We start from the raw sequence: 112,657 nt of genomic DNA, 5'->3' as shown, positions 1-112,657 counted from the left end.
AAGAGCCGCGATCCGGTGGCCTTCGACAATCTCGGCGTACCGCTCAAGGATTGAGCGAGATATCAGGGCGGCGTATCACGCCGCCCCGCAGACCCTCCTGAAGTGAGAATATAATGATCAGTCAAAGTGCCATCGACACACTGCGCAAGGCGGAGATCGGCGCGCGCGGCCTGTTCATCGATGGCGCGCAGTCCGAGGCGGCAAGCGGCGCGAGCCTGCTGGTGATTTCGCCGATCGACGGCCGGCCTTTCGCCAGCATTGCCGACGGCAATCCAGCCGACATCGACCGCGCCGTGCGCTCGGCACGCAAGGCGTTCGAGAAGGGTTCATGGTCGCGCGCTGCCCCCGCTTTCCGCAAGAAGGTGCTGACCAGGCTCGCCGAACTGATCGAAAGACATGTCGACGAGCTGGCCGTGCTCGGCGTGCGCGACAATGGCACCGAGATCGGCATGGCCTACAAGGCCGAGCCGCTGTCGGCGGCCGGCACCATCCGCTACTACGCTGAGGCGATCGACAAGGTCTATGGCGAGATCGCGCCGACCGCCGACAACGTGCTTGGGCTGATCCACAAGGAGCCGCTCGGCGTCGTCGGCGTCATCGTTCCCTGGAACTTCCCGTTGATGATCGGCGCCTGGAAGATCGCGCCGGCGCTGGCCGCCGGCAATTGCGTGGTGGTCAAGCCGCCGGAGATCGCCTCGCTGACGCTGCTGCGGCTGGCCGAACTGGCTGCCGAAGCCGGGCTGCCCGCCGGCGTGCTCAATGTCGTGACCGGCAGGGGCGCGGTCACCGGCGAGGCGCTCGGCCTGCATGGGGATGTCGACGCCATCGCCTTCACCGGCTCGGGACCGGTCGGCCGCCGGCTACTCGAATACTCCGCCCGTTCCAATCTGAAGCGCGTCTTCCTCGAACTCGGCGGCAAGTCGCCCAACATCGTCTTTGGCGACGCGCCGGACCTGAAACAGGCGGCTGTCGTCTCGGCCAACGGCATCTTCCGCAATTCCGGCCAGGTCTGCGTCGCCGGCTCGCGGCTGCTTGTCCAGGCCTCCGTCTATGACCGTTTCATGGACGAACTGCTCTCTGCGACCACAAGGCTGAAGGTCGGCGATCCGCTCGATCTCGCAAGCGATGTCGGCGCGGTGTCGAGCGCGGAGCAGTTGGACAAGAATCTCGGTTTCGTCGCCAAGGCCACTGAAGAAGGCGCAAGGCTGGTCACGGGCGGCGAACGCATCCTGGCCGAGACCGGCGGCAGCTACATGGCGCCGACGATCTTCGAGAACGTGACGCAGGACATGCAGCTTGCGCGCGAAGAGGTGTTCGGGCCGGTGCTCGGCGTGATGCGCTTCGAGACCGAGGAGGAAGCGGTGCGGCTTGCCAACTCGACGGTCTACGGGCTCGCCTCGGCGGTGTGGACGTCGAACCTTTCCACCGCGCATCGCATGGTGCGCGCCATCAACGCCGGCGTTGTCCACGTCAACACCTATGGCGGCGCCGACGTCACCGTGCCGCTCGGCGGCGTCAAGCAATCCGGCTTCGGCCGCGACAAGTCGCTGCACGCGCTGGAGAAGTATCTCGAACTGAAGACGGCATGGATTGCCCTTTGAGGAGCCGCCGGGTTCGCTGAGGACCTCACCGCTTCTCGACGCCCGCAGTCTTTTACTCCCTTCTTCAAAATTTTTGAGAGAATATTCCCGGCTGCAAGGAGAATGGCGAAAGGCGTTCTTTGATAAAATCGATAGAATTTCTGACGATGTGAACAAGCCTAGGCAATCCGCCTTGCTGCCATGACTTCACAACCGCAGAGACCAATCATGTCCGACCTCAACAACACTTTGTCCTCTTCCCCAAGGTCAACCCTGAACCGCCGCAGCGGCCTGGCTCTGCTGTTCGCATCGGCCGTCGCGATAGGCGCCCTGATGGCGCCGCATGCCTCCTTCGCCGAGGACAAGAAGGCGATCAAGGTCGGCATCATCAGCGGCGAGGACGAGGATGTCTGGCGCGTCGTGGTCGCTCAAGCCGCCGAGAAGGGCCTGAGCATCGAGACGGTGGTGTTCAACGACTATACCCAGCCCAACGAGGCACTGGAGCGCGGCGAGATCGACGCCAACGCCTTCCAGCACCAGCCCTATCTCGACAACCAGATCAAGACGCAGGGCTACCATATCGTGCGCGTCGGCTATACCGGCGTGTGGCCGATCGGCCTGTATTCCAAGAAGTACAAAGCGGTCGCCGACTTGCCCCAGGGTGCTGTCATCGGCGTGCCCAACGACCCGTCCAATGAAGGCCGGGCGCTGCGCGTGCTGCAGAATGAGGGCGTGATCAAGCTGAAGGACGGCACCGGCATCCTGGCCACCACCGCCGACATCGCCGAAAACCCCAAGAAGGTCGAGATCAAGGAACTCGACGCCGGCATCGTCGGCCGCTCGGTCGAGGACCTCGACGCAGCCGTGGTCAACACCGACTGGGCGCTGAAAAGCGGCTTGACACCGGAAAACCGCATCGCCCAGGAGCCGATCGCAGACAATCCGTACCGCAACTTCATTGCGGTCAAGGTCGGCAACGAGAACGAGGCCTGGGTGAAGACGCTGGTGGCGTCCTACCAGAACGAGGCGGTCAAAACCGAGTTCGACAAGGTCTACAAGGGCACCGGCCTCAGCGCCTATTGAGCAATCCGGGCACGAAAGTGTCTGCTTTGACAAGAAAAGCGGTCCGCGCAATGCGCGGGCCGCAATCCTGTTTCGGGATCCGCGTATGAACCAGCATGTGACCGCAGCCATCGAGAACACGAACGACGCCGATGCACCGGCGCAGGACGTGGTGCGTCTTGTCGAGCTGAAGCGCCGCTTCGGCGCGACGGCGGCGCTCGACGGCATTTCCCTGACGGTGCGCAAGGGGGAGATCCTCGGCATCATCGGCCGCAGCGGCGCCGGCAAATCGACGCTGATCCGCTGCCTCAACGGGTTGGAGCGGCCCGATTCCGGCGAGGTGTTCATCGAGGGCCGCGAAATCAGCCGGCTCGGCGAGCGCGACCTGCAGCCGCTGCGGCGGCGCATCGGCATGATCTTCCAGCATTTCAACCTGCTGTCGGCCAAGACGGTCGAGGATAATGTGGCGCTGCCGCTGAAGATCGAGGGCCGGCCAAAGGCCGAACGGCTGAAGCGGGCGGCGGAACTGCTCGATCTCGTCGGCCTGTCGGAAAAGGCGAAAGCCTATCCGGCGTCACTGTCGGGCGGCCAGAAGCAGCGCGTCGGCATCGCCCGGGCGCTGGCCGCGCGGCCGGCGCTGCTTCTGTCGGACGAAGCGACGTCAGCGCTCGACCCAGAGACGACGCGGTCCATCCTCGCCTTGCTCAAGGACATCAACCGGCAGCTTGGCCTGACCATCCTTTTGATCACCCACGAGATGGAGGTGATCCGCTCGATCGCCGACCGGGTGGCGGTGATCGACGCCGGACGCATCGTCGAGGAAGGGCCAGTCTGGTCTGTGTTCGCCGATCCACGGTCCGAGATCACAAGACGCCTGCTCGGCGCGATCCGGCCGCAACTGCCGCCGGAGCTGGCGGCGCGGCTGCTGCCCGCGGGTGGTACCGAAACGATCTTGCGCGTCGACGTTGCGGGCGAGCCTGCGCGCGGGCCGCTGCTGTCCGACCTTGCGAGAACCGTGCCCGGTGCCTTCCGGCTCGTCCATGGCGGCATCGACCATATCCAGCGAGAGCCGGTGGGGACGCTGTTCCTCTCCATCCCTGGCGGCGATGCGGGTCATCTCGCCGAGGTGATCGCTTTCCTGGAATCCCGCCAGGCGCGGGTGGAGGTGCTTGGCCATGTCGCCGATCCTGTTTGAGCTTCTGCTGCGGTCGATCTGGGAGACGGTGCTGATGACGGCCGCCTCCGGCCTAATCTCGCTGGTGTTCGGCCTGCCGCTCGGCCTGGCGCTGATCGCCACCGAACGCGGCGGCATTGCCGAAAGCCCGTGGGTGAATCGCGTGCTCGGCGCCGTCATCAACGGATTCCGCTCGGTGCCGTTCATCATCCTTCTGGTGGCGCTGATCCCGGTGACGCGGCTGATCGTCGGCTCTTCGATCGGCACCTGGGCGGCCATCGTGCCGCTGTCGATCGCCGCCACGCCCTACTATGCGCGGATTGCCGAAGTGTCGTTGCGCGAGGTCGACCACGGGCTGATCGAGGCCGCCCGCGCCATGGGCGGCAACCGCTGGACGATCATCCGCGAGGTGCTGGTGCCCGAGGCCCTGCCCGGCATCGTCGCCGGCTTCACGGTGACGCTGGTGACGCTGGTCGGCGCCTCCGCGATGGCCGGCGCCATCGGCGCCGGCGGCCTCGGCGACCTCGCCATCCGCTATGGCTATCAGCGGTTTGAAACCTCGGTGATGGTGGCGGTGGTGATCGTGCTGATCATCCTGGTCTGCGGCATCCAGTGGGTGGGCGATCGGCTGGTGGCGCGGCTCGACCGGCGAGGGTGAGGCGGCTGATATTCAGGTTCGGCCGAACCTTCTGACTAAACAATCTTAGCGTTGGCGCCGCCCCTCACTGTCCTGCCGGACATCTCTCCCCGTAGAACGGGGAGAGAGAAGCCGGCCGTGACGCCGGCGCCCCTCTTGCAACGCCGATGATTGGCGAAATCGGCGACGGAGCGCCCCTCTCCCCGTCACTATACGGGGAGAGGATGCCGGCAGGCAGGTGAGGGGCAGCGCGGAGGATTGGCCGCTATGGCGCTGTGGGACGCGCACACACCAGGTTAGCCCCTCAACCTCGCCCCCTCCGGATCGAAGAACGGCATCGGCGCCACCACAGCGCGCACGGGCTGGCCGTCGATGGCGATGCTGAGTTCGGTGCCCACAGCCGTGAAGGGCAGCCGCAGATGCGCGGTGGCCAGCACCTTGCCGAGGGAATAGCCATGGTCGCTATAGGTGACCACGCCGACATCCCTGCCATCGGCCAGCACCCTGGCATCGGTCGCGGCCGGCTTGTCGCCGTCGAGGATCAGGCCGGTCCAGCGCTCGTCGAGGCCCTTGTCGCGGATCTTGAGCAGCGCCTCGCGTCCGATGAAATCGCCCTTGTCGAACTTGATCCAGCGGTCGAGGCCGACATGGAACGGCGTGCGGCTCTCGTCCATGTCGATGCCATGGGCGGGATAGGCCTTCTCCAGCCCGAGCGTGAACATAGCCAGCACGCCATAAGGTTTCAGGCCGAAAGCCTGGCCAGTCCGCATCAGCGCATCCCAGACCGAGGTCGCCTCGTCCGCCGGCACGAACAGTTCGAAGCCGAGTTCGCCGGTCACGCCTGTGCGCGAAATCATGACCTTGGTTTCGCCGACGCGACCCGAGGTGAACGCCCAGCGCTTCAACCCATCGAGATCGGCATCCACGACCAGCGCCTTCAGGAGTTCGCGCGAACGCGGACCCTGGATGGTCGGGAAGGCGACCGCCGCCGTGATGTCGGTGACATAGGCCTTGCGCCCCTCAGCATGATGCTGGAGCCAAGGCAGCATCTTCAGGCGGTTGACCGAGCCGGTCACCAGCATGAAATGCTCCGGCCCCAGCCGGAACACGGTGAGGTCGTCCATGATGCCGCCATCCTCGCGGCAGACGGTGGAGTACCGGACATTGCCCGGTTTCATCGCCGCGGCGTCGTTGACGATGACATGGTTGACCAGCGCCTCGGCGTCCGGACCCTTGATGTCCATCTTGCCCATGGTGCTGAGGTCCTGCACGCCGACATTGGCGCGGGTGTTCAGGTGCTCGTCGGCAATGCCGGAATAGTATTTGGCCGAGATGAAATCGCCGCCGACCCGGCCCATGGTCGCGCCCAGCCCGACGATGCTGCTGTAGAAAGGGGAACGCCGCTCAGCCAAGATAGTCAAGCAGCGCCGGTGGCGATGGTGAGGGCGACGGAAGCGGCAAGCACGAAACGACCCAAAAGACGCATGTTCGAGATCTCCGTTGACCGGATAAATCTACGGGCTTTCATGCTCCCGGCGGAGACGGAAACGACACGTCATGCGGCGATCACGGCGCGGGGCGGCTCATCCGAGTTTGGTCAGCTTCCTTGTGCCTCGATCCCGAACAGATGCTTGGCTTGCTCAGCTGTATAATAGCCAAGCTGGACATCCTGAGCGACCAGTTTCGGGTCGCGCTCACGCGGATCGCCATAGCCGCCGCCGCCCGGCGTGCCGACGCGCACGCGGTCGCCGGCCTTGAGCGGGATGTCCTGCTCCTTGGAGAGGTGCGGCGGTATGTGTTCTTCGCCATCGCGGAAAACGGTCACGCTGTTGGGCTCACCATCCCCACCGCCGAGCGCGCCCTGCGGGCCGAAACGGCCATGATCCATGACGAAGGAGGCCCGCGCCTCGCCGCGCAGGATCTCGACCTCGTAGGCGAGGCCAAAACCGCCGCGATGCTTGCCGGCGCCACCCGAGCCCTCGCGCAAGGCATAGTGCCGGTAGAGCACGGGAAAAGCCTGCTCCATGATCTCGACCGGCGGCGATTTCGAAATGCCGATGGTCGAGCAGCCATTGGTCAGGCCGTCATGGCCCGAATTGCCGCCATAGCCGCCGCCGGAGATCTGGTACATGACATAGTCGCGGCCGCGCGCGGGGTCGCTGCCGCCCAAGGCGAAGTTGCCGCTGGAGCCGGCGGGAGCCGCCGTCACCTTGTCGGGCAGCGCCTGCACCATGGCCGCGAATACCGCCTCGGCGATGCGCTGCGAGACCTCGGCGGCGCAACCCGAGACCGGGCGCGGATACTTTGCGTCCAGGAAGGTGCCTTCCGGCCGCTTGACCTCGAGTGGCTCGAAGGCGCCGGCGCTGATCGGCACATCCGGGAAGATATGGCGCATGGCGAGATAGACCGACGACAAGGTCGTCGCCAGCACGCTGTTCATCGGCCCAGCGCAGGGCTTTGATGAGCCCGTGAAATCGAAGGTCAGCCTATCGCCCTGTTTCTCGACGGCGAGCGCGATGGTCAGCGGTTCGTTGACCACCCCGTCGGAATCGACGAAGGCCTTGGAGCGATAGGTGCCGTCGGGAATGGCCGCGATGTTGGCGCGCATCTGCTCGGCGGCGCGTCGGCGCAGTTCGGCGATCGCCTCGACAACGGTTTCGTCTCCGTAACGATCCAGGATTTCCATGAGGCGGTCCTGGCCGATCAGCAACGCGGCGGCCTGTGCCCTGATGTCGCCGATGCGCTGGTCGGCAACCCGGATGTTGGAACAGATGATGGCGTAGATTTCGGGATCGAGCACGCCCTTCTTGAACAGCTTTACCGGCGGCAGCCGCAGGCCTTCCTGTTCGACGGCGGTTGCGGACGCGGAGAAGCCGCCCGGCACGGAACCGCCGATGTCAGGCCAATGGCCGGTGTTGGACAACCAGCAGAAGATCTTTTCACCGCGATAGACCGGCATGGCGAAGCGCACATCCATCAGATGCGTGCCGCCGAGATAGGGATCGTTGACGATGTAGATGTCGCCGGGTTCGGGCGGCAGGCAGCGGCCGTCGGCGATCATTTCGATCACCGTCCTGGTCGAATACTGCATGACGCCGACGAACACAGGCAGGCCTTGACTGCCCTGCGCGATCAGCGAGCCATCGACGGCCGAATAGATGCCGTCCGAGCGGTCATTGGCCTCGGCGATGACGGGCGAGAAGGCGGCGCGGGAAAAGGTCAGGTCCATCTCGTCGCAGACCTGCTGCAAGGCGGCCTGGAGAACCGAAAGCGTGATGGCGTCGAGACCGGTCATTGCTCAGTAATCCTCATGGCAGGGGCCGGACATGGAAGGCCTGAGACGTCGCGCCGCCCCTCATTGTCCTGCCGGACATTTCTCCCCGTATGGTGACGGGGAGAAAGACGCCGTCGCCGATGATTTCGCTCACCTTCAACGTCGCATGAAAAGCGCCGAGGCCGCAGCTGCATCCTTCTCCCCGTCACTATACGGGGAGAAGTGCCCGGCAGGGCGATGAGGGGCAGCGCGAGGCCGACTGTAAAAGGACAGAAACTAACAGACGAATTTCCCATCATTCCTTGCCCACATCGATGATGATGTTGCCGTCGGCGTCGCAGCGCGCGCGGTCGCCGGGTTCGAGCACGGTGGTGGCGTCCATCTGTTCGAGGATCGCCGGCCCTTCGATGACCGCATCGAGCGGCAGCTTTTCCCTGACATAGACCGGCGTGTCGTGCCAGTGGCCGGCATACCAGACCGGCCGGATTTCGCGCCGCGCCTCGTCGAGCGTTTTGGCGCGTCCGGCCGGGTCGATCAGGCGTGACAAGTCGATCGCCGGGCGCATCCCGGTGACCGAGGTGTTGAGGTTGACGAGGTTGGCGCGGATTTCGGGCAGCTCGACCCTGAAGCGAGCGAAATAGGCTTTCTCGAACAGGCCCTGCAATGCAGCTCGCGTTACCGAGGAGGACGGCAACGGCACGTTGATGATGTGGGTCTGGCCGACGAACTGCATGTCCGCGGAGTGGGTGACGCGGATCGTTGCCGGCTTCACCGCTTCCTTGGCGATCAGTTCCTCGCCTTCGTTCCGGTGCCGTTCCAATACTTGGTGGAGCCGGCTTTCATCAAGCAGGGCCACTGGCTGGTTGATGGTGTTGACGAAGTCGTGGCGCAGATCGGCGACGACGCAGCCGAGCGCATTGGTGATGCCGGGACGTGCCGGCACCAGCACTTTGGGCAGGCCGAGTTCGCGGGCGAGCGCCGTCGCATGCAGCGGCCCGGCGCCGCCGAAGGCGAACAGCGCGAAATCGCGGGGATCGTGGCCGCGCGATACGGATACCATGCGGATGGCGCCGGCCATCTTCATATTGCCGAGCCTGAGCACCGCGCCAGCCGCTTCGACGCCGGAGAGGCCGGTCGACTTGCCGATCCGGTCCTCGAAAATGCCGGTCACGCGCTCCGCTGTGACCGGATTGTCGACGGCCAGCAATTTCTTCGGCGCCAGCCGGCCGAGCACCAGGTTGGCGTCGGTGATGGTCGGCTCGGTCCCGCCGCGCCCATAGCAAATCGGGCCGGGATTGGCGCCCGCGCTTTCCGGACCGATCTGGATCAGTCCGGCCGCGTCGACGCGGGCGATCGAACCGCCGCCGGCGCCGACCGTATGCACCGCTACCATCGGGACATGGATCGGCATGGCGTATTCGATCTCGATCTCGTTCGAGACCGCCGGCTCGGCGTTGCGGATCAGCGCCACGTCGGTCGAAGTGCCGCCCATGTCGTAGGTGACGAGGTTTTCGAAGCCGGCGCGCTTACCCGTATAGGCGGCGGCGATGACGCCGGAGGCGGGGCCTGACATCACGGTCTTTGCCGATTCACGTGTGACGAAGCGGGCCGATATCATGCCGCCATTGCCGTTCATGATCAGGAAGTCTCTGATATAGCCCCTCGCGGCCAATTCCTTGCGCAGCCGCTCGACATAGCGCTCGAGTATCGGCTGCACCGAGGCATTGACCGAGGCGGTTACCCCGCGCTCGAATTCGCGTGCCTCCGACAGCAGCGCGTGGCCGGTGGTGATGTAGCCGTTCGGCCAGAATTCGGCGGCGATTTCGGCGGCGCGCCGTTCATGCGAAGGGTTGGCGTAGGAATGCAGGAAGTGGATAACGAGGGATTCGCAACCGGCGGCGATCAGCGCCTGTACGGCATCGCGCATTTCTGCCTCGTCGAGCGGCGTTCGGATGGCGCCTGATGCCTCGACGCGTTCGGACACCTCCAGCCGCAAATTGCGCGGGATGACCGGAACGAAGGTGCCCGTCATGCCATAGGGCTGCGGCCGCGTACGCCGGCCAAGCTCGATCACGTCGCGAAAACCGCGCGTGGTGATCATGCCGGTCCTGGCCAGCCGGCGCTCCAGCACCGCGTTGGTGGTGGTGGTCGTGCCGTGCACGATGAGATCGATGCCGTCGACCGGAAAGCCGGTGGCGCCAAGCGCCGAAACCACGCCAAAGGCCTGGTTGTCGACCGTAGTCGGGGTCTTGGCCAGATACACCTTGCCGCCGTCCTTGCCGTCGATCAGGAGCAGGTCGGTGAAGGTTCCGCCGACATCGATGCCGGCGACGACGCTGCCCAGGGAATCCGGCGGCTGCACCGAAAAATTCTCTTTCATTGTCGAAACCCGAAATGCTGGGACTACGGATATGCCGCAGTTTGGAAAGGTGTTTTACGGCGGCATCTTGACGCAAATATCGTTTGTATACTAATAAATTCTCGACACAAGAGCTTACCGCCTCGCAGTGTGTGCAAGGCACGCCGGAACCTGAATGGTTCGGGCGCGCACGGGAAAGTTTGGCGCCCGCGTCTGTAATTGGGCGAGAAGGTTGGAATTGATGAACACCACGCCCGCGTTCAATACCGCTGAAGCCCGCCCGCTGCAGTTTCCGATTCCGGCCAATGTCTATGCCGAAACCGTCGTCTCGGTGAAGCACTATACCGACCGGCTGTTCTCGTTCCGCATCACCCGTCCGCAGTCGCTGCGCTTCCGCTCGGGCGAGTTCGTGATGATCGGCCTGCCCAATGCCGAGAAGCCGGTGTACCGCGCTTACTCCGTCGCCAGCCCGGCCTGGGACGAAGAGCTGGAATTCTTCTCGATCAAGGTGCCGGACGGCCCGCTGACCTCGGAACTGCAGAAGATCCAGGTCGGCGACACGGTCATCATGCGCCAGAAGTCGACCGGCACGCTGGTCGTCGACGCGCTGACCCCGGCCAAGCGCCTGTTCATGATTTCGACCGGCACCGGCATCGCGCCCTTCGCCAGCCTGCTGCGCGACCCCGACACCTACGAGAAGTTCGACCAGCTCATCCTGACCCATACCTGCCGCGACAATGCCGAGCTGATCTATGGCCAGGAACTGGTGGCGGCACTGGAAAGCGACCCGCTGATCGGCGAGCTGACCGCCGGCCGCGTCACGCTCTACAATTCGACGACACGCGAAGAGTCGGCGCGCATGGGCCGCATCACCGCGCTGATCGGTTCGGGCAAGTTTTACAGCGATCTCGGCATCGAGAAGCTCAATCCGGAAACCGACCGCATCATGATCTGCGGCTCGATGCATATGCTGAAGGACGTCAAGGAGCTGGCCGAAAGCCTCGGCTTCCAGGAAGGTTCGCTCAGCCACCCCTCGAGTTTCGTCGTCGAACGCGCCTTCGTCGGCTGAGGCCCGCGGGTCTCCCAGAAACCTTGTTTTGACCTTCCGGTCAAAAATCAGCTGCTTTCGCGGCCTTTTTCAGCTATCCCTCGCTTGAGGACTCGTGAAGCACGGCTTCGCGGGCTATCTTCGTGCGTGTCGCCCAAAAGTGTCGAACGGCTTTGGGAGAACGATGCGCACCAAGACATCAAGCGCACGCCGCTGAATGAAAGGGCAGGAGATGAGCAGCACAATCCGCGAAGCCGATCTTGGCACCAAGGTGACGCCGCTGCCGGCACGCGCCGCCGCCAACACGCCGGTGCCGCTGGATCATCACATCGCGCGCAATCCCGGCCTGAAACTCGATCTCGGTTTTCTGGAATCGGTGCGCAGCGTCAACCGCTCGGCGCTGGAGCGCCGCGTCGTCAGCCTGACCAAGCGGCGCTCGATCAAGGCCGACAACCAGGCCGCCTGGCTGCTGCGGGCGATCGCCTGCATGGACCTGACGACACTGAACTCCAACGACACCGAGGAGCGCGTGCGCCGGCTCTGCGCCAAGGCGATCAACCCGCTGCGCCGCGACATCATGGAAGGCCTCGGCATTGCGGGCGAAACCATCCGGCCGGCCGCCGTCTGCGTCTATCATCCCTTCGTTGCCACGGCCGTTGACGCCGTGCGCGGCACCGGCATCCATGTCGCCGCCGTCTCCACCGCCTTCCCGCACGGCCTGGCGCCGCTGTCGACCCGCCTGCAGGAAATCGAGGCCTCGGTGAAGGACGGCGCCGACGAGATCGACGTCGTCATTCCGCGCGGCCTGGTGTTCGGGGCCAAGTGGCGCGAGCTCTACAACGAAATCGTCTCTATGCGTGCCGCATGCGGGGACGCGCATCTGAAGGTCATCCTCGGCACCGGTGACCTCGCCACGCTGCGCAATGTCATGCTGGCCTCAATGGTGGCGATGATGGCGGGCGCCGATTTCATCAAGACCTCGACCGGCAAGGAAAGCGTCAACGCCACGCTGCCCGTCGGGCTTGCCATGGTGCGTGCCATCAGGGCCTATTTCGAGGAAACCGGCTATCTCATCGGTTTCAAGCCGGCCGGCGGCATTTCCACCGCGAAAGTGTCGCTCGACTGGCTGGTGCTGATGAAGGAAGAGCTCGGCCGGCCCTGGCTGGAGCCGGAGCTGTTCCGCTTCGGCGCGTCGAGCCTGCTCACCGACATCGAGCGGCAGCTCGAACATCATCTGACCGGGCATTATTCGGCCAATCACCGCCACGCGATGGCGTAGCGTCAGAGTTTTGCGGGGCGTAACCGAATGCCTTCTCTGACAACTATCTGGAGTGCCTGATGAACATTCTCGAACGCTATCATGCCATGGAATACGGCCCGGCGCCGGAGGCGCGCAACGAAGCTGATGCCTGGCTCGCGGCGCGCGATTTCGGCAAGGCGCTGTTCATCGGCGGCGATTGGAAGGCGGCGAGCGGCGGCAAGACTTTCGAGACCAGCGAACCGTCTTCCGGCAAGTTGCTGGCCAAGATTTCGGACGCCAACGCCGCCGACATCGACGCGGCCGTCGCGGCGGCCACGAAAGCGCTGCCGAAATGGAGCGCCAGTTCGGGCTACCAGCGCGCGAAGGTGCTCTACGCCATCGGCCGCGCCATGCAGCGCCACCAGCGCCTGTTCGCGGTGCTTGAGACAATCGACAATGGCAAGCCGATCCGCGAGAGCCGCGATATCGACGTGCCGCTGGCGATCCGCCATTTCATCCATCACGCCGGCTGGGCACACGCGCTGGACCGGGATTTCCCTGGCCACAAGGGTGTCGGCGTCGTCGGCCAGATCATCCCGTGGAATTTCCCGCTGCTGATGCTGGCCTGGAAGATCGCGCCCGCACTCGCGGCGGGCTGCACGGTGGTGCTGAAGCCGGCCGAATTCACGCCGCTCACATCAATCCTGTTCGCCGAGATCTGCGAACGCGCCGGCGTGCCGAAGGGCGTCGTCAACATCGTCCAGGGCGGCCCGGAAGCAGGCGCGGCGATCGTCAACCATCCCAGCATCCAGAAGATCGCCTTCACCGGCTCGTCCGAGGTCGGCAAGATCATCCGCAAGGCCACCGCCGGCTCGGGCAAGAAACTGTCCCTTGAGCTTGGCGGCAAATCGGCCTTCATCGTCTTCGAGGACGCCGATCTCGACAGCGCCGTCGAAGGCCTCGTCGACGGCATCTGGTTCAACCAGGGCCAGGTCTGCTGCGCCGGTTCGCGCCTCTTGGTACAGGAAGGCATCGCCGACGCCTTGATCGCCAAGGTCAAGACGCGGATGAGCCGGCTGCGAGTCGGCAGCCCGCTCGACAAGAACACCGATATCGGCCCGCTGGTCGACCTGACCCAGCTCGACCGCGTCAAGGGACTGATCGCCGAGGGTGCCCGGCAGGGCGCCGTCTGCTGGCAACCGGATGCAGCGCTGCCGTCCTCGGGCTATTATCACCTGCCGACGCTGGCAACGAGTGTTTCGCCGGCTAATATCCTTGCCCAGGAGGAGGTGTTCGGGCCGGTGCTCGCCACCATGACCTTCCGCAACACCGAGGAAGCGATCGAGCTTGCCAACAACACACGCTACGGGCTCGCCGCCTCGGTGTGGAGCGAGAACGTCAATCTCGCGCTCCATGTGGCGCCTCAGCTGAAGGCCGGCGTGGTGTGGGTTAACGGCACCAACATGTTCGACGCCGCCTGCGGCTTCGGCGGCTACCGCGAGAGCGGCTTCGGCCGCGAGGGCGGGCGCGAGGGCATGTTCGAATATCTATCGGCAAAATTGCCGCTCGGTTCGGTCATCAAGCCGGCGACGTCGTCCGCTCAGCCCGTCGAACAGGCGGATGGCTCAGCCATCGATCGCACGGCCAAGCTGTTCATCGGCGGCAAGCAGGTGCGGGCGGACGGCAATTATTCGATTGCCGTCGCCACCGCCAAGGGGAAGCTTGCCGGCGAAGTCGGGCTCGGCAACCGCAAGGATATCCGTGACGCCGTTTCCGCCGCGCGCGCCTGCAAGGCCTGGCCGGAGGCAACCGCCTATAACAGGTCCCAGGTGCTCTATTACCTGGCCGAGAACCTTTCCGGCCGTGCCGGCGAGTTTGCCGCCCGCCTCACCGAACTCACCGGGGCCAACGCCAAGGCCGCGCGGGACGAGGTCGAACAGTCGATTGAGCGGCTGTTCCTCTATGCCGGCCTCGCCGACAAGTTCGAGGGCCGCGTGCACCAGCCGCCGGCGCGTGCCGTGACGCTGGCGCTGCATGAGCCGGTCGGCGTCGTCGGCATCGTCGCGCCGGACAATCAGCCCTTGCTCGGCTTCATCTCGCTGGTCGCGCCCGCACTGGCCATGGGCAACACGGTGGTGGCCGTGCCGTCGGAACGCCACCCGCTGCTGGCCACCGATCTCTATCAGGTCATCGAATATTCCGACGTGCCCGCCGGCGCCATCAACATCGTTACCGGCCGCACGGCGGAGCTTGCAGGCGTGCTGGCCAAGCATGACGACGTCGACGGGCTCTGGCTGTTTGCCGACGCCGACACCTGCGCCAAGGCGGAAGCCGACTCCGTCGGCAACCTCAAGCGCGTCTGGAGCGGCAATGGCCGCAGCCTCGACTGGGCCTCGGAAGAAGCCGCCGGTGACGCCTTGCTGCGCCGCGCCATCGAGGTGAAGAATGTCTGGGTGCCTTACGGCGACTGATGTTCGCACTTGGTGATCGCGTTCGGGCTTGACGCCCGGACGCATGTTCTTTAACGAGAAAAAACATCTTTATCAGTGAACTGGCACAGGCCGCACGATCGCGCCTGACTGGCACATGACGCCTTCGCCGGCCGCCGATAAAGGCAGTTGACCCAAGCAGGCGAGGAAAAGATATGGCGGATCTGGCAGGCAAGGTCGTTGTCATCACGGCGGCGGCGCAAGGCATCGGCAAGGCAAGCGCGCTGGCCTTCGCCAAGGCTGGCGCCACCGTCCATGCCACCGACATCAACGAGACGCTGCTGGCGGAACTCGCCAAGACCTCCGGCATCAAGACGCGCAAGGTCGACGTCCTCAATGACGAGGCGGTCAACTCGGCCTTCGCCGAGATCGGCCGTGTCGATGTGCTGTTCAACTGCGCCGGTTTCGTCCATTCCGGCTCGATCCTCGAGATGAAGGATGGCGACCTCGATTTCGCGCTCAACCTCAACGTTCGCGCCATGGTCCGCACCATCCGCGCCGTGTTGCCGGGCATGCTGGAGCGCGGCGACGGATCGATCATCAACATGGCCTCGCTGGCGAGCTCGACCAAGGGTGTACCGAACCGCTTCGTCTATGGCCTGAGCAAAGCCGCGGTCATCGGCCTGACCAAGGCGGTCGCGGCCGACTATGTCGGCAAGGGCATACGCTGCAACGCCATCTGCCCCGGCACGGTCGAGAGCCCTTCGCTGGAGGACCGAATGCACGCGCAGGGCGACTACGAAGCCGCGCGTGCCGCCTTCATCGCCCGCCAGCCGATGGGCCGGCTCGGCACGCCGGAAGAGATTGCCGATCTCGCCGTCTACCTGGGCGGCGCCACCTACACATCGGGGCAGGCCTACAATATCGACGGCGGCTGGTCGATCTGAGCGCTGCCCGGAGACAATCGCGGGCACCGGGCGATCGGGTTTGGCGAAGGATCGGGAAGTCTGAAAATCCCGCTCGCCGGCTGTCAAAACAGGCTGCCTGCGCTTGTCGTGAAGCAGGCCGGTGGCTAGGGTCCGCCCGGTTCCGAAAGGGCTGATGCCTCGGCGGAGAGTTTGTAGAACGGCCGCGAGGCCGCAATCAGGAGAAGATGCATGAAACTGCTGCGCTATGGCGAGGTGGGAAGCGAACGTCCCGGCCTGCTCGATGCGGATGGAACGATCCGCGATCTCTCCGCCCATGTCGCCGATATCGCCGGCACCACGCTTCATCCGGCCTCGCTCGACATGCTGTCGAAGCTCGATGCAAAGTCGCTGCCGGCGGTTTCCGGCAAGCCTCGGCTCGGCGCCTGCGTGGCCGGCACCGGCAAGTTCATCTGCATCGGCCTCAACTATTCCGACCACGCCGCCGAAACCGGCGCCACCGTGCCGCCGGAGCCGATCATCTTCATGAAGGCAAGCTCGGCCATCGTCGGCCCCGACGATGACGTGCTGATCCCGCGCGGCTCGGAGAAGACCGACTGGGAAGTCGAGCTCGGCGTGGTCATCGGCAAGACCGCGAAGTATGTCAGCGAAGCCGATGCGCTCGACTACGTCGCCGGTTACTGCGTCTCCCATGACGTGTCCGAACGCGCTTTCCAGGCCGAGCGCCAGGGCCAGTGGACCAAGGGCAAGAGCTGCGACACGTTCGGTCCGACCGGCCCATGGCTGGTGACCAAGGACGAAGTATCCGACCCGCAGAACCTCAAAATGTGGCTGACCGTCAACGGCAAGACGATGCAGAACGGCTCGACCAAGACCATGGTCTACGGCGTCGCCTATCTCGTCTCCTACCTCAGCCAGTTCATGTCGCTGCACCCCGGCGACATTATTTCGACGGGCACCCCGCCCGGCGTCGGCCTGGGCATGAAGCCGCCGGTGTTTCTCAAGGCTGGCGATGTGGTGGAGCTGGGCATCGAAGGCTTGGGGCAGCAGAAGCAGACGTTTAGGGCTGACGTTTAAGTCAGCGATCCTTGCGAAGCTTGCGCCGCCCCTCATCCGCCTGCCGGCACCTTCTCCCCGTATAGTAACGGGGAGAAGGGAAGCGCTCCAGCGTTGGCGACCCCCTCTCCCAGTTTTTCACGGGGAGAGGATAAGGGTGAGGGGCAGCGCCGACCTACGCTGAAACACTACTTCAGCACCTTCCCATCAGCGCCAAACCGATAGGTCCTCCCCGGATCGGGCGTCGCATAAAGCGTGGCGCCGGGTTCCGCGTCGTAGACGCCGAAAATCCGCACGGTGATCAGCCCGGCCTTCTCGCAGTCGAGATAGAGATTGGTGTCGGCGCCGAGATGCTCGGCATGGACGACCGTGCCCTTCCAGGCGCCGGATTTCGGATCGACGGTCAGATGCTCCGGCCGCACGCCGATGCTCTTGGCTGTCTCGCCGAGGCGGGCGCCGTCGACGAAATTCATCTTGGGCGAGCCGATGAAGCCGGCGACGAACTCGTTTGCCGGCGAATTGTAGAGCTCCATCGGGCCGCCGATCTGCTCGATTTTTCCCGCGTTGAGCACGACGATCTTGTCAGCCAGCGTCATCGCCTCGACCTGGTCGTGGGTGACGTAGATCATCGTCGCCTTGAGGCGGCGGTGCAACTGCGCGATTTCCAGCCGCGTGTTGACGCGCAACGCGGCATCGAGGTTCGACAGCGGCTCGTCGAACAGGAACAGTTTCGGCTCGCGCACCACGGCGCGGCCGATGGCGACGCGCTGGCGCTGGCCGCCGGAGAGCTCCGCCGGCCGCCTTTCCAGGTACGGTTCCAGCGACAGCATGGACGAGGCGATGCCGATGCGGCGGTCGATCTCCGCCGCAGGGGTGCTCGCCTGCTTGAGGCCGAGGCCCATATTGTTTTTCACCGTCAGATGCGGATAGAGCGCATAGGTCTGGAACACCATGGCGATGCCGCGTTTCGCCGGCGGCGTGACCGAGACGTCCTCGCCATCGATCAGCACCCGGCCCGAGGTCGAATCCTCCAGCCCGGCGATGACCCGCAGCAAGGTCGACTTGCCGCAACCCGAAGGGCCGACAAAGACGACGAACTCGCCATCCGTCACTTCGAGGTCGATGCCCTTCAGCACCTCGACCGGCCCAAAGGCCTTTTTTACATTCTCGATTTTTAGCGAGCCCACGGCTTCTTCCTGTCGTTAGAGTTTGACGGCTGCGCCGCTGCGAACGCTCTCGTCGGCCGCAAGGCAGACGGCGAGCGACCGCACCGCATCGTCCATGTGGCGGGTCAGGTCCAGGTCCTCGCGGATTGCCTTGAGGACAAAAGCCTGTTCGAGATCACACAAGTCCTGATGGCCGGGTTCGCCTTCCATCGACAGCATCTCGTCCGGCTTTAGGAACTTGCCGTCCGCGCCGGTCGCCGCACTGTGCAGGCGGATGGTCGAGGTCTTGGTATGGGTGTCGATGTCGTCGGACTTCACGCCCTCCTTCATGACGATCGACACGCAGCCCTTGGGCGACATGACGTCCTTCACGAAGAAGGCGGTTTCCGAAATCATCGGGCCCCAGCCGGCCTCGTACCAGCCGACCGAACCGTCATCGAACAGCACCTGCAGATGGCCGTAATTGTACATGGAGGGCGCGACCTCGTCGGTCAGCCGCACGCCCATGCCGCGCACCTCGACCGGCTTGGCGTCGGTGATCTGCAGCATGACGTCGAGATAGTGCACGCCGCAATCGACGATCGGCGAGGTCGTCTGCATCAACTGCTTGTGCGTCTCCCAGGTCGGCCCTGAGGATTGCTGGTTGAGGTTCATGCGGAACACGTAGGGTCCGCCGAGCTTGCGCGCCTCGGCGATCAGCCTGATCCAGGACGGGTGATGGCGCAGGATATAGCCGATCACCAATTTTCGGCCATTGGCCTTGGCGGCGGCGACGACGCGTTTGGCATCGGCCACCGTCGTTGCCAGCGGCTTCTCGACGAAGACATGGCAGCCGGCCTCGAACGCCTTCACCGCATAGTCGGCATGGCTGTCGGAATAGGTGGCGATGCAGGCGACATCCGGTTTTTCCTCGCGCAACGCGTCGTCGAACGAGCGTCTGATGCCATAGCCGGACAGCCCCTCCGGCAACGGCACGTCGGAACGGTTGATCAGGGCGGCGATCTCAAAGCCTGGATTGGTGTGATAGGCCAGCGCGTGACTGCGCCCCATATTGCCCAGCCCGGCGACGACGACACGAAGGGGTCTTTCTGAACTCACTTGACGGCTCCGGAAGTAATGCCGCGGATCAGCTGCCGCGAGAAAATGACGTAGAGGATCAGCACCGGCAGGATCGCCAGCGAAAGCGCGGCCAGGATGGCGTTCCAGTTGGTGACGAACTGGCCGAGGAAAAGCTGGGCGCCGAGCGTCACCGTCTTGGTCTCTTCGGACGGCGCCAGGATCAGCGGGAACCACAGGTCGTTCCAGATCGGGATCATGGTGAAGACGGCGACCGTCGCCATTGACGGCCGCACCAGCGGCACCACCAGGCGGAAGAAGATGGTGTACTCCGACAGGCCGTCGATGCGGCCGGCATTCTTCAGATCGTCGGACACCTGCTTCATGAATTCGGACAGGATGAAGACGGCCAGCGGCAGGCCCTGCGCGGTGTAGACCAGGATCAGCGCCGTCAGCGTGTTGACCAGCCCGCTCGCCACCATCAATTGCAGGATGGCGACGGTGGCCAGCCGGATCGGGATCATGATGCCGAGCGCCAGGTAAAGCCCCATCAGCGTGTTGCCGCGAAAGCGGTATTCCGACAGCGCGAACGCCGCCATGGCGCCGAACAGCAGCACGAAGAACAGCGAGCCGACGGTGACGACGAGACTGTTCTGGAAATAATGGATGAAATCGCCCTGGCCGATCACCGTGGTGTAGCCGATCAGGTCGAAGGTTTTCGGCGTCGGCGGCGTCAGCGGCGCGCCGAAGATGCCGGCGCGCGACTTGAACGAATTCATGATGACCAGAACCACCGGGAAAAGCGCGATCACCGTGTAGGTCAAGAGGATCGCGTGGGCGCCGATGGTGCGGGGGAGTGAACGGGTGGCGATGCTCATCTCTTGCCCCTCAGAACTGGTAGCGACGCAGGCGCGTCTGGATGAGGAAGAGGTAGACGCAGACACCGCCGAGGATGATCAGGAACATGATCGTGGCGATGGTCGCGCCCATGTTGGGATCGCCGACCTGCAGCTGGAAGCCGAAGAAGGCGCGGTAGAGGAAGGTGCCGAGAATATCGGTCGAATAGTTCGGCCCGGCGAGCGCGCCTTGCGCCGTGTAGATCAGGTCGAAGGCGTTGAAATTGCCGACGAAGGTGAGGATCGAAATGATGCCGATCGACGGCAGGATCAGCGGCAGCTTGATCTTCCAGAACTGCGACAGTCCGGTGATGCCATCGCATTCAGCCGCCTCGATCACCTCGTCGGGGATCGACAGCAGGGCGGCATAGATCAGCATCATCGGGATGCCGATGAACTGCCATACCGACACCAGGCTGAGCGCGGTCAGCGCGTATTGCTCCTTGCCGAGCCACGGCGTGAACAGGCTTTTCAGGCCGACGAAATCGAGCAGATGCGGCGCCACGCCCCACAGCGGCGACAGGATCAGCTTCCAGGCGAAGCCGACGATGACGAAGGACAGAATGGTCGGCACGAAGATCGCCGTGCGGTAGAAGGCCGAGAACCGAAGCTTCGGGCTGGACAGGAGGGCGGCCAAAAGCACGCCGACCGGGTTCTGCACCAGCATGTGGATGATGAAGAACCAGACATTGTTCCTGAGCGCATTCCAGAAATTGACCGACCAGTTGGGGTCGCCGAACAGGGTGCGGAAATTGTCCAGGCCGACGAAGACCTGGGACTGGTCAACGTTGCGGAACAGCGAGAGCTGCAGCGTGCCGGCCAGCGGCAGGATCATGATCGCCGTATAGACGAGCACCGCCGGCGCCAGGAAGACGGCGATATGCCAGCGGAACGGTCTGTTCGGTCGTGTTTGTGCGGCCATGAGTTCGGTCCCCGCCGTCTCTCGGTTCAGACGATATGATGCTAGATGACGCCTCGATGCACGGCCCGAATGTTCTTGCCGGCGAGGCAACAACAAAGCCTGCGACTGGTCAGCCAGCCTTCCCCAACAAGAGCAAGGGTAAGGCCGAGAGGCGATGCCGACAATCGCTATCTGAACTGCCAGGTAGTCCGGAACCGGCCGGGCATGCGCCCAGCCGGCTCCGTTGCCTGAGCTCTTACTTCGCCGGATGATACCAGCTGTCGAGACCGGTCTGCAGCTTCTTGGCCGCGGCTTCGGGCGTATCGGTGCCGTTGATGACGTTGGCCGATTCAACCCAGGTCTCGTTTTCGAGGTTCGGCGTGCCGCGCGACAGGATCTGGTAGGTCGAGCGGATCGTCGACTTGCACTTGCCGCGCCAGGAGACGAATTCCTGCGCCAGCGGGTCTTCCATCTTCACCGGCGAGGAGTTCAGGCTGAAGAAGCCCGGCAGCGCGTTGGCGTAGATGGTGGCGAAGTCCGGCGAAGCCACCCAGGACAGGAAGGTCTTGGCCGCGTCGGCGTGCTTGGAGGCTGCGTTCAGGCCCATGCCGATGTCGGTATGGTCCGAGATGTAGCAGGTGTCGCCGGCCTTCTCGACCGGCGGCGGGAAGGCGCCCATCTTGAACTGGGCCTGGGTGTTGAACAGGCCGATTTCCCACGAGCCGGCCGGGTAGATGGCGGCGCGGCCGAGCGTGAACAGGTTCTGGCTGTCCGGATAGGTCTGAGCCTCGAAGCCGTCGCCCAGATAAGGCTTCCACTTGGCCAGTTCCTCATAGGGAGCGACCCAGTCCTTGTCGGTCAGCTTCTGATCGCCCTTGATCAGTGCCGCGCGGCCGTCCTCGCCCTTCCAGTAGTTGGGGCCGATGTTCTGGTAGCCCATGGTCGCGGCTTCCCAGAGGTCCTTGGTGCCCATCGCCATCGGGATGTAGGTGCCGTCGGCCTTGATCTTGTCGAGCGCGGCGAAGAATTCGTCGCGGGTCTGCGGCACCTTGATGCCGAGTTTGTCGAAGGCGTCCTTGTTGTAGATGAAGCCATGGATGACGGAGGCCATCGGTACGCAGAAGCTCGCCTTGCCGTCATCGGTCTGCCAAGCGGACTTGGCGACGGGCGAGAAGTTTTCCATGCCGGGCAGCGCCGAGAGATCGGCAAGGTTGCCCTTCTTGAACAGTTCGAGCGACTTGTCGAACGGGCGGCAGGTGATCAGGTCGCCCGCCGAACCGGCGGCGAGCTTGGCGCCGAGCGCGGCATCATATTCCGTCGGAGCCGAGGGGGCGAACACCACCTTGATGCCGGGGTTCTTGGCTTCGAAGGCCGGGATCAGCTTGTCCTTCCAGATGGCGAGGTCGTCGCCGCGCCAGCTTTCGATGTTGAGCGTTACGTCCTCGGCGTGAGCCAGCCCGGCCGAGCCGAGAATGCTTGTGCCCAGAAGCAGTGCCGTCAGTAGTTTCGTTGTCATGCTCAGTCTCCCTGTTGACCTTTTTCAGGTTCCGTTTTGATGAGAACAGAGGCGTTGCGCCCCTTGCTCCCCTCGATTGCTGAAAGCGCCGGCCGCAGCTTCTGGCCGGTCCCTTCCAACAGTTTCTCGGCCGCGTCGGCGCTGTCGGCGCCGGCGGCAAGCAGAATGGCTGTCTTGACCGCGCCGCCGCTCTTTTCGAGCAGGCTGGCGGCCTCTTCCTGGCCGCGGCCGCTGACGGCGGCGACGATGCGCGCCGCCCGGTCGCGCAGCTTCATGTTGTCGGCCATGAGGTTGACCATGTAGCCGTCATGAACATGACCAAGATGAATGGCGGTCAGCGTCGACAGCATGTTGAGAGCGATCTTCTGCGCCGTGCCGGCGCCCATGCGGGTCGAGCCGGCAATGACTTCCGGCGGCGTTTCGAGCAAGATGGCGGTGTCGGCCTGCCTGAGCAGAGCCGAACCCCTGTTGTTGGCAATGCCGATTGTGGCGGCACCCCGGCGCCGCGCGTCCTCGATGGCGCGCACCGCGTAGGGGGTCGTGCCGCTGGCGGAAAGCGCGATCAGGCAATCGCCCGCGCCGATGCCGGCATTGGCGACAGCGGTCGAGGCCTCCTCCGTATCATCCTCGGGCCCGCCGGCCAGTGTCTTGAAAGCTTCGTCGCCGCCGGCGATCAGGATGGCAATGCGGTCGCGCTGGATGCCGAACGTGCCCGGCAGTTCCAGCGCGTCGGCCAGCGCCATCAGGCCGGAGCTGCCGGCCGCGGCATAGGCAAGCTTGCCGCCGCTGCTCAGGCAGCCGGCAATGATCTCGGCTGCCCTGGCGATGGAGGGAATGGCGTTGCGGACGGCTTTCGCGGCCTCGACCTGCGCATCGGCCAGCGAGCCGAGGATCGCTTCGGGCGCCTGGATATCCAGCCCCTCGGCATTCCCATGCTGCGCTTCGGTGCGCGTTTCGGCCATCCCAGTTCCTCCAATCCACAAAACAATACCAAAAAAATACCACTTGTCCACACGCATTAACGAATTCGCGGACAGGAAATCGCTGAGCCGACGAATTGCGCAATTTTTTCAATAAAATACGGCTTAATCTTTTTGAAACGGAAATTAACTCTTGGCTATTGGTATTTTATTGGTATTATCCGTGCGGAGGAGAAATCGCGTGAAATTCGTGCTCGGTATCGATGGCGGCGGCACCAGCTGCAGGGCCGCATTGGCTACAGCGGACGGCGCTGTCATCGGCCGCGCCAAGAGCGGCGCCGCCAACATCCGCACCGACCTCACCGGCGCCCGCTCGAACATCGTCGATGCGGCGCGGCAGGCCTTCATCGCCGCCGGTCAGGATCCGGACCTGATCCCGCAAACACCCGCCATTCTCGGCCTTGCCGGCGCCAATGTCGGAACCTACCGGCAGCAGCTCGAAGCGATCCTGCCATTCAGCACCAGCCGCGTCGAGACCGATGCCGAGATCGCGCTCGAAGGCGCGGTCGGTTCTGGTGACGGCGCGATGGCGATCCTGGGCACCGGCACTGCCTATATGGCACGCAAGAATGGCAAATCGCGCGCCATCGGTGGCTGGGGGTTCCAGGTCGGCGACCAGGGCAGCGGCGCCCGCATCGGCCGCGACCTGCTTGAACAGACATTGCTCGCGCATGATGGCGTGCGCCAGGCATCGCCGCTGACCGACAGCATGATGGCCGTTTTTCGCAACAATCCCGAGGACGTGGTCGAGTTCACCACCAACGCCAAACCAGGCGATTTCGGCGGCTTCGCGCCGAAAGTGTTCGAGCACGCGAAAAAAGGCGACATCGTCGCCAACTGGATCCTCGACAAGGCGGTCGACGATGTCGAGGCATCGCTCGGCGCGCTCGACCTCGCGGCCGGCGCGCCGCTTTGCCTGCTCGGCGGGCTGGCGCCGCTCTATGCGCCGCGCCTGTCGGCGCGCTACCGCGCCCTGCTGAAGGAACCGCTTGACGATGCGCTAGGCGGTGCCGTTCAGATGGCGGCGCGTCTGTTCGCCAGGACGGAGGCCGCACGATGAGCGATGCCGCCGACCAGATCTTCGCCGCGCTCAAACAATCCTCGCAAAGCGGTGCGCCGCTTTACCTGCAATTGCGCAAAAGCATCGAGGACGCGGTCAATCGCGGCCTGATCGGCCCGGGTGACGCGCTGCCGTCCGAGCGCGACATCGCCACCAAGGCCGACATTTCGCGCGTCACCGTGCGCAAGGCGGTGCAGGACCTGGTCAAGGGCGGCATATTGGTGCAGCGCCATGGCTCCGGCACTTTCGTGGCGCCGCGCATGGAACGTGTCGAGCAGTCGCTGTCGCGGCTCACCTCCTTCACCGAGGACATGGCGCGGCGCGGCATGGCGGTGCGCTCCGCCTGGCTTGATCGGGGGCTCTACGCGCCCTCGCCCGACGAGATGATGGTGCTCGGCCTGTCGTCGAACGAGCTGGTGGCGCGCGTCGCGCGCCTGCGCATCGCCAACGACACGCCGCTGGCGATCGAACGCGCCTCGCTGTCGGCCAGCGTGCTGCCCGATCCGGCCGGCATCGGTTCCTCGCTCTACGCGGCACTGGAACTGACCGGCAACCGGCCGGTGCGCGCCGTGCAGCGTATCTCCGCCGCCAATCTCGGCGAGGGCGATGCGCGCCTGCTCGAAGTGCCGCCGGGTATTGCCGGCCTGCACATCGAGCGTATTTCCTATCTGGCGAGCGGCAAGGTGATCGAATTCACTCGCTCCATCTACCGGGGCGATGCCTATGATTTCGTCGCCGAACTGCGGCTGACAGGGCCGAGCGAAGAGGGCCGACCATGATCTCCAACACCACCCATATGCAGCGCGAGATCGAGGAGATCCCGCAAGCCGTCGCCCGCCTGCTCGACGGCTCCGGCGCGGTGCTGGCCGAAGCCGGGCGCGGCATCAGGGAACGCGACCCGCATTTCGTCGTCACCGTGGCGCGTGGCTCGTCCGACCATGCCGCCACCTTCATGAAATATGCCGTCGAACTGACCGCGGGCCTTGCCGTCGCCTCGGTCGGCCCCTCCATCGCCTCGATCTATGGCCGCAAGCTGCGGCTTGAAGGCTCGGCGTGCCTGGCGATCTCGCAGTCCGGCAAGAGCCCCGACATCGTCGCCATGGCCGAAACCGCACGGGCCGGCGGCGCGCTGACCATCGCCGTCACCAACACCGCCGATTCGCCACTCGCGCGCGCCTCGGACTATGCTATCGACATACTGGCGGGTCCGGAGCGCAGCGTCGCGGCAACTAAGACCTTCATCAACTCCGCCGTTGCCGGTCTTGCCTTGATGGCGCATTCGACCGGCGACGAAGCGCTCCTCGCGGCACTTGCCCGCCTGCCCGAGCATTTCGGCAAGGCGATCGCCTGCGACTGGATGAGCGTGCTCTCCGAAACGATCGAGAAGCAGAAGTCGTTGTTCATTCTCGGGCGCGGGCCGTCGGCGGCGATGGCCAGCGAGGCGGCGCTGAAGTTCAAGGAGACGTGCGGCATGCATGCCGAGGCCTATAGCGCGGCCGAGGTCATGCATGGCCCGCTGGCGCTGATCGGCCCCGACTTTCCGGTGCTGGCGCTGGCCGCGCGCGACGCGTCCGAGCCCTCCGTCGCCGAAGCCGCCGACAGCCTGGCGGCCAAGGGCGCGCCGGTGTTCGTCACCTCGGCACTCGCCAATCGCGCCACGCGTCTGCCGCATGTCGCCACCGGTCATCCGCTGACCGATCCGCTGACGCTGATCGTCTCCTTCTACATGTTCGTCGAGGCCTTTGCCCGCCATCGCGGCCTCGACCCGGACGCGCCGCGCAACCTTCGCAAGGTGACGGAGACCGTATGAGCGATCGTTTTGCCCTGACCGGAGCCCGCATTTTCGACGGCGACGACTGGCATGAAGGTGCCGCCCTTGTCGTGAGCGACGGCCTTGTCGAGGCCATGCTGCCGCAAGGCGCACTTCCCGGGGATATCCGCGCCATCGACACCGGCGGCGGCATGCTGGTGCCGGGCTTCGTCGATATCCAGGTCAATGGCGGCGGCGGGGTGATGCTCAACGACCATCCCGATGTCGCCTCGATCGAAACCATCTGCCGCGCGCATGCGCCGTTCGGCACGACGGCACTGCTGCCGACGCTGATCACCGACACACCCGCGATCACCGCTGCAGCCATCGCCGCCGGCGAAGCCGCGGCGCTGCAAAAGGTGCCGGGCTTTCTAGGCCTGCATCTGGAAGGGCCGCATCTGTCGATCGCCCGCAAGGGCGCGCATGATCCGGCGCTGATCCGGCCGATGACGGACGCCGACCAGGCCATGTTGATGGCGGCGCGCCGGAAGCTGCCGGTGCTGCTCACCACGATCGCGCCGGAATCCGTCGACCCGGCCCGCGTCACGGCCCTGGCCAAGGCCGGAATCGTCGTCAGCCTCGGCCATTCGGATACGGGCCATGCCGCGGCAAAAGCCTTCGCCGAGGCCGGCGCCAGTGTCGTCACCCACCTGTTCAACGCGATGAGCCAGATCGGCAACCGCGAGCCCGGACTGGCGGGGGCCGCCCTCGACATCGGGACCTTGTCCGCCGGCCTGATCGCCGACGGCATCCATGTCCATCCGGCGACGATCAGGATCGCTCTCGATGCCAAGCAGGGACCGGGCAGGATCGTGCTGGTCACCGACGCGATGGCGACGATCGGCACCGACATGACCTCGTTCACCCTCAACGGCCGCACCATCTACCGCAAGGATGGAAGCCTGCGGCTTGCCGACGGCACGCTGGCCGGCGCCGACCTCGACATGATCTCGGCCATCCGGTTCATGCACCGCACCGTCGGACTCGACCTATCCGAAGCCTTGCGCATGGCTTCGCTCTATCCGGCGCAGGCGATCGGCCAGTCGCACCGGCTTGGCCGCTTCGCCAATGGCACGGCGGCGGACATCGTTGCGCTGTCGGACGATCTTGGCATAGGAAGCGTCTGGATCGGCGGCGACAAGGTGTTCGAGACTGCCGCTTCGCGCTGAGCGAGAGGCCATGCAGACAATCGATTGTGTCGTCGCCGGAGCAGGCGTCGTCGGCCTTGCCGTCGCCAGGGCGCTTGCCTTGTCGGGCCGCGAGGTGGTGGTGATCGAAAAGGCCGACGCGATCGGCACCATCACCAGTTCACGCAATTCGGAAGTCATCCATGCCGGGCTCTATTATGCGCCCGGCAGCCTGAAGGCCCGGCTCTGCCTCGAAGGCCGCCGGCTTCTCTACGCCTACTGCGCCGAACACAATATCGGCCATCGCCGCGCCGGCAAGCTGATCGTCGCCAGCGAGCCAGGCCAGGCGGACGGGCTGCGGGCGATCGCGGCCAATGCCAGGCGCTGCGGGGTCGACGATCTTGAGTTTTTGACGCGCGGCGAGGCCGAGCGCCTGGAACCGGCGCTGAGCTGCGCCTCCGCGCTGCTGTCGCCGTCGACCGGCATCATAGACAGCCATGCGCTGATGCTGTCGCTGCGCGGCGACGCCGAGGCATCAGGCGCATCCCTGGCTTTCCTCACTTGCGTTGCCGGCGCGACGAACGAAGCCGGCCGGATCCGGATCGACACGCGCGATGCCAATGGCGAGACCTTCGCCTTGGAGGCCGGCGCTTTCATCAACGCAGCGGGCCTCGATGCGCAGGCGGTGGCCGGCCGGATCGAGGGTTTTCCAAGGGACCTCATCCCCCGGCAGTGGCTGGCGCGCGGCAATTACTTCGCGCTTCCCGGGCAGTCGCCCTTTTCGCGGCTGATCTATCCGGTCCCGGTCGAGGGCGGTCTCGGCGTCCATCTGACGCTCGACCTTGCCGGCAATGCGCGCTTTGGTCCCGACGTCGAATGGATCGACGGCGTGGATTACACGGTCGACCCCGAGCGAAGCACTGTCTTCTACGAGGCGATCCGCAGCTATTGGCCTGATCTTGCCGATCATGCCCTGCAGCCGGCCTATGCCGGCATCAGGCCGAAGCTGTCCGGCCCGGGCCAGGCTTCAGCCGATTTCATGATCCAGGGTCCAGCCGATCATGGCGCGGGCCGGATCGTCAATCTGTACGGCATCGAGAGCCCCGGCCTGACGGCGAGCCTGGCGATCGCCGACCATGTCGTCGAACTCTTGTACACAAGCTGAACCGGCGTCCTCGCCGGGGCGGGTTTCTGCCTAGCCGGCCTTGGCGGAGACATAGAGATCCTTGTAGCTGTCGCGAAGCAAGTTCTTCTGTACCTTGCCCATCGTGTTGCGCGGCAGTTCGTCGACGAAGATCACCCGTTTCGGGTGCTTGTACTTCGCCATGCGGCCGGCGATGGCGTCGAGGATTTCGGCCGCGGTGATACGCGAAGCGGGCGAGCGCACGATGACAGCGGTGACGCCTTCGCCGAAGTCCGGATGGGCAAGGCCGATGACGGCGCTTTCCAGGACGCCGTCGAGCGCGTCTATCTCGCTTTCGAGCTCCTTCGGATAGACGTTGTAACCGCCTGAGATGATCAGGTCCTTGCCGCGACCGACAATATGGACATAGCCGTCGGCATCGATGGTGCCGAGATCGCCAGTGATGAAGAAGCCGTCGGCGCGAAATTCCGCCCTGGTCTTTTCCGGCATGCGCCAGTAGCCGCCGAACACGTTCGGCCCCTTGACCTCGATCATGCCGACCTCGCCCTGGGCAAGCGGCTTGCCGGTGTCGGGATCGGCGATGCGCAGCGACACGCCGGGCAAGGGGAAGCCGACCGTGCCGGCGCGCCGCTCGCCCTCATAGGGATTGGAGGTGTTCATGTTGGTCTCGGTCATGCCGTAGCGCTCGAGGATGGCGTGGCCGGTACGCTCGCGCCATGCCTTGTGCGTTTCGGCCAGCAACGGCGCAGAACCGGATACGAACAGGCGGATGGTCTTCGCAGCCTCGCGATCCAGCCCCTCCTGCTGCAACAGCCTGGTATAGAAGGTCGGCACGCCCATCAGGGCGGTGGCGCGCGGCAGCAGCGAGACGACGCGGCCGGCGTCGAATTTCTGCTCAAACTGCATCGAGGCGCCGGCCATCAGGACGACATTGGTGGCGACGAACAGGCCGTGCGTATGGAAGATCGGCAGCGCGTGGATCAGCACGTCATCCCCGGTGAAGCGCCATCGCTCGACCAGGACCCGGGCATTCGAGGCGAGATTCTCGTGGCTGAGCATGGCGCCTTTCGAGCGGCCGGTCGTTCCCGACGTGTAGAGGATCGCCGCAAGGTCGTCCGCGCCGCGCTCGACATCATGGAAATCGGAGGACTGCCGCGATGCCTGGTCCGCAAGGGATCCCTCGCCATTGCGGTCGAGCGTGACCACGACGGCACCGGACGGCTCGACCATCCCACGGATATCCGCCGACCGCGCCGGATCGCAGACAATCACCCGGGGTGCCGCATCGTCGAAGAAATAGCCGAGCTCGGCCAGCGTATAGGCGGTGTTGAGTGGCAGGAAGACGGCGCCAGCGCGCACGCAGGCGAGATAGAGCAAAACCATCTCCGGGCTCTTCTCGACCTGCACGGCAACCCGGTCGCCGGGCGCGACATCCATTTGCAGCAGCGCATGCGCGAGCTGCGCCGATCGCGCCAGCATGTCGCCATAGGTGAGCGTGCGGCCATCATCGGTTTCCATCAACAGATGCCCAGGCGAGGGCATCCGGGACCGGAATGCATCGAACAGATGATTGCTCATGAAATCTTCCTGGGGTGACGCAATTGTGGGTGACGGCAATGTCGACGCCGGCCGCGGGTCGGCACGCGGCGAAGCGTTCGCGTTTCCCGGCCCGGCCGTCAAGGCCGCAAACGGCTGCCCGGCGTCTACCGAAAAGATTCGAGAGATGGGACAGCGGAGCGCGACGGTCAGACAGCCGTCAACGCTGGGCGCGCTGACCCGGACCGGCGGCGGCCTTTGGCGTCTCGCCTTGCTTGAAGCGTTCCATGCACATGGCGGCGGTCAGCTGGTAGTGATCGATCAGGGCCTGGACGGCGCCGTCTGCATTTCCGTCCAGCGCATTTTCAGCAATGAGCCGGTGTTCGGCGAAATCGTCGCGCTGGACGCTCTCGCCGTCATTGGCCATCTGGCGATAGCGGTAGGCGTGATCGGAAAGCTGGTCGCAGAAGCCCACCAGCCAGTGCGACCGGCAGGCCGAGATCAGCACCCGGTGGAAGGTGCGGTGCAATTTCTCCCAGTCCGGATTGAGCGACGAGCTGCTTTGCGGCAAAAGACGTGAGGCACGCCCCAGGCGATGCAGCGCCAGCACCAATTGTTCTTCCCATTCGGCGGTGCGGTGGGCAATGGATTCGCGCAGCGCCCGCTCCTCGAGCCAGCAACGGGTGCGCGTCAGCTCCTCGAGTTCGGCCGCAGTGACCGGCATGATGAAGAAGCCGCGCTGGTCATGGCGGCCGAGGAGACCTTCGGAGGCAAGGCGATTGAGGGCTTCACGAACCGGAGAGGCGCCGGCGCCATACTTGGAAACGACCCACTCGACGCGCAGCTTGCTTTCGGTTTCCAGGGCGCCGGCGAGAAGATCATCACGCAATTGATGATAGACCGTGCTGGCAAGCGTACTCTTGGCTCCGGGCCCGTCGTCGTTCAGATTGGCAACTCCGTATGTCAAAAGCGACTCCTTGTCCCCAACTGTCGTCTTGGGCAATTCGAGTCCGAAAATTCCCCTTCTGTACCAGTACCATACAGCGCCACGCTCCAGCCGCTCAAGCAGAAGATCGCGCTATTGTACTTTAGAACAAAGAAATATACCCAATCCGCACGCCGATCGCGGGAATTCGAATATCTCTACAACCAGTGGAAACTTAACGTGTTTTGTATGCACGCACAAACATCTGTTTCTCCTGTGCCCGTGCGAGCATCTTTCTGTCGCGCGCAAAGACAAGGAACAACGCGCCGAATCAGGCCTCCCGGGCGGCCTGATTCGGGCGTGCCTACGCTGAAGGGTGGTGATCGCACAAAGCCGGCGTGTTGGAATTGAAGCCGGATGACCGCGCTGTGTTAGCCGGCAGCCTTGTCGGCCGCAGTCCTGATCGCTTCGATATTGGTGCGGTAAGCCTCGACGCTGCCGCCCTTGAAGATGGCAGCACCCGCCACCAGCACGTCGGCGCCGGCCGATGTGACCAACGGGGCTGTTTCCGGCGAGACCCCGCCGTCGATCTCGATGCGGATCGGCCGGTCGCCGATCAGTGCCTTGACCCTTCTCACCTTGTCGATGATCCCCGGGATGAAGGCCTGGCCGCCGAAGCCCGGATTGACGGTCATGATCAGGATCAGATCGAGCCGGTCGAGCACATATTCGATCATTGTTTCGGGCGTCGCCGGATTGAGCGAGACGCCGGCCTTCTTGCCGAGGTTCCTGATGGTCTGCAGCGAGCGGTCGAGATGCGGCCCGGCCTCGGCATGCACCGTCATGCCGTCGCAGCCGGCCTCGGCGAAGGCGGCGAGGTAGGGATCGGCGGGCGCGATCATCAGGTGGCAGTCGAAAAAGGCCTTGGTGCGGTTGCGGATCGCCTTGATGACAGGCGGGCCGAAGGTGATGTTGGGCACGAAATGCCCGTCCATCACGTCGAGATGGATCCAGTCGGCACCTGCCGCCGCCACCGCCTCGACCTCGTCGCCGAGCTTCGAGAAATCCGATGCCAGCACCGACGGTGCGATCAAGGTTTTTTTGCTCATCTCGCGGCCTTTCCGGGCGCCCTTTTCATACGGGCGCTCCGAACCGACTGCCTAAAGCGCTCCCGGCGACTTGTCGAGGGCGCAAGTACGGCGGTTCCACAGGCAGGGGTAACGTGGCGGCGCGCGTTGGTCCTGGGCCGCCAATCGCCGCCCGCGCGGGTCGTGAAGAAAAACCCGCCGGATTGCTCCGGCGGGTTCTCGTTTGGCATCGCGCAGATGGCTATTGCTGCTGGAGCTTCAGGACCCTGTTAGGAACCGGATCCTGTTGCTGGTCGATCTGCTGCCTGCGCTGCGGCAGCAATTGCAGCAGTTGGCCCGGATCGAGCTGCAGCGACGGCTGCCCGCGTATCGGCCGGCAGTTCGGATACCGCCCGATCGTACCCTCCGGGCAGTGTCGCCTGAAGATCGGCTGGCACTGGCCGTTGACCATCTGCGAGCCCGGCGCGCATTCGCTCTCTTGCCTGGGCTTGCGGCATGCGCCGTCGATCACCTCGGTCCCACGCGGACAGACGCATTCGCCGCGCTTGTTGTGGACTTGGCCGCGTATGTCGCACTGCTGGAGCACTGGACCTGGTCGACGACATGCGTTGCCCTGCACCTCGGTACCCCTCGGGCAGACGCAATTGCCGTTGGCGTCGTGGACCTGGCCACGGATGGTGCACTGGTCAGGCTGCGGCCGGACCGGGCGGCAGGCTCCGTCGCGCACCTCGGTGCCTTGCGGGCAGACGCAGTCCCCGTCCGCATTGTGGACCTGGCCACGGATGGTGCACTGCTCGGGCTTCGGCCGGACCGGGCGGCAGGCGCCGTTGCGCACCTCGGTGCCTTGCGGGCAGACACAGTCGCCATCGGCGTTGCGGAACTGGCCAGGGATGCGGCACTGCTGCGGTTTTGGCCGGATCTGACGGCAGGCGCCGTCCCGCAGCTCGGTGCCGCGCGGGCAGACGCAGTAGCCGTCGGCGTCGTGGACCTGACCACGGATGGTGCACTGCTCGGGCCTGTCGGTCCTGACGCATTTTCCGTTCTCCAGCTCCGTGCCGCGCGGACAGACGCAGCGTCCGTCCTCGGTGCGGATCTGGCCTTCGAGCAGCACGCAGCGCGGTGGCGGTGGCAACGGAAGAACGTTGGTGCCGCCGCCCGTGCACTGGCCGTTGCGGAAGGTGGTGCCTTCCGGGCAGACACAGCGGCCGGCGTCGTTCATGACAAAGCCCGGCGAGCACTCATTCTTCACCTCATGCGTGATGATGAAGGGATGGCACGCATAGGCCTTGCCGCGATCGCCCTGGACGTTGGTCGCATCCTTGGACAGCACATCGCCGCCGCCCTGCACACGTGTGTCGGGAGAGAGCACGCCAACGCAGTTCTGGCCACTGACGTTGCCCTGCAGGTTGGCAAGACGCCCATCGTCGGGGATGACCACCGTCACACGGTGCGACTGGCTTTCGCCGGCGCCGAGCGTCAGGTTGGCGATGCAGGAGGCCGGCAAGGTCGTCGGCTCCGGCGAGCAGCCGAAAGGCGGGTCGATCGAGGTGATCGCAACACCTTCCAGCCGGCCAAGCCCTTCCACGCCGATCGCATCGCCGATGCGGACCGGACCCGAGAAGGGGCTCGTTCCGTCATTTGTGATGGTGATGTCGAACGAGCAGGGCTGGCCGACGCGGCATTCGCGGTCGCCGGTCTTTTCGACACGGATCGTCGAAGGACCGCCGCCCTTGGCGCAGGCCTGGCCGATCGGATAGACGACATCGTCGCCCTGCGCCGGCCCGTAGGAGCCGCGCGCGCAGTTCTCGAACTCGCCATTGGCCGAGACCGTCACGTCGAAGTGCCTGGAGGTTCCGGGCGTCATGACGGCGCCTGGTATCTGGCACGACAACGCGTTGGCCGGAACCGGCCCGCACGCCCATTCCGCGCCGTCGGGGGTGACGGTCTGGATCTGCACGGGCGCTCCGCCCGACACCAGCGTGGTGGCATCGTTGACCCGCACCGGACCGGTGGGGGCAGCGGTGCCGACGCTGCTGACGGTGATGCGGCAGGAAACCGCGGCCGCACCGGCGAGCGAGCCGCTGCACACCTTGGTGATGCGCAAGGTCGGCTGGCCGCCGTTGGGATGGCGGATGCGTTCCTTGGCGCAGGCCTTGTTGTTGGTGAGGTCGACCTCACCGGGGATGGCCTTGACCTCGGCGCAGTTCTCGACCGTGTCGGACCGGTAGCCGGCCGGCACGACCGCCTTGACGAAGATCGGCGTCGAGGCGCCCGCCGGCAGCGATATGCCGGCATTGTCGCAGCGGAACTGGCCGGGGCCGTTCGGGCCGCATGTCCAGGGTGGGCTCGGCCCGAAGGTCGAGGATGTCGGCGCGCCGCTTGGGTAGTTGTCGATCACGATCAGCGGCCCGTTATAGGTCGATGCGCCGTTGTTGATGATGTCGATGATGAAGGTGCAGACGCCATCGGCGGTGCAGACTTCGGTGCGGGCACGCTTCTTGAGGATCAGGTCGACCTTCTTGTCGACCGGCGGCTGGCACTCCGGGTTGCGGTCGCCGCGGCGGCAGATCGGGATCGAGGCACAGCCACGGTCATTGGCCTGGCTGCCGAACAGCGGCTTGCCGCTGGCGCCGTAATTGTAGGTGGCGCAGTTGCGCAGCACGCTGCCTTGCCAGCCTCCGGCCGGCTTGAAGCCGAGCTTTAGGTCGACAAAGGCCCCCGGATTGAGCGTGGTCACCGGATAGGTGCACGTCATCGGGGTGGTACCCGGCGCGCAGACCCAGGGCGGATTGGGCCCTGAATCGAGCGTCGAGCCGGCCGGCAGCGTCACCTCGTCGAGCACGATCTTGCCGTTGTAGGGCGCGGTGCCGACATTGGTGACCCGGATGGTGAAGACGCAGCCGCCACCCATCGTGCAACGTGTGACATCTGCATGCTTTTCAACCTTGAGGTCCGGCTCCTTGTCCTTGGGCGGGCACCTCTGGTCGCGCGGGATGATGATGTCGATGGTTTGCGTGCAGCACAGGCCCCAGCCTTCCTTCGGTCCGGCATAGGTCTCGATGCCGGTGACGACGAGATGGATGGCGTCACCGGGTGAAGCGCCGACGATCTTCCAGTTGAGCACCCCGCCGCCCACCGGCACCTTCTGGGTGTCGGGGATGATGGTGATGCCTGGTGAGGTCGTCGAAACCTGCACCCACTTGCCGCCCATCTCCGGGCCGACAGGCATGTGATAGATGAAGGCGCCGCCGCCGGGCACGCAGTCGACCGTGCCGCGCTCGACCTTGAAGCATTCGTGGTCGGTTGGAGGCGGAGGTTGCCTGTCGCATTTGGTGAGGTCGATCCGGATCGAGGTCTTTTCGCCGGTCGCGATGTTGCCGTCATCCGGCTTGCCCGGATCCTGCGACGGGATGAGGGTGCCCGTACTGAGGCCGGAGGTAACCTTGATCAGGCCCTGGTTGTCGACATTGACCGGCGCCGGAAACGCGGCGTGGTCGATCTTTGCCGTAATGCGGAAAGTGATGACGCGTTCGTTCGGTGCGCCCGAGCCATCGAGATCGCTGGCGGAAATCCGGAAATCGGAAACCGTTGCGGTGTCGTTGGGGCCGGTCGAATTGCTGATGACAGCACTCGGCAAGGCCCCGCCCGATGCATCGGTGCCGTCGCCGGAGACCGTCACGTTGACGATCGAAAGACCGTGCGGAAGCTGGTCCTTGAAGTCGAGCTTGGCTTTCTTCAGCGCCGCCTCGAGGCCCGGATTGGCAAAACCTTGCGGATTGCCGCGCAGCCCGAAGGTCAAGGTGTAGAAGACATAGTCGCAGCTGCGCTGGCCACCGGTCTTGGTGAAGAACGGCACGACACGTCCGGGTTCCGGGTTAATGATGCGCGGATTGTCGAGCTGCAGCGGCTGCACATCCGGGCTGGTGACTGCCTGGACGGTCTGGGCGGCGGATGCCGGCAATGCGGGCGCAAGGGCGACCGCGATACCAGCCGCCATCAGCCAGCGCGCACCGCGCCTGGCATATGACAGGGGTTTCATGATCGTCTCCATGACGGTTTTTTGCGTTTTGGTCGCGAGCGGGGATGGGGCAAGAATGGTCATCTTTGCCTCCTCAACGTTCGCAGCTGACGGCTGGGGTGCGGACCGGCAAGGTCATCTTGCAGCAAGGGTAGTAGCCACCCTTGTCCTTGTCGGACTTCCTGTAGAAGCACAGCCCGACATCCACTCTGTCGCCCGGATAGTGGCCGGTGATGTCGATCGTGTACGGCTTGCCTGGCGCATGCGACATGGGTGAGGTCACCCCGACGCCTGGCGTCCTGGACTGGACCTTGATCGAATCGCCGCCGAAGCCGGCATGGTCATGGAGATAGAGATCGGCCTCGAGGCCGCGCGGCGTGCAGTAGAATTGCACGTCCTCGACATCGAGACACGGAGGCAGATTGCCGGGCGGTGGGAAGTCCGGCGGGTAGAAGGGAGGCTCATAGCCGCCCGGTATTTCCTCGTAATAGCCGGCACGGCCCTCGCAGGGATGCCAGACGGCGACGTCGCCGACATGGCCTTCCACTTCGGGATCCTCGAAATAGCCGTCGAAATCGACGAACCAGGAGCCGAAGGGCGGCACGTTGGCCGGCTTGACCAAGTCCTTGGGCGTGATCTGCACGCCATGGACCGCAAGCGGCCCGCCAGCCGCGAGTTTTTCGGCAAGCTCGGGGTTGTCGCGCAATTTGTCGCCGGTGTTGACCAAGGTCTGGGTGCAGACCGAGGTGTCGAGATTGCCGTCGGCATCGTAGCCATATTGCAGGTCGAGACCACCGGCCGACTGCCGGTTCCCCTGCGGGAAGCCGACAGCATATTCCTGCGGCGCTTCGACCCAGACCGATTCCGTCGAGGGATCGTCGGGATTCTCTCTGAAGTAGCGGATCACCTCGCCCTTGCCGGAATCGGCGAAGCGGCTGTAGTCGTAGCGGTTTTCGACCGGGCCGCGCTGGGCGAGATACATGAAGCCGCTGTTGTCGAAGGCAATGTCGGTGACGGCGTAGTCCTTGTCGGCCTTGACCGTCAGTTCCCAGCGTGGATCGCCGGCGAAGGTGCCGTCGCGGGCAATGCCCACCGACCAGATTTCCGACTTTTCGCCAACCGAATAATAGAGCCGGCCGCCATGATAGGAGACGGCCCAGACGCGGCGCTCATCCTGGGTGTAGCCCCAGCTGTCGGGGTCTTCGGTGTCGAAGGCCGCGCCCTGTATGTCCATTATAGCGCCATCGTCGGCGACCGGGGCCAGTCCGTGCGCCGGGCGGCCGGCGACACCGTGGTCGAAAGTGTCGATCAGTCTGCCGTTGGCGTCGATGCGATGGATGAGGCCGGTGTCGAGATCGGAGGCGAAGAACTGGCGGTGGACGGGATCGAAGGTGAGATTGCCGATGCCGGGACCGCTGTTGGTGTCGATATCGGCGAATTTGGCGACCTGGCCGGTGATGCCGTCGATCTTCCAGATGGTGCCCGGTCCGCCGCCGTTTTCGGTGCCGAACTGGCCATCCATGAAAGTGGCGCCCGCCGTGCCGCGGCGCTGCCGCTCCGGCCTGCCGTCCTTGTCGGCGTCCGGCGTGACGATCTCGATGCCATGCAGCGACGTGGCGGCGGCATAGAGGTTGGGAATGCCGGACGGCACACCGTCGCGCACGCCGTCATCGTAGGTGAGGCCGAACACCTCACCGATCTGGCCTGCCGTCACCTCGAAAGGCGGCGGCGTGAAGACGAGCTGGCCGGAGGCCGGACCGCCCAGGTGCGAAACGTCGAACACGCGCAAGGTGGCGCGCGAGGTGTCTATGAAGGTCTCGTCGACCGGATCGACGCCGGGCGGCAGTCCCTCGTCGAAATTGGGGATGATGGTGCCGGGAAAGCCGGTGACCGCCATCGAGCCGGGATAAATGATCTGGGTTTCCTGCGCCCTGGCCGCGCCGCCCAGCCACAGGCTGGCGGCAAGCGCGAGAGCCAGCAAGCCTGTGGCCTGCAAGGCACCGCGCAAGCGGCCGTCTAACTCTGAAGAAGGCACGAACGAGCCGCGGATGCGAGACATGACACTACCCCCGTAGTCCAGGGGAGAGACGTCCGGACTTGCCGCACAAATCAGGGCAAGTCGCGGCGGTCCGGCTCGTTCTTCCCTGATTGAATTGTCTGCTTTCCTCATAGTGACGATACGCCTGCTCCTGCGCAGGGTCAACGGAATCAGCGGAAAGCCCAGCGCATCGACCCCGTCCCGAAGGCGGTGGTCGCGCCGAGCTCCTGTTGGTCCCGGAGACCGCGGAGTCTCTGGGTTGCTGGTCATGGGGGCTTCCTTTCCGGGGCCGCACCATGCGGCACCTGGACATCAGTCGCTGGCCGGCGTGGAAAGGTTCATGGAAGCCTTGCGCAGAATGCTTGCGCGCGATGCCGCCTGTTCTTATATACGCGCCAAGCCGTGCGGCGCCGGACAACCGGTGGCCGGACGGGATTTCTTGTGAACAGGGGCTTTCATCGGAACGCCTTTACCGGGTCCTGAGAGCCTGCTTAGCGGAGAGACTAGAAAAATGGCAAAAGTAATCGGTATCGATCTCGGCACCACCAACTCCTGCATCGCCATCATGGATGGCAAGGAACCGAAGGTGATCGAGAATGCGGAAGGCGCGCGCACGACGCCTTCCATCGTCGCCATCTCGGGCGACGGCGAACGTCTCGTCGGCCAGCCGGCCAAGCGCCAGGCGGTCACCAATCCTGAAAACACCATCTTCGCGGTCAAGCGCCTGATCGGCCGCCGCTATGACGATCCGGTGACGGAGAAGGACAAGAAGCTTGTCCCCTACAAGATCGTCAAGGGCGACAATGGCGATGCCTGGGTCGAGGCCGGCGGCAAGAAGCAGTCGCCCAGCCAGATCTCGGCCATGATCCTGCAGAAGATGAAGGAAACGGCGGAAGCCTATCTCGGCGAGAAGGTCGAGAAGGCGGTCATCACCGTTCCGGCCTATTTCAACGACGCCCAGCGCCAGGCCACCAAGGACGCCGGCAAGATCGCCGGCCTCGAAGTGCTGCGCATCATCAATGAGCCGACGGCCGCGGCACTCGCCTACGGCCTTGACAAGAAGGAAGGCAAGACCATCGCCGTCTATGACCTTGGCGGCGGCACGTTCGACATTTCGGTGCTGGAAATCGGCGACGGCGTGTTCGAGGTGAAGTCGACCAATGGCGACACCTTCCTCGGCGGCGAGGATTTCGACATGCGCCTGGTCGAATATCTGGCGGCCGAGTTCAAGAAGGAACAGGGCATCGACCTCAAGGCCGACAAGCTTGCCCTGCAGCGCCTCAAGGAAGCGGCCGAGAAGGCCAAGATCGAGCTGTCGTCGACGACGCAGACCGAGATCAACCTGCCCTTCATCACCGCCGACGCGACCGGCCCGAAGCACCTGACGCTGAAGCTGACCCGCGCCAAGTTCGAAAGCCTGGTCGAGGATCTCGTCCAGCGCACCATCGAACCGTGCAAGGCGGCGCTGAAGGATGCCGGCCTGAAGGCTGGCGAGATCGACGAAGTGGTCCTGGTCGGCGGCATGACCCGCATGCCCAAGATCCAGGAGATCGTGAAGCAGTTCTTCGGCAAGGAGCCGCACAAGGGCGTCAACCCGGATGAGGTCGTCGCACTCGGCGCCGCCATCCAGGCCGGCGTGCTGCAGGGCGACGTCAAGGACGTGCTTTTGCTCGACGTGACGCCGTTGTCGCTCGGCATCGAGACGCTGGGCGGCGTGTTCACCAGGCTGATCGAGCGCAACACGACCATCCCGACGAAGAAGAGCCAGGTGTTCTCGACGGCCGAGGATTCGCAGTCGGCCGTGACCATCCGCGTCTTCCAGGGCGAGCGTGAAATGGCCGCCGACAACAAGGCGCTCGGCCAGTTCGACCTGGTCGGCATTCCGCCTGCGCCGCGCGGCGTGCCGCAGATCGAAGTCACGTTCGACATCGACGCCAACGGCATCGTCAACGTCTCGGCCAAGGACAAGGGCACCGGCAAGGAGCACCAGATCCGCATCCAGGCCTCGGGTGGTCTTTCGGACGCCGACATCGAGAAGATGGTCAAGGACGCCGAGGCCAATGCCGACACCGACAAGAAGCGTCGCGCCGTTGTCGAGGCCCGCAACCAGGCCGAAGCGCTGGTGCATTCCTCGGAGAAGTCGCTGAAGGAATATGGCGATAAGGTCTCCGAGGCCGAGCGCACGGCGATTTCGGACGCGATCGCGGCGCTCAAGACCGCTGCGGAGGGCGACGACCCGGCCGACATCGAGGCCAAGAGCCAGACGCTCGCCGAAGCTTCCATGAAGCTTGGCCAGGCCATGTACGAGGCCTCGCAGAAGGAAGCGGCGGAAGCCGACGCCAAGGCGGATGCGGCCAAGGACTCCGACGTGGTCGATGCCGATTTCGAGGAAATCGACGAGGACGACGACAAGAAGAAGTCGGCCTGAACGGCCTGACGGCAAGATAATGCGAAAAGCCCGGCGCAGGCCGGGCTTTTTTGCAACCCTCGCGGAAAAAATAACAGAAAAACCCGGACAGGCGCACACCGGCACTGGCATCCGGGCGGCACCGATCCTAAATCGAGACAACATGCCGGCAAACGACGCAACAATGCATCAAGACGTTGATCCGGACTGCGGGAAAAAATGAAAGCTGATTTCTACGAAACGCTGGGCGTGCAAAAGGGCGCCGACGAGAAGGCGCTCAAGAGCGCTTTTCGCAAGCTCGCCATGCAGTTCCATCCCGACCGCAACCCCGGCGATCATTCCTGCGAGCACAAGTTCAAGGAAATCAACGAAGCCTATGAGACGCTGAAGGACCCGCAGAAGCGCGCGGCCTATGACCGTTTCGGTCACGCCGCCTTCGAGCAGGGCGGCATGAATGGCGGCGCGCAAGGCTTTGGCGCCGGCGGCTTCGCCGACATCTTCGAGGATATTTTCGGCGACATGATGGGCGGCCGCCAGCGCCGCTCTTCCGGTGGCCGAGAGCGCGGCGCCGACCTGCGCTACAACATGGAAATCTCGCTGGAGGAAGCCTTCGCGGGCAAGACCGCGCAAATCCGCGTGCCGGCTTCGATATCCTGCACGGAATGCTCCGGCAGCGGCGCCAAGCCCGGCACCCAGCCGGTTACCTGCTCGATGTGCAACGGCCACGGCAAGGTGCGCGCCACGCAAGGCTTCTTCTCGATCGAGCGGACCTGCCCGCAATGCCAGGGCCGCGGCCAGACGATCAAGGACCCGTGCCCGAAATGCGCAGGCCAGGGCCGCGTCACCGAGGAGCGCTCGCTCTCGGTCAACATCCCGGCCGGCATCGAGGACGGCACCCGCATCCGGCTGGCCAATGAAGGCGAGGCCGGCCTGCGCGGCGGGCCGTCGGGCGACCTCTATATTTTCCTGGCGGTCAAGCCGCACGAATTCTTCCAGCGCGACGGTGCCGACCTCTATTGCAAGGTGCCGATCTCGATGACGACGGCGGCCCTTGGCGGCTCCTTCGAGGTGACGACGCTCGACGGCACACAGACCAAGGTGAAGGTCACCGAAGGCACGCAGAACGGACGTCAGTTCCGCCTCAAGGGCAAGGGCATGCCGGTGTTGCGCCAGCCCAATGTCGGCGACCTCTACATCCAGACCGCGGTCGAGACGCCGCAGAACCTGTCGCGCCGCCAGCGCGAGCTGCTGGAGGAGTTCGAACAACTCTCCTCGCAGGACAATTCGCCCCAATCGAGCGGCTTTTTCGCTCGCATGAAGGACTTTTTCGAGTCTTTCGGCGAACGTTGAGACGCGACCAAAGCTATCTTATCCACGACATAGGCATGGCCGTGCCTTGCCTTGCGTCACCCAGGTGTTAAGTAGCTTCCAAGGGGCGCGCTGAGGAGAGCTTGCATGGCACGTGGTCACGGACTGCGGAAGGCGTTTGCCGAGAAGTTCGACGACGAACTCAAATTCTTCAAGGGCTGGATCGACAAGCCGAAGACCGTCGGCTCCATCGTTCCGACCAGTTCGATCACCGCGCGCAAGATGGCCTCGATCGTCAACCCGAAGTCCGGCCTGCCGGTGCTCGAGGTCGGTCCCGGCACCGGCGTCATCACCCGCGCCATCCTCGCCCAGGGCGTGCGGCCCGAAAACCTCTACGCGGTCGAATATTCCACCGATTTCGTGCGCCATCTGCGCCAGCTCTATCCCGGCGTCAACGTCATCGAGGGCGATGCCTTCAACCTCAACGCCACGCTTGGCGAGAGGCGCGGGATGATCTTCGATAGCGTCGTTTCCGGGGTGCCGCTGCTCAACTTCCCGGTCGCCCAGCGTATCGCCTATATCGAAAGCCTGCTCGATCGCATCCCGGCCGGACGGCCGATCGTCCAGCTGACCTATGGTCCGATGTCGCCGATCCCGGCGGGCCGCGGCGACTACACGGTCAAGCATTTCGACTTCATCTTCCGCAACATCCCGCCGACGCAGCTGTGGATCTACCGGCGCGAAGCGCATTAGCGGACGCGCTGAGCCGTTCGCGGTTCCTGATGCTGGCTGCATAGCTTGGCGATTGGCCGAAACATCCCTCATTTCGTCATCCACGGGCGGAGCAAGGAGCGCAGCGACGCGGCGCAGACCCCTGGAGTTGCTTCGCAGCCCAAGGGATCCATGCCGCGACCTCGACGTGCCGCGGCGAAGAAGAATTCTGCTCCGCTGCACTCTACGTCCAAGGTCACGGAATGGATCCCGGGGTCTCCGCGACGGAGCTTCGCTCCTGCTTCGCCCAGGGATGACGAAGTCGGGGGCTTCGGCCAATACCGAGCGTTTTATGGCGCCGATGCGTTGATTTGATCGAACCTTGGCTGTACGTGTCCCAGAACAAGGTTGGCCAATGGCAGTGATCCCGAAAATCCTCGTCTTCGCCGGCTCGGTGCGCACAGGCGCTTATAGCGGCAGGACCGCCGACGTGGCGCAGAAGGAACTTGCGGTGCAGGGCGCCGAGGTCACCCGCGTTTCGCTCGCAGACTATCCCTTGCCGATCCTCGACGAAGACCTGGAAATGGAAAGAGGCGTCCCCGAAAACGCCCAGAAGCTGGCGCGGCTGATCGCCGCTCATGACGGGCTGCTGATCGCGACGCCCGAATATAACGGCTCGATCCCGCCATTGCTCAAGAACACGATCGACTGGGTGAGCCGGGTGCGACGGGATGGCGGCCGATCGGTCAGGCCGCTTGCCGGCAAGGTCGCGGGCCTCTGCTCGTCCTCCAACGGACACTTCGCCGGTATACGCTGCATCAACCATCTGCGCGCCGTGCTGGTGCGCTGCCAGATGGAGGTGGTGACGCCCGAATGCTCGGTGCCGGAGGGTGGCGACGCCTTCGACGGGGACGGCCATTTCCGTGACGAAAGACTGCACAAATCGATGGAGCACCTATGCCGCACGCTGATCGAGACCTCGCGCATGCTGTCGACCAGGGTCGAGGTGTGACCGCCGCAACCATGCAGGCCCATTCCATGCAGGCCCAATCCATGCAAGAGCGACTGATCGTCGGCCTCGACGTGCCGACCGTGAAGGAGGCCGAGCAGGCGGTGCGCGAGCTCGACGGCGTCGTCTCCTTCTACAAGATCGGCTATCAGCTGGCCTTTGCCGGCGGGCTCGACTTTGCCAGGGAGCTGGCCAGCGGCGGAACGAAAATCTTCCTCGACATGAAGCTGCTCGACATCGACCACACGGTGGCCAAGGGCGTCGAGAACATCGTCAAGATGGGCATGACCATGCTGACCATCCATGCCTATCCCAAGGCGATGCAGGCGGCGGTGGAGGCAGCGCGCGGCAGCGAGCTTTGCCTGCTCGCCGTCAGCGTGCTGACCTCGATGGATGAGCAGGACATGATCGATGTCGGCTATGAATATGACCCGCACACGCTGGTGCTGAGGCGCTCGGAACAGGCGCTGCATGCCGGCATGGGAGGTATCGTCTGCTCGGCCGCGGAAGCCGAAGCGGTGCGCCGCATCGTCGGCCCGGACATGGCGGTGGTGACGCCCGGCATCCGGCCGGCCGGCAGCGACCATGGCGACCAGAAGCGCGTTGTGACGCCGGCGCAGGCGGTCCGCAACGGCGCCAGCCATCTGGTCGTCGGACGGCCGATCGTCGCGGCAAGCGACCGGCGCGCGGCGGCCGAGGCCATTCTGGAAGAAATGCGCTCGGCCTGACGAGCCAGCACGATAGGAGAAAAGAGAATGCCCAAGGGATACTGGATCGCACGTGTCGATGTGCGCGACGCCGAAGGCTACAAGGACTATGTCGCGGCCGCCAAGCCGGCCTTCGAGCGCTTTGGCGCGACTTTTCTCGCCCGCGGCGGTGAACACGAGAAAGCCGAGGGTCAGGGCCGCGCGCGCAATGTCATCATCGAATTTCCATCGCTCGCCGCCGCGCATGACTGCTATCACTCGCCGGAGTATCAGCGCGCGGTCGCCATCCGCCAGAAGGTCGCCGACGGCGAGATCGTGCTGGTCGAAGGCATTTAGGTCCGGGGGCGGCCGAGCGGAATTCCGCACCGTCGCAACGGATCGAAGTCACGGCATGTCCGCGCCGCGTCGCTCCTTGCTTAGCCGTCGGATGCCGATTGCGAGGGGGTGTCGCGCCGCCATCCCTGACGTCATGGGCGCAACCGGCTTGCGGCGGTTTCCGCCATCGCGTCGGTCAGGCCCAGCGCCCATTGCTGGCGGCAGTAGGCGCGGAAATCGAAGCACGGCAGGCCGGGGCAGACCTCGAACTCGATGAGATGAACCGTGTCATCTGCCTCGACGCGCAGGTCGATGGAAAACACGTCGCGCAGGCCGAGCCCGCTGATCAGCCGTTCGGCGATCACCCTGATCCTCGCATCGGCCACCGGCTGGCTGTCCGCGACTGGAGCGAGTTCGGGTTCGGCATAGTGCCCGGCAGTCTTCGCCGCCTCACCGGTGTCACCATAAAGCGCCAGGCTGTCCGCCATGGTCTGGAAGTCCGCGCCTGACTCGACAAAGGCGACGCCAAGCGCCTCGACGCCGGTTTCCGGCGTCAGGCCGAGGAAGCTGGCGCGCACATTGCGGCCGGCGACATAGGGCTGGACGACGACATCGTCGCGATAGGCCGCGAAAACACGGCGGCTGAGCTCCAGCGCGTGGCCGAGATCGGCTACGCGCGAATCCGGCCAGATGCCGATCTTGGCGCCGAGCCTGTTGGGCTTGACGAACCAGCCGGCAGCGGAGGCCGGCGGCTCGACCAGCCAGTTTCCATTGCGGGCAAGTCCCGCCTGCGGCGCCGGCAGGCCGAGGGCGCCAAGCACCGCGCCGGAGCGAAACTTGTCCTGGCAGAGCGCGAACAGCGAATCGTCCGCGCCGATCGTTCTCAGGCCGTTGAGCCGCGCCAGCGCGGGTGCGGCGCCGCCACGGAAATAGGCGATGCCGTCGGTCAGCGTCCAGACCAGCGTCGTGGCCGGATCGGCTCCGGTGAGCGCGCTTGCGGCATCGTCCAGCTCCACCGCGGCGAAGGCGAGGCCGCGGCTGTCACAGGCTGCGGCGAGCGTGTCGAATTCGGGCGCGAGGTCGGTCGACTGCGCCAGGTAGGACGAAATCTCGGCGGCACGCTTCGGCGCATAGCCGTCGGCGACCAGGCGCTCGAAGCAAGCCTTCTCCGGCTCGTGGACGAGGATCAGTTCTGGCCTGCGGCTGGACATGCGATGATTGAATCCCGGCTATGTGATCGCCCAGCATCGCACGGCGCATGCCGTGGGCTTTCGCGAAACCGACCGTCCCGGACGGTTGCGTGACAACGCCGGCGAGGACGTTTATCGGCCACCTTCGTTCAGGCGATCAGCACGCGTGGCTCGAAGCGGCCGTTGACCTTGATGTCGAGGACGAACGTCATGCCGGCCTGCGGGTCGAGCTGGCGCTGCTTCTCGTCCTTGCCTTTCCAGGCCGACGTCACCGCCAGCCGGTCCGCCTTCGCGCCGACAAAAGCCGGGCAGGAAGGCTGCGTCACCGGCATCGCAATTTCGCGCAACAATGTGCCGTCGGGCGAATAGGCCTTGACCGCCTTGCCGCCCCAGACGGCGTTCCACAGCACGCCATCGTGGTCGACGACCGACCCATCGACATAGCCCTTGGACGAGCGGTGATCGACGAACACATTTGGTTCTCCAGCGGGCAGGCCGGTCGCCGGATCACAGGCGACGCGCATCAGCAGGCCGGTCGAGGTGTCGGTGTAATAGGCGAGCGCGCCATCCCCGGAGAAACAGATCGAGTTCGACACGGTGATGCCGGAGAATAGCTTGCGCAGTTCGCCCTTGAAAAACCAGTAGATCGAACCGGCGCCCTTTGCCTCGCTCTTGCCCATCGTCCCCATCCACAAGGCGCCGCAGGGATGGACACGGGAATCGTTGGAGCGGGTAAGGGGATTGTCGGCCTCGACAGGCGTATGCAGCGTCATCCGGCCGGTCGCGACGTCGCGGACGAAGAGGCCGGTCTCGGTGGCGATCAGCTGACGCTTGTCGTCGATGATGGCGATGGCGCTCGCCATCTGGCCAAGCTCGTGGATCTTCAGCGCACCGCCGGCCACGGATTTCTCCAGGAGCCGGCCGTTGACGATATCGAACCAGAACAACGCATCGGTGGCGGGATCGTAGCTTGGCCCTTCGCCGAGCTCGCAGACATGGTCGGAGAAAACCGAAACATCGCTCATCATGCGTCTCCGAATGCCGCGTCCCAGGCAGCGACGGCGGCGTGTGCGCGCGCCGCTACGTCGTCGACGCTCATGCCTGGCTTGAACAGGCTGGAGCCAAGCCCGAACACCGTCACGCCAACCGCCTTGTAGCCGGCAAAATCCTTGTCCGAAACGCCGCCGACCGCGCCGACCAGCGTCTGCGCCGGCAGTACGGCCCGGATCGCGGAAATGCCCGATGCGCCGAGCACGCTGGCGGGAAAGAATTTCAGCGCCGAAGCGCCGAGCCGGATCGCCTGGAAAGCTTCCGTAGGGGTGAACACGCCAGGCATGGTGACCATGCCATACGTCTTGGCGCGGCCCATCACCTCGGCATCGATGTTGGGGCTGACCAGCAATCGACCGCCGGCCCGGTGCAGGCTGTCGACATCGGCCGCCGTCAGCACGGTGCCGGCGCCGACCAGGGCCGTTTTCGGCAGCACTTCGACAATCCTGGCGATCGACGAGAACGGTTCGGGCGAGTTGAGCGGCACCTCGATCGCCTCGATGCCGGCGTCGAACAGCGCCTGGCCCATGGCGATCGCCTCGGTGGGCTTCAGGCCGCGCAGGATGGCGACCAGGCCGCGCTTGAGTTTGGGAAAAGGTGCGGTCTGGCTCACAGGGCTGCTCCGGTTCTGACGATCATGCCGTTCTCGCGCGCGGCTTCGATCAGCCCGGCGCGTACTGCTTCGTCGGCGTCGACGGTGCGCAGGCCAAGCCCGGCAAGGCCGAGCGCGGCCTGGTAGAGCACGGCCAGCGCGCCCGAGGCAACCAGCACCACCGATGTCGCGCCGGCGCCATGCCGGCGCCGGGCGGAGGCGATCTCGCCGCCGATCAGCAGGCCGGACAGGCAGGCGGCCGCATCATCGGCCTTCAAATCCTGGAGCAGGCCGGCGGCGCGGATGGCAAACAGCCGCGAGGTGACGTCACCACCCTCGCCCAGTGCGATTTCGCACCAGCGGCGGAAGAACGGATTGTCACCAGCAACCGGGCTGGGATGCTCACCCAGCGAATGGCGCAGGATCGAGTGCGCGGCAAGCACTGAAAACAGCTCGCCCGTCGGCCAGGTGCCAAAGCCGGTGACGGCGCCGTCCTCGACCAGCACCCATTTCGAATGGGTACCGGGCATGCAGACGAGATGGCGGCCCTTGGCCGGCAGGCCGGCGCCGGCCAACTGCGTTTCCTCGCCGCGCATGACGTCGGGCGCGTCGGCCAGGCGCTGGGCAAGGCCGGGAACGATACGGATGTCACGTTTCTGATCAGGCACACGGGCGGCGCCGCCGAGAATGGCGCCGAGCGGCGACGGCACGCTGACATAGGGCGCCTCGAGCCAACCCTGGCGCGAACCGGCCATGCCGCAGATGATGACGGGCAATTCCTCCGGCGCACCCATCGCCGTCAGATGGCTCTCCAGAACGTTGGCGAAGCCCTTTTCGCGCGCGGTGATCAGGCCGTCGTCGCCGCGACGCTCGGCAAGCACCTTGCCGGCGCCGTCGATCAGCCAGACCCGGAGCCGGGTCGTGCCCCAATCGAGTGCGGCTACCGCCGGAACGTTGCCGGCTGGGCTCACAGGAAGCCTCCATCGACGATCAGCATCTGCGCGGTCAACATGCGCGAAGCGTCCGAGGCCAGGAACAGCACCGTGCCAACCATGTCGTCCGGCCGCATGACGTCCCTGATGCACTGCTTGGCGACATGGGCGGCGAGCGCCTGTTCGGTCACCCAGCGCTCCTGCTGCCGCTCGGTGATCACCCAGCCGGGCGCGACGGCGTTGACGCGGATGCGGTCGGGTCCGAGCTTGCCTGCCAACCCCTTGGTGAGGCCGAGTATGCCCGCCTTGGCAGCGGTATAGGCCGGCATGTCGGGATGGTTGATCAGGTAGGAGGTCGAGGTGAAATTGATGATCGAGCCGCCGCCGGCCCGCTTCATGCCTGATGCCACCGCCTGCGCGGTGAAGAAATGCGGCCTGAGATTGATGGAGAGATTGTTGTCCCAGAATTCGACGGTGACGTCCTCGACTTCATGGCGTTCGTCCCAGGCGGCGTTGTTGACCAGCACGGTGACGTCGCCATGCGCGTCGGCGGCCCGGGCGGCTGCAGCGCGCAAGGCCTCGACGTCGCGCAGATCGGTCTTGAGGTAGAGCGGACGCCGGCCGAGCTCTTTCTCGATGCGGTCGGCGAGCGTGATGCTCGGCGCATCGGCGATGTCGATGAAGGCGACCTTGGCGCCCTGGCGCATGAACCCTTCGGTCAACGCCGCGCCGATGCCGGAGCCGCCGCCGGTGATCAGCACCGAAGCGCCTTCGAGGTCGGCAAACCGCGCCGATGGCATCATGATTTTCGTCTCCCGGGTCAACCGGCGCGCATCCTAGCCAGACACGTCCGGCGGGCAAGGGCGAAAAGACGCATTTTCGGGCTTATGTCTGACAAAAAGGCGATGGTGCGCCGCTCGACCAGCGGAGCGGCTGTCGCCACATTGTGGGCAGCACCGTTTTTCGCCGTTCAGATCGCCTTGGCGCGCAGGGCGCCACGGAAGGAATCACGGAGGTAGCCCAATGTGGCATCGGCATCGGCCGGCTTGCCGAACAGATAGCCCTGTCCGCCGGCGCAACCGAACTGGACCAGCCGGTCGGCCTGCGCCTCCTCTTCGATGCCTTCGGCGACGACGTCCATGCCGAGCCCTTCGCACATGGCGAGGATGGCGCGGATGATGTGCTCGGATGGCCGGTCTTCGAGAATGGAGGCGACGAAGGCGCGGTCGATCTTGAGCTTGTCGAAATGGAATTCACGCAGCCGGCCGAGCGAGGACTGGCCGGTGCCGAAATCATCGAGCGAGACGCGGATGCCGACGCGGCGCAGATCCTCGACGATCTGCGCGGCCGAGGCAGGGTCGTTCATCAGGCCGGTTTCGGTGATCTCGATCTCCAGCCGGCGCGGATCGAAGCCGGTGCGGTCGAGGATCGCCAGTATGTGCAGGCCGGTGTTCTGGTCGACGAGCTGCGAGGGCGACAGGTTGAAGGACAGGAACAGGTCCTTCGGCCAGCTCCTGGCGGCTTCGGTCGCCTTGCGCAGCACCAGCTGCGACAGCGGCCCAATGATGCCGCGCTCCTCGGCGATCGGGATGAAGACGGTCGGCGGCACCGCGCCGAGATCGCGATCGGTCCAGCGCGCCAGCGTCTCGAAGCCGATGGTGCGGCGCGTGGTGAGGTCGACGATCGGCTGGAAATGCGGCTCCACCTCGCCGGCGGAGACGGCGCGGCGCAGCGCCTGCTCGATGCGGGTGACGCGCTTGGCAGCCTCTTCCATCTCACGGGTGTAGACGACGACGCGGCCGCGGCCGGAACGCTTGGCATGGTAGAGCGCCGTTTCGGCCTTGTTGATGAGGATCTCGGTGGTCTCGTCGCCCGAATAGAACAGCGAGCAGCCGACCGAGGCCGAGAGCCTGGCGGTGCGCTCGCCGACATCATAGGGCGCCGACAGGATCTCGATCAGCATGCGGGATTTTTCAGCCGCCGCATCCTCCGAGAACACCAGCGGGTAGAGGAAGGCGAATTCGTCGGCACCGATGCGGCAGACCGTCGAATGGCCGTCCATCGAGGCACGCAGCCGCATGGCGACCTGGATCAGGATGTCGTCGCCGGCCTTGTGGCCGAACAGATCGTTGATCGGCTTGAAGCCGTCGAGGTCGAGAATGCCGACGGTGAAGGGCGCGGGATCGTCGGCGCGGTCGCTGATCAGGCGGTCGACCTTGTCGAAGAAGCGGCGATGATTGCCAAGCCCGGTCAACGGATCGGTGAACGCCAGATCCGTGCTTTCCCTGTTTGCCTGACCGGTGCCAAACGGAGTTTGCATCGGTGTCCCTGTTCGTCCCTGCTTTGTCGTCGGAGTTTATTTTCGAGACTGGCAGCAAACCCTTTAGGAAACGTATCGCTTGAATCGATTTTTCGAGACCCGCCAACGATCCCACGACGCTATCTGAAGCGCTGCAGGTGATCGACAAGCGCGCGCAGCTTCGGCGCCAAGTTGCGGCGGCCGGGATAATAGAGATAGAAGCCGGCAAAGCGTGGGCAATAGGACTCCAGGATGGGCACCAGCTCGCCCCGGTCGAGCCAGGGACGGAAGCTCCGTTCCATGCCGAAGGTGATGCCGGCGCCGGCGACAGCGAGCCTGATCATCAACGTCATGTCGTTTGTCGTGATCTCCGGGGCGACGGCGACGCTGAACTCCTTGCCGTCGACCGCGAATTCCCATCGGTAGGGCGCAACCCCGGGAGCGGGACGCCAACCAATGCAGCGACGGGCCGCAAGCTCGCTCGGATGCGCAGGCTCACCAAATCGATCGCGGTAGGCTGGCGCGCAGACAGCCAGCTGCCGCTCGTCACCGGCAACGGGAACCGCGATCATGTCCTGCTCGATGACTTCGCCCAGCCTGACGCCGGCATCGTATCCCTGGGCAACGATATCGAATTCATCGTCCGTCACCGTGATGTCGATCTGAACCTCCGGATTGGCCTCGGCGAAGGCCGCCAGGAGCGGCCCCGACAGGAAGCCCTCCGCGATCGACGAAACGGCGAGCCGCAACTGCCCGCGCGGGCAACCACGCAAGCTGCCGGCGGCCTCGACCGCGGCACGCATGTCCGCAATGGCCGGCGCGATTTCGGCGCGGAGCCGCTCCCCCGCCTCGGTGAGGCTGACGCTGCGCGTCGTGCGCCGCACAAGCGCTATGCCGATGGTCTCTTCCAGCCGCCTGATCGTCTGGCTGACGGCCGAGCGGGTGACACCCAGCCGGTCGGCGGCGGCGCGAAAACTCCGCTCCTCGGCGACAAGCGCAAAAACGGAGAGCGCGTTGAGATCCATTGGTTAGCGTGGCTTTCCATAGCGTCAAGAAATGGCTGTCTTAACGCGACAATGGGGCAATTCTATCTTCCTGGCAACCGACGCAAGGCGGCGGTCAATCCAGGAACAGGAGACAAGCATGCCCCTCGACAAGACCGTCCTCATTACCGGCGCATCAAGCGGAATCGGCGCGGGGATTGCCCGAGAACTCGGCGCCGCCGGGGCGAAAGTCATGCTCGGCGCGCGGCGCACAGACCGGCTGGAGGCGCTCGCCGAGGAGATCACCGCGCACGGTGGGGAGGCCAGGATCCGCGGCCTCGACGTCACCGACCGTAACGATGTCGCTGCCTTTGCCGAGGCGGCGCGACAAGCCTGGGGACGCGTCGACGTGATCGTCAACAATGCCGGCGTGATGCCGCTTTCGCTGATGGCCTCCCTCAAGGTCGACGAATGGGACCGCATGGTCGACGTCAACATCAAGGGCGTGCTCCACGGGATCGCCGCGGTGCTGCCGGAGATGACCGCGAGAGGCTCCGGCCACATCATTAACATCGCTTCGGTCGGCGCGCTCTCGGTCGCGCCAACGGCAGCGGTCTATTGCGCGACCAAATACGCGGTGCGGGCGATTTCCGACGGCCTCAGGCAGGAGAACGACGACATTCGGGTGACCTGCATTCATCCCGGCGTGGTCGAGAGTGAATTGGCCCATTCCATCACCGATCCGCTGGCGGCCGAAGCCATGAAGACCTACCGGGCGATCGCCTTGCAGCCGGACGCGATCGGCCGCGCGGTGCGCTTCGCCATCGAGCAGCCCGACGACGTCGATGTCAACGAGATCGTCATTCGGCCGACGGCCACAAGGTAGCGGCCATGACGTCGTCGTTTTCCCTGCTTGCATCGCTCATGCTTCTCTTTGGCGCGGTCCCCGTGCAGAAAGGTCTCGCCCAGATGAATCCCGACCAGCAAATCATTGCTCAAAGCCATCCCTATGCAGGCATGTGGGTGACAGCCGATGGCCATGTCCGTCACAAGCTGCTTCCAAATGGCCGGTACGACGAAGCGCGTGGAACCCGGGAGAGCGCGTATCGGGGGCGTTACGAAGTCCGGGGGCATCACATCGACTATTGGGACGATACCGGATTCACCGCCGATGGCACGTTCATCGACGGCGTGCTGCATCACGGCGGCATGATCTTGTATCGGAAGGAGTAGCGTCTGCCGGCTGGATCAGCCGCCGAGCCGGACGCGGTACAGTTCCAGAGGAGCGCCACGGGTCTCCGCCACCGGCTCCAGCCATTCCGGCACGCTGCCGCGCATCAGCCCGGCCAGAAAACCGTCCGGCGCCCTGGCAGCGAACAGCCGGCTTTCAGGGTTGTCGAGGCAGAGCGCGACAAGGCCGACATGGTGACTTTCGACGATGGCTTTGGCGTCGGTGGCCGAGCCCAGCAATGCATCGAACACGAGCAGGTTTCCGGCGACGTTGCGATGGTAGGGCCCGGCGAACACGCGATGACCGGTAAAGGCGAGGATGGGCGAGCCAAGATTGGAGATGGCAAGCACCGTGGTGGGGGCCATCGCGCCAAGCACGGCGAACGAGGCCTTGCTGTTGCAGGGCGCATCGATGCTGGCGTCCCTGGCGGGTGCAGCAGTTGCGAAGGCGCTCGAGGCGGCCTCGGCGGCACCCGACCAGATGGCATTGACCGAGATCAGCCAGGCCGCCGCCATCCTGAGTACCGAGCCGCTGGACGGGCTGGCTTCGGCCCGCTGCCGCCATTTGGCGATCCAGGCCGAAAGCGGGATCACCGCAAAGGCGATGGAGAAGGTCGAGCCGCGCACTTCCCAGGCGCTGACCAGGACCGCCACGACCAGCAGTGCGGCGACGAGGCTGTCCTGCCGCCGCCAGCCGCCATGGCTGAAACGGAGCGCCATCAGCACGATGGCCACCAGCGGCGTGGCAAAACGCGCCACGGCCCTTGCCGGATCGTCGACGACAAGCTGGACGATCGACTGCGCCTCCTCGATATAGCCGAGCCACATCTGCTGCAGGCGCGGGTCGAGATGGGCATAGGGCGCCGCCAGGCATTGCGGGAACAGCAACGCCACGACGAGGGCGAGAGCGACGGCAAGCAGGCCAAGCGACATCAGGCGCTGGGCGGCCGTCGCGTTGGCTGCCCTCCATGAAGCAATGATTGCCAGACCGGTGCCGGCAAGCGCTGTGACGGCGAACTGCACGACCGAGAACGTGTCGCACTGGGCCTGGCCCCAGGACGAGACGGGGATGGTGGCGGCGAAGACCAGAGCCGAGACGCCGGCGACGCCGAGGCCGAAATCCCTGGCGATCAGCCTTTCGGCGTCGCCATTGCCGAGAAACAGCAGAGCGACGACGGCGCCGAGGGCCCCGGCATAGGGCGCGCTTTCCATGCCGATGGCCAGGGTCAGCGTGGCGCAGATGCCCGCGACAAGGGCAGCCGGCCGATACGTGGGCGCCTCGAGCAGCAAGGCCAGGCTCGCCAGCGTCAGCATCAGCTGGACATTGTGATGATCGAGCGCGCCTGGGGAAAAAATCCCGATGTAATACAAGGCCGCCCCGCCGACGACGGCGGCGGGCAGCACAGCGGGCGGGCCGGCGAAAGCGCGCGCGGCGCGGATGATGAACAAGACCGCGATAAAGAACTGCAGGGCCGGCCAGACTATTTGCACGATCTGTTCGGCCAGGGCGGCGCTGCCGGTCAGGCTCGAAACGGCAAGGATGCTCAGCGCCAGCGGCGCGTCGAGCAGCCGCGACCAGTGCATGACGAAGCCGCCCTCCAGCCCCATTCTGTACTGGTGCAGGTCGAACCAGCCTTGGCCCGCCAGCAGGTCGCGGACTTCGACCAGTTGCAGCAGGCTGTCATTGTCGCCCGCCGGATTGGCCAGTTGCGGGAATCCCTGCTGGGCATTGAGGCCGAGCAGCAGCAAGGCGGCAAGCAACGCGAACGCGATATCGGACTTCCCTGTGGAAGTTCCCGTTGCTGTGCTCATGCCGATCGCCCTTGGCGGGAATGCCGGGCCTTTCCAGGCCAATCGACACTCGTGAAGTCGGTCTTAAACCTAGCCTTAACGGCTTCAATAAATAGTAAAACCGCCTGAACGCGGCCGGTTTCCGGAGCGCGACCGCATGGTCGACAAGGCATTCGGAGACGAAAATGCCGCAAGACATCAGCCATGAACCCGTCATCGCCGTGCTCCTGCCCTGCTATAATGAGGAGCTGACCATCGCCGAGGTGGTGCGGCGGTTCCGCGAGACGCTGCCCGCGGCAACCATCTATGTCTACGACAACAATTCGAAGGATCTGACGGCGCTGCGCGCCCGCGCGGCCGGCGCCATCGTGGTTCGCGAGCCGCGCCAGGGCAAGGGCAATGTGGTGCGGCGCATGTTCGCCGACATCGACGCCGACATCTACCTGATGGCCGATGGCGACGGCACCTACGCGCCCGAGGACGCGCCGCAATTGATCAACACGCTCCTGACCGAGCGTTGCGACATGGTGGTGGGCACCAGGCGCGGCGTCACCGACGATGCCGGCAGGGCCGGCCATGCCTTCGGCAACCGGGCCTTCAACAGCCTCTACAAATGGCTGTTCGGCAGCGATTTCACCGACATTTTCTCCGGCTACCGCGTCTTCACCAGGCGTTTCGTCAAGAGCTTCCCCGCCGTCTCCGGCGGCTTCGAGATCGAGACCGAAATGTCGGTGCACGCCTCGCAGCTCAAATTGCCGGTCAGCGAGATTGCGCTCGACTACGGCCGCCGGCCGGAAGGCTCGTCGTCGAAGCTGTCGACCTTCCGCGACGGCGCCAGGATCCTGTGGATGTTCGCCATGCTGATGAAGGAGACGCAGCCGTTGCGCTTCTTCGGCGCCTTTTCGCTGTTCTTCCTGGCCTCGAGCCTGTTCCTGATGGCGCCGGTGCTGGTCGAATTCGCCGAGACCGGCCTGGTACCGCGCATGCCGACCTGGGTGCTGTCGGTCGGCCTGCTGCTTCTGTCCATGCTGGCGGCGGTGACCGGACTGATCCTCGATTCGGTCTCGCGTGGGCGCGCCGAGCAGAAGCGGATCTTCTATCTCTCCATGCCTTCGGGCCGTGTCGAGCGCCGCACCGGCGACGTGGTTCGGAAGCCGCAACCGGGCAAGGCCTCGCGTGCGGCCTGACCGATGCAACGCATCGTCCGCTTTGTCTTCGCCGGCGGCATCGGCTTCGTCGCCGACGCGGCGGCGCTGTGGCTGCTGCTCGCCGTCACGCCGCTCGGACCCTTCGTCGCCCGCATGCTGTCGATCGGCTTCGCGCTCTGCGTCACCTGGCAGATCAACCGGCACCTGACCTTCTCGCCGTCGAGCAGGGGCGTGACACAGGAAGGCGCCCGCTATGGCGGCGTCGGCGTCGCCACCAGCATCGTCAACTATGCCGTCTACTCAGCCATCCTGCTGGTGCTGCCGGCGGCGCCACCACTGGCGGCGCTTGCCATCGCTTCGCTGGCAGCCATGACGCTGTCCTTCCTGGGTTACTCGCGGCTGGTCTTCGACCGTTAACGGCGTGGCCCGATTGGCAGAAGGCGCCGGGACCCTTATATCGCTTGCGTTGACTGCGCTGGGGATCCGCCATGAAGCTGAAAATCGCCGTCCAGATGGACCATGTCTCGACCGTGTCGATCGCCGGCGACACCTCGTTCGCGCTGTCGCTGGAAGCGCAGCGGCGCGGCCATCAATTGTTCCACTACACGCCCGACCGCCTGTCGCTGCGCGACGGCAAGGTGTTTGCCCGCATCGAGGAGATGCAGGTGCGCGACGAAAAGGGCAGCCACTACTCGCTGGGCGAAAAGGTTCGCACCGACCTATCGGAGATGGACGTCATCCTGCTGCGCCAGGACCCTCCCTTCGACATGAACTACATCACCACCACGCATATCCTCGAGCGCATCCATCCGAAGACGCTGGTCGTCAACGACCCGGCCTGGGTGCGCAACAGCCCGGAAAAGATCTTCGTCACCGAGTTTTCCGATTTGATGCCGGACACGCTGATCACCAAGGATCCGCTCGAGGTGGCCGCCTTCCGCAAGGAATTCGGCGACATCATCGTCAAGCCGCTCTACGGCAATGGCGGCGCGGGCATCTTCCATCTGCACGAGGCCGACCGCAACCTCGCCTCGCTGCTCGAAATGTTCGGCCAGCTGTTCCGCGAGCCCTATATCGTGCAGCGCTACCTGAAGGATGTGCGCAAGGGCGACAAACGCATCATCCTGATCGACGGCGAGCCGGTCGGCGCCATCAACCGGGTGCCGGCCGAGCACGATTCCCGCTCCAACATGCATGTCGGCGGCCGTGCCGAGAAAACCGAGCTGACGGCGCGCGAGCGCGAGATCTGCGCCCGCATCGGGCCGTCGCTCAGGGAACGCGGCTTCATCCTGGTCGGCATCGATGTCATCGGCGACTACATGACCGAGATCAATGTCACCTCGCCGACCGGCGTGCGCGAGGTACAGCGTTTTGGTGGCGCCGACATTGCCAGCCTGTTCTGGGACGCTGTCGAAGCGAAGCGGACATAATCCGTTTTCATTTTGTGTTAACCATGTTCCGCTTTTTGCAGCCGGCTACAACCCGGGCGCAACCTGTCCGGTTACCGGTTCCCCTGATGTTCCTGATTTGATCAAGGCTCTTCGACCCGGCCCTGTTCGCGCTCCCTGACATCAGCCGTCTCGGCCAGCACCCAGTCCCTGAACAGCCTGATCTTCGGGGTGTTGCGGCGGCTTTCGGAATGCACCAGCCAGTAGCCGTCGCCGTCGGACCCCATGGCCTCGAACGGCTGAATGAGCTGTCCTGTCGCCAGCAACGAGCTGTAGAGGTTGCGGGTGAGGATGGCGACGCCCTGATCGGTCAGCGCCGCCATCGCGTCGTAGGCCTGCGTGCCAAGCTCCGGGCCGGCTATGATGCGATCTGGTTCGAAGCGGGCGCCGGCCGCTTCGAACCAGATCTTCCACCAGGGATCGGTCGAACAGCATAGTGGCAGCTTGTAGAGATCTTCGGGCCGGCGGATGCCTCCCACGCTCCGCACCAGCCTCGGGCTGAGCATCGGCGTGTAATCCGCCTTGAACAGATAGTGGGCTGCCAGGCCCGGCCATTTCCCGGTGCCGGTGCGAATGCCGATATCCATGCCGTCGCGCCCAAAATCGGCCAGCTGGGACGATGTGTCGACTTTCACGGCAAGGTCCGGATGCATCAGCTGGAATGCTCCAAGGCGCACGGCGAGCCAGGTCGAGGCAAAGGTCTGGACCGTGGTGACCGACAAGACGCCGGTGGCGCCGCCCTTGGTCGCCACCCACGCATCGGCCAGCGCCGAGAAGGCACCCGATGCGTGCGGCGCCAGCTGCTCGCCGGCCTCGGTCAAGGCGATCTGCCTTGTTTTTCTTACGAAAAGCGGTGTTCCGGCGCGTTCCTCCAGCACCTTGATCTGGTAGCTCGCCGCCGACTGGGTCATGCCGAGCTCTTCGGCCGCCTTGGTAAAGCTGCCCAGCCGCGATGCGGCTTCAAACACCCTGATGGCGCCCAATGGCGGCAGGTCCCAGCTCATCACACATCAATCCTGTTGATGCATGATAAGCGACGTTCGATTGGAAGCCAAGAGCCGGCAAGCGCACACTCAAACCATCGACCGAACCCGAAAGGACATGGCCATGAACACTTCCACGCGGCGCGTCACAGTCCGTCATCCGATCCTCGACCTCTTCGTCGCTCCCTTCCGATCGCGGTCGCGCCGCCTGCTCGACCAGCGCGCACTGTCCGACCATTTCAAGCGCGACATCGGCCTGCTCGACGGCCACGCGCCTTATGGCAGCATCCGCTAGACACGATTGGCGCACGGAGACAGAGAGAATGATGACCGTGCCCGCGAAAGCCCTGGCGCAGAGCCGTCGGACGGTCGAGTCGTATGAGGACTACGCGGTCCGTTATGACGAGATTGTCGGACATGTTCCCCACCCGAACGACCAGGCCGCGCTCAAGCGCGCCGCGGCGATCGCCGGGCCGGGCGGCCGAATCCTGGAGATCGGGTCCGGACCTGGCCGCGATGCGGACTTCCTGGAGGGCCTCGGCGTCAAGGTCCGGCGGACCGACGCGACGCGGCGCTTTCTCGAACTGCAGGCAGCACGCGGCAAGACCGGCGATCTGCTCGATGTGATCACCGACGAGCTTGGCGGTCCCTATGACGCGGTGGTGGCGCTTGCCGTGCTGATCCATGTGCCGCGCGACCAGATCGACCCGGTTCTGGAGAAGATCGCGCGGGCGTTGCGGCCCGGTGGTGCCTCTGTCGTCTCGATGCGCGACGGCGACGGCGAAACGAGCGGCAGATACCATACGGTCGACTGGCGCAAGGACGCCTTCGCGGCGCGCATCGAGGCCGCCGGCATGGAGCTTGTCAGCCACAGCTTCCGCGTCGGCAGGAAGGAGCGAGGGTGGAACACTTTTCTGGCGGTGAAGCCGTCGTGATCTGCACGGACTCCCGGAACGTTCGCCTCCATCCTGCGCGGCTCGCATCGTCACGCGCACGGTGAGGCGCCTTGCAGGCAGTTGCGAGCCCGTCGACGGTATGCGCACGCCTCTCTTTGTTCCTGTATTGTTCTTGCCTTGGGCTGAAATCTGTGGTTGTCTCGCGTTGACGTCGCTCGCGGCCGGCTCACAAAGGCTGGGGAGAGACGGCATCGGGGGCAAAGAATGGTGGCGCGGGTTCGTACGGTCGCTTTCCAGGGCATCGAGGCCGTGCCGGTCGACGTGCAGGTGATGATCGCGCCCGGCAAGGTCGGCATCCAGATCGTCGGACTGCCCGACAAGGCGGTGGCCGAGAGCCGCGAGCGAGTGCAGGCGGCGCTGCATGCGTCGGGCCTGTCGATGCCGTCGAAGAAGGTCACCGTTAACTTGGCGCCGGCCGATCTGCCCAAGGAAGGCAGCCACTACGATCTGCCGATCGCGCTTGGCCTGATGGCAGCACTTGGCGCCATTCCGGGCGACATGCTGGCCGGCTATGTCGTGCTTGGCGAATTGTCGCTCGACGGCACGATTACCGCCGTGGCCGGCGCGCTGCCGGCGGCGATCGGCGCCAATGCCGAGGGCAAGGGCCTGATCTGCCCGTTCGCCTGCGGACCGGAAGCTGCTTGGGCGGGGCGGGAATTCGACATTCTGGCGCCGCGAAGCCTGATTGCCATCGCCAACCATTTCCGCGGCACGCAGGTGCTGTCGCGGCCCGAGGCCGGCATCCGCGCCGCGCCGCGCGACCTGCCCGACCTCGCCGACATCAAGGGCCAGGAGACGGCCAAGCGGGCGCTGGAGGTGGCGGCTGCCGGCGGCCACAACCTGCTGATGGTCGGTCCGCCCGGCTCTGGAAAATCGATGCTGGCGCAGCGGCTGCCGTCGATCCTGCCGCCGCTGGCGCCGAAGGAGCTCCTGGAGGTCTCGATGATCGCCTCGGTGGCCGGCGAGCTCGGCGAAGGCAAGCTGACGGACCGGCGACCGTTCCGCGCTCCGCACCACTCGGCCTCGATGGCGGCGATGGTCGGTGGCGGCATGCGCGCCCGGCCGGGCGAAGTATCCCTAGCGCATCACGGCGTGCTGTTCCTCGACGAGTTCCCCGAATTCACGCCGCAGACGCTCGATGCGCTGCGCCAGCCGCTTGAGACCGGCGACTGCATGATCGCGCGCGCCAACCACCGCGTCACCTATCCGGCGCGCATCCAGCTGGTGGCGGCGATGAATCCGTGCCGCTGCGGCATGGCCGGCGAGCCGGGTTATCGTTGCGTACGCGGCGAGCGATGCCGCACCGACTATCAAGCGCGGATCTCAGGACCGCTGCTCGACCGCATCGATCTTCGTATTGAAGTGCCGGCGGTCTCGGCCAGCGACCTGATCCGCCCCGACAGGGCGGAGAAGAGTGCTGACGTTGCACTCCGCGTCGGCCGCGCGCGCACGCTCCAGCGCGAGCGCTTCGAACGGCTCGGCGTCAACAGCGCCACCACCAACGCGCATTGCGCGCCGGCTGTCATCGAGGCGATCGCCATGCCCGATGCCGCCGGCCTGTCGCTGCTCAAGGACGCCAGCGAAAAACTCGCCTTTTCCGCCCGCGCCTACCACCGGGTGTTGAAAGTGGCGCGCACGCTGGCCGACCTCGACGCCAGCGAAACCGTCGGCCGCATCCATCTGGCCGAGGCGATTTCCTATCGCATGAGCGCGGAGCGTGTGGCGCAGGCGGCGTAGAGACCGCAGTACTGGGCATTACATTGCCGGCTCGACGCTCGCGACGCGACCGCGAGGCACCGGCCGGGCTGGTGACGGCGTTGGCAGATGACCTTTCGAAGCCGCGCTGCGCGCTTGGGCTGAACTGAGCCCATTCAGAAGAGGCGGTGGGCCGATTCCGGTCCAGGCTTGCGCCAGCTCAGCCCTGTTTCGCCTTCAACTCCAGCCGCCGCTTATGCAGCACCGGCTCGGTGTAGCCATTCGGCTGGCTCGTTCCCTTGAACACCAGGTCGCAGGCGGCCTGGAAGGCGATCGAACTGTCGAAATCCGGCGCCATCGGCCGGTAGAGCGGATCGCCGACATTCTGCAGATCGACGATGGCCGCCATGCGCTGCAACGAATCCCTGACCTGGATTTCCGAGCAGACATTGTGGCGCAGCCAGTTGGCGATGTGCTGCGAGGAGATGCGCAGCGTGGCGCGATCTTCCATCAGGCCGACATCGTTGATGTCGGGCACTTTCGAGCAGCCGACGCCCTGGTCGATCCAGCGCACGACATAGCCCAGAATGCCTTGCGCGTTGTTGTCGAGTTCGCGCTGGATCTCGTCGGGTGTCCAGTTCGGCCGCACGGCCACCGGCACCGACAGGATATCGTCGAGTTTCGCCTTCGGCCGGCTCTTCAGCGCCGCCTGGACGGCGTGGACATCGACCTTGTGATAGTGCGTGGCGTGCAGCGTCGCGGCCGTCGGCGACGGCACCCAGGCAGTGTTGGCGCCGGCCTTGGGGTGGGCGATCTTCTGTTCCAGCATCGCCGCCATCAAATCGGGCATCGCCCACATGCCCTTGCCGATCTGGGCATGGCCGGCGAGCCCGCATTCGAGACCGGTGTCGACATTCCAGGCCTCGTAGGCGGAAATCCAGGCGGCCTGCTTCATGTCGCCCTTGCGGATCATCGGGCCGGCTTCCATCGAGGTGTGGATCTCGTCGCCGGTGCGGTCGAGGAAGCCGGTGTTGATGAACACCACGCGCTCCCTGGCGGCGCGGATCGCTTCCTTGAGGTTGATGGTGGTGCGCCGCTCCTCGTCCATGATTCCCATCTTGATGGTGTTCTTCGCCATGCCGAGCAGCGCCTCGACGCGGTCGAAGATCTCGACCGCGAAGGCGACTTCCTCCGGTCCGTGCATCTTCGGCTTCACCACATACATCGAACCGGCGCGGGAGTTCATCCGCCGCCCCTTCGGCCCGACATCGTGCAGCGCGATCAGCGCCGTCATCGCCGCGTCCATGAGGCCTTCCGGCACCTCGTTGCCGTCACGGTCCAGAATCGACGGATTGGTCATGAGGTGGCCGACATTGCGCACCAGCATCAACGAGCGGCCAGGCACGGTGAGTTGGCCGCCGGCGGGTCCAGTGTAGGCGCGGTCGGGGTTGAGCTTGCGGACAAAGCTCTTGCCGCCCTTGCTGATCTCTTCGGCGAGGTCGCCCTTCATCAGGCCGAGCCAGTTGCGGTAGACGACGACCTTGTCCTCAGCGTCGACAGCGGCGACCGAGTCCTCGCAGTCCTGGATGGTGGTCAAAGCCGATTCCAGGATGACGTCGGCGATTCCAGCCGGGTCGGTGCGGCCGATCTGGTTGGCGCGGTCGATCAGGATTTCGGTATGGAGGCCGTTCTTGACCAGAAGCACGGCTTCCGGATTCTCGGCATCGCCGCGATAGCCGGCGAACTGTTTCGGGTCGGCAAGGGTGGTGGCGCCGGCGCCCTCGCCGAGCTTCAGCGCGCCATTGGCGATCGAGAGCCCGTTGACGCCTGCCCATTTGCCCGTGGTCAGCGGTACCGACTGGTCGAGGAAGTCCTTTGCCCAGGCAATCACCTTGGCGCCGCGCGCGGGGTTGAAGGCCTTGCCCTTCTGCGCGCCGCCGGTCTCGGGAATGGCGTCGGTGCCGTACAGCGCATCGTAGAGCGAACCCCAGCGCGCATTGGCGGCGTTGAGCGCATAGCGCGCGTTCATTACCGGCACGACGAGCTGCGGCCCGGCGACGACAGCGATTTCCGGATCGACATTTTCGGTCGAGACGCTGAAGGCCGGACCTTCGGGAACGAGATAGCCGATCTCCCTCAGGAACGCCTTGTAGGCGCCCATGTCGATTGGCGCGCCATTGTCGCGGTACCAGCCGTCGAGCTTTTCCTGCATCGCATCGCGTTTTGCCAGCAGCGCCCGATTCCTGGGCGCCAGATCATGGACGATGGAGGACAAGCCGTTCCAGAAGCGTGCCGCTTCGATGCCAGTGCCGGGCAAAGCTTCGTCGACGACGAAGTCATGCAGCTCGCGGGCAATGCGCAATCCGGCGATCTCGATGCGATCGGTCATCAGGCTACTCCAGATGAAAGGCTTTGCGGGGCGTTTGGCATGTTGGGGGTGCAGGGTCAATTCAGCTTAGGGTGAAGGTGGGGCATTTTGGGCCTTCTTTGAAGACACATCCGTGCGGAGTGTTCTTCATCTGTTTGCGTGCGCCATTCTGAACCGTTCGCTCTACCTCCAACGTCACGGAATGGATCCTAGGGTCTCCGCAACGTCGCTTCGCTCCTGCTCCGCCCTAGGATGACGAAGGCGCAGGATTCAGGTCAGGCCGAGTCGAAAATGGTGGCGTCCGAGAACCGGAGCGGAGCGTACTTAAGGTACGTGAGCACCGGAAGCGCAGACGCCGCCATTTGCAGGCCGGCCTCACCTGAATCTAAACCGCGATCCTTGGCCTGCCCGAGGCCACCGCCACCACATGCGCTTCGATGAACATGCGCTGCGCTTCGACGGTCGAGACACGGAACTCCGTCGCGACCTCGATCTCGGCGCTGTCGGTGCCGGCATCGCGGGCGCGTTGGGCGACAATCGCCCGCACGTCGGCCTCGGCGGCCGCGATCGCCGCCGCCTCGTCGAGAAAGTCGCGCACCGTTTCGCCCGAGGCAAGCCGGAACAGGCCTTCCTTGGGCTGGCTGACGCGGGCCTCGGCCGAAACCCTGACCTGGCCGACGACGGCGCCGAGCGCGTTGGCGACATCGGTATCCCGGGGCACCACGCAGTCATTGCCGACCAAGGGCGCCAGACCGGCGTAATGCAGAGGGGCCGAAGCGCCCAGCCCAATGACGGGACGGTCGAGCGCGACGCTGAGGCGAGCGATGCCTGGATGCGCATCGACGGCGCGCTGCACCAGCGCGTGCGCCACCGTGGCCGCACCATCGAGCCCGTCCTCGGCAAAGGCGGTTTCCAGGATGTATTCGGCCGACCAGCGCGTCAGCGTCACCAGCACGCGTTCCGAAATCACCTCCGGTGATGCGGCGATCGGCTGGCCACGGCCATCGCGCCTGCGGGCGAACAGTTCGGCGCCAAGGCGGGCGGCGGCGACATCCCAGTTCGCCTGCTTGCCGAGCACATGAGCGGCGTCCGATGGCGTGAAGCCTGAGATATGCACCAGCCCGCGCGAGACCAGCCGGTTCAGGGTGGCATTCTGGGCGTTCGAGGTCAGCAGCCTGTCGAGGGCAAGCGGCGTCGCGCCGATCGCCTCGTAGAGCTTCGCCTCCGGGACGGTCAGCCCCGCCGCGAGCCGGTCCGGCACGCCGGTGCGGACCGCGAAGCGGCCATCCATGCGGCCGGTGTTGGGGGCGCGCAACTGGCGTTCGAGCTCCGCCGTCACCGCCTCGCCATGCGCCATGCCGGCCAGCGCCAGCGGCACCAGGCGGCGCGGCCCGAGCAGGATTTTCGGGTTGAGCGCGCCATCCTCCAGCGTCACCTCGGAATCGCCGCCGAGGCCGAAAGTGCGCATGGCGACCGCCTCGACCATGGTGCGGAAGCCACCGACGGTGGCGCCTTCCGGATCGAGCCGCGGCCGGCCGCCATCGAGCACGGCGACGTCGGTGGTGGTACCGCCAATGTCGGACACCACCGCATTGTCGAGCCCGGTCATGTGGCGGGCGCCGACGAGGCTGGCGGCGGGGCCTGAGAGGATCGTCTCGATCGGCCGCTGGCGGGCAAACGCCGCCGAAACCAGCGCGCCATCGCCACGCACCACCATCAGGGGCGCGGCGATGTCGCGCGCCGCGAGAAAGCCCTCGGTCGCCGCCACCAGCCGGTCGATCATCGAGATCAGCCTGGCGTTGAGCAGCGTGGTGAGCGCCCGGCGCGGACCGCCGAGCTTGGCCGACAGTTCATGGCTGGCCGTGACCGGCAGGCCGGTCCTGTCGCGGATCAGCTCGCGGGCGGCGATCTCATGCGCGGGATTGCGGGTGGCGAAATAGGCGCAGACGGCAAAGCCGGACACCGAGGCGCCGAGTTCCGGCAGCATCGCCTCCAGCCCGGACAGGTCGAGCTTTGCCGCATTGCCGTGCACATCATGGCCGCCGGGACAAAACACCACCGGGTCGGTGCCAAGTGCGGTCTTCAAGCCATCGCGGGCAAGATCGGCCTCGGAAAAGCCGATCATGACCAGCGCCACCCGGCCGCCCTGGCCCTCGACCAGTGCGTTGGTGGCGAGCGTCGTCGACATCGAGACCAGCTTGATGTCAGCCGGATCGGTACCCGCCTTTTCCAGCACCGCGTCGACGGCGCCGGAAATGCCGACGGCCAGATCATGCCGCGTGGTCAGCGCCTTGGCCTTGGCCAGCACCTTGCCCTTGTTCGGCCCCTGCTGGGGACCTTCGGTCTCGGACCACAGCACGGCATCCGTGTAGGTGCCGCCGGTGTCGATGCCGAGGAAGAGAGGTTTTGGCTTGGTCATTTTGGGGCGGGGTCCGGGCAGATTGTTTGGTTGCCTGCCCTTAGCGGATACGGGCTTGCGGATAAAGCCGGGAGAGATGGGCCACAAGCGATCTCCCCCCTCGTGGGGGAGATTGGCTACTCTCACCTATCCCACAAACCCCACCTTCTTATGACTGCCATCGCAGAACGGTTTATTCGCGGAATGACCGCAGCGGCAAAGGAAGACCTTGGTGGTGCGGTCGACCGTGTGACCGGTGCCGGTGACGATCTCGACATTGCCTTCGAGCTTGAGCGGACCGTTGGGGGTCGGCGTCGCCTTCAGCGGCCCGTCACGGGTCTCCAGCGCGGGCGTGTCCTTCAGCGCCGGTTCGCCGGTGGCGGCAAAGCCCGCCTTGATGTGGCTGTTGTCGCAGAACGGCTTGTTCTGCGAGGCGCCGCAGCGGCAGAGCGTGGCGCGATAAAAAGTCTCGTCACCAAGCACGATCTCGGCATGCACCGCCAGCGGACCATTTTCTCGTAGCCGCACGGTGTTGACCACTGGTGGCTTTTCCTGCGGCCCGCCATCCTTGCGCACATAGGTGATGGCGCCCGAGGGGCAGTTCTCGGCCAGCGCGACGATCTTTTCGACGCTGGCCGCCTCGGGATGGATCCATTGGCCCGGCGCATTGGGCACGAAGACATGCGGGTCGCCCAGCACGCAATTGCGTGAATGGATGCAGCGCTTGCCGGAAAATCCGACGTCGATCTTGTCGCTTTCGACCATGCCGGCCATTGGCGTGCTCCCTGTTTGCCTGGAGCACGCCGCGCCTGAATACGCGGCGTGCCTTGGGTATTTGGACAGGCTATGGCTCCCAGCAGGAAAACCGTCAAGCTGGCAAACCGGTCAGGGGACCAGATCGATCTCCTCGGTCTCGCCGCCGCTGCAGGTATAGCAGCAATCCTCGCATTTTTCCTTGTTGCCGGGGCCGACGCCCCAATAGGTGCCTTCGTCGCCGTCGACCCAGGCGCCATAGCAGATCGATTCGCCTTCGTTGCAGGAAATCGGCAGCTGCTTGGTCTCGCCGTCGTCGAGATAGAAATCCTTGCCATCGCCCGGCCAGACATAGTCGCGGTCCTGGCTGTAGAGCTCGAGGCGCATGGCATTGGGGTGGCTGTTCTTGACGGCGAAGGTGACGTCGCCGGCATGGGCGGCTGGGACAAACAGGACGGCAAGCGAAAACGCGGCGGCAAGCCGGCGCGCGGATGTGAAAGACATGGAAACCCCCGATGTAGAATCGGCCCCCACGGCCGATGGGGGGATCATGGCATGACGCGGGCCGGCGCTAAAGGGATGATGCTGGCAATCCCTGCCAAATCATCGCGGCATTTCGCCTTATCGCTGCCAAAAGGGCAGCTTGGCGATCTCTTCCTCGACCTGCCGTGTCGTCAAGCCGATGTCGTCGATCAGATGCGGATTGGCTTGCGCCATCTGCTTCAGCTGCCAGCGAAAGTGTGCCCGCTCGCGCCAGGCAGCGATGGTGTTTCGCAAGCTCGCCAGGCTGTAGCGCCGACGCGGCGCGTGCGTGGAACTTGCGGGCATTCCCGGCCGCAGTGCCTGCGGGACCGAAGCGAGGATATGGTTCATGACAACCTCCGTGGGGCCGGACTTGAGGGCCCTCGAGCTGAAAGAGGTTGAATTCTGCCGGATACGAACGCTGCCGTAATTAAACCCTCCCAAATAGTTCTCAAAAGTTCCAAACTGGCGTCTAACGCTTTGTTTTCACGCAATTCCCTGGCAAAGCGCTACACGCTTCTCCGCTTCGCGTTTTGCCTCGAATTGCTCTATAGATGCGCCGATGCAGGGAGAGCGCTTTGCCTTTGGCCCGTTCGTGCTCGATTCCGGTGCGGGAACGCTGCTCCGGAACGATGTCCCCGTGGCCATCGGCTACCGCGGGCTGAAGCTGCTCGCGGCGCTGGTCGCAAGATCCGGCGAAATCCTCGAGAAGGCCGAATTGATGGACGCGGCATGGCCCGGCACGGCCGTCGAGGAAGGCAACCTCACCGTCCAGATCGCGCAGCTGCGCAAGCTGCTTGGCCCGCCCGGCATTGCGGGTGAAGGGAGCGGCGAATGGATCGCCACCGTTCCACGCGTCGGCTATCGTTTCACGGCGGCCGTCGAACACCTCAATGGCACGAAGCGAAAGCCGTTGCCGCTGCCTGACAAGCCATCGATAGCGGTGCTGCCCTTCGTCAATTTCAGCAACGATGCCGGGCAGGACGCCTTCTGCGACGGCTTGACCGAAGACCTGATCACCGACCTGTCGAGGATCTCCGGCCTGTTCGTCATCGCGCGCAATTCAACCTTTGCCTACAAGGGAAAGGCGATGGACGTGCGCGAGATCGCCAGGGAGCTTGGCGTCCGCTATCTGCTGGAGGGCAGCGCGCGGCGCGATGCGGGGCGCGTGCGCATCAACGCGCAGCTGGTCGACGCGGCGAGCGGCGATCATCTGTGGGCGGAACGCTTCGACCGCGGCCTGGACGATATCTTTGCCGTCCAGGACGAGGTGACCGCCAAGATCGTGGAGGCGCTGCTCGGCCGGCTGCGCGCGCCGCCGCCACGCAACCGGCCCCGCAATCTCGACGCCTACGATCTGTGCGTGCGGGCGCGCAAGCTGATCGACGATTCGCCGCAGACGGCGCGGGAAGCGCATCTGATGCTGACGCGCGCGGTCGCGCTCGATCCCGGCTACGCCGAGGCCTATCGCTGGCTCGCCATGAACCACTGGATGGGATGGGTGCATTGGGGCGCGCCGGTCGACCCCAACCGCCGCATTGCCCTGGATCTGGCGCGCAAGGCGGTCGCGATCGATCCCAACGATGCCGGCTGCCACTGGGTGCTCGGCAATCTGCTTGCCTATGAGCATGATTTCACCGAGGCGGATGCCGAATTCGCCAGGACCTTCGAACTCGACCCCAACGAGGCCGACGCCTGGGCGACATTGTCCGATATAACGACGCTCGCCGGGCGGGTCGAGCAAGGCCTTGAGCACATTCGCAAGGCGTTCCGGTTGAACCCGTTTCCGGCGAGCTGGTACTATCTGACGCTCGGCCAGGCGCAATATGCGGCGCGTGACTATGAAGCAGCCATCGAGACGCTGCGCCGGGACGAGACCTACCGCACCAGTTCACGCCGCTTCCTGGCGGCGAGCCTTGCGCAACTTGGCCGGCTCGACGAGGCGCGCGCCGAGGTCGAGCTGTTCCTCGTCGGCAACCCGCATTTCACCACCAGCCATTGGGTCTGGACCGAGCCCTTCCGCGACGACGCGACGCGCGCGCATTTCATCGAGGGCTTCCACAAGGCCGGCCTTCCAGACTGACGCGTCGGGATAACCGCCTGCACGAGATCCCTGATCACGGCACCAGGTCGATCGTCTCTGTCGTGTGTTCCACGCAAATGAAGCAGCAGGTATCGCAAGGCTGGTCGTTGTCCGGCCCGACGCCGGCGGAAATCTTGTCATTGCCCTCGACCCAGGCGCCATAGCAGATGCGTTCGCCCTGATTGCAGGAGATCGGCACTGATTTCTGCGAGCCCGGATCGACGAGAAACACCTTGTCGTTGCCCGGCCAGACGGCCTCGCGGTCGCGGCTGAACAGCTCGACCGCGACCCCTTCCTTGCGCAGGTTCTTGATGAAGAAGGCCATGTCGGCGGCCTCGGCCGAATTGGCCAGGACCAGTGCCGCCAGCGCAACCATGCGAAACAGCGTCACCGCCGACCTCCCCCGAATCATCGCGCGCAGGTTCGCACGGCCGCCCGGAACTAGGAAGACACCGGGCCCTGCGTAGTGATCTCACGCCCGAGCCTCACCACTTCACGCACCAGCAGATCGAGATCGTCACGTCGGGTGCGATGGTTGGTGATCGCCACGCGCAGCCAGTGCCCACCATGCACGGTGGTGTCGGAGAGTGCCGCGATGCCTTGCTCCTGCAGCCGCAGCATGATCTCGGTGTTGAGCGCCTTCAGCGCTTCGCTCGCCAAACCGGGCTGGTAGCGGAAGCAGACGATGTTGATGGTCGGGGCCGCCGCCAGCTCCAGCGAAGGCTCGGCCTCGATCAGCCCGGCCAGATAGGAGACCTGCGCGATGTTCTGGTCGATCAGGCGGCCGAATTTTTCGACGCCATGCTCTTTCAACGCCATCCACACTTTCAGGGCGCGAAAGCCGCGCGAGGTCTGCAGGCCATAGTCGTGCAGCCACTCGCCGGAGGCCAGGCCGCGCGGCGTCGATTCCAGATATTCGGGCGTCACCGCGAAGGTCCGGCGGTGCGCGGCGGCATCCCTGACCAGCGCACAGCCGACCTCGAAGGGCGCATGCAGCCATTTGTGCGGATCGAGCGCGATCGAATCGGCCCATTCGACGCCAGCGACGCGATGCTTGTTGTCAGGCGCGATGGCGATCAGCGCGCCGATGCAACCGTCGACATGGAACCACAGGCCTTCCTCATGCGCGAGTTTGGCCAGCGCCTTGAGGTCGTCGATCGCCCCGGTGTTGACCGTGCCGGCATTGCCGATGACGCAGGCCGGCGTGAACCCGGCTGCCCGGTCCTCCGATATCGCGCTGCGCAGGGCCGATATGTCGATGCGCAGCTCGGCATCGGTCGCAATCCGGCGCAGCGCCCGGTTGCCCAAGCCGAGCGCTTCCATGGCCTTGCGGTGGCAGGAATGGATCTGGTCCGAGCCGTAGAAGCGCAGCGGTTTTTCGATCGCGGCGACGCCTTGCTCACGCACGTCGATGCCCGCCTTGGTGTTGCGCGCCACCGTCAGGCCGATGATGTTGGCCATCGAGCCGCCACTGACCAGCGTGCCGGAGGCCGATGCCGGAAAGCCGAGCATCTCCTTGCACCAGTTCACCACCTGGCTGTCCATCAGCCCGGCGGCATGGTTGCCGCCGCCGAGATTGGAGCCCTGGATCGCCGCCAGGAAATCGCCGAGCGCGCCGGTGAAGTTGCTCGATCCCATGTACCAGGACCAGAAGCGCGGGTGGATGTTACCCATGGGATAGGACATCACGGTGCGGGAGACGTCCTCGTAGACAGCGGCAAGCGGCGCCGGCGAGCGCGGCAACGGGGCGGTGAAAAAGTCCCGCAGCTGGCCGGGCATCTCCCGCCATACGGGGCGGTCGCGCAGCTCGCGCAGATAGTCGACGGCATCGTCGACGACCCGATGCGACAGGGCCTGGACATCGGTCCAGTCGGCGGGGTCGAGCGTTTCCTCGGCCACCATGTCGAGGTGTTCGTGCGCGACGTCCATGACAAGCTCCCGTCAAGCCGCCGGGAATTGACAGCCGGGCGTCGAGCGCGACAGGGCGATCTCGTCGGCGTCCATTTCGGCCACGATGCCGTCGAACAATGGTGTCGACATGTAGCGCTCGCCAGTGTCGGGCAGCATGCACAGGATCACCGACCCGGCCGGAGCCTTCTCCGCGACTTGCCGCGCAACGGCGAAGGTGGCGCCGCCGGAAATGCCGGTAAAGATGCCTTCCTTCTGGGCCAGCGCCCGCGCCCATTTGATGCCCTCCGGCCCGGCGATCGGCTTGACCTCGTCATAGAGGCTGGCGTCGATCGCTTCCTGCAGGACATTGGGGATGAAGTCCGGCGTCCAGCCCTGGATGGGATGTGGCTCGAAGGCCGGATGGCTGGCGGCGGGAGCGCCATCGGCACCGCGCGGCTGCGCCTTTCCGCTGCCGATCAGTTGCGCATTGGCCGGCTCGGAGAGCACGATGCGGGTATCGGGCCGTTCGCGGCGCAGGACCCGCGCCACGCCGACGACCGTGCCGCCGGTGCCATAGCCGGTGACGAAACAGTCGAGCCGCGAGCCAGCGAAATCGTTGACGATTTCGCGCGCGGTCGTCGCCTCGTGGATGGCGGCATTGGCGGCCGTCTCGAACTGGCGGGCAAGGAACCAGCCATTGGCCTCGGCCAGCTCGACCGCCTTCTTGTACATGCCAAAACCCTTTTCGGCGCGAGGCGTCAGCACCACCTTGGCGCCGAGCATGCGCATCAGCTTGCGGCGCTCGAAGGAAAAGCTGTCGGCCATGGTGACGACCAGCGGATAGCCTTTTTGCGCACAGACCATGGCAAGGCCAATCCCGGTGTTGCCGCTGGTCGCCTCGACCACGGTCTGGCCCGGCTTCAGCGCACCGCTGCGTTCGCCCTCCTCGATGATGTTGAGCGCCAGCCGGTCTTTCACCGAGGCTGCCGGATTGAAGAACTCGGCCTTGACGTAGATGGTCGTATGGACCGGCGCGAGATTGTTGATGCGCACCGCCGGCGTGTCGCCGACCGTGTCGAGAATGCTGTCGAACAGGCGGCCGCGCCCGGCGGTGGTCCTGATTTTCTGTTTGTTCAACATCGTTGATCTCCTCGATCGTGTTCATCTTCACGGGCCGGTTACAAACCGGCGCGTTGGGCGGCGAGGTTTCGAGACCTTGCCGCGCTAGGACTGACGTGCCGGCGATGCGGCAATGAGCGCGGCTGGCGCGAAATTCGCCGCCGGATGCGCCATGTCGTGTTTGGTGATAGAGCAAGGGCCGACAGGCCAGCGTGGGAGCAGGCGTGGAAACGGACGTGGAATCCGCACCATCGAGACAGGACGGCGGCATGCCGTGCCTGTCGGTGCGGCTGCTCGGACCGCCGACGATCACGCATAACGGCGTGCCGATGACACTGCCGGCGTCGCGCAAGCTGCGGGCGCTGCTTGCCTATCTGGTGCTGGCGCCACATCCTGTAGGGCGCGGCCGCCTGTGCGAGCTTCTGTGGGATGTGCCCAACGATCCGCGCGGCGAGTTGCGCTGGTGCCTCAGCAAGTTGCGCGGCGCTCTCGACACGCCGGACCGGCGCCGTGTCCGCTCGCAAGACGATACTGTCGCGCTCGATCTCAGCGGCTGCCTCGTCGATGTACTGGAGATCGGCCATGCCGCCACGCACGGGATCGACGCGCTCGATGCGGAGCGGTTGCGAGCGCTGGCAAAACTCTTCGCCGGCGATTTCCTCGACGGGCTGGAGCTCGAACGCAGCCCGCACTTCAACAGCTGGCTGATCGGCCAGCGCCGCCGCTTCCGGTCCGTCCACGCGGCGGTGCTGGAACAGCTCGTCGCGAGCCTGCCAGCGGACTGCGACGAGGCGATCGCGCATCTCGACAGATGGGTGGAACTCGCGCCTTTCGACGGGCGCGCGCATGCGACGCTGCTGGCGAGCCTCGCCAGGCGCGGCGAGATCGCCGCGGCCGAAAAGCACTTGGCGGCGGCGGCACGGCTGTTCCAATCGGAAGACCTGGATTTCGCGCCGCTCCGGTCAGCCTGGCGGATGATCCGTGACGAGCAGCCGGCTGTCTGGTCGCGGGTACAGCCGGCCCGCCAGTCCACGGCGGCGCAATTGGCGCCCCCGAGCGACCCTGGCCCGGTCGAGCCGAGCCATGCATCGCTGGCAGTGATGCCGTTCGTCGAGGAATCCGGCCCGCGCGGTGGGCTGGCCGACGGCCTCACCCACGACATCATCACCCGTCTCACCAAGCTGCGGGATTTCTTCGTCATCGCGCGCGGATCGGTGTTCGCGCTGGCCGACAGGGGTATCGCGCCCGAGGAGGCAGGCCGCCGGCTGAAGGTCGACTATGTCGCCACCGGCACGGTGCGCAACGCCGCTGGCCGTCTTATCGTCACCGTCGAACTCATCGAGGTGCGCACGGCAAGGATCGTCTGGGCCGAGACCTTCGAGCGCCGGCCGGACGACATCTTCGCAGTGCTCGACGATATCGGCGACAGCATCGTGTCGTCGATCTCGGCCGAGATCGAAACGGTCGAGCGCAACCGCGCCCTGCTGAAGGCGCCCAACTCGCTCAATGCCTGGGAGGCCTATCACCGCGGCCTCTGGCACATGTACCGCTTCACCCAAGCCGAGAACGAAACGGCGCGGCATTTCTTTGCCACGGCCTTGCAGCTCGATCCGACCTTCGCCCGCGCCTATGCCGGCCTGTCCTTCACCCACTGGCAGAACGCCTTCCAGCGCTGGGGCGACCGCGACCGCGAAAGCGCGCTGGCGTTCGAGAGCGCCGGCCAGAGCCTGCTGGTCGACGACCACAATCCGGCCGCGCACTGGGCGATGGGGCGGGCGCTGTGGCTGCGCGGCGAACAGGACGGGTCGCTCTCCGAATTGGGGCGGGCCGTGGACCTCAGCCCGAATTTCGCGCTCGGCCATTACGCGCTGTCCTTCGTCCACTCGCAATCGGGCGACCCGCGGGCGGCGATAAGCTCGTCGGACCATTCGCGGCATCTCAGCCCCTTCGACCCGTTGCTGTTCGGCATGCTGGGGTCGCGCGCCATGTCGCATGTCCGGCTCGGCCAGTTCGAGGAGGCGGCCGAATGGGCGCTGAAGGCGGCGGCGCGGCCCAATGCCCATACCATCATCCTGGCGATCGCCGCGCACTGCCTGGCGCTTGCCGGCCGGCTCGACGAGGCACGCGGCTTCGCCGCCGCCATCCGCAAGACGCTGCCGGACTACCGCGCCGACGATTTCATCGGCACGTTCCGCTTCGAGCCCGACGCCGAGGCGCTGTTCCGGCAAGGCGCCAGGCGGATCGGGCTCGGCTGATCGCTTGAGCGGCCCCCGTTAACGCTTCCGGAAGGAGTTGCTTAACCGTTCACCGCTATGTGACCTCCGGGGGGTCCATGGCAAAGTGAGTATGATGAGCAACAGCCCCGACAAGCGCAACGAATGGCGCGCCATTCTTCATGTGCAGGCCCGTATTGCCGTGCTGTTTGTCCCCGTTGTGGCCAGCCTGCTGCTCATCGCGGCGCTTGCCGGCAACGATCGCAAGTCGGTTCCCGATGTCGACCGAACGGTTACCGGGTCGGTGCGGTAAATCAGGCCGAACCGGCTTTTTCCCGGCTCTCCGGGCGCTCAATAAAACCTTGGGATCGGACCGTTCTGGGGCGTGGTACGGTCGCCGAGGTCGAGAAAGATCTCGTCGACATAGCACCAGCCCCAGCCTTCCGGCGGGTCATAGCCCTCTATGACGGGATGGCTGGTGGCATGAAAATGCTTGGTGGCGTGGCGGTTGGGCGAGTCGTCGCAGCAACCGACATGGCCGCAGGTGCGGCAGAGCCGCAGATGCACCCACCACGAGCCGCTCTTCAGGCATTCCTCGCAGCCAAGCGCGCTCGGCGTCACGTCCTTGACATCAGCCGCGTGTCTGCACTCGTCAGCCATCACACTCTCCCCACAGGTTGAGGCGCGTCGGCATGGCTGCCTTCCCGCGCAAGAAATGCATGCAATGCCGCCACCACCTGGGCGCCTTCGCCGACGGCAGCCGCGACACGTTTGACCGAGCCGGAGCGCACGTCGCCGATGGCGAACACGCCGCTGCGGCTCGTCTCCATCACGCCATGCGCCGATGCTATGTCCGATCCGGTGCGGATGAAACCCCTGGCATCCAGCGCCACCTCGGATTGAGCGAGCCAATCGGTGTTCGGATCGGCGCCGATGAACAGGAAGAGATGGCGGATCGGGCGCGTCGTCACCGCGCCGCTCGAGCGGTCGCGCCAGCGGACAGTGGCGAGATTGCCTTCCTCGCCGTCCAGCGCCTCGACCTCGGCGCCGGTCAACACCTCGATGTTCGGCTGCGCCCTGATGCGCTCGACGAGGTAACGCGACATCGAGGCCTCGAGACTGCCGCCACGCGCCAGCAGCGCCACCTTCCTGACATGGCTGGCCAGGTAGACAGCCGCCTGGCCGGCCGAATTGCCGGCGCCGACCAGCGCCACTTCCTGGCCGCCGCAAAGCCGTGCTTCGATGGGCGAGGCCCAATAATGCACGCATGTGCCCTCGAACTCGGCGAGGTTGGCGACATCGAGGCGGCGGTAGCGCGCGCCGCTGGCGATCACCACCGAGCGCGTGCGCACCGTCTCGCCGTCGCCGACAGCAAGCTGGTAACGCGCGCCGCCGGTGGCGGCACCGAGCAGCTTCACCTCATCGGGGATGACCATCTCGACGCCGAATTTCTGCGCCTGGTTGTAGGCACGCGCCATCAGCGCCATGCCGGTGATGCCCGTGGGGAAGCCGAGATAGTTCTCGATGCGCGCGGAAGCGCCGGCCTGGCCGCCAAAGGCGCGGCAATCGAGCACGATGGTCGACAGCCCTTCCGAGGCCGCGTAGACCGCCGCCGCCAGCCCGGCCGGGCCGGCGCCGACGATGGCGACGTCATAGACCTTGCTGGCGTCGACCGGCCGCAGCAGGCCGATGCAGCGGGCGAGGTCCTTCTCCGCCGGATTGAGCAGCAGCCTGCCGTTCGGGCACAGCACGACCGGCAAGTGGTGCGGATCGACATGGAAGTGCTCGAACAGGGTCTTCGCGCAAGGATCGGTTCTGGAATCGAGCACGCGGTGGGGCTGGCCGCTGCGGGCGAGAAACCCCTGCAGGCGCAGGACATCGCCATTGTCGGCCGGCCCGACGATGATGGGACCGATCGTGCCGCTCTCGAGCAGCCCGACGCGGCGCAGGATCAGCGCCCGCATGATGCGCTCGCCGAGATTGGCCTCCTGCACCATCAGGTCGCGCAGCCTTTGCGAGGGAATGACGAACGCCTCGACCGGCTCGGCGGCCTCGGCATTGACCAGCGAGGGGCGGGCCGAAAGCTGCGCCAGCTCGCCGACGAAGCTGCCAGGGCCATGGGTGACGATCGTTTCGCGTCTGCCGAGCTTGCCGTCCTGGGTGATGTCAACCTTGCCCGACAGGATGACAATCAGCCCCGGGGACACATTGCCGGCCTCGAAAATGTGCTCGCCGGCGGCATAGGCGCTGGCCTCGCCGAACCGGCGCATGCGATCGATGTCCGCCTCGGCCAGCGTTGGGAAGGCCTGGTCGCGGCGGGCGCCGAAGATCGCGGTGCTGGATTGAGACATGTTTGCGAACGTAGCGAAGCGGGCGCGCGGTTTGAAGCGGTTTGTTCGGGGACTGGCCAGGAGGCGAGGTCATCGCGCAAGAAAAAAGCCCGGGCGAACCGGGCTTTTCTCAAAATTTCTGAACCGAACATTTGGTTCGAAACGGGAATTTGGTGCCCAGAAGAGGACTCGAACCTCCACTCCTTGCGGAACACGGACCTGAACCGTGCGCGTCTACCAATTCCGCCATCTGGGCTGGTGCGGGCTCAATAAGCGGGCAAGCGATTGCTGTCAACGCGCTTTTTTCGAGGGCTGATGCTCGCCGGCTCAGTTTCGCGCGTCGGCGCCGCCCCTCACCTGCCTGCCGGCATCCTCTCCCCGTATAGTGACGGGGAGAGGAACGCTCTCAGCCTTCCAGCACTTCCTTGGACGCCACCGTCGAATCGGCGTTGAGCGTGTAGATGACCGGCACACCTGTGCCGAGCTCCAGCTTGACGATCTCCTCGCCCGACTTGCCGTCCAGCGCCATGATCAGCGCGCGCAGCGAATTGCCGTGGGCGGCGACCAGCACCGTGCCGCCGCGCAGCACGTGCGGCTGCAGATCGTGCAGGTAATAGGGCCAGACGCGGGCGCCGGTGTCCTTCAGGCTTTCGCCGCCGGGCGGCGGCACATCGTAGGAGCGGCGCCAGACATGCACCTGCTCGTCGCCCCATTTCTGGCGCGCGTCGTCCTTGTTGAGGCCGGAGAGGTCGCCATAGTCGCGTTCGTTCAGCGCTTGGTCGCGGATGGTCTGCAGGTCGCTCTGGCCGACCGCGTCGAGAATGTGCTGGCACGTCTTCTGCGCCCGGACCAGCGCGGAGGTGAAGGCGATGTCGAATTTCAGGCCGCGCGCCTTGAGTTTTTGGCCGGCGGCCTTGGCCTCGGCATGGCCCTGCTCGGTCAGGTCGACGTCACGCCAGCCGGTGAACAGGTTCTTCAGGTTCCATTCGCTCTGGCCGTGGCGCACGAGCACGAGGGTTCTCGACATTTTTGCTCCTCTGGGGTCTGGGCAATTCCAGGAAAGGTACGTAGCGGCTTTCCCGCAGGACTTGCGTAAGACGAAGATGGTTCAGGGTCGTTTCAGGCAAGCCCAAGCACGTCCCGCATTGAGTAAAGGCCCGGTTTTTTCCCCCGCGCCCACAGTGCGGCCTTGACCGCGCCGCGGGCGAAGATGGCGCGGTCCTCGGCATGGTGGGACAGCGTGATGCGCTCGCCGGTGCCGGCCAGGATCACGCTGTGGTCACCGACCACCGAACCGCCGCGCAGCGTGGCAAAGCCGATCGAGCCGGTTTTTCGCACACCCGTATGGCCGTCGCGTGAACGCACATCATTGCCGGCAAGCGCGATGCCGCGCCCGGCGGCTGCGGCCTCGCCGAGCAGAAGCGCCGTGCCCGAAGGCGCGTCGACCTTGTGCCTGTGGTGCATTTCGAGGATCTCGATGTCGAAATCATCGGCGTCGAGCGCGCGCGCCGCCTGTTCGACCAGCACCGCCAGCAGGTTGACGCCGAGGCTCATATTGCCCGACTTGACGATGGTCGCGTGGCGCGCGGCCGCAGCGATTTTCGCATTGTCCTCGGCTGAACAGCCGGTCGTGCCGATGACATGGACGATGCGCGCCTGCGCCGCGTAGCCGGCGAACGCGACCGTCGAGGCCGGGGTGGTGAAATCGAGCACGCCATCGGCCTTGGCGAAGACCGGCAGCGGATCGCTGCCGATCGGCACGTCAATGCGGCCGACGCCGGCCAGTTCGCCCGCATCCTTGCCCAGATGGGGCGAATCCGCGCGCTCGACCGCGCCGATGACGCGGGCGCCCGGAATGGCGTGGATGGCGCGGATCAGCGTCTGGCCCATGCGGCCGGCCGCGCCGACCACCACAAGGCCCATTTCGCTTGCCGGCTCGCCTGACGTTGCCGATGTTTCGCTCATGCCGTGCTCCCGGCGATGTTCTGGGTCTCTAATTCCTGGACCGAAGTCTCGGCCGGCGCGCTGTCGTCGACAAGCCCCAGACCCTTGACGCCCTGTATGCGGTGGAAACGGGCATAGACACTGTGCGGATCGGCCATCAGCGAGGCGTGCGTACCCTCCTCGACCAGATGGCCCTGTTCCAGCACGATGATGTGGTCGGCATTGACCACGGTCGAGAGGCGGTGCGCGATGACGATGGTGGTGCGCCCTTCCATGACCTTGGTGAGCGCCTGCTGGACACGCGCTTCGGCCTCGTTGTCGAGCGCCGATGTCGCCTCGTCGAGCAGCAGGATCGGCGCCTGGCGCACGATGGCGCGGGCGATCGATACGCGCTGGCGCTGGCCGCCGGAAAGCGTGGCGCCATTCTCGCCGACCGGCGTGTCATAGCCTTGCGGCTGCTGGCGGATGAACTCGTCGGCGGCTGCCAGTCGCGCGGCCTGTTCGATCTCGGCATCGGTGGCCGAGGGACGGCCATAGCGGATGTTGTCGCGGATGGTGCCTTCGAACAGGTAGGGCGCCTGCGAGACATAGGCGATCGAGCCGCGCAGCGACTGTTTGGTGACCTTGGAGATATCCTGGCCGTCGATCGTGATCGTGCCGCTCTCGACGTCGTAGAAGCGCTGCAGCAGCGCCACCAGCGTCGTCTTGCCGGCACCCGATGCACCGATGACGGCAGTCATCTTGCCGGCGGCGGCGACGAAGCTCAGACCCTGGAGGACTGGCGCTTCCTCGACATAGCGGAAGGACACGTTGTTGAAGCGCACTTCGCCCGTGGTGAAGTTTGCCTGCGTGGCATCCGGGGCGTCGCCCTGCTTCGGCTCGAGGTCGAGCAGCTCGTAGATCATGCGCGCATTGACCAGCGCCCGTTCCATGCCGACCTGCATGCGCGCCAGGCGCCGCGCCGGATCATAGGCCAGGATCAGCGCGGTGATGAAAGAAAAGACCGCGCCCGGCGGCTGGCCGAGAACGAGTGCCCGGTAACCGGAATAGGCGATGACGGAGGTGACGGCGAGGCCAGCCAGCATGTCGGAGATCGGCGCTAGCCTCTCCGAGACGCGGGCAATCTTGTTCGAGCGCTGTTCCGCGTCGCTGGCAAGCTTGTTGATGCGACCCGACAGCTCGTCCTCCATGGTGAAGGCCTTGACGATGGCGATGCCTTGCGTCGCTTCCTGCACGGCACCGATCAGCCGCGAATTGATCAGCACGGATTCCCGTGTGATTCGCCGCACGCGGCGCGTGAGGTAAACGACGGCCCAGATCAGCGGCGGCCCGATCAGCAGCGAACTGAGCGACAGAACCGGATCCTGGTAGACCATGACGCCGAGAAGGCCGATCAACGTCACCGCGTCGCGGGTGATCGAGGTCAGCGTCAACGACAGCAGGTCGCGGATGCCGCCGACGTTTTCGTTGACCTGCGCTGCCAGCCGGCCGGAGCGCGTGTCGTTGAAGAAGCCGACGCCAAGCTTCATCAGGTGATCGAAAATGCGCTTCTGGTAGCGCGCCACCAGATTGTTGCCGATCTTGGCCAGTGCCACCGCCTGGCCGTAACCGGCGAAGCCGCGCAGCAGGAAGGCCGCCATGAAGCCGGCACAGATCCACACGATCGCATCGCCACGCCGTTCGTAGAAGATCTGGTTGACCATCGGGGCCATGATCCAGGCCGTGAAGGCGGTCGTGCCCGAAACGATCAGCGAGCAGGTGATGACCATCACATAGGTCCAGCGATAGTCGTGGCTGTTCTCAGCGAGGATGCGGCGCAGCACCGCTGTGACCTCGCCGGGCCGGGCTTTCAGCTTGTTTGGAGTTTGAAGTGTCAAATCAGAGGGCTTTTGTCGGTTTCCGCTTCCCGTGGCCGGGCATTCGGCACCCCTATTAACGCCAAGCAGCCGGCTTGCCTATGCCTTGGGATGACTAACTTCGTCGCGCCAGCGCCGGCCCGAGGTCTGGACGCCGAACAGCGAGGGGTTCCTGGCATAGGCGGCGAGGCCGAGAAGGGCGGCCAGCGGATGGGTGATGACATAGACCGGCATGGTGCGCATCAGCGCGCTGTGCGGCGCCTTGTCCTCGAAGGCTGCGCGGAAATTGCCCTCCTTCAGCGCCGGCACGATCTTTTGCGCGATGCCGCCGGTGAGGAAGACGCCGCCCCGGCTCATGAACACCAAGGCAAGGTCGCCCGCCGTCCGGCCGAGACAGGTGACGAAGGTCTCCAGCGCTTCCTGCGCCACCGGATCGGTCTTGGCCAGCGCCGCGGCGGTGACCTCGGCCGGCGTGGCGAAGGGCGATGGCTTGCCGTCCGCCTTGGCCACCGCGCGGTAGACGTTGACGAGGCCGCGTCCGCACAGGATCTGCTCGCCCGAAATGCGCCCGTCGAGCTTCTCGATATGCGGGAAGACCTCGAAATCGCGCGGCGTGCGCGGCCCGATGTCCATATGGCCGCCTTCGCCGGGTACGGGAATCCAGTGATGCAGCGCGTGGACCAGCCCGGCGACGCCGAGACCGGTTCCCGGACCCAGCACCACGCGGCCGGCATTGGGCTCGGGCGTGCCGCCGCCGATCTTTTCCATATGCTCTTCGCCGAGCGCGACGACGGCCAGCGCCTGCGCCTCGAAATCGTTGAGCACGACGATGTCGCTCAAGCCCAGATTGGCGAACATCTGCCTGGGCTTGACGACCCAGGGACAGTTGGTGAGCTCGATCTCGTCGCCGTCGACCGGACCGGCAACCGCCAGCACCGCCGAATTGGGCCGGACCGAGGAGCGGTCGAGCACGGCCGCCTGGATCGCCTCGTCGATGGTGGTGTAATTGGCGGTCTGGACGATGGTCGGCTCGCCGGCCTCGGAATTGGCGTCCAGCACGATCGAAAAGCGCGCATTGGTGCCGCCGATATCGCCGATCAGGATCGGAAACCGCAGCAAAGTCTCGTCATCTGCTGTGCTTGGCATGCTCTCGTCCGTTCCCCGTCCGGGCTACGTGCCGCTGTTTGCCCGTTGACTAGCGCATGGCCTTGCAAAGGGAAAGGCGCTTGCTTTCAGTTCCAGACAATCGCTTCAAATTTGAATCCGATCCTTGCGCCGTCGGCGCCGCCCCTCACCTGCCTGCCGGCACCCTCTCCCCGTATAGCGACGGGGAGAGGGGCGCTGTCATCGATGGTTTCGCCAATCGCTGACGTAGCAAGGAGGGCGCCAAGGCTGCGGCCAGCCTCCTTCTCCCCGTCCCTATACGGGGAGAAGTGCCCGGCAGGGCGATGAGGGGCAGCACCGACCTCGGCAATCAATCGTCAATTCCCCGGCGGCCGTGGACGCGGCACCGGCACGCCTACTTCGGGTGTCGCGGTGAAGGCGTTCAACGCGCTTGGCAGGCCTTCCGTGCTGCTGGCCGTGGTGGCGGGCAGCGACGGCGCTTCGGGTTCGGGCGCCGCCACCGCGACCGGCACAGCGCTACCGTTATAGATCGCCGCCTCGGCCGAGGCGGGCCCGGGCGCGTCGAGCACGGCGCGGCATTCCCTGGGCAGGTTGGCCATCGTCATCAGGTCGCGCGCCTTGGGCGCGTCGGGGTTCTTGTTGGGCCGCCAGGGCTCCTGCGTGAACCACCAGGCCAGCGGCTTGCCGCAACCGTCATCATCCGGCGTCGCTTCCTGCCCCTTGCAGGTGGGCGAACCGGGCTGGCAGCCGATGCGCATGTGGAAATGGTAGTCATGGCCCCAGAACGGCCGGATCTTGCGCAGCCAGGTACGGTCGCCCTTGACCGTGTCACAGAGCTTTTTCTTGATGCCCGGATTGACCAGGATGCGCTCGACTTGCGGGTAGCTCGCCGCGCGCTTCAGCATCGCCGTGTGCTGCGGCGTCCACAGCGCATCCTTCACCAGATGGGTCTTGTCGTCGACCATCAGCGTGGCGCTCATGGTCTCGCGCTGCGCCCTGGTCATCGTGCGGTCGGGCATCGGTGTCAGCCAGATGTCGGCGTCGAGCCCGATCTGGTGCGAGGCATGGCCGGTCAGCATCGGGCCGCCGCGCGGCTGAGCGATGTCGCCGATCAGCAGGCCCGGCCAGCCATCGGCGACGGCATCGCGCGACAGTTTCTCGATCAGCGCGATCAACGCCGGATGGCCCCAGCGGCGGTTGCGCGAAGGCCGCATCACCTGCCAGGTCGGGCCATCCATCGGAATGGCGACGCCGCCGGCAAAACAGCCCTTGGAATAGAAGCCGAAGGATTGCGGGGCGGTGGCCGTCGGCAGCTTCTCCGCACCGAACAGGTCTTTCGCCCGCTCCTCGGCCGCTGCCGGCTGCGCGAGACCGGTCAGGGCAAGCAAGCCAAGGGCGGCCGCCAGCAGTGATCTCTTGCCAAAAGACGACCGCGTCGCTGTCTTCATGAAATCGGATCCCACCAAACCCCAAGCCCGAATCATAGCACGCAACATGCGACGCTTCGATCGCTCTAACCTTTTGGCGCAATTCCGGACGGAAAACCGTTTCACACTTTTCCTGGAATTGCTTGTCCCTTCATCGGGCTGCGCGGCGCGCCGTCGCGCCAGTCGCCGCTTGCCCACATATGGTCGAAAGCGGCTCGGTAGTCGGGAAAGCGAAACCGATAGCCCGCCGCCTTGAGCGCTGCATTGGCGACCCGCTTGTTCTCGCCATAGAAGGACCGCGCCATGGGCGAAAGTTGGGCGGTCTCGAAGGGAATTTCGGGCGGCGCCTCGATCCCCATCAGCGATGCGGCATAGGCGACGACATCCTGCGGCGGTGCCGGCTCATCGTCGGTGACGTTGAAGATGCCACCCCTATTGCCGGCGATCAGATGCCAGAGCGCGCCTGATATGTCGTTACAATGGATGCGGTTGAACACCTGGTCCGGCTTGACCAGCCGCCTCGCGGTACCGTTCTCCAGATTGACCAGCGCGTTGCGGCCCGGACCGTAAATGCCGGAGAGCCGCAGGATCGCCACCGGCCGGTCGATTTCCCGGCCGAGCTTCTGCCAGGCCTGCTCGGCCTCGACCCGCATGACCGAACGCTTCGAGACCGGCCGGCACGCGGCCGTCTCGTCGACCCAGGCGCCGCCATGATCGCCATAGACGCCGACGGTCGAGAGATAGCCGATCCACTCCAGCCCCGGCATTTGAGCGATTGCTTGCCGGGCAGCATTCAGCACCGGATCGCCGGCGTCTTCCGGGGCGACCGAGATCACCAGATGCGTGATTTTCTCCAGCACTTCGCCGATGTCGCTCGTCAACTTACCGTCGAACAGCAGCGGGGCGATGCCGGCCTGGCGCAGCGCCTCCAATTTCTCCGCCGATCGCGTCGTGCCGATGATCTTGGCACCATCCGGGTTGGCGCGGGCAAAAGCCTTGCCCGAATAGCCGGCGCCAAAGATGAAGACCTGTTTTTCGCTCATGCATGCGTCCTGGTTGGCCGCGCCAGGCGCCATTCGTCGCGCACCACAGCGTCGTCCTCGGTTTCCAGGCCGTTCGCGGCCCGTTCGGCATATTCGGTTTCCGGCACCAGCCGCGCCAGCGCCCAAATTGCCGCGCCCCGCACCAGCGGCGAGGCGTCGCCGAGCAGATCCCGGACGATGCCGGCAAGCACGGCCTCGCCGGAATTGCCGGCGGCAATCAGCACGTTGCGGACAAAGCGGTCGCGGCCGATGCGTTTGATCGGCGAACCGGAAAAGAAGGCGCGGAAGGCAGCATCGTCGAGGGCCAAAAGGTCGGCGAGCGCAGGCTCGCGCAAATCGTCGCGCGCGGCGAGCTTGGCTTCGGACGCGGCGCTGGCGAACTTGTTCCACGGGCAAGCGGCGAGGCAGTCGTCGCAGCCATAGATGCGGTTGCCGATCGCCTCGCGGAATTCATGCGGGATCGGCCCCTTGTTCTCGATGGTGAGGTAGGAGATGCAGCGCCGCGCATCGAGCCTATAAGGCGCGGGGAACGCGTCGGTCGGGCAAGCGTCGAGGCAGGCGCGGCAGGAGCCGCAATGGTCGATCCCGGCCTCGTCGGGTGCCAGTTCGGCCGTGGTGAAGATGGTGCCGAGGAACAGCCAGGAGCCGTGCTCGCGGCTGACCAGATTGGTGTGTTTTCCTTGCCAGCCGAGCCCTGCTGCCTCGGCCAGCGGCTTTTCCATGACGGGTGCGGTGTCGACGAACACCTTCACGTCACCGCCGGCGCGCGCGACGATCTTGCCGGCGATTTCCTTCAGCCGGCCCTTCATCACCTCGTGATAGTCGCGGTTTTTCGCGTAGGCTGAGATCGCGCCACGGTCACGCTTCGACAACAGGTCGCGCGGGTCACGGTCAGGCCCGTAATTCATCGCCAGCACGACGATCGAGCGCACGTCGGGCCAAAGCGTGGAAGGCTCACTGCGGCGTGCAATCGTCTCGGCGATCCAGTCCATGGAGCCGTGAAAGCCGTCGGCGACAAATTCGGCAAGCCGGGCCGGCGCCAGCGGGATCGCATCGGGAGCGGTGACGGCGACGGCATCGAAGCCGGCGCGCCGTGCCTCCGCGTCGATCAGCGCACGCAGTTTTGCCGCGTCAGAAGTCGAGGTCCGCATAGTGCGACACCGGCGACAGGCCGCGCACGCGGTCGGTCAAGAGCGGCCGGAACGAAGGCCGCGACTTCACCCGCGTGTACCATTCGCGCGCAGCGGGATGTTCGCGCCAGTCGATCTCGCCGAGATAGTCGAGCACCGACAGCGTCGCCGCGGCCGCGAGGTCGGCATAGGTGACCCTGCCGCCGGCCAGCCAGTGGCGGGTGCCGGCCAGCCAGTTGGTGTATTTCATGTGCTGGCGGATGTTGGCGCGCGCGGCGCGGATAGCGCCCGAATCGGGCGAGCCGCCGCCGGCGGTTTCCGGCATCACCGGCTTCAGCACGCGCTCGCGCACCAGATGGCGGGTCACTTCGCTCTCGGCCTTGTTGAGATACCAGTCGATCAGCCGGCGGATTTCGGCGCGCTGCATCGGATCCTCGGCGAACAGCCGCTTGTCGCGCTTCAGCACACCGCGCGTCTCGTCGAGATATTCCGAGATCACCGTCGCGCCGATGATCGGCACGTCGCCCTCGGCCAGCAGGATCGGCAGCGTGCCGGCCGGGTTCAGCGCCAGGAACTCCTTGCGCCGCGTCCACGGCTTTTCCTCGATCAGCGCCAGCTCCTCGCCATACTCGCCAAAGGCGAGGCGGACGAAGCGGCAGGTGGCGAACATGGGATGGTGGAAAAGCGTCAGCATGGTTCCGCGATGATAAAGCGCACGAGTGTGGACTGGCGAATCGCCGGGCGCACCGGTAAGTCTTGGCCGCCCGGTTTGCGGGCCGTCAGGGGTGTTGCGACCTATAGGGGCACTTCGGCGCCATGACAAGCAAGCCATTCCGTTAGCCATCACGCCAATGCCGAGGTAGAAATGGAAAGCCAGACCATCGTCGAAGCCCTGCTGCTCGGCCTGCTGGAGGGGTTGACCGAATTCATACCGGTGTCCTCGACCGGCCATATCCTGCTCGCCGGCCATTTCCTCGGCTTCCAGTCGACCGGCAAGGCCTTCGAGATCCTGATCCAGCTCGGCGCCATCCTGGCGATCCTGAGCGTCTATTTCCGGCGGCTGTGGCAGATGCTGCTCGACCTGCCGCATGACCGGCTGACGCGGCATTTCGTCATCGGCATTCTCATCGCCTTCCTGCCGGCCGCGATCATCGGCGCGCTGGCGCACGATTTCATCAAGACGGTGCTGTTCGAATCGCCACGACTGATCTGCATCATGCTGATCATCGGCGGCGTGGTGCTGCTGGTGGTCGACCGCATGAACCTCAAGCCGGTCTATCGCGACGTCGAGCGGTTTCCGACCCGGCTTTACCTGCAGATCGGCCTGTTCCAGTGCCTGTCGCTGATCCCCGGCACGTCGCGCTCGGGCTCGACCATCGTCGGAGCGCTGCTTCTGGGCGTCGACAAGCGGGCGGCGGCGGAATTTTCCTTCTTTCTTGCCATCCCGACCATGGTCGGCGCCTTCGCCTTCGACCTGTTCAAGAACCGCAACGTGCTGACCTCGGCCGACCTGCCGGTCATCGCCATCGGCTTCGTCGCCGCCTTCGTCACGGCGCTGTTCGTGGTCCGCTTCCTGCTCGATTACGTCTCGCGCAACGGCTACTCGCTGTTCGGCTGGTGGCGGCTGGTGGTGGGTGTCGTCGGGCTGGTGGCGCTGATGATCTGGGGGTGATTGCAGCGACCGGTTCGGTTGGAGCCGCCGAACGTTAGCGCTGCCCCTCACCTGCCTGCCGGCATCCTCTCCCCGTACAGGGACGGGGAGAGGGGCGCTGTCATCGGCGATTTCGCCAACGACAACGATTGCAAGAAGGTCGCCGTCGCTGCGGCCATCTCCCTTCTCCTCGTCATTATACGGGGAGAAGTGCCCGGCAGGGGATGAGGGGCAGCACCAACTTCAACGAATGGATTGCCGGCAACGAGCCTAGCTTCGTCCATAAAACGCATTCGGGACATGCACGGGCCAACGCCAGGGCAGCACGGCGACCATGTCGAAGCGCATCGACAGCCTGCCGTAGTCCGGCTGGCGCGACAGCCAGATGTCGGCCGCGCCCTCGATGCGGCGCTCCGATTCGTGGCCGATTGCCTCCATGGCCTCGATCAGCGTGCGGCGCGCCTTGACCTCGACGAACAGCACCAGATCGCCGCGCCGGGCGATCAGGTCGATCTCGCCGAAGCGGGTGCGATGGCGGCGCGCCAGGATCCGGTAGCCTTTCAGCATCAGCGCTACAGCCGCCAGCCATTCGCCGCGATGGCCGCGCCGGTAGGCCTTTTGACGGCTGGCGCTCGGGCGCTCAACCATCGCGGCCTTCTCTAAGTTCGAGCAGCCGCCGGTAGAGCGCCTGCTTCTGGCCGCCGGTCATTTTCGCGGCTTCCGCCGCCGCCTTGGAGGCCGGCATTTCAGCGGCAAGCGACAAAAGCAGGCGGTCGATGTCTTCCGGTTCGTCGACCTTGGCCTCGGCGGGGCCGATGCAGACGACGATCTCGCCCTTCGGCGTGTCCGCCGCCGCGTAATGATCGGCAAGCGCCCGCAGCGTGCCGGTGCGGATTTCCTCGAATGTCTTGGTCAGTTCCCGGCCGATGGCGGCTTTGCGCTCGCCGCCCAGCGCCTCGACCATGGCGCCGAGCGATTCGGCCAGCCGGCGCGGTGATTCGAAGAATATCAGCGTCGCCGGTACCGCCCTCAGCGCCTCCAGCCGCGACAGCCTCTGACCAACCTTGACCGGCAAAAAGCCGGCGAACAGGAAGGCGTCGGACGGCAGGCCCGACGCCGTCAGCGCGGCAAGCGGCGCCGACGGGCCGGGAATCGGTACGACGCGAATGCCCTGGTCGAGCGCCTCGCCGACCAGCCGGTAGCCGGGATCGGAAACCAGCGGCGTGCCGGCATCGGAAATCAGCGCCACGCTCTGTCCTGCCGCAAGTGCCGCGATCAACTTCGGCCCCGCCTCGCCGGCATTGTGCTCGTGATAGGCCGTGGTGCGTCGGCGGATGCCGTAGCGGTCGAGCAGCACCCGCGACACGCGCGTGTCCTCGCAGGCGACGATGTCGGCGGCGGCCAGCGTCTCCAGCGCGCGCAGCGTGATGTCGGCCAGATTGCCGATCGGCGTCGCCACCAGATAAAGCGCCGGATCGAGCGGGCGGGCCGCGATTTCGGTCTGCCCGACCACATAGCTGCGCTTGCCCGTCTCGCCAGTCACCGATGCCGTCTCCGTTCAAGCCTGTTTGGCCTGCCAAATCCTGTTTGGCCTGCCAAAACTTGTTTGGCCTGCCAAAACTTGTTTGGCCTGCCAAAACTTGTTTGGCATGGCTGGCGCCGGCTTGCAAAACTCACGCCGATGTAAGGTGGCCGCCATTCCTTCGCCACAGTAGGGAACGAAACCGGTTTTGGCAGATTTAGCCCCTGATTCCCTTGGGGAGGACAGGAATGGACAGCCTGACGATTCAGGACGCTTTCGCGCCCTACTATGCCGGTCGCAGCCGGATTGCCGCACGCCAGGACAAGCGGCTGCCAGCCCGGAACGACACCAGCCTGACCAAGCAGGCCGCGAGTGCCTTGCCGACCAATGTCAGGCTTTCCGACAACAAACCCGACACCACGACGGAGCACTGACCGGACGATGCCCAATCGCTTCGATATCTTCATCACCCGTCTTGAAACGAAAAACGCCCGCAACGGCGTACCCCTGCCCTCTTTGGGCGACCAGCACCGTGGCCGCCGCGACAAGGACAACGCAAAGCCAGTCCGGAACGGCGAGGCGCACGCCGAGAAAGAGCGCGGAAAGCACCGCCACAAACACGACGCCTGATCTGATTCAGATCGGCGAGTCGGCCGCCCAAGGTGGCGAACGCTGGGCCAGGCGCTTAGTCCAGATATCGTGAAACGCGTCCCTTCAGAAGCGCTATCAGCTCCGGGTCCATGAATTCGTAGTCGTCCGGGATGTCGAGGCAGATCACCTTGGCCGCCTTCAGACTGGCCTTGAATTTCTTCTGCAGTTTGGTGCGGTGGGTTTTCTCCATGACAAAAATGATGTCAGCCCAGGCGACCAGTTCGTGCGTCAGCGGATTGTCGGCATCGTGATTGGTGCCGGCCGATTCGACCTCGATGTCGCGGCGGGTGGAAAACACCTGCTCGGCGGTCGGGCTGCGCAGCCGGTTCTGGCTGCAGACGAAGAGGAGTTTTTTCAAAGGATTAGCGCGCCAGGTCCGCCACCACGGCGTCGAGCACGATCATGCCGGCGGGCGTGGCGCGCAGCCGCGTGTTGCCGATCGGCGCCACCAGCCCCTCGCCTTGCAGCACCGACAGCCGCGCGCTCGACAGGCCGCGCCCGGAAAACGCTTCGTAGCGGGTGAGGTCGATGCCTTCGGCGAGCCTGAGCCCCATCAGCAGGAATTCGTCGGCCTCTTCGGAGCGAGTCAGGAGCTCGCCGCCGGTTATGCCATGGCCCTTGGCCTCGACCAGGTTGGCCCAGGTTTCCGGCATTCTCTCAGCAATCGTCACCACCCGATGGCCGTTCTCGACGAAGCGGCCATGCGCGCCGGGGCCGACGCCGACATATTCGCCGTAGCGCCAGTAGGTCAGATTGTGCCGGCTCTCGGCGCCTGGCCGCGCGTGGTTGGAAATCTCATAAGCCGGCAAACCATGCGCCGACGTGATCTCCTGCGTCAGCGCATAGAGGTCGGCGGCGTGGTCGTTATCGGGAATGGCGAATTTCTTCGCCGCGTGCAGCGCATGGAAGGGCGTGCCTTCCTCGATGGTCAGCTGGTAGAGCGACAGATGGTCGGCGGCATGGCCGATCGCCTGTTCGAGTTCCGCCTGCCAATCCTCGGGCGTCTGTCCCGGGCGCGCATAGATCAGGTCGAAGGACAGGCGCGGAAAGATTTCGCGCGCGAGCCCGATGGCGTGCAGGGCTTCCTCGACATTGTGCAGCCGGCCGAGGAAGCGCAGATCCTTGTCGTTCAGGGCCTGCACGCCGAGCGAGACGCGGTTGACCCCCGCGATCCGGTAACCACGAAACCGCTCCGCCTCGACCGAGGACGGGTTGGCCTCGAGCGTCACCTCGATACCGTCAGGCACCGTCCAGTTCTTGGCCACCGCGTCCAGAACCCTGGCCACCGTTTCCGGCTTCATCAGCGACGGCGTGCCGCCGCCGAGGAAGATGCTGGTCACTTCGCGCGGTCCGGTGCGCTGGCGCATCGTCGCAAGCTCGGCCTCGAATGCGGCGGCAAAGCGCTCCTGGTCGACCGGCTGGTGGCGGACATGGCTGTTGAAGTCGCAATAGGGGCACTTGGCCGCGCAGAACGGCCAATGCACGTAGACGCCGAAGCCGGGACTGCGGTCGAGCGCCATGGTGGTGCTGGACCCGATCATTCCGAACCAAGCCGAGCGCGCGCGAATTTCTGGAAGGCGCGGGCGCGATGCGACAGCGCCGTCGCCTGGCCTGGCTTCCAGCCGTGCTTTTCCTCCGCATTCATCTCGCCGAAGGTTTTGTCGAAGCCATTGGGCAGGAATACCGGATCGTAGCCGAAGCCGAGTTCGCCGCGCGGCGGCCAGACCAGAGCGCCCTCGGCCTCGCCGCGATAATATTCGGCCTCGCCGTCGGGAAAAGCGAGGCAGATGACGGCGACGAAGCGGCCGGTGCGCCGTTCGGGCGTGGCCGCGCCGACTTCCTGCAGCGCCACTTCGGTGCGCTGCATGGCCATGGCGAAATCGCGCGATCCTTCCGGCGTCTCGGCCCAGTTGGCGGTGTAGACGCCTGGCGCGCCATCGAGCGCGTCGACGCAGAGGCCGGAATCGTCCGACAGCGCCGGCAGGCCGGTCGCCTTCGCGGCCGCGAAGGCCTTGATGTAGGCGTTTTCCTCGAAGGTGGTGCCGGTCTCGTCCGGTTCGGGCAGGCCATACTCCTTGGCCGACTTCGCCTCGAAGCCGAACGGACCCATCAGGTCGGCGAATTCGCGCAGCTTGCCTTCATTGTGGCTGGCGACGACGATCTTCTTGCCATGGAGTGAATGCATCAAAGGCCCCAGATTCTCGGCTCGGCGAACTCGATCGAATTGCCCGAGGGGTCGCGTATATAGATCGAACGGCCACCTTGCGGCCATTCGAATTCGCTTTCGATGGCGATTTTCTTCGCTTGAAGATGGGCTTTCCAGCCGTCGATTTCAGCGGCGGTTGCGGCAAAGCACAGATGGCCTTCGCCAACCGCGCCGTGCGGCGGTACTTTCAGCTTCGCGTCCGGTGCGTGCGGAATTTTGGTCGCCTCGGCGTTGAAGATGAGCAGAACGCACGGGCCGCAGCGGAAGAAGAGGTGGCGGCCTTCCACCTTGCCGAGGAGGATGAGGCCGAGGATGTCGGTGTAGAAGCGCTCGGCGGCAGGCAGGTCGGTGACGTAGAGGGCCGATTCCAGGATTGCGGAAGGTGTCACGAGGCGCCCCCCTCTGCCCTGCCGGGCATCTCCCCCACGAGGGGGGAGATTGGCTGTATCAGTCGCTTTCGCCACTTTTCAACGTTGAAGGGCAGGCACGGCCAGCCAAACTGCCAATCTCCCCCCTCGTGGGGGAGATGTCCGGCAGGACAGAGGGGGGCGCCTGGACTCGGCATCAAAATCCTACGCCACCGCCATCTGCTGCAGGCTGACCAACCGGGAAATGCCCTTCTTGGCCAATCCCATCAAGTCCGCGAACTGCGCCTCGGAAAAGGGCTCGCCCTCGGCGGTGCCCTGGATCTCGACGATGCCGCCCTTGCCGGTCATGACGAAATTGGCGTCGGTGCCGGCCGAGGAATCCTCGATATAGTCGAGATCGATGACCGGCTGGCCGTCATGGATGCCGCAGGAAATCGCGGCGACATGATCCTTCAGCACCTTCGAAACGCTGGCCATCTGCCGCGCTTCCATCCAGCGCAGGCAGTCATGGAGCGCCACCCAGCCGCCGGTGATCGAAGCGGTGCGGGTGCCGCCATCGGCCTGGATGACGTCGCAGTCGACGGTGATCTGCTGTTCACCCAGCGCCTGCAGGTCGACCACGGCGCGCAGTGAACGGCCGATCAGGCGCTGGATTTCCAGCGTGCGGCCGCCCTGCTTGCCGGCGGAAGCCTCGCGGCGCATGCGCTCTCCGGTCGAGCGCGGCAGCATGCCGTATTCAGCCGTGACCCAGCCCTTGCCGGAATTGCGCATCCAGCCCGGTACCTTTTCCTCGAGGCTCGCGGTGCACAGGACATGCGTGTCGCCGAATTTCACCAGGCACGAGCCTTCGGCATGCTTGGAGACGCCGCGCTCGAAGGAGATGGCGCGCATTTCGTCGAATTGGCGTTTGGAGGGGCGCATTCAGGCTTCTTTCCAGTCATTTTTCGGAATCGTGGCCGGCTTGTAGCCCCACCAAGCCCATGGCGCAAAGGAAAATGGCCGAGCGATCCGGCACCGGGTGATCTGGCACAGACACCGGGTGATCTGACACAGACACCGGGTTGCGCGCGGGTAACGGAAGTCTATATCCTTGAGCCGGAGGTTTTTGGCGCAATGACCAAGGCAGTCGATCCCGCGTCGCGGTCGCCCGCGCTTCAATCGCTCGACATGCGCTCGCGCGACATCTTCCGGCGCATCGTCGATTCGTACCTCAGGGATGGCGAACCCGTGGGCTCGCGCAGCCTGTCGCGCATCCTGCCGTCCTCGCTGTCGCCCGCCACCATCCGCAATGTGATGAGCGACCTCGAGCATCTCGGGCTGATCTACGCGCCGCACATTTCGGCCGGGCGTCTGCCGACGCAGGCCGGCCTGCGTTTCTTCGTCGACGCCTTCATGGAACTCGGCGACCTTTCCGACGAGGAGCGCCGCACCATCGAAGCGCAGGTGCGGGCCTCCGGCTCGGGCGCGACGCTGGAGCACATGCTGACCGAGGCCAGCCAGATGCTGTCGGGCATGTCGCGCGGCGCCGGGCTGGTGCTGGCCGCCAAGAACGAGGTGGCGCTGAAGCACATCGAATTCATCCAGTTGGAGCCGACCAAGGCGCTGGCCGTGCTGGTGTCCCAGAATGGCGATGTCGAGAACCGCGTCGTCGACCTGCCGGCCGGCATCACAGTCTCGCAATTGCACGAGGCCTCTAATTTCCTCAACGCCCATATTCGCGGCCGCACTTTGGCCGAGGCGCGCACCGAGATCGCCCGCATCAAGGAAGAGACAAGGGCGGCGCTCGACACGCTGTCGCAGGACCTCGTCGAGAAGGGACTGGCGGTGTGGGCGGGCGCCGAAAGCGGGCTGCCGGCGCGGCTCATCGTGCGCGGCCGCGCCAATCTGCTCGAAAACGTCACCGCCCAGGCCGACATCGAATTGCTGCGCCATCTGTTCGAGGACATGGAGACGCAGGACGGCCTGATCCAGTTGCTCGACCTCGCCGAGGAGGGATCGGGCGTGCGCATCTTCATCGGTTCGGAAAACAAGCTGTTTTCGCTGTCGGGCTCATCGCTGGTGGTGGCCCCCTATCGCGACAAGGACGCGCGCGTCGTCGGCGCGCTCGGCGTCATCGGCCCGACCCGGCTCAACTATGCCCGCATCGTGCCGATGGTGGATTACACGGCGCAGCTGATTTCCCGCATGCTGCGCTAAGGTCCTAAAATCGAGACAGGCCGCAAAGGAGAAAAAGAATGGCGCTGGAATCATTCAAGGCCCAGATCAGTCTGCTGCTCGAAGAGATGGTCAACCAGCCGGAAGACCAGCACGAAATTCAGGAACAGCTGCGCGAAAAACTGCGCGAAATGCGCGCCATGGGCCTGCCGTTGCCCGCCGATCTCGTTGCCCTGGAAAAACGCCTGGATGACGATTTTTACGCTGCCGGGACCTGATTCCTGACGTTTGCTTCGAACCATCGTGCGTGAGGGAACCCAGGGACAGACCGATCGTTAATTTCCTTCACGATCGAGTGGAGGAAATGATGCGATTGGCCGGACTGGCGATGTCCGCACTGTTTCTCACGACCGCGGCTCTCGCCCAGCAGGCCGATCAGCCTGCGCTCAAAGGCGCGGCTGCGTTCGGGGACTGGCGGGCGGACAGGCCCGGTGTGCGCCGGCTGATCAAACCGGAAGATCTGCCGAAGCCCTATGTCACCAAATCGTCCTCGAACAGCGCCGGTCTCGCCGACATGCCGGCGGGCGCAAAACCGCAATTGCCGCCGGGGTTTTCGGCCGAGCTGATCGCGACGGGCATCGACAATCCGCGTGTCGTGCGCGTCGCGCCGAACGGCGACCTGTTCGTCGCCGACAGCGAAGCCAACCAGATCCGCGTCTATCGCCTGACGAAGGACAGCGCGAAACCCGCCGAAAAGGGCATCTTCGCCGGCGGTCTCAACCAGCCCTATGGCATTGCCTTCCATCCGCCCGGCAACGACCCGCAATGGGTCTATGTCGCCAACAGCGACAGCATCGTGCGTTTTGCCTATCGCAATGGCGACCTGAAGGCCTCGGGCGAGCCGCAAACCATCGTCGACGACATTCCGGCGACGCATCACTGGACGCGCGACATCGCCTTTTCACCCGACGGCAAGACACTTTACCTTTCCGTCGGCTCCGGCTCGAATGTCGCCGAGGACATGGGCAAAAGACCCAGAGGCGGGCTCGACGCCTGGGTCAAGTCCAGGCCGCTCGGCGCCAGTTGGGGTTCCGAGGCGGGCCGGGCCGAGGTACGCGCCTTCGACCCCGACGGCAAGAACGGCCGCGTCGTCGCCACCGGCCTGCGCAATTGTTCGGGCATGACGATCCAGCCCGCGACCGGCGTGCTGTGGTGCGTCGTCAACGAGCGCGACGCGCTTGGCGACAATGTGCCGGCCGAATACGCGACATCGGTCAGGGAAGGCGCCTTCTACGGCTGGCCCTGGTACTACATCGGCAACAACGAGGATCCGCGCCACAAGGGCGAGCGGCCCGACCTCGCCGGCAAGGCCGATCGTCCCGACGTGCTGATGCAGGCCCATTCGGCGCCGCTCAACATCGCCTTCTACGACCGCAAGGGCCTGCCCGCCGAGGGCGGCTTTCCCAAGGAGTATAGCGGCGACGCCTTCGTGGCCCTGCACGGGTCGTGGAACCGCGGCAACAGGACCGGCTACAAGGTGGTGCGATTGCTGTTCAAGGACGGCAAGCCGACCGGCGAATACGAGGATTTCATGACCGGCTTCGTCGTTTCCAATGGCGAGGTCTGGGGCAGGCCGGTGGGCGTGGCGGTGGCCGCCGACGGATCGTTGATCGTGACCGAGGACGGCAACGGCACGATCTGGCGCGTGACCTATGGCGGCGGGCGGTCCTAAAGAACCTTGCGCTGGTCGACCCCCACTCCGTCTCGGCTTCGCCGCGCCACCTTGCCGGGGCGAGCCACCGGTCTCGCCCGTCCTTCGGACCCCCGATCGACGGGGGAGATGAAAGGCGCGAACTTCTTTACCGTAACGCTTGTCCAGCAGGCTTCCTTCCTTTCCCTCCGGAGGGGGGAAAGGTGGCGCGGCGAAGCCGCGACGGATTGGGGGAACCACGTGGCAATCGAGCTTCGGGCCGCTCAGGGAGTCTTGTAAGGCGAAGACCATGATGGTCTGGTGCAATGGATTCCGACCGTGAGGGAATTCAACCCTCGCCCGCCCCATGCGATAAAGCTCTCCAATCCGAGACTGAAACAATGACCCTCACCGGTTTCCTCGCCTACAGCGCCGCTCTCGGCATCGCCGCCGCCATTCCAGGCCCCGGCGTCACCGCGCTTGTCGCGCGGGCGCTGGGCTCGGGCTTTCGCTCGTCGCTCGCCATGTCGTTCGGCCTGATGCTTGGCGATCTCACCTACCTGACCGCCGTGGTGCTCGGGCTCGCCTTCGTCGCGCAGGAGTTCGGCATGGTTTTCCTGGCGGTGAAATGGTTTGGCGTCGCCTATCTGGCTTTCCTTGGCTGGCGTTTCTGGACCGCCGGCATCACGCCAGAGACGGTCGAAGCCAGGAAGGGCAAGGGCGGGCTGGTGTCGAGCTTCGTCGCCGGCCTTACCGTGACGCTCGGCAATCCCAAGACGATGATCTTCTACCTTGCCATCACGCCGACCATCGTCGACCTGAAGACGATCACGCTCGCCGACTACGGCATTCTCGCCGCGCTGACGGTCGTCGTCCTGTTCGTCGTGCTGGTGCCTTACCTGGCGCTCGCCGCCAAGGCGCGCTGGTTCCTGAAATCGCCGCGCGCGCTGAAGGTGCTGAACCGCACCGCCGCCACCTTCATGGTCGGCGCGGCGGCGGCGATCGCCGCCCGCCAGTAGGGCAATCCCGGAAAGGGGGGAAGCGGCTTCCGCACGCTTCGCGCCAAAAGATTCCTGATACGGGCTGTTGCGGAAAACGCTTTTCCGGGACGGCGCCTCTTTAGACATGCGCCTCACTCGGATATTTTCGGCCGACAGTCTATCTTGCGCGGTCGAAGGCTCTATCTTGCCGGCTGAGACGCCGATTGCCTCACTTTGCCTGAAATGCCTCACTTGCCTGAAGTTCTGGGAGCGAAACCAATGAACAAGCCCGTTACCTCCGCCCGCGTGCCCGGCCGCGGCCGCATCTACAACTCCATCACCGACACGATCGGCGACACGCCCCTGGTACGGCTCGACAAGTTCGCCAAGGAAAAGGGCATCGTCGCCAATCTGGTCGCCAAGCTCGAATTCTTCAATCCGATCGCCTCGGTCAAGGACCGTATCGGCGTGGCGATGATCGAGGCGCTGGAGGCAGCCGGCAAGATCACGCCCGGCAAGACCACGCTGATCGAACCGACATCGGGCAACACCGGCATCGCGCTGGCCTTCGCCGCCGCCGCCAAGGGCTACAAACTGATCCTGACCATGCCGGAGACGATGTCGGTCGAGCGCCGCAAGATGCTGGCGCTGCTCGGCGCCGAACTGGTGCTGACCGAAGGGCCGAAAGGCATGAAGGGCGCCATCGCCAAGGCCGACGAACTGGCCGCGACGATTCCCAACGCCATCATTCCGCAGCAGTTCGAAAACCCCGCCAATCCGGAGATCCATCGCAAGACGACTGCGGAGGAAATCTGGAACGACACAAACGGCGAGATCGACATCTTCGTCGCCGGCATCGGCACCGGCGGCACCATTACCGGCGTCGGCCAGGTGCTGAAGAAGCGCAAGCCGGCGCTGCGTGTCGTCGCCGTCGAACCGGATGCCTCGCCGGTGCTGTCGGGCGGCCAGCCCGGCCCGCACAAGATCCAGGGCATCGGCGCCGGCTTCGCGCCGAAGATCCTGGACACCACGATCTATGACGAGATCGTCAAGGTCTCGAACGAGGATTCCGTCGCCAATGCGCGCCTGCTCGCCCGCCTCGAGGGCGTGCCGGTCGGCATCTCGTCGGGCGCGGCGCTGCAGGCGGCGATCGTCGTCGGTTCGCGGCCCGAGAACAAGGGCAAGACCCTCGTCGTGGTCATCCCCGACTTCGCCGAGCGCTATCTTTCGACGATCCTGTTCGAGGGGCTGGGGGCTTAGGGTTTCGCACTCCCGTCTTCCCTTCTCCCCTTGTGAGAGAAGGAACGGCCCGGCGAGCCTGGACCGCCGAAAAACTCTCCGTGGCGACCTCGCCCGGCTTGAGCAGACCCCTGCTTCCGGTTCATATCGCCGCCGGCCCGCGAAAAGACGGGCCGGGGGAGGATTTCATGTACAAGCTCTACACCCGCCCGGGCAGCGGCGGCTTCGTCGTCGAGGCGGCGCTGGCGCTGATCGATGCGCCTTTCGAACATGTCGACGTGGCCAAGACCGACCGGCCCGATCCGGCCTTCCTTGCCATCAGCCCGCTGAACCAGGTGCCGGTGCTGACCTTGCCGGACGGGCGTTCGGTCACCGAATCGGCGGCGATCTGCATCCTGCTCGCCGAGCGCCATCCGCGGGCCGGCCTGGCGCCGGCGGCCGACGAACCGGCGCGCGCCGACTTCCTGCGCTGGATGGCGTTCATGTCCTCCATGCTCTACCCGGCGGTGCTGCGGCTCTATTACGCCCATCGCTACACGGCGGATGCCGAGGGCACGAAGGCGGTGAAGACGGCGGCGGTCGCCGAGATGGATCGCGGCTTTGCCATCGTCGATGCCGCCTTGCGCGGCCGCGACTGGCTGGTCGGCGACCGGATGTCGCTGGCCGACATCTATCTCGTCATGCTGGTGGCCTGGCATCCCGACATCGACAAGGCGCGGGCGGCCTGGCCCGATATCGAACGCCTGTGGGCGCGATTGCGTGAGCATCCGCTCATGAGGACGCTCAACGCCTCGCACGAGATGTGGCCGGCCTGAACGGCCGGAAAACCGGCCGCGCCCCGCGAGCTCAATGGATGAGCGCGCCGCGTTTTTCCTGCAGGAAGCGGCGCACCGCCGGATCGCGCTCGAGGCCGATCGCGCGATCATAGGCTTCGACGGCCTGCGGTCCCTGGCCGAGCCTGGCCAGGAGGCCGGCACGCGCGGCCCAGTAGGGCTGATAGCCGTTGAGCCGCTTGTCGTCGCCCAGCACGTAAAGGGCCGCCAACCCCGCCACCGCGCCCTCGGTCTCGGCGATCGCCACCGCGCGGTTGATCGCCACGACCGGCGATCCCGCGATCGAAAACAGCGCGTCGTAGAGTTCGCGGATCGCGATCCAGTCGGTGCGGCCGGTGAGCCGCCGCGCCGCATGAACGGACTGCACGGCCGCCTCCAGCTGGTAGCGGCCGATGACGCCCTTGGCGGCGGCGCCGCGAAGACATGCTTCGGCCTCGTCGACCAGCACATGATCCCATAATGCATGGTCCTGCTCGGCGAGCGGCACATAGTCCCCGGCCGTGTCTCGACGCGCCGCGCGGCGCGCCTCGGCGAATAGCATCAGTGACAGCAGGCCCAGCGCCTCCGGCTCGTCCGGCAGCAGCGAGGCCACCAGCCGGCCGAGCCAGATGCCTTCGGTGGCGAGGTTGCGGTGCCGCGTCTCGGTACCGGTCGGATCTGACCAGCCCTCGGCGAAAGCGGCGTAGATCGCCTCCAGCACCGCATCCAGCCTTTCACCGAGTTCGGCCCGCTCCGGCACGCGGAACGGAATGCCGGTCTCGCGGATGCGGCTCTTGGCGCGCACCAGGCGCTGGCCCATCGTGGCCGGCGAGAGCAGGAAGGCGGAAGCGATCGTCACGGCATCGAAGCCGAGGATGGTCTGCAGGATCAGTGGCGCCCGCACGCCGGGTTCGATCGCCGGATGGGCGCAGGCGAACATCAGCCGCAATCGTTCGTCGGGCAGGTCTTCGTCGGTCATGCGCGCCTCCGCCTCCTCGGCAATCAGCTTGAGATGGTCACGGCCGGCTTCGCTGGTCAGCCGCCGCCGCACCGCATCGACACGCCGCCGCCTGGCCACGGCGAGCAACCAGGCTTCCGGCTTTTCCGGCACGCCGGAGCGCGGCCAGCGTTCGAGTGCCGCGGCAAAGGCGTCGGCCAGCGCATCCTCGGCGGCGGCCACGTCGCGCGTGCGCGCGGCGAGCCAGGCGACCAGCTTGCCATAGCTCTGCCGGGCGGCGGCCTCGGCGGCCGCCCGGGCGATCTCCGGGCGACTGTCCATCGCGCCGTCACGTCTTGGGCATATAGTCGGCCATTTCCCAGATCGGCCGCAACTCGACCGTGCCGGTGCTGGCCGCCGGACAGCGCGCCGCCCAGTCGATGGCGGTATCGATGTCGGCCGCCTCGATCATGTAGAAGCCGGCAAGCTGCTCCTTGGTGTCGGCATAGGGGCCGTCGATCACGTTGGTCTTGCCGTCGGCGATCCGCACCGAGGTGGTCGCCTGGGTCGGACGCAGCCTTTCGCCGGCCAGCCACGCCCCGGACTTCTTCAACGCCTCGGTATAGGCGGCATAAGCCGCGCTCATCTGCTGGGCTTTCTCGACCGGCGTGTTCGCCAGCGCGGCTTCGTCGTTGTTGATCAAAAGCATGTATCGCATGGGTCTTCTCCCGTGGTTTCGAGGGCCGCGTCCTTGCGGGGCCAGACGTATGTCGCGCGGCGGTGGCCGATTTCGACAGGTTGCGGAAAAAACTTTCGTCTCCGGCCGCGCCTTGCGCAAGCGGGCAGGCGTTTCAAAGGCTCGGGGGCCGGCATGGAGCCGCCGGAAGGTGCGGTGAGATGGCTGGTGGATTTATGCGCCCAAAATGGGCGCGCAGCATCGCGTCATGCTCGCCCTCCGGCGCCACCGGCAATGGCTGGAAGCTGTACACGGATGGCTTGCATCAAAGGATGGGAAAGGCGGCTTGGGACGGTCTGTCACGCTGGCCTCGGCTGATCGTGTCCTGTGACACTAAAGCCAGCCGATGGCGGTCTCAAAGACGCGGCGATGTCGCACGCTGTCTGCCGGCGAAGGCCGGACGTTCGGCGCGATAGGTCGTGGCGCGGGACGAGGCACCCGGCCTGCAGATGCGGCTGTTGTGGCGGCTCTCGAAAGTCATGGTCAGTGCGCGCCCAGCGAGGTGCCGCGACGGGCGCAGGCCGGACCGGGGCCGCGCATGTAGTAGCGCTCGGGCCGATAGGTCGGCGCGACGAATTCGCGGATGGCGGCGGCATAGCCGATGAGGTGCGTGAGGAAGTTCATTTTACCCGGTCCCTGTCCCGATTTTCGGATGTCCCTTCCGAATTGCGAGAACGATAGCATCAAGGCGTGAATACTCAGTGAACGCGATGTTAATTTTTGGTCGAAAACCCGTCGCTTCGTGGCCGGAATGCGGCTGATTCGGGGTGTTTCGGTGCTCCTTGTCGTCATTTCGGCTGGTGTGACTTTTGCATCACATATGTTTCGTTTGAATGTCGCCTTGGCGCGCTTTTGTTTCAACTTTCGAACCGTCGCTGGAATTTCCTTGCCGGATGGCCGGTGGGGTCGGAACCGGCCCGGGCAACGGACGTTGGGATCACGGCATTGCCGGCTCACAGGTGCTGCCTGTCGGCAGGCCGGAATCCCGCCACAAGCAAGAGCAATGGAAAGGCTGAAATCATGGGCTTCTTTTCGAAGGACATCAAAACACTGGACGATCTCTTCGTGCACACGCTGCGCGACATCTATTATGCCGAGAAGCAGATCGAGAAGGCGTTGCCTAAGATGATCGACAAGGCAACCGATCCGCAATTGAAGGCCGGCTTCGAAAAACATCTCGAACAGACCAAGGGCCATATCGAACGCGTCGAGGAGGTGTTCGAGCTGCACGGCGTGAAGGCCAAGCCGGTGAATTGCCCGGCCATTGACGGCATTCTCGAGGAGGCCGACGACGTCAGCAGCGATGTCGATGACAAGGATGTTCTCGACGCCGCGCTGATCGCTTCCGCCCAGGCCGTCGAGCACTATGAGATGACCCGCTACGGCACCTTGATCGCCTGGGCCAAACAGCTCGGCCGCAGCGACTGCGCCAATGTGCTGGCCAAGAACCTCAGGGAAGAGCAGGCGACGGATCGCAAGCTGACCGAGATGGCGGAAAGCAAGATCAACCTGCAAGCCGCCGAATAGGGGCTGACAGCCGTGGCCGGCGGCAACCGCGCCGGCCACGGCCGGATCGCGTTGGAACCGAGTGGGGTGGTCGTCCGTTCCAGCTGATCTTTCCAAGGGGAAATCATCATGGCGCCGCGCCCGGCCTGGAAAGGCTATCTGAAGCTCTCGCTGGTCACGTGTGCCATCGAACTGACCAATGTCGTCACCCATGCCGAGAAGGTCTCGTTCCGCATCCTCAACCGCAAGACCGGCAATACGGTGAAGCGGATCTACGTCGATGCCGAGACCGGCAAGCCGATCGAGGACGGCGACGAGATCAAGGGCTACGAGATCGACAAGGGCGATTTCGTCCGTATAGAGGAGGACGAGATCGAGGCGGTGCAGATCGAATCCTCGCACACGATGAGCCTCGACGGCTTCGTCGACAAGGCCTCGATCGAGCAGATCTATCTCGACACGCCTTACTATGTCGCGCCGGCCGACACGGTTTCGGAAGAGGCCTTCGCCGTCATCCGGGATGCCATGGCGGGCAAGAAGATGGCGGGGCTTGCCCGCATCGTTCTGTACAGCCGCGAACGGCCCGTGGTCATCGAGCCGCTCGGCAAGGGCATGGTGCTGACGACGCTGCGCTACGACAACACGGTGCGCCAGCCGGAAAGCGTCTTCGGCGACATCAAGGCGGTGAAGACCGACCAGGAGATGACCGATCTCGCCGAACTCATCATCGACAAGAAGAAGGCGAAGTTCGATCCGTCGAAATTCGAGGACAAATATGAGGACGCCCTGCTCGAACTGATCCGCGCCAAGAAGGCGGGGCACAAGGCGCCGAAGGCCAAGGCCGCTCCCAAGCCCTCCAACGTCGTCAATCTGTTCGACGCGCTGAAGAAGAGCCTCTCGTCGGACTCCGGCCCGTCGAAACCATCATCCCAGGCGAAAGCCAAGCCGGCGACCAAAAGCGCCAAGGCGAAAAGCGTTGCGCCGAAGCGCAAATCGGCCTGAGGATACGAGATGGCAAGCCTCGAACAGTATCATTCGAAGCGCGACTTCAAGAAGACCGCGGAGCCGGCCGGCAAGGTTACGCGCGGGCAGAAGGGCGGCGGCATCTTCGTGATCCAGAAGCATGCCGCGACAAGGCTGCATTACGATTTTCGCCTCGAGCATGACGGCGTGCTGTGGAGCTGGGCGGTGACGCGCGGTCCTAGCCTCGACCCGCACGAAAAGCGGCTGGCCGTGCATGTCGAGGATCATCCCATCGACTATGCCGGCTTTGAAGGCACCATCCCCAAGGGCGAATATGGCGGCGGCTCGGTGCTCGTCTGGGACGAAGGAACCTGGACGCCCGAGGACGATCCCGCGAAGATGATGAAGAAGGGGCACATCAACTTCGAGCTGGAAGGCCACAAGCTGCGTGGCAAATGGCATCTGGTGCGGCTGCGGCCGCGCCCGGGCGAAAAACGAGACAACTGGCTGCTGATCAAGTCCGACGACGACGCCGCGCGCCCCGGCGAGGATATTCTGGCGGACGAGCCGAAGTCGGTGAAATCGGGCCTGACGATCGAGGAGATCGGCGAAGGCAAGGCGGCCAAGGGCGAGAAACCCAAGGTCTGGCACTCGAACAAGCCGGCCACCGGCAAGGCGAAGGCCGGGGCCAGGAAACTCGACTTCATCGAACCGCAGCTCGCCACGCTGGAGCGGGACGCACCGTCGGGCCAGGACTGGCTGCATGAGGTGAAGTTCGACGGCTATCGCATGCAGGCGCAGATCGCCGGCACCGACGTGCGGCTCTTGACCCGAACCGGCCTCGACTGGACGGAAAAATTCGGCGGCGAGATCGCGGCCGAACTCGCCGGGCTGAAATGCAGCGATGCCATCATCGACGGGGAGATCGTCGTGCTGGCCGACAGCGGCGTGTCGTCCTTCGCGCTGCTGCAGCAGGATCTGTCGGCGAAGCGGACGAACCGGTTCATCTACTATGTGTTCGACCTGATGCGGCTCGACGGCAAGGATTTGCGGCGGGAACCGCTGGTCGAGCGCAAGCAGGCCTTGCAGGACCTGCTCGGCGAGCCGGCCGCCAATGCGGCGGTGCGTTTCTCCGACCATTTTGCCGAACCCGGCAAGATCATGCTGGAACATGCCTGCCGCATGGGGCTGGAAGGCGTGGTCTCAAAACGCGCCGATGCGCCCTACCGCGGCGGGCGCGGTCCGGCATGGGTCAAATCGAAGTGCACGGCGCGGCAGGAATTCGTCATCGGCGGCTATCTGCCGTCTGACAAGACCGGACGCGGCCTGCGTTCGCTGCTGGTCGGCTATTACGAAGACGGCCGCCTGCACTATGCCGGCCGGGTCGGCACCGGCTTCTCCACCAAGGGCGCCAACGAGCTGAAAAAAAGGCTCGATGCGCTGACGTCGGACGCCTCGCCCTTTGATGCGGCGGTGCCGAAAGGCAAGGGCCTTGTCTGGGTCAAACCGGAACTGGTCGGCGAAGTGGAGTTTCGCAGCTGGACCTCGGACCGTATAATACGCCATGCTTCGTTCCAGGGGCTGCGCGAGGACAAGCCGGCGGAGGAAGTCGTGCAGGAAAAGCCAAAGGCGGCGACAGGCAAGCCAGCGACAGGCAAGGGCCCGGCAAAGGCCAAGCCGGCGGCAAGCAGCGCCGGTAGGCCTGCCGGCGGGATGACGACCTCCGTAAAGCTCTCCCATCCCGACAAGCTTTTGTGGCCCGACGAGAAGATATCGAAGCAGGACCTGCTCGACCATTACGCGCTGGTCTGGCCGCGCATGGAACAGTTCGTCGTCAACCGGCCGCTAAGCCTGGTGCGCGCACCGGACGGCGTTGGCGGGCAGCGCTTCTTCCAGAAACACGCCTCCCCCGGAATGAGCGACAAGATCGCCCGGATGAGGGACCCCGGGGATGGCGAGGAAATCCTGTTCATCCGGGATTTCGACGGGGTCGCGGCGCTCGTCCAGTATGGTGTGGTCGAGATCCATATCTGGGGCTGCATGATCGACAAGCTCGAACAGCCGGACCAGATCGTTTTCGACCTCGACCCCGATGAGGGCGTCGATGTGAAGGCGGTGCGCGAGGCGGCGCTCGACATCAGGGGCAAGCTCGACGAGCTGTCGTTGCCGAATTTCGTCAAGACTTCGGGCGGCAAGGGCTTTCATGTCGTCGTGCCGCTGAAACCGTCGGCGGATTGGGCCGAAGTCAAAGACTTCGCCCATGATTTCGCCAGGGCGCTGGAGCAGGGTGCCCGCGACCGCTACACGGCGACGCTGTCGAAGAAGGCGCGTACGGGAAAAATCTTCGTCGACTATCTGCGCAATGGCAGCGGCGCGACCACCGTCGCACCTTACTCCTCACGGGCCAAGAAGGGCGCGACGGTGTCCATGCCGGTGACCTGGGCCGAGATCGAGGCCGGCCTGGCGCCGAACGCCTTCCCGATCGGCGACAAGACGACGTTGGCGAAGCTGGCGGAAGCCGATCCCTGGAAGGACTTTTTCAGGCAGGGGAAGGCTTTGAAGCGGGGGTAATTCGACACTTTCGACGCCGGGGGGCGCTGTCCCGCCGGCTTTGCGAAAATGAGCGCCGCCGACCTCTTATCCCAAAAACACCCTTTCGAACGCCTGCTTGCCCGGCGGCGAAAATACCACCGCGCGACTGTCCTTCTCGCGGCGCGCCCATTTCTCGGCAAGGATCTTGTCGAGGATCGCGGCGCCCAGCGTTCCAGCGAGGTGCGAGCGCCGCACGCTCCAGTCGAGGCAGGCGCGGCACACGGGCCGCCTAGGCTTGGTGTAGACATCGATGCCGATCGCCGCGAAGTGCGAGGCCGCGGACGGGCCGAGCCTGATCTCCTGGCCGTCGCGGACCAATATGTTCTTGTCGACAAGACGATCCAGCATCGCAACGGCCTGTTCGCCGGCAAGATGATCGTAGCAGACGCGCGCGATGCGCATCGCGCCGTCGCGGGGGCCCGGCCGCACGCGCTTTGGGCCGACGGCTTCGGCCACGCCGGTGATGGCTTCGATCATGCCGGCCACTTGCGGGCCGGCCAGCCCGTAATAGCGATGCCGGCCCTGACTGGCCACGGTCAGCAGTCCGCCCTCCATCAGTTTGGACAGATGCGAGGACGCGGTCGGCAGCGACACGCCGGCCTCCAGCGCCAGTTCGCTCGCGGTCAATGCCGTGCCACCCATCAGGGCGTTCAGCATGTTGGCGCGGGCCGGATCGCCGACCAGGCTGGCGATGCGGGCAATATCGGGTCCTTCGCGCATGGTTTGATCCTCATCGAAGCATTCTTGTAAGATAACCAGTATTCTCGGTCCAGCTCAAGGAGCCGGCATGATGGCTCCTGACATCAGACTGACTAGCACAGAGATGCGCGTGACGTTTCGACCGCCCTCGAACCGTCGTTGCAAAACCCCAAGGAGACCGAGATGACCATCACCTGCTTCATCCGCTATGAGATCGACCCGTTCGGCAAGGCCGCCTTCGAGGAGTATGCCCGCAATTGGGGCCAGGCCATTCCGCGCTGCGGCGCCGATCTGATCGGCTATTTCGCGCCGCACGAGGGCTCGGCCACGACGGCCTATGCCGCCTACAACATCGAAAACCTGGCGGCCTACGAAGCCTATCGCGCCCGGCTTGCCGCCGACCCCGCCGGCAAGGCAAACTACGAGTTCGCCCGCCGCGAACGGTTCATCCTCAAGGAGGACCGCATGTTCCTGAAACTGGCGTCCGGCCCGCACGCGCCGCTGGTGAAGGTATGATCGCCGTCATCTTCGAGGTGCAGCCCGCGGAAGGCCGGCGCGAGGCTTATCTCGGCATCGCCGCCGAGTTGCGTCCGCTGCTCGACGGCATCGATGGATTCATTTCCGTCGAGCGCTTCCAGAGCCTGGCCGACCAGAACCGGGTGCTGTCGCTGTCATTCTGGCGCGACGAGGAGGCGGTCAAGGCCTGGCGCAATACGGAAGAACACCGGCAGGCGCAGCAGGCCGGGCGCGGCGGTATCTTTGCCGGCTATAGATTGCGGATCGCCCATGTGGTGCGGGACTACGGGCTGGCCGAGAGGGACGAGGCGCCGGCGGACAGCCGGGCGGTGAATGGGTAGCGCCTTCCCTTCTCCCCTTGTGGGAGAAGGTGGATCGGCGCGTCAGCGCCGAGACGGATGAGGGGTGTTCCAGCGGAGTGAGACGTTGGTGTTCCCTCGAACACCCCTCATCCGACCTCGCTTCGCGAGGCCACCTTCCCCCACAAGGGGGGAAGGAAGAAGCGCGCCTCACGCATTCCCGATCAGCACGCCGGCCGCGAACACCAGGGCGCCGCCTAGCACCACCTGGAAGGCGGCGCGCAGGAACGGGGTCTGCATGTAGCGGTTCTGGACGAAGGCGATGGCCCACAATTCGAAGAACACCACCACGGCGGCAACGGCGGTGGCCGTCCAGAAATGCGGGATGAGGTAGGGTAGCGCGTGGCCGAGCCCGCCCGCGGACGTCATGACGCCGGTGGTGATGCCGCGTTTTACCGGCGAGCCCCTGCCCGACAATTTGCCGTCGTCGGAAGCGACCTCGGTGAAGCCCATTGAAATGCCGGCGCCGATCGAGGCGGCCAGCCCGACCAGAAAGGTCTGCCAGGTATCATGGGTCGCAAAGGCGGCGGCGAAGATCGGCGCCAGCGTCGAGACCGATCCATCCATCAGACCAGCCAGCCCGGGCTGCACGTAGGTCAGGATGAACTGACGCTGTTCGGCGGCGGCCTCTTCGTCCTTCACATCGCCCGGTACGTGCGTCTGCTCTAGGCGCTGCGCCAGCGTCTCGTGCCCTTGTTCGGCCAACGCCAGATCGTCGAGCAGCTTTCGCGTCGAGGCATCGGTGGTGCGCTTGGCCGCCTCGACATAAAACAGATAGGCCTGTCGCTCCATCGCCTCGGCCTGGCGGCGCACGGCCTCGACGCCGAGCGGCCGCACCAGCCAGTCGGGCTTGCGCTCGTAATAGCCCTTCACATGTTCACGGCGGATCAACGGAATGCGCTCGCCGAAACGCTTGCGGAAGAGTTCAATCAGCGAGTCGCGATGGCCATCCTCTTCCTCGGCCATCTCCTCGAACACCTTTGCCGATTGCGGGAAAGTCTCGGCCAGCCCGTCCGCATAGGCCCGGTAAATGCGCCCGTCATCTTCCTCCGATGAAATGGCCAGCGCCAGGATCTCCTGTTCGGAGAGCGATTCGAAGGGGCGGCGGCCGAAGCCGAAAACACGGGAAAGCATGAGAAAATCACCCTAGTTTAGAATGGTTCTAAACTAAGGTTTACGGCGTCCGTGGTCAATCGCGCGCTTGGCCGGCGGTTCAAGAATAGTTGAAGCCCCGGTCTGGGTATCGCTCTTCATTATCAGTGAATGTTCGCCTATATCTGGGAACCAAGTCATAAAAGGAACGAGCTGATGACGGCAAAGACGCCTCCGCACGCCTATGACCCGAAACCGGTCCTCGATCTCATCGCCAGCATCGAGGCCGACCTGCAGCGCCTGAAGGGCCTGGTCGAGCAGCAGGTCGAGAAATTCGACCCCGCCAATCCGCACAACAAGGCGCCGGACGGCAAGCTGACCGAGGAAGGCGTCGAGTGCTGCTACCGCATGTTCGACGAAGGCAAGTCGCGCTATTCGGTGGCCCAGCAGATGAAAATCTCGTTCGCCGCCGCCACGCATCGGTTCAACGGCTGGCGCAAGCTGGGCGGGAGCAAACGGCAGCGGACGTTGCTGGGTTAGGATTGGGCTAAGGGCCCTTGGGGCAGGACGCGGCCAATTGCCAAGGCTAGCGCCGCCCCTCATTGCCCTGCCGGGCATTTCTCCCCGTATAGTGACGGGGAGAAAACAGCTGACCTCGGCGGCAAGCGCCCTGTCCCCGTGACTATACGGGGAGTTGAGGAATGGTCCGCGTAGCGGACGAAAAGCCAACTGCTTGGCTTTTCGAATGACGAGTGCCGGCAGGCAGGTGAGGGGCAGCACCGCCCGCCGTTCTGACTCACCAACTTTGTCCCTGTCACATTTTTTCGTTGGCATCGCGCAAGCCTTTCCGTGCACCATGGTCGGATCGCATCACCACAGGACCCGTCATGACCACCCCTCCCGGCATCGCCGACATCCACGCCGCCGCCGCACGCCTCTATGGCCTGATCGTCGAGACCCCCTTGCTCGAATCGCAGGAGCTGAACCGGCGCTTCGGCGGCCGCATCCTGTTCAAGCCGGAGACGCTGCAGCGCACCGGGTCGTTCAAGTTCCGCGGCGCCTACAACAAGCTGTCGTCACTGAGCGAAGAAGAGCGGTCCCGTGGCGTCGTCGCCTTTTCCTCGGGCAACCATGCGCAAGGGGTGGCGGCTTCCGCCGCCATGTTCGGCGTCAAGGCGGTCATCGCCATGCCGGCGGATGCGCCGGACATGAAGATCGCCAATGTCCGCAAGATGGGAGCGGAGGTGGTGCCCTTCGACCGTTTCAAGGACGACCGCATGACGGTGGTCCGTCCCTATCTGGACAAGGGCATGGCGTTGGTGCCGCCCTTCGACGACCCGGCCATCATTGCCGGCCAGGGCACGATCGGACTGGAGCTGGTGAAGCAGGCGCGGGCGCTCGGCGTCAGGCTCGACGCGGTCGTCATTCCCTGCGGCGGTGGCGGCCTGACCAGCGGCATTTCCGTTGCGGTCAAGGATGCCTCGCCCGGCACCGCGATCTGGGCGGTCGAGCCCGAGCATTTCGACGACACGCGCCGCTCGCTGGCAGCGGGCGCCAGGGTTTCGAACGAGCCGGGTTACAGTTCGATCTGCGACGCCATCCTCACCTCCGAGCCGGGCGCCATCACCTTCGAGATCAACCGCCGCAACCTCGCCGGCGCCATCGCGGTTTCCGACAGAGCGACCGCGCAGGCGATGCGCGACGCCATGGCCCATCTCAAACTGGTGGTCGAGCCCGGCGGCTGCGTCGGGCTGGCGGCGCTGTCATCGGGCGAGATCGAACTGTCGGGCAAATGCGTGGCCGTGGTGCTCTCCGGCGGCAATGTCGATTTCGGCACCTACGCCGAGATCATGGCGGCAGCTTAGAGGCGTCGGTCGTTCGGTGGCCCCTAACCTCTAATCCAGCGTGCGGCGGAACCGGAGCAGAGCCGTGCCTGCAAACACCACCACGAACAGCACCAGCCAGCCGACCTCGGCTCCTATCGCATGGAAGTCGGCACCCTTGAGCATCACCGCCCGGGTGACGCGCAGGAAATGCGTGAGCGGAAAGATCTCGCCCAGCACCTGCGCCCAACCGGGCATGCCGCGATAGGGGAACATGAAGCCCGACAGGAGCAGCGACGGCAGGAAGAAGAAGAAGGTGAGCTGCATCGCCTGCATCTGCGAGCGTGCCATGGTCGAGATCGTGTAGCCGAGCAGCACCAGCGCCAGCACAAAGACAAGCACCGCCGACAAAAGCAGCGTCAGCGAGCCGACGAACGGGATGCTGAACAGGAGCTTCGCCGCGGTCAACACCACCGCCACCTGCACCGCGCCGACGACGAGGAAGGGCAGCACCTTGCCGAGCATGATCTCGGCCGGGCTGGAAGGCATCGCCAAAAGGTTCTCCATCGTGCCGCGTTCGGTCTCACGGGTCAGCGCCATGGCGGTCATCATCACCATGGTCATCTGCAGGATCACGCCGAGCAGGCCAGGCACGATGTTGTATTGCGAGATGCCTTCGGGATTGTAGCGCTGGTGCACCACCACCTGCAGCTGCCCCCTGGCGCTTTCAGCGGCGGCCGCCTGCATGCCCTGCGCGCGCAGCAGCGCTTGGCTCGCCACCTTGCTCAATGTCGAAACGGCGCCGCTCGCCGCCGACGGGTCGGTTGCGTCGGCCTCGATCAGGATCTGCGGGTTGTCGCCGCGCTCGACCCGCCGGGCGAAATCGGCGGGGATCGTCACCACGAAAGAGACAGCGCCCTTGGCCATCAGTTCCTCGGCCTCCGCGGCGCTCTGCGCGACAAAGTCGAAGTGGTAGTAACCCGTCATCTGCAGGGCGGAGGCCATGGCGCGCGTATACTGGTCGTTGCTGATGGCAACGAGCGCCGTCGGCAGGCTCTTGGGATCGTTGTTGATGGCGAAGCCAAACAGCACCAGTTGCAACAGCGGCACGCCCAGCATCATGGCGAAGGTGATGCGGTCGCGCCGCATCTGGATGAACTCCTTGATCAGCAGCGCGCCGAGCCGGGCAAAGGAAAAGACGCTGTTCATGCCATGTTTCATGTCATGTTGTCCTTCGAACCGGACATGAACTGGATGAAGACGTCCTCGAGGCTGGTTTCGCCAGGCGTCACGGTCACGCCCTTGTGCTCTCTCTCGACATCGGCAAGCGCTGCTTCAAGCTTCTTGCGGTCGGAGCCGACGACATGCAGCGTGGCGCCGAACGGCGCCACCTGGTCGACGCCGGCGCGGCCCTCAAGCGCTTCGGCCACCTTGTCAAGCCGCGGACCCTGCACCACGAAAGTGGTCAGCCCTGCGTTCTTCACCACCTCGGCCACGGTGCCGGTGGCCAGCATCTTGCCGTAGGAGATGTAGCTGATGCGGTGGCAGCGCTCGGCCTCGTCCATATAGTGGGTGGAGACCAGCACGGTCAGCCCGCCGCTGGCCAGGCGATGGATCTCGTCCCAGAACTCGCGCCGCGCCTTCGGGTCGACGCCGGCCGTCGGCTCGTCGAGCAGAAGCAGCTTCGGCTTGTGCATGATGCAGGCGGCCAGCGCCAGCCGCTGCTTCCAGCCGCCGGACAAGGTGCCGGCCAGCTGGTTGCGGCGCGTCGCCAGGCCGAGCTCCTCCAATGTCCGGGCGACATACTCCTCGACCGGTCTCAGCCGGTAAAGCCGCGCCACGAATTCCAGATTCTCGCCGATCGTCAGATCCTCGTAGAACGAGAATTTCTGCGTCATGTAGCCGACTTCGCGCTTGATCCTGAGCGAGTCCGTGCGGATGTTGAAACCCAGCACCGTGCCTTCGCCCTCGTCCGGCGTCAGCAGGCCGCACATGATGCGAATCGTGGTGGTCTTGCCCGAGCCGTTGGGGCCAAGGAAGCCGACGATCTCGCCCTCGGCGACCGACATGGTCACATGGTCGACGACGATCTTGCCGCCGAAGCGCTTGACCAGGCCGCGGACGTCGATGGCGTTCATCTTCCCATATCCGCGAGATCGACATCGACGATCTGGCCGGGCTGCAGCGGCCCCGCATCGCCCTCCGGCCGCGCCTCGACGAGGTAGACCAGCTTCTGCCGGTTTTCCAGGGAGTAGATCACCGGGGGGGTGAATTCGGGATCGGGCGAGATATAGCTGACGCGCGCCCTCACGTCCGGGCCGCAGCCGTCGCAATGGACGCTGAGCAGGCTGCCGACCTTGACCGAGGAGAAAGCGCTCTCCGGAATATAGACGCTGAGCTTCACCGCGCCGTCGGGGAGCACCGAGATGACAGGCGCGGTCGGGCCCGCCGTGTCGCCGGGATTGCGGATGACGTCGTTGACGCGGCCGGGCGAAGGGGCCGCGAGCGTGCGCTTGGAGAGGCGCCACACCGCCTGCTCCAGTTCGGCCTGCGCCTGCTTGACCTGATTGTCGGCGGCCTTGATCGTCTCGGGCCGCGCCGGCAGGCCGCCGACGGCGAGGTTGGCCTCGGCCTGGCCGACCTGGGCGTTGGCGGTTTCCAGCGTCGCCGAGGCGGTGTCATAGTCGGCCTGGGTGCCGGTGCCGCGCTTGAACAGATCGGCGGCGCGAGCGTATTTGCGTCTTGCGTCGTCTGCCTGCGCCTTGGCCATGTCGACTTGAGCCTTGAGTGCGGCGATTTCTTCGGGCCGCTTGCCGACCTGCAGGTCGGCCAACTGCGCCTGTGCTTGGGCGAGGCTTGCCTGCGCCTGCGCCACCGCGATCCTGGCATCGGCATTTTCGAGTGTCACCACGGTGGCTCCCGGCGTGACGCGATCGCCGCGCTTCACCGTCACCGTCCCGACCTGTGCCACCTCGATCGGCGCCAGCAGCACATAATCGCCCTCGACATAACCGACGGCGAGCGGTGCCGCCGGGGCGCAGGCACCGAACAGCTGGGCGGCGAGCGGCAGCGAACACAGGAAGCTCATTATCTTGGTCCCTTCATCCCTGCCCCTTTTCGGGCGGCCAGCATGGCGCCGAGGTTGTCCGTGGTGGCCGCC

General features: G+C 65.2%; 105 protein-coding genes and 1 tRNA gene (2 of these 106 running past the window's edge). 48 read left to right on the top strand and 58 right to left on the bottom strand.

Annotated elements, in window-relative coordinates; all coding sequences use genetic code 11:
* From EN850_RS09755 to EN850_RS09735, 5 genes are all read left to right on the top strand, one after another.
* A protein-coding gene (locus tag EN850_RS09755) for an APC family permease (protein WP_135862814.1) crosses the window boundary here: on the top strand, positions 1-54 show its end. Its footprint begins 1,395 nt before the window's first position; 54 of the gene's 1,449 nt are visible here — the last part of the coding sequence; its start codon lies off the left edge, out of view; the stop codon is at positions 52-54.
* Positions 55-113: 59 nt separating this feature from the next.
* Positions 114-1,601 (top strand): aldehyde dehydrogenase, encoded by a 1,488-nt coding sequence (locus tag EN850_RS09750; protein WP_136091122.1) that lies wholly within the window; start codon positions 114-116, stop codon positions 1,599-1,601.
* A gap of 207 nt (positions 1,602-1,808) precedes the next feature.
* Positions 1,809-2,663, top strand: a complete 855-nt coding sequence (locus EN850_RS09745; protein ID WP_136091121.1) for a MetQ/NlpA family lipoprotein — start codon at positions 1,809-1,811, stop codon at positions 2,661-2,663.
* An 85-nt stretch (positions 2,664-2,748) separates the two neighbouring features.
* Positions 2,749-3,837 (top strand): methionine ABC transporter ATP-binding protein, encoded by a 1,089-nt coding sequence (locus tag EN850_RS09740; RefSeq protein ID WP_135883921.1) that lies wholly within the window; start codon positions 2,749-2,751, stop codon positions 3,835-3,837.
* Complete coding sequence (locus EN850_RS09735) at positions 3,818-4,474, top strand: methionine ABC transporter permease (protein ID WP_136091120.1); 657 nt, start codon at positions 3,818-3,820, stop codon at positions 4,472-4,474. Before EN850_RS09740 ends, EN850_RS09735 begins: the two co-directional genes overlap by 20 nt.
* 275 nt (positions 4,475-4,749) lie before the next feature.
* On the opposite strand, the gene EN850_RS09725 is transcribed toward EN850_RS09735, so the two are convergent.
* From EN850_RS09725 to EN850_RS09710, 3 genes are all read right to left on the bottom strand, one after another.
* Positions 4,750-5,865, bottom strand: coding sequence for an aminomethyltransferase family protein (locus EN850_RS09725; protein ID WP_135921887.1), 1,116 nt, complete (start codon positions 5,863-5,865; stop codon positions 4,750-4,752).
* Between the two features lie 185 nt (positions 5,866-6,050).
* Entirely contained in the window at positions 6,051-7,748 is a 1,698-nt protein-coding gene (locus EN850_RS09720) for a hydantoinase B/oxoprolinase family protein (protein ID WP_136091119.1), read from the bottom strand.
* Between the two features lie 274 nt (positions 7,749-8,022).
* The gene (locus tag EN850_RS09710) at positions 8,023-10,107 is read right to left on the bottom strand and encodes a hydantoinase/oxoprolinase family protein (protein WP_136091118.1); all 2,085 of its coding nucleotides are present in this window, start codon (positions 10,105-10,107) and stop codon (positions 8,023-8,025) included.
* A gap of 220 nt (positions 10,108-10,327) precedes the next feature.
* Between EN850_RS09710 and EN850_RS09705 the strand changes: the two genes are divergently transcribed.
* The 5 genes from EN850_RS09705 (at position 10,328) to EN850_RS09685 (ending at position 16,806) form a co-directional block, all read left to right on the top strand.
* Positions 10,328-11,155, top strand: coding sequence for a ferredoxin--NADP reductase (locus EN850_RS09705; RefSeq protein WP_127275363.1), 828 nt, complete (start codon positions 10,328-10,330; stop codon positions 11,153-11,155).
* Positions 11,156-11,366: 211 nt separating this feature from the next.
* The gene (deoC, locus tag EN850_RS09700) at positions 11,367-12,413 is read left to right on the top strand and encodes a deoxyribose-phosphate aldolase (RefSeq protein WP_127275362.1); all 1,047 of its coding nucleotides are present in this window, start codon (positions 11,367-11,369) and stop codon (positions 12,411-12,413) included.
* 59 nt (positions 12,414-12,472) lie between these two features.
* The gene (locus tag EN850_RS09695) at positions 12,473-14,845 is read left to right on the top strand and encodes an aldehyde dehydrogenase family protein (RefSeq protein ID WP_136091117.1); all 2,373 of its coding nucleotides are present in this window, start codon (positions 12,473-12,475) and stop codon (positions 14,843-14,845) included.
* A 173-nt stretch (positions 14,846-15,018) separates the two neighbouring features.
* The gene (locus EN850_RS09690; protein ID WP_127871138.1) at positions 15,019-15,750 is read left to right on the top strand and encodes an SDR family oxidoreductase; all 732 of its coding nucleotides are present in this window, start codon (positions 15,019-15,021) and stop codon (positions 15,748-15,750) included.
* Between the two features lie 210 nt (positions 15,751-15,960).
* A complete protein-coding gene (locus EN850_RS09685; RefSeq protein ID WP_127275359.1) occupies positions 15,961-16,806 on the top strand; it encodes a fumarylacetoacetate hydrolase family protein in 846 nt (281 codons plus the stop codon).
* 167 nt (positions 16,807-16,973) lie between these two features.
* Here the strand turns inward: EN850_RS09685 and EN850_RS09680 are convergent, their stop codons facing one another.
* The 6 genes from EN850_RS09680 to EN850_RS09655 all read right to left on the bottom strand — a co-directional run bounded on the left by EN850_RS09680 (position 16,974) and on the right by EN850_RS09655 (position 23,282).
* Positions 16,974-17,972 carry an ABC transporter ATP-binding protein gene (locus tag EN850_RS09680; RefSeq protein ID WP_136091116.1) on the bottom strand — a complete coding sequence of 333 codons (999 nt, stop codon included), beginning with the start codon at positions 17,970-17,972 and terminating at the stop codon, positions 16,974-16,976.
* Positions 17,973-17,987: 15 nt separating this feature from the next.
* Complete coding sequence (locus tag EN850_RS09675; RefSeq protein WP_136091115.1) at positions 17,988-19,049, bottom strand: Gfo/Idh/MocA family oxidoreductase; 1,062 nt, start codon at positions 19,047-19,049, stop codon at positions 17,988-17,990.
* Positions 19,046-19,885 (bottom strand): carbohydrate ABC transporter permease, encoded by an 840-nt coding sequence (locus EN850_RS09670; RefSeq protein ID WP_135932676.1) that lies wholly within the window; start codon positions 19,883-19,885, stop codon positions 19,046-19,048. The genes EN850_RS09675 and EN850_RS09670 overlap by 4 nt, the downstream gene beginning before the upstream one ends.
* Before the next feature lie 10 nt (positions 19,886-19,895).
* Entirely contained in the window at positions 19,896-20,825 is a 930-nt protein-coding gene (locus EN850_RS09665; RefSeq protein WP_136091114.1) for a sugar ABC transporter permease, read from the bottom strand.
* A gap of 235 nt (positions 20,826-21,060) precedes the next feature.
* Complete coding sequence (locus EN850_RS09660; protein WP_135862825.1) at positions 21,061-22,320, bottom strand: ABC transporter substrate-binding protein; 1,260 nt, start codon at positions 22,318-22,320, stop codon at positions 21,061-21,063.
* A gap of 2 nt (positions 22,321-22,322) precedes the next feature.
* Positions 22,323-23,282, bottom strand: a complete 960-nt coding sequence (locus tag EN850_RS09655) for an N-acetylmuramic acid 6-phosphate etherase (protein WP_136091113.1) — start codon at positions 23,280-23,282, stop codon at positions 22,323-22,325.
* 199 nt (positions 23,283-23,481) lie between these two features.
* Here EN850_RS09655 and EN850_RS09650 point away from each other — a divergent pair, with 199 nt between their 5' ends.
* From EN850_RS09650 to EN850_RS09630, 5 genes are read left to right on the top strand one after another with little or no spacing between them, the layout of a single operon-like run.
* Positions 23,482-24,360, top strand: a complete 879-nt coding sequence (locus EN850_RS09650) for an N-acetylglucosamine kinase (RefSeq protein WP_136091112.1) — start codon at positions 23,482-23,484, stop codon at positions 24,358-24,360.
* Positions 24,357-25,139: a GntR family transcriptional regulator gene (locus EN850_RS09645; RefSeq protein WP_127275351.1), complete on the top strand. Its 783-nt coding sequence runs from the start codon at positions 24,357-24,359 to the stop codon at positions 25,137-25,139. Before EN850_RS09650 ends, EN850_RS09645 begins: the two co-directional genes overlap by 4 nt.
* On the top strand, positions 25,136-26,170 hold the full coding sequence (locus EN850_RS09640) for an SIS domain-containing protein (protein WP_135930727.1): 1,035 nt from the start codon (positions 25,136-25,138) through the stop codon (positions 26,168-26,170). Before EN850_RS09645 ends, EN850_RS09640 begins: the two co-directional genes overlap by 4 nt.
* Complete coding sequence (gene nagA / locus EN850_RS09635; protein ID WP_136091111.1) at positions 26,167-27,339, top strand: N-acetylglucosamine-6-phosphate deacetylase; 1,173 nt, start codon at positions 26,167-26,169, stop codon at positions 27,337-27,339. The genes EN850_RS09640 and nagA overlap by 4 nt, the downstream gene beginning before the upstream one ends.
* Before the next feature lie 10 nt (positions 27,340-27,349).
* Complete coding sequence (locus EN850_RS09630; RefSeq protein WP_136091110.1) at positions 27,350-28,462, top strand: NAD(P)/FAD-dependent oxidoreductase; 1,113 nt, start codon at positions 27,350-27,352, stop codon at positions 28,460-28,462.
* A gap of 30 nt (positions 28,463-28,492) precedes the next feature.
* Here EN850_RS09630 and EN850_RS09625 read toward each other — a convergent pair whose 3' ends face one another.
* The 5 genes from EN850_RS09625 to EN850_RS09605 all read right to left on the bottom strand — a co-directional run bounded on the left by EN850_RS09625 (position 28,493) and on the right by EN850_RS09605 (position 38,316).
* Positions 28,493-30,019 (bottom strand): malonyl-CoA synthase, encoded by a 1,527-nt coding sequence (locus tag EN850_RS09625; protein WP_136091109.1) that lies wholly within the window; start codon positions 30,017-30,019, stop codon positions 28,493-28,495.
* Between the two features lie 178 nt (positions 30,020-30,197).
* A complete protein-coding gene (locus EN850_RS09620; protein WP_127275346.1) occupies positions 30,198-30,944 on the bottom strand; it encodes a GntR family transcriptional regulator in 747 nt (248 codons plus the stop codon).
* Positions 30,945-31,333: 389 nt separating this feature from the next.
* Positions 31,334-32,011 carry a ribulose-phosphate 3-epimerase gene (gene rpe, locus EN850_RS09615; protein WP_136091108.1) on the bottom strand — a complete coding sequence of 226 codons (678 nt, stop codon included), beginning with the start codon at positions 32,009-32,011 and terminating at the stop codon, positions 31,334-31,336.
* A gap of 220 nt (positions 32,012-32,231) precedes the next feature.
* Positions 32,232-36,092, bottom strand: a complete 3,861-nt coding sequence (locus EN850_RS09610) for a hypothetical protein (RefSeq protein ID WP_136091107.1) — start codon at positions 36,090-36,092, stop codon at positions 32,232-32,234.
* A 10-nt stretch (positions 36,093-36,102) separates the two neighbouring features.
* Positions 36,103-38,316 carry a hypothetical protein gene (locus EN850_RS09605; protein WP_189591041.1) on the bottom strand — a complete coding sequence of 738 codons (2,214 nt, stop codon included), beginning with the start codon at positions 38,314-38,316 and terminating at the stop codon, positions 36,103-36,105.
* A gap of 241 nt (positions 38,317-38,557) precedes the next feature.
* Between EN850_RS09605 and dnaK the strand changes: the two genes are divergently transcribed.
* The 6 genes from dnaK to EN850_RS09575 all read left to right on the top strand — a co-directional run bounded on the left by dnaK (position 38,558) and on the right by EN850_RS09575 (position 44,524).
* Positions 38,558-40,474, top strand: a complete 1,917-nt coding sequence (dnaK, locus tag EN850_RS09600; protein WP_127277750.1) for a molecular chaperone DnaK — start codon at positions 38,558-38,560, stop codon at positions 40,472-40,474.
* A gap of 198 nt (positions 40,475-40,672) precedes the next feature.
* Positions 40,673-41,803, top strand: a complete 1,131-nt coding sequence (gene dnaJ / locus EN850_RS09595) for a molecular chaperone DnaJ (protein WP_127871124.1) — start codon at positions 40,673-40,675, stop codon at positions 41,801-41,803.
* Positions 41,804-41,908: 105 nt separating this feature from the next.
* A complete protein-coding gene (gene pmtA / locus EN850_RS09590) occupies positions 41,909-42,514 on the top strand; it encodes a phospholipid N-methyltransferase PmtA (RefSeq protein ID WP_127277748.1) in 606 nt (201 codons plus the stop codon).
* A gap of 373 nt (positions 42,515-42,887) precedes the next feature.
* Positions 42,888-43,484, top strand: coding sequence for an NADPH-dependent FMN reductase (locus tag EN850_RS09585; RefSeq protein WP_127871123.1), 597 nt, complete (start codon positions 42,888-42,890; stop codon positions 43,482-43,484).
* Between the two features lie 11 nt (positions 43,485-43,495).
* The gene (pyrF, locus tag EN850_RS09580) at positions 43,496-44,209 is read left to right on the top strand and encodes an orotidine-5'-phosphate decarboxylase (RefSeq protein WP_167531400.1); all 714 of its coding nucleotides are present in this window, start codon (positions 43,496-43,498) and stop codon (positions 44,207-44,209) included.
* A gap of 27 nt (positions 44,210-44,236) precedes the next feature.
* A complete protein-coding gene (locus tag EN850_RS09575; protein WP_127871122.1) occupies positions 44,237-44,524 on the top strand; it encodes a DUF1330 domain-containing protein in 288 nt (95 codons plus the stop codon).
* A gap of 131 nt (positions 44,525-44,655) precedes the next feature.
* Here the strand turns inward: EN850_RS09575 and EN850_RS09570 are convergent, their stop codons facing one another.
* The 7 genes from EN850_RS09570 to EN850_RS09540 form a co-directional block, all read right to left on the bottom strand.
* A complete protein-coding gene (locus EN850_RS09570; RefSeq protein WP_136091105.1) occupies positions 44,656-45,714 on the bottom strand; it encodes a D-alanine:D-lactate ligase-like protein in 1,059 nt (352 codons plus the stop codon).
* 128 nt (positions 45,715-45,842) lie between these two features.
* A complete protein-coding gene (locus tag EN850_RS09565) occupies positions 45,843-46,718 on the bottom strand; it encodes an SMP-30/gluconolactonase/LRE family protein (protein WP_136091104.1) in 876 nt (291 codons plus the stop codon).
* Positions 46,718-47,356 carry a 2-dehydro-3-deoxy-6-phosphogalactonate aldolase gene (locus tag EN850_RS09560; protein WP_135883831.1) on the bottom strand — a complete coding sequence of 213 codons (639 nt, stop codon included), beginning with the start codon at positions 47,354-47,356 and terminating at the stop codon, positions 46,718-46,720. Before EN850_RS09560 ends, EN850_RS09565 begins: the two co-directional genes overlap by 1 nt.
* Positions 47,353-48,306, bottom strand: coding sequence for a 2-dehydro-3-deoxygalactonokinase (locus tag EN850_RS09555; RefSeq protein WP_136091103.1), 954 nt, complete (start codon positions 48,304-48,306; stop codon positions 47,353-47,355). The genes EN850_RS09560 and EN850_RS09555 overlap by 4 nt, the downstream gene beginning before the upstream one ends.
* Positions 48,303-49,070 carry an SDR family oxidoreductase gene (locus EN850_RS09550; RefSeq protein WP_136091102.1) on the bottom strand — a complete coding sequence of 256 codons (768 nt, stop codon included), beginning with the start codon at positions 49,068-49,070 and terminating at the stop codon, positions 48,303-48,305. The genes EN850_RS09555 and EN850_RS09550 overlap by 4 nt, the downstream gene beginning before the upstream one ends.
* 167 nt (positions 49,071-49,237) lie before the next feature.
* Positions 49,238-50,587 (bottom strand): EAL domain-containing protein, encoded by a 1,350-nt coding sequence (locus EN850_RS09545; protein WP_135883834.1) that lies wholly within the window; start codon positions 50,585-50,587, stop codon positions 49,238-49,240.
* Positions 50,588-50,706: 119 nt separating this feature from the next.
* The gene (locus EN850_RS09540) at positions 50,707-51,591 is read right to left on the bottom strand and encodes a LysR family transcriptional regulator (RefSeq protein WP_136091101.1); all 885 of its coding nucleotides are present in this window, start codon (positions 51,589-51,591) and stop codon (positions 50,707-50,709) included.
* Positions 51,592-51,709: 118 nt separating this feature from the next.
* Here EN850_RS09540 and EN850_RS09535 point away from each other — a divergent pair, with 118 nt between their 5' ends.
* Together EN850_RS09535 and EN850_RS09530 are read left to right on the top strand one after the other, a co-directional pair.
* Positions 51,710-52,435 (top strand): SDR family oxidoreductase, encoded by a 726-nt coding sequence (locus EN850_RS09535; RefSeq protein WP_127871119.1) that lies wholly within the window; start codon positions 51,710-51,712, stop codon positions 52,433-52,435.
* 5 nt (positions 52,436-52,440) lie between these two features.
* The gene (locus EN850_RS09530) at positions 52,441-52,782 is read left to right on the top strand and encodes an Atu4866 domain-containing protein (RefSeq protein WP_127871118.1); all 342 of its coding nucleotides are present in this window, start codon (positions 52,441-52,443) and stop codon (positions 52,780-52,782) included.
* Positions 52,783-52,797: 15 nt separating this feature from the next.
* Here the strand turns inward: EN850_RS09530 and EN850_RS09525 are convergent, their stop codons facing one another.
* The gene (locus tag EN850_RS09525; RefSeq protein ID WP_136091100.1) at positions 52,798-54,591 is read right to left on the bottom strand and encodes a GtrA family protein; all 1,794 of its coding nucleotides are present in this window, start codon (positions 54,589-54,591) and stop codon (positions 52,798-52,800) included.
* Between the two features lie 164 nt (positions 54,592-54,755).
* Here EN850_RS09525 and EN850_RS09520 point away from each other — a divergent pair, with 164 nt between their 5' ends.
* The 3 genes from EN850_RS09520 (at position 54,756) to gshB (ending at position 57,148) form a co-directional block, all read left to right on the top strand.
* Positions 54,756-55,757: a glycosyltransferase gene (locus EN850_RS09520; protein ID WP_127871116.1), complete on the top strand. Its 1,002-nt coding sequence runs from the start codon at positions 54,756-54,758 to the stop codon at positions 55,755-55,757.
* Positions 55,758-55,760: 3 nt separating this feature from the next.
* Positions 55,761-56,135 (top strand): GtrA family protein, encoded by a 375-nt coding sequence (locus tag EN850_RS09515; protein WP_135930738.1) that lies wholly within the window; start codon positions 55,761-55,763, stop codon positions 56,133-56,135.
* 71 nt (positions 56,136-56,206) lie between these two features.
* Positions 56,207-57,148, top strand: a complete 942-nt coding sequence (gene gshB / locus EN850_RS09510; RefSeq protein WP_136091099.1) for a glutathione synthase — start codon at positions 56,207-56,209, stop codon at positions 57,146-57,148.
* A gap of 101 nt (positions 57,149-57,249) precedes the next feature.
* On the opposite strand, the gene EN850_RS09505 is transcribed toward gshB, so the two are convergent.
* On the bottom strand, positions 57,250-58,170 hold the full coding sequence (locus EN850_RS09505) for a LysR substrate-binding domain-containing protein (protein ID WP_136091098.1): 921 nt from the start codon (positions 58,168-58,170) through the stop codon (positions 57,250-57,252).
* Between the two features lie 103 nt (positions 58,171-58,273).
* Between EN850_RS09505 and EN850_RS36310 the strand changes: the two genes are divergently transcribed.
* The 3 genes from EN850_RS36310 to EN850_RS09495 all read left to right on the top strand — a co-directional run bounded on the left by EN850_RS36310 (position 58,274) and on the right by EN850_RS09495 (position 60,842).
* Complete coding sequence (locus EN850_RS36310) at positions 58,274-58,444, top strand: hypothetical protein (protein WP_189591040.1); 171 nt, start codon at positions 58,274-58,276, stop codon at positions 58,442-58,444.
* A 31-nt stretch (positions 58,445-58,475) separates the two neighbouring features.
* A complete protein-coding gene (locus tag EN850_RS09500; RefSeq protein WP_127871113.1) occupies positions 58,476-59,084 on the top strand; it encodes a class I SAM-dependent methyltransferase in 609 nt (202 codons plus the stop codon).
* Between the two features lie 225 nt (positions 59,085-59,309).
* The gene (locus EN850_RS09495) at positions 59,310-60,842 is read left to right on the top strand and encodes a YifB family Mg chelatase-like AAA ATPase (RefSeq protein ID WP_135862843.1); all 1,533 of its coding nucleotides are present in this window, start codon (positions 59,310-59,312) and stop codon (positions 60,840-60,842) included.
* 178 nt (positions 60,843-61,020) lie between these two features.
* On the opposite strand, the gene EN850_RS09490 is transcribed toward EN850_RS09495, so the two are convergent.
* From EN850_RS09490 to EN850_RS09470, 5 genes are all read right to left on the bottom strand, one after another.
* A complete protein-coding gene (locus EN850_RS09490) occupies positions 61,021-63,189 on the bottom strand; it encodes a malate synthase G (RefSeq protein ID WP_136091097.1) in 2,169 nt (722 codons plus the stop codon).
* Between the two features lie 364 nt (positions 63,190-63,553).
* Positions 63,554-65,587, bottom strand: a complete 2,034-nt coding sequence (locus tag EN850_RS09485) for a hydantoinase/oxoprolinase family protein (RefSeq protein ID WP_136091096.1) — start codon at positions 65,585-65,587, stop codon at positions 63,554-63,556.
* Positions 65,588-65,713: 126 nt separating this feature from the next.
* A complete protein-coding gene (locus EN850_RS09480; protein WP_135918039.1) occupies positions 65,714-66,340 on the bottom strand; it encodes a CDGSH iron-sulfur domain-containing protein in 627 nt (208 codons plus the stop codon).
* Positions 66,341-66,451: 111 nt separating this feature from the next.
* Positions 66,452-66,823, bottom strand: a complete 372-nt coding sequence (locus EN850_RS09475; protein ID WP_127279667.1) for a hypothetical protein — start codon at positions 66,821-66,823, stop codon at positions 66,452-66,454.
* Positions 66,824-66,940: 117 nt separating this feature from the next.
* Positions 66,941-67,192: a DUF1127 domain-containing protein gene (locus EN850_RS09470; protein ID WP_136091095.1), complete on the bottom strand. Its 252-nt coding sequence runs from the start codon at positions 67,190-67,192 to the stop codon at positions 66,941-66,943.
* A gap of 211 nt (positions 67,193-67,403) precedes the next feature.
* Between EN850_RS09470 and EN850_RS09465 the strand changes: the two genes are divergently transcribed.
* Complete coding sequence (locus EN850_RS09465) at positions 67,404-68,924, top strand: winged helix-turn-helix domain-containing tetratricopeptide repeat protein (RefSeq protein ID WP_136091094.1); 1,521 nt, start codon at positions 67,404-67,406, stop codon at positions 68,922-68,924.
* Positions 68,925-68,958: 34 nt separating this feature from the next.
* On the opposite strand, the gene EN850_RS09460 is transcribed toward EN850_RS09465, so the two are convergent.
* From EN850_RS09460 to EN850_RS09450, 3 genes are read right to left on the bottom strand one after another with little or no spacing between them, the layout of a single operon-like run.
* On the bottom strand, positions 68,959-69,315 hold the full coding sequence (locus EN850_RS09460; RefSeq protein ID WP_136091093.1) for a hypothetical protein: 357 nt from the start codon (positions 69,313-69,315) through the stop codon (positions 68,959-68,961).
* 50 nt (positions 69,316-69,365) lie between these two features.
* Positions 69,366-70,853 carry an aspartate aminotransferase family protein gene (locus EN850_RS09455; protein WP_136091092.1) on the bottom strand — a complete coding sequence of 496 codons (1,488 nt, stop codon included), beginning with the start codon at positions 70,851-70,853 and terminating at the stop codon, positions 69,366-69,368.
* A 12-nt stretch (positions 70,854-70,865) separates the two neighbouring features.
* Positions 70,866-71,954: a pyridoxal-phosphate dependent enzyme gene (locus tag EN850_RS09450; RefSeq protein WP_136091091.1), complete on the bottom strand. Its 1,089-nt coding sequence runs from the start codon at positions 71,952-71,954 to the stop codon at positions 70,866-70,868.
* A 248-nt stretch (positions 71,955-72,202) separates the two neighbouring features.
* On the opposite strand from EN850_RS09450, the gene EN850_RS09445 reads away from it, so the two are divergent.
* Together EN850_RS09445 and EN850_RS09440 are read left to right on the top strand one after the other, a co-directional pair.
* Positions 72,203-74,188 carry a BTAD domain-containing putative transcriptional regulator gene (locus EN850_RS09445; RefSeq protein WP_136091342.1) on the top strand — a complete coding sequence of 662 codons (1,986 nt, stop codon included), beginning with the start codon at positions 72,203-72,205 and terminating at the stop codon, positions 74,186-74,188.
* A gap of 94 nt (positions 74,189-74,282) precedes the next feature.
* Positions 74,283-74,459 carry a hypothetical protein gene (locus EN850_RS09440; RefSeq protein ID WP_189521972.1) on the top strand — a complete coding sequence of 59 codons (177 nt, stop codon included), beginning with the start codon at positions 74,283-74,285 and terminating at the stop codon, positions 74,457-74,459.
* 38 nt (positions 74,460-74,497) lie between these two features.
* Here the strand turns inward: EN850_RS09440 and EN850_RS09435 are convergent, their stop codons facing one another.
* The 11 genes from EN850_RS09435 to EN850_RS09380 all read right to left on the bottom strand — a co-directional run bounded on the left by EN850_RS09435 (position 74,498) and on the right by EN850_RS09380 (position 85,695).
* Positions 74,498-74,806, bottom strand: a complete 309-nt coding sequence (locus tag EN850_RS09435; RefSeq protein WP_127871103.1) for a UBP-type zinc finger domain-containing protein — start codon at positions 74,804-74,806, stop codon at positions 74,498-74,500.
* Positions 74,806-76,497: a cyclic nucleotide-binding domain-containing thioredoxin-disulfide reductase gene (locus EN850_RS09430; protein WP_136091090.1), complete on the bottom strand. Its 1,692-nt coding sequence runs from the start codon at positions 76,495-76,497 to the stop codon at positions 74,806-74,808. Before EN850_RS09430 ends, EN850_RS09435 begins: the two co-directional genes overlap by 1 nt.
* A 150-nt stretch (positions 76,498-76,647) precedes the next feature.
* Positions 76,648-76,732, bottom strand: a tRNA-Leu gene (locus EN850_RS09425).
* A gap of 150 nt (positions 76,733-76,882) precedes the next feature.
* Positions 76,883-77,503, bottom strand: coding sequence for a 2,3-bisphosphoglycerate-dependent phosphoglycerate mutase (locus tag EN850_RS09420; protein ID WP_136091089.1), 621 nt, complete (start codon positions 77,501-77,503; stop codon positions 76,883-76,885).
* A 92-nt stretch (positions 77,504-77,595) separates the two neighbouring features.
* Positions 77,596-78,441 carry a 4-hydroxy-tetrahydrodipicolinate reductase gene (gene dapB / locus EN850_RS09415; RefSeq protein ID WP_136091088.1) on the bottom strand — a complete coding sequence of 282 codons (846 nt, stop codon included), beginning with the start codon at positions 78,439-78,441 and terminating at the stop codon, positions 77,596-77,598.
* Positions 78,438-80,297, bottom strand: a complete 1,860-nt coding sequence (locus EN850_RS09410) for an ABC transporter ATP-binding protein (RefSeq protein WP_136091087.1) — start codon at positions 80,295-80,297, stop codon at positions 78,438-78,440. Before EN850_RS09410 ends, dapB begins: the two co-directional genes overlap by 4 nt.
* Before the next feature lie 78 nt (positions 80,298-80,375).
* Entirely contained in the window at positions 80,376-81,422 is a 1,047-nt protein-coding gene (locus EN850_RS09405) for a glucokinase (RefSeq protein ID WP_136091086.1), read from the bottom strand.
* 335 nt (positions 81,423-81,757) lie between these two features.
* Positions 81,758-82,849 carry a penicillin-insensitive murein endopeptidase gene (mepA, locus tag EN850_RS09395; protein WP_136091085.1) on the bottom strand — a complete coding sequence of 364 codons (1,092 nt, stop codon included), beginning with the start codon at positions 82,847-82,849 and terminating at the stop codon, positions 81,758-81,760.
* Positions 82,850-82,950: 101 nt separating this feature from the next.
* Positions 82,951-83,871 carry an SDR family NAD(P)-dependent oxidoreductase gene (locus EN850_RS09390; RefSeq protein ID WP_136091084.1) on the bottom strand — a complete coding sequence of 307 codons (921 nt, stop codon included), beginning with the start codon at positions 83,869-83,871 and terminating at the stop codon, positions 82,951-82,953.
* A complete protein-coding gene (gene queG / locus EN850_RS09385) occupies positions 83,868-85,022 on the bottom strand; it encodes a tRNA epoxyqueuosine(34) reductase QueG (protein WP_136091083.1) in 1,155 nt (384 codons plus the stop codon). Before queG ends, EN850_RS09390 begins: the two co-directional genes overlap by 4 nt.
* Positions 85,003-85,695: a glutathione S-transferase family protein gene (locus EN850_RS09380; protein ID WP_015314714.1), complete on the bottom strand. Its 693-nt coding sequence runs from the start codon at positions 85,693-85,695 to the stop codon at positions 85,003-85,005. The genes queG and EN850_RS09380 overlap by 20 nt, the downstream gene beginning before the upstream one ends.
* Before the next feature lie 171 nt (positions 85,696-85,866).
* Between EN850_RS09380 and EN850_RS09375 the strand changes: the two genes are divergently transcribed.
* Positions 85,867-86,673 (top strand): undecaprenyl-diphosphate phosphatase, encoded by an 807-nt coding sequence (locus tag EN850_RS09375; protein ID WP_136091082.1) that lies wholly within the window; start codon positions 85,867-85,869, stop codon positions 86,671-86,673.
* Between the two features lie 249 nt (positions 86,674-86,922).
* On the opposite strand, the gene EN850_RS09365 is transcribed toward EN850_RS09375, so the two are convergent.
* Both EN850_RS09365 and rsmI read right to left on the bottom strand, forming a co-directional pair.
* A complete protein-coding gene (locus EN850_RS09365) occupies positions 86,923-87,300 on the bottom strand; it encodes a YraN family protein (protein ID WP_135862882.1) in 378 nt (125 codons plus the stop codon).
* Positions 87,293-88,195 (bottom strand): 16S rRNA (cytidine(1402)-2'-O)-methyltransferase, encoded by a 903-nt coding sequence (gene rsmI, locus EN850_RS09360; protein WP_136091080.1) that lies wholly within the window; start codon positions 88,193-88,195, stop codon positions 87,293-87,295. The genes EN850_RS09365 and rsmI overlap by 8 nt, the downstream gene beginning before the upstream one ends.
* A gap of 227 nt (positions 88,196-88,422) precedes the next feature.
* Here rsmI and EN850_RS09355 point away from each other — a divergent pair, with 227 nt between their 5' ends.
* Together EN850_RS09355 and EN850_RS09350 are read left to right on the top strand one after the other, a co-directional pair.
* A complete protein-coding gene (locus EN850_RS09355; RefSeq protein WP_135933148.1) occupies positions 88,423-88,608 on the top strand; it encodes a hypothetical protein in 186 nt (61 codons plus the stop codon).
* A gap of 7 nt (positions 88,609-88,615) precedes the next feature.
* Positions 88,616-88,804: a hypothetical protein gene (locus EN850_RS09350; RefSeq protein ID WP_135933149.1), complete on the top strand. Its 189-nt coding sequence runs from the start codon at positions 88,616-88,618 to the stop codon at positions 88,802-88,804.
* A 55-nt stretch (positions 88,805-88,859) separates the two neighbouring features.
* On the opposite strand, the gene EN850_RS09345 is transcribed toward EN850_RS09350, so the two are convergent.
* From EN850_RS09345 to rph, 5 genes are all read right to left on the bottom strand, one after another.
* On the bottom strand, positions 88,860-89,183 hold the full coding sequence (locus EN850_RS09345) for a low molecular weight protein tyrosine phosphatase family protein (RefSeq protein ID WP_135933150.1): 324 nt from the start codon (positions 89,181-89,183) through the stop codon (positions 88,860-88,862).
* 4 nt (positions 89,184-89,187) lie between these two features.
* A complete protein-coding gene (hemW, locus tag EN850_RS09340) occupies positions 89,188-90,366 on the bottom strand; it encodes a radical SAM family heme chaperone HemW (RefSeq protein ID WP_135930753.1) in 1,179 nt (392 codons plus the stop codon).
* Positions 90,363-91,010 carry an RdgB/HAM1 family non-canonical purine NTP pyrophosphatase gene (rdgB, locus tag EN850_RS09335; protein ID WP_127277909.1) on the bottom strand — a complete coding sequence of 216 codons (648 nt, stop codon included), beginning with the start codon at positions 91,008-91,010 and terminating at the stop codon, positions 90,363-90,365. Before rdgB ends, hemW begins: the two co-directional genes overlap by 4 nt.
* On the bottom strand, positions 91,010-91,420 hold the full coding sequence (locus tag EN850_RS09330; protein ID WP_127871087.1) for a VOC family protein: 411 nt from the start codon (positions 91,418-91,420) through the stop codon (positions 91,010-91,012). The genes rdgB and EN850_RS09330 overlap by 1 nt, the downstream gene beginning before the upstream one ends.
* Before the next feature lie 183 nt (positions 91,421-91,603).
* Complete coding sequence (rph, locus tag EN850_RS09320) at positions 91,604-92,320, bottom strand: ribonuclease PH (protein WP_127277911.1); 717 nt, start codon at positions 92,318-92,320, stop codon at positions 91,604-91,606.
* Between the two features lie 192 nt (positions 92,321-92,512).
* On the opposite strand from rph, the gene hrcA reads away from it, so the two are divergent.
* The 6 genes from hrcA to EN850_RS09290 all read left to right on the top strand — a co-directional run bounded on the left by hrcA (position 92,513) and on the right by EN850_RS09290 (position 98,277).
* Positions 92,513-93,595, top strand: coding sequence for a heat-inducible transcriptional repressor HrcA (gene hrcA / locus EN850_RS09315; RefSeq protein WP_127277912.1), 1,083 nt, complete (start codon positions 92,513-92,515; stop codon positions 93,593-93,595).
* A gap of 38 nt (positions 93,596-93,633) precedes the next feature.
* On the top strand, positions 93,634-93,831 hold the full coding sequence (locus EN850_RS09310; protein ID WP_127277913.1) for a hypothetical protein: 198 nt from the start codon (positions 93,634-93,636) through the stop codon (positions 93,829-93,831).
* A gap of 86 nt (positions 93,832-93,917) precedes the next feature.
* Positions 93,918-95,285: a sorbosone dehydrogenase family protein gene (locus EN850_RS09305; RefSeq protein WP_136091078.1), complete on the top strand. Its 1,368-nt coding sequence runs from the start codon at positions 93,918-93,920 to the stop codon at positions 95,283-95,285.
* Between the two features lie 359 nt (positions 95,286-95,644).
* Positions 95,645-96,262 carry a LysE family translocator gene (locus EN850_RS09300; RefSeq protein ID WP_136091077.1) on the top strand — a complete coding sequence of 206 codons (618 nt, stop codon included), beginning with the start codon at positions 95,645-95,647 and terminating at the stop codon, positions 96,260-96,262.
* 240 nt (positions 96,263-96,502) lie between these two features.
* On the top strand, positions 96,503-97,483 hold the full coding sequence (gene cysK / locus EN850_RS09295) for a cysteine synthase A (protein ID WP_136091076.1): 981 nt from the start codon (positions 96,503-96,505) through the stop codon (positions 97,481-97,483).
* 167 nt (positions 97,484-97,650) lie between these two features.
* Positions 97,651-98,277 carry a glutathione S-transferase family protein gene (locus EN850_RS09290; protein ID WP_136091075.1) on the top strand — a complete coding sequence of 209 codons (627 nt, stop codon included), beginning with the start codon at positions 97,651-97,653 and terminating at the stop codon, positions 98,275-98,277.
* Between the two features lie 31 nt (positions 98,278-98,308).
* Here the strand turns inward: EN850_RS09290 and EN850_RS09285 are convergent, their stop codons facing one another.
* The 3 genes from EN850_RS09285 to EN850_RS09275 all read right to left on the bottom strand — a co-directional run bounded on the left by EN850_RS09285 (position 98,309) and on the right by EN850_RS09275 (position 100,571).
* A complete protein-coding gene (locus tag EN850_RS09285) occupies positions 98,309-99,553 on the bottom strand; it encodes an RNA polymerase sigma factor (protein WP_136091074.1) in 1,245 nt (414 codons plus the stop codon).
* A 7-nt stretch (positions 99,554-99,560) separates the two neighbouring features.
* Positions 99,561-99,929: a YciI family protein gene (locus EN850_RS09280; RefSeq protein WP_136091073.1), complete on the bottom strand. Its 369-nt coding sequence runs from the start codon at positions 99,927-99,929 to the stop codon at positions 99,561-99,563.
* A gap of 501 nt (positions 99,930-100,430) precedes the next feature.
* Entirely contained in the window at positions 100,431-100,571 is a 141-nt protein-coding gene (locus EN850_RS09275) for a hypothetical protein (RefSeq protein WP_013892047.1), read from the bottom strand.
* 396 nt (positions 100,572-100,967) lie between these two features.
* Between EN850_RS09275 and EN850_RS09270 the strand changes: the two genes are divergently transcribed.
* From EN850_RS09270 to ligD, 3 genes are all read left to right on the top strand, one after another.
* The gene (locus EN850_RS09270; RefSeq protein ID WP_127279425.1) at positions 100,968-101,474 is read left to right on the top strand and encodes a ferritin-like domain-containing protein; all 507 of its coding nucleotides are present in this window, start codon (positions 100,968-100,970) and stop codon (positions 101,472-101,474) included.
* 108 nt (positions 101,475-101,582) lie between these two features.
* The gene (locus EN850_RS09265) at positions 101,583-102,455 is read left to right on the top strand and encodes a Ku protein (RefSeq protein WP_135862900.1); all 873 of its coding nucleotides are present in this window, start codon (positions 101,583-101,585) and stop codon (positions 102,453-102,455) included.
* Positions 102,456-102,464: 9 nt separating this feature from the next.
* Positions 102,465-104,987 (top strand): DNA ligase D, encoded by a 2,523-nt coding sequence (gene ligD / locus EN850_RS09260; RefSeq protein ID WP_136091072.1) that lies wholly within the window; start codon positions 102,465-102,467, stop codon positions 104,985-104,987.
* 66 nt (positions 104,988-105,053) lie between these two features.
* Here ligD and EN850_RS09255 read toward each other — a convergent pair whose 3' ends face one another.
* Complete coding sequence (locus tag EN850_RS09255) at positions 105,054-105,728, bottom strand: winged helix-turn-helix domain-containing protein (RefSeq protein WP_127871080.1); 675 nt, start codon at positions 105,726-105,728, stop codon at positions 105,054-105,056.
* Positions 105,729-105,890: 162 nt separating this feature from the next.
* Here EN850_RS09255 and EN850_RS09250 point away from each other — a divergent pair, with 162 nt between their 5' ends.
* Both EN850_RS09250 and EN850_RS09245 read left to right on the top strand, forming a co-directional pair.
* Positions 105,891-106,223 carry an NIPSNAP family protein gene (locus EN850_RS09250; protein WP_127279421.1) on the top strand — a complete coding sequence of 111 codons (333 nt, stop codon included), beginning with the start codon at positions 105,891-105,893 and terminating at the stop codon, positions 106,221-106,223.
* Positions 106,220-106,564 carry an antibiotic biosynthesis monooxygenase gene (locus EN850_RS09245; RefSeq protein WP_127871078.1) on the top strand — a complete coding sequence of 115 codons (345 nt, stop codon included), beginning with the start codon at positions 106,220-106,222 and terminating at the stop codon, positions 106,562-106,564. Before EN850_RS09250 ends, EN850_RS09245 begins: the two co-directional genes overlap by 4 nt.
* A 168-nt stretch (positions 106,565-106,732) precedes the next feature.
* Here EN850_RS09245 and mbfA read toward each other — a convergent pair whose 3' ends face one another.
* Complete coding sequence (gene mbfA / locus EN850_RS09240) at positions 106,733-107,716, bottom strand: iron exporter MbfA (RefSeq protein ID WP_135930760.1); 984 nt, start codon at positions 107,714-107,716, stop codon at positions 106,733-106,735.
* Between the two features lie 174 nt (positions 107,717-107,890).
* Between mbfA and EN850_RS09235 the strand changes: the two genes are divergently transcribed.
* The gene (locus tag EN850_RS09235) at positions 107,891-108,214 is read left to right on the top strand and encodes a hypothetical protein (RefSeq protein WP_136091071.1); all 324 of its coding nucleotides are present in this window, start codon (positions 107,891-107,893) and stop codon (positions 108,212-108,214) included.
* A 347-nt stretch (positions 108,215-108,561) separates the two neighbouring features.
* Complete coding sequence (locus tag EN850_RS09230; RefSeq protein WP_136091070.1) at positions 108,562-109,539, top strand: threonine/serine dehydratase; 978 nt, start codon at positions 108,562-108,564, stop codon at positions 109,537-109,539.
* Between the two features lie 30 nt (positions 109,540-109,569).
* On the opposite strand, the gene EN850_RS09225 is transcribed toward EN850_RS09230, so the two are convergent.
* The 4 genes in view from EN850_RS09225 to EN850_RS09210 are tightly spaced (at most 8 nt apart) and all read right to left on the bottom strand, a layout consistent with a single transcriptional unit that may run on beyond the window.
* Entirely contained in the window at positions 109,570-110,706 is a 1,137-nt protein-coding gene (locus EN850_RS09225) for an ABC transporter permease (protein ID WP_127871290.1), read from the bottom strand.
* An 8-nt stretch (positions 110,707-110,714) separates the two neighbouring features.
* Positions 110,715-111,635, bottom strand: coding sequence for an ABC transporter ATP-binding protein (locus tag EN850_RS09220; protein ID WP_136091069.1), 921 nt, complete (start codon positions 111,633-111,635; stop codon positions 110,715-110,717).
* On the bottom strand, positions 111,632-112,585 hold the full coding sequence (locus EN850_RS09215) for an HlyD family efflux transporter periplasmic adaptor subunit (protein ID WP_136091068.1): 954 nt from the start codon (positions 112,583-112,585) through the stop codon (positions 111,632-111,634). The genes EN850_RS09220 and EN850_RS09215 overlap by 4 nt, the downstream gene beginning before the upstream one ends.
* Positions 112,585-112,657: the 3' portion of a CerR family C-terminal domain-containing protein gene (locus EN850_RS09210; protein WP_136091067.1), read on the bottom strand. Its footprint extends 626 nt past the window's final position; only the last 73 of its 699 coding nucleotides appear in the window; the start codon falls outside the window, past its right edge; its stop codon occupies positions 112,585-112,587. The genes EN850_RS09215 and EN850_RS09210 overlap by 1 nt, the downstream gene beginning before the upstream one ends.

The organism is Mesorhizobium sp. M8A.F.Ca.ET.207.01.1.1, assembly GCF_004794715.1.
Taxonomy (GTDB): Bacteria; Pseudomonadota; Alphaproteobacteria; order Rhizobiales; family Rhizobiaceae; genus Mesorhizobium.
Note: the sequence above shows the minus strand (reverse complement) of the source record. Positions and strands in the feature narration are given on the sequence as shown.

What these genes read in the sequence shown, in the direction of transcription:
- EN850_RS09750 (WP_136091122.1), top strand. Translation starts at nt 114, where the DNA reads ATGATCAGTCAAAGTGCCATCGACACACTGCGCAAGGCGGAGATCGGC.
- EN850_RS09745 (WP_136091121.1), top strand. Translation starts at nt 1,809, where the DNA reads ATGTCCGACCTCAACAACACTTTGTCCTCTTCCCCAAGGTCAACCCTG.
- EN850_RS09740 (WP_135883921.1), top strand. Translation starts at nt 2,749, where the DNA reads ATGAACCAGCATGTGACCGCAGCCATCGAGAACACGAACGACGCCGAT.
- EN850_RS09735 (WP_136091120.1), top strand. Translation starts at nt 3,818, where the DNA reads ATGTCGCCGATCCTGTTTGAGCTTCTGCTGCGGTCGATCTGGGAGACG.
- EN850_RS09720 (WP_136091119.1), bottom strand. Translation starts at nt 7,748, where the DNA reads ATGACCGGTCTCGACGCCATCACGCTTTCGGTTCTCCAGGCCGCCTTG.
- EN850_RS09710 (WP_136091118.1), bottom strand. Translation starts at nt 10,107, where the DNA reads ATGAAAGAGAATTTTTCGGTGCAGCCGCCGGATTCCCTGGGCAGCGTC.
- EN850_RS09705 (WP_127275363.1), top strand. Translation starts at nt 10,328, where the DNA reads ATGAACACCACGCCCGCGTTCAATACCGCTGAAGCCCGCCCGCTGCAG.
- deoC (WP_127275362.1), top strand. Translation starts at nt 11,367, where the DNA reads ATGAGCAGCACAATCCGCGAAGCCGATCTTGGCACCAAGGTGACGCCG.
- EN850_RS09695 (WP_136091117.1), top strand. Translation starts at nt 12,473, where the DNA reads ATGAACATTCTCGAACGCTATCATGCCATGGAATACGGCCCGGCGCCG.
- EN850_RS09690 (WP_127871138.1), top strand. Translation starts at nt 15,019, where the DNA reads ATGGCGGATCTGGCAGGCAAGGTCGTTGTCATCACGGCGGCGGCGCAA.
- EN850_RS09685 (WP_127275359.1), top strand. Translation starts at nt 15,961, where the DNA reads ATGAAACTGCTGCGCTATGGCGAGGTGGGAAGCGAACGTCCCGGCCTG.
- EN850_RS09670 (WP_135932676.1), bottom strand. Translation starts at nt 19,885, where the DNA reads ATGAGCATCGCCACCCGTTCACTCCCCCGCACCATCGGCGCCCACGCG.
- EN850_RS09665 (WP_136091114.1), bottom strand. Translation starts at nt 20,825, where the DNA reads ATGGCCGCACAAACACGACCGAACAGACCGTTCCGCTGGCATATCGCC.
- EN850_RS09660 (WP_135862825.1), bottom strand. Translation starts at nt 22,320, where the DNA reads ATGACAACGAAACTACTGACGGCACTGCTTCTGGGCACAAGCATTCTC.
- EN850_RS09655 (WP_136091113.1), bottom strand. Translation starts at nt 23,282, where the DNA reads ATGGCCGAAACGCGCACCGAAGCGCAGCATGGGAATGCCGAGGGGCTG.
- EN850_RS09645 (WP_127275351.1), top strand. Translation starts at nt 24,357, where the DNA reads ATGAGCGATGCCGCCGACCAGATCTTCGCCGCGCTCAAACAATCCTCG.
- EN850_RS09640 (WP_135930727.1), top strand. Translation starts at nt 25,136, where the DNA reads ATGATCTCCAACACCACCCATATGCAGCGCGAGATCGAGGAGATCCCG.
- nagA (WP_136091111.1), top strand. Translation starts at nt 26,167, where the DNA reads ATGAGCGATCGTTTTGCCCTGACCGGAGCCCGCATTTTCGACGGCGAC.
- EN850_RS09630 (WP_136091110.1), top strand. Translation starts at nt 27,350, where the DNA reads ATGCAGACAATCGATTGTGTCGTCGCCGGAGCAGGCGTCGTCGGCCTT.
- EN850_RS09625 (WP_136091109.1), bottom strand. Translation starts at nt 30,019, where the DNA reads ATGAGCAATCATCTGTTCGATGCATTCCGGTCCCGGATGCCCTCGCCT.
- rpe (WP_136091108.1), bottom strand. Translation starts at nt 32,011, where the DNA reads ATGAGCAAAAAAACCTTGATCGCACCGTCGGTGCTGGCATCGGATTTC.
- EN850_RS09610 (WP_136091107.1), bottom strand. Translation starts at nt 36,092, where the DNA reads ATGACCATTCTTGCCCCATCCCCGCTCGCGACCAAAACGCAAAAAACC.
- EN850_RS09605 (WP_189591041.1), bottom strand. Translation starts at nt 38,316, where the DNA reads ATGACCAGCAACCCAGAGACTCCGCGGTCTCCGGGACCAACAGGAGCT.
- dnaK (WP_127277750.1), top strand. Translation starts at nt 38,558, where the DNA reads ATGGCAAAAGTAATCGGTATCGATCTCGGCACCACCAACTCCTGCATC.
- dnaJ (WP_127871124.1), top strand. Translation starts at nt 40,673, where the DNA reads ATGAAAGCTGATTTCTACGAAACGCTGGGCGTGCAAAAGGGCGCCGAC.
- pmtA (WP_127277748.1), top strand. Translation starts at nt 41,909, where the DNA reads ATGGCACGTGGTCACGGACTGCGGAAGGCGTTTGCCGAGAAGTTCGAC.
- EN850_RS09585 (WP_127871123.1), top strand. Translation starts at nt 42,888, where the DNA reads ATGGCAGTGATCCCGAAAATCCTCGTCTTCGCCGGCTCGGTGCGCACA.
- pyrF (WP_167531400.1), top strand. Translation starts at nt 43,496, where the DNA reads ATGCAGGCCCATTCCATGCAGGCCCAATCCATGCAAGAGCGACTGATC.
- EN850_RS09575 (WP_127871122.1), top strand. Translation starts at nt 44,237, where the DNA reads ATGCCCAAGGGATACTGGATCGCACGTGTCGATGTGCGCGACGCCGAA.
- EN850_RS09570 (WP_136091105.1), bottom strand. Translation starts at nt 45,714, where the DNA reads ATGTCCAGCCGCAGGCCAGAACTGATCCTCGTCCACGAGCCGGAGAAG.
- EN850_RS09565 (WP_136091104.1), bottom strand. Translation starts at nt 46,718, where the DNA reads ATGAGCGATGTTTCGGTTTTCTCCGACCATGTCTGCGAGCTCGGCGAA.
- EN850_RS09550 (WP_136091102.1), bottom strand. Translation starts at nt 49,070, where the DNA reads ATGATGCCATCGGCGCGGTTTGCCGACCTCGAAGGCGCTTCGGTGCTG.
- EN850_RS09545 (WP_135883834.1), bottom strand. Translation starts at nt 50,587, where the DNA reads ATGCAAACTCCGTTTGGCACCGGTCAGGCAAACAGGGAAAGCACGGAT.
- EN850_RS09540 (WP_136091101.1), bottom strand. Translation starts at nt 51,591, where the DNA reads ATGGATCTCAACGCGCTCTCCGTTTTTGCGCTTGTCGCCGAGGAGCGG.
- EN850_RS09535 (WP_127871119.1), top strand. Translation starts at nt 51,710, where the DNA reads ATGCCCCTCGACAAGACCGTCCTCATTACCGGCGCATCAAGCGGAATC.
- EN850_RS09530 (WP_127871118.1), top strand. Translation starts at nt 52,441, where the DNA reads ATGACGTCGTCGTTTTCCCTGCTTGCATCGCTCATGCTTCTCTTTGGC.
- EN850_RS09525 (WP_136091100.1), bottom strand. Translation starts at nt 54,591, where the DNA reads ATGAGCACAGCAACGGGAACTTCCACAGGGAAGTCCGATATCGCGTTC.
- EN850_RS09520 (WP_127871116.1), top strand. Translation starts at nt 54,756, where the DNA reads ATGCCGCAAGACATCAGCCATGAACCCGTCATCGCCGTGCTCCTGCCC.
- EN850_RS09515 (WP_135930738.1), top strand. Translation starts at nt 55,761, where the DNA reads ATGCAACGCATCGTCCGCTTTGTCTTCGCCGGCGGCATCGGCTTCGTC.
- gshB (WP_136091099.1), top strand. Translation starts at nt 56,207, where the DNA reads ATGAAGCTGAAAATCGCCGTCCAGATGGACCATGTCTCGACCGTGTCG.
- EN850_RS09505 (WP_136091098.1), bottom strand. Translation starts at nt 58,170, where the DNA reads ATGAGCTGGGACCTGCCGCCATTGGGCGCCATCAGGGTGTTTGAAGCC.
- EN850_RS36310 (WP_189591040.1), top strand. Translation starts at nt 58,274, where the DNA reads ATGAACACTTCCACGCGGCGCGTCACAGTCCGTCATCCGATCCTCGAC.
- EN850_RS09500 (WP_127871113.1), top strand. Translation starts at nt 58,476, where the DNA reads ATGACCGTGCCCGCGAAAGCCCTGGCGCAGAGCCGTCGGACGGTCGAG.
- EN850_RS09495 (WP_135862843.1), top strand. Translation starts at nt 59,310, where the DNA reads ATGGTGGCGCGGGTTCGTACGGTCGCTTTCCAGGGCATCGAGGCCGTG.
- EN850_RS09490 (WP_136091097.1), bottom strand. Translation starts at nt 63,189, where the DNA reads ATGACCGATCGCATCGAGATCGCCGGATTGCGCATTGCCCGCGAGCTG.
- EN850_RS09485 (WP_136091096.1), bottom strand. Translation starts at nt 65,587, where the DNA reads ATGACCAAGCCAAAACCTCTCTTCCTCGGCATCGACACCGGCGGCACC.
- EN850_RS09480 (WP_135918039.1), bottom strand. Translation starts at nt 66,340, where the DNA reads ATGGCCGGCATGGTCGAAAGCGACAAGATCGACGTCGGATTTTCCGGC.
- EN850_RS09475 (WP_127279667.1), bottom strand. Translation starts at nt 66,823, where the DNA reads ATGTCTTTCACATCCGCGCGCCGGCTTGCCGCCGCGTTTTCGCTTGCC.
- EN850_RS09470 (WP_136091095.1), bottom strand. Translation starts at nt 67,192, where the DNA reads ATGAACCATATCCTCGCTTCGGTCCCGCAGGCACTGCGGCCGGGAATG.
- EN850_RS09465 (WP_136091094.1), top strand. Translation starts at nt 67,404, where the DNA reads ATGCAGGGAGAGCGCTTTGCCTTTGGCCCGTTCGTGCTCGATTCCGGT.
- EN850_RS09455 (WP_136091092.1), bottom strand. Translation starts at nt 70,853, where the DNA reads ATGGACGTCGCGCACGAACACCTCGACATGGTGGCCGAGGAAACGCTC.
- EN850_RS09450 (WP_136091091.1), bottom strand. Translation starts at nt 71,954, where the DNA reads ATGTTGAACAAACAGAAAATCAGGACCACCGCCGGGCGCGGCCGCCTG.
- EN850_RS09445 (WP_136091342.1), top strand. Translation starts at nt 72,203, where the DNA reads ATGCCGTGCCTGTCGGTGCGGCTGCTCGGACCGCCGACGATCACGCAT.
- EN850_RS09440 (WP_189521972.1), top strand. Translation starts at nt 74,283, where the DNA reads ATGAGCAACAGCCCCGACAAGCGCAACGAATGGCGCGCCATTCTTCAT.
- EN850_RS09435 (WP_127871103.1), bottom strand. Translation starts at nt 74,806, where the DNA reads ATGGCTGACGAGTGCAGACACGCGGCTGATGTCAAGGACGTGACGCCG.
- EN850_RS09430 (WP_136091090.1), bottom strand. Translation starts at nt 76,497, where the DNA reads ATGTCTCAATCCAGCACCGCGATCTTCGGCGCCCGCCGCGACCAGGCC.
- EN850_RS09420 (WP_136091089.1), bottom strand. Translation starts at nt 77,503, where the DNA reads ATGTCGAGAACCCTCGTGCTCGTGCGCCACGGCCAGAGCGAATGGAAC.
- dapB (WP_136091088.1), bottom strand. Translation starts at nt 78,441, where the DNA reads ATGAGCGAAACATCGGCAACGTCAGGCGAGCCGGCAAGCGAAATGGGC.
- EN850_RS09405 (WP_136091086.1), bottom strand. Translation starts at nt 81,422, where the DNA reads ATGCCAAGCACAGCAGATGACGAGACTTTGCTGCGGTTTCCGATCCTG.
- mepA (WP_136091085.1), bottom strand. Translation starts at nt 82,849, where the DNA reads ATGAAGACAGCGACGCGGTCGTCTTTTGGCAAGAGATCACTGCTGGCG.
- EN850_RS09390 (WP_136091084.1), bottom strand. Translation starts at nt 83,871, where the DNA reads ATGAGCGAAAAACAGGTCTTCATCTTTGGCGCCGGCTATTCGGGCAAG.
- queG (WP_136091083.1), bottom strand. Translation starts at nt 85,022, where the DNA reads ATGCGGACCTCGACTTCTGACGCGGCAAAACTGCGTGCGCTGATCGAC.
- EN850_RS09380 (WP_015314714.1), bottom strand. Translation starts at nt 85,695, where the DNA reads ATGCTGACGCTTTTCCACCATCCCATGTTCGCCACCTGCCGCTTCGTC.
- EN850_RS09375 (WP_136091082.1), top strand. Translation starts at nt 85,867, where the DNA reads ATGGAAAGCCAGACCATCGTCGAAGCCCTGCTGCTCGGCCTGCTGGAG.
- EN850_RS09365 (WP_135862882.1), bottom strand. Translation starts at nt 87,300, where the DNA reads ATGGTTGAGCGCCCGAGCGCCAGCCGTCAAAAGGCCTACCGGCGCGGC.
- EN850_RS09355 (WP_135933148.1), top strand. Translation starts at nt 88,423, where the DNA reads ATGGACAGCCTGACGATTCAGGACGCTTTCGCGCCCTACTATGCCGGT.
- EN850_RS09350 (WP_135933149.1), top strand. Translation starts at nt 88,616, where the DNA reads ATGCCCAATCGCTTCGATATCTTCATCACCCGTCTTGAAACGAAAAAC.
- hemW (WP_135930753.1), bottom strand. Translation starts at nt 90,366, where the DNA reads ATGATCGGGTCCAGCACCACCATGGCGCTCGACCGCAGTCCCGGCTTC.
- rdgB (WP_127277909.1), bottom strand. Translation starts at nt 91,010, where the DNA reads ATGCATTCACTCCATGGCAAGAAGATCGTCGTCGCCAGCCACAATGAA.
- rph (WP_127277911.1), bottom strand. Translation starts at nt 92,320, where the DNA reads ATGCGCCCCTCCAAACGCCAATTCGACGAAATGCGCGCCATCTCCTTC.
- hrcA (WP_127277912.1), top strand. Translation starts at nt 92,513, where the DNA reads ATGACCAAGGCAGTCGATCCCGCGTCGCGGTCGCCCGCGCTTCAATCG.
- EN850_RS09310 (WP_127277913.1), top strand. Translation starts at nt 93,634, where the DNA reads ATGGCGCTGGAATCATTCAAGGCCCAGATCAGTCTGCTGCTCGAAGAG.
- EN850_RS09305 (WP_136091078.1), top strand. Translation starts at nt 93,918, where the DNA reads ATGATGCGATTGGCCGGACTGGCGATGTCCGCACTGTTTCTCACGACC.
- EN850_RS09300 (WP_136091077.1), top strand. Translation starts at nt 95,645, where the DNA reads ATGACCCTCACCGGTTTCCTCGCCTACAGCGCCGCTCTCGGCATCGCC.
- cysK (WP_136091076.1), top strand. Translation starts at nt 96,503, where the DNA reads ATGAACAAGCCCGTTACCTCCGCCCGCGTGCCCGGCCGCGGCCGCATC.
- EN850_RS09290 (WP_136091075.1), top strand. Translation starts at nt 97,651, where the DNA reads ATGTACAAGCTCTACACCCGCCCGGGCAGCGGCGGCTTCGTCGTCGAG.
- EN850_RS09285 (WP_136091074.1), bottom strand. Translation starts at nt 99,553, where the DNA reads ATGGACAGTCGCCCGGAGATCGCCCGGGCGGCCGCCGAGGCCGCCGCC.
- EN850_RS09280 (WP_136091073.1), bottom strand. Translation starts at nt 99,929, where the DNA reads ATGCGATACATGCTTTTGATCAACAACGACGAAGCCGCGCTGGCGAAC.
- EN850_RS09275 (WP_013892047.1), bottom strand. Translation starts at nt 100,571, where the DNA reads ATGAACTTCCTCACGCACCTCATCGGCTATGCCGCCGCCATCCGCGAA.
- EN850_RS09270 (WP_127279425.1), top strand. Translation starts at nt 100,968, where the DNA reads ATGGGCTTCTTTTCGAAGGACATCAAAACACTGGACGATCTCTTCGTG.
- EN850_RS09265 (WP_135862900.1), top strand. Translation starts at nt 101,583, where the DNA reads ATGGCGCCGCGCCCGGCCTGGAAAGGCTATCTGAAGCTCTCGCTGGTC.
- ligD (WP_136091072.1), top strand. Translation starts at nt 102,465, where the DNA reads ATGGCAAGCCTCGAACAGTATCATTCGAAGCGCGACTTCAAGAAGACC.
- EN850_RS09255 (WP_127871080.1), bottom strand. Translation starts at nt 105,728, where the DNA reads ATGCGCGAAGGACCCGATATTGCCCGCATCGCCAGCCTGGTCGGCGAT.
- EN850_RS09250 (WP_127279421.1), top strand. Translation starts at nt 105,891, where the DNA reads ATGACCATCACCTGCTTCATCCGCTATGAGATCGACCCGTTCGGCAAG.
- EN850_RS09245 (WP_127871078.1), top strand. Translation starts at nt 106,220, where the DNA reads ATGATCGCCGTCATCTTCGAGGTGCAGCCCGCGGAAGGCCGGCGCGAG.
- mbfA (WP_135930760.1), bottom strand. Translation starts at nt 107,716, where the DNA reads ATGCTTTCCCGTGTTTTCGGCTTCGGCCGCCGCCCCTTCGAATCGCTC.
- EN850_RS09235 (WP_136091071.1), top strand. Translation starts at nt 107,891, where the DNA reads ATGACGGCAAAGACGCCTCCGCACGCCTATGACCCGAAACCGGTCCTC.
- EN850_RS09230 (WP_136091070.1), top strand. Translation starts at nt 108,562, where the DNA reads ATGACCACCCCTCCCGGCATCGCCGACATCCACGCCGCCGCCGCACGC.
- EN850_RS09225 (WP_127871290.1), bottom strand. Translation starts at nt 110,706, where the DNA reads ATGAACAGCGTCTTTTCCTTTGCCCGGCTCGGCGCGCTGCTGATCAAG.
- EN850_RS09220 (WP_136091069.1), bottom strand. Translation starts at nt 111,635, where the DNA reads ATGAACGCCATCGACGTCCGCGGCCTGGTCAAGCGCTTCGGCGGCAAG.
- EN850_RS09215 (WP_136091068.1), bottom strand. Translation starts at nt 112,585, where the DNA reads ATGAGCTTCCTGTGTTCGCTGCCGCTCGCCGCCCAGCTGTTCGGTGCC.